Source organism: Cupriavidus sp. PB-02, from assembly GCF_058252315.1.
The window spans coordinates 789,814-903,430 of sequence record NZ_CM177695.1 but is presented as its reverse complement, the minus strand read 5'-3'; the positions used below and the strand labels follow the sequence as shown (position 1 = coordinate 903,430).

Sequence of the window (113,617 nt, the reverse complement as noted above, 5' to 3'; positions counted from 1 at the left end):
GCCACGATGATCTGGTTGGCCACCTTGGCGGTCTGCCCGGCGCCGTTGTCGCCGACCAGCGTGATGTTCTTGCCCATCAGCGCGAACAGCGGACGCACCTTGTCGAAGGTCGCTTCTTCGCCGCCCACCATGATCGACAGCGTGGCATTGCGCGCGCCGACTTCACCCCCGGACACCGGCGCATCCAGGTACTGGCAGCCGAGCGCATGGATGCGGGCAGCAAAATCCTTGGTCGCGATCGGCGAGATCGAGCTCATGTCGACCACGATCTTGCCGGCGCCGAGCCCCTCGGCAACCCCGCCCTCGCCAAACAGCGCCGCTTCCACATGCGGGGTATCGGGCACCATCAGGAAGATCACGTCGGCCCCCTCGGCCACTTCCTTGCCGGAGCCGCATGCCACGCCGCCCTTGTCCAGCAGTGCCTGCGGCGCGCCGCTGCGGCTGTACAGCCTGACCTCATGCCCGCCGGCGATGAGGTTCTCAGCCATCGGGCTGCCCATGATGCCAAGTCCGATAAATCCCAGTTTCACGTGTTTTCTCCGTTAGTTTCGTTGGCCTGCCTGGCCGGGCTCAATACCCCGACGCAGTCTCCGGCGGTGGCACGAGCCCCGCGCGCATCTGCGATATCACCTGCCTTGCCCCCGCCGCCATCAAGCGCGCGTCGGAACTCACCGTCACAAAGCGGAAGCCCTGCTGGATCCGCCGCAAGGCAGCTTCCGGCGCGCCGTTGTGGATGCCCGCAACGCGCCCATGCGCCTTGGTCCGTGCGATCACGTGTGCGATGGCCTGCACCACCGGCGGGTCGACATCGTCGAAGGTCGGGCGGCAACCGAGCGCGAGCGACAAGTCAGAAGGGCCGATATACACGCCATCGAGCCCGTCGACCGAGAGGATCTCGTCCAGGTTGTCCAGCCCTTGCAGGGTCTCGATCATCGCCAGCACCACGACCGTGTCGTTGGCGCGTTCCGGATAGTCCGCACCGCCGTACAGCAGGCCGCGGATCGGCCCGAAGCTGCGCGCGCCCAGCGGCGGATAGCGCGTGGCGGCCACCAGGCGTTCGGCGTCCGCACGGTTGTTGACCATCGGGCAGATCACCCCATACGCGCCGGCATCGAGCACCTTCATCAGGACGCCCGGCTCGTTCCACGGCACGCGCACCACCGGCACGGTATTCGTGGTGGAAATCGCCGTTAGCAGCGCCAGCGCATCCGCGTAGTCCAGCGCGCCGTGCTGCAGGTCCACTGTCAGGGAATCCCAGCCCTGGTGGGCCATCGTCTCCGCCGCAAAGGCGCTGGGGATGGAAAGCCAGCCGTTCACGACCGCCTGGTCGGCGGCCCACATGGTTCGAATCCGGTTCTCGCGCATACGGTCTCCTCCAATTGCAGGTTGCATGCGGCGGCGTGCGAGCGCGTCGCGATGGCTCGATCGGGATCTTCCAGTCTGGATCACATTCTCCCAACGGGCCAGTTCGCGCTGGTTGAACTTATCGAACCGCAAGAATGTAATACGTTGTCGTACAACATTGTACGGACTCCGGGCAAGCTTTGCCGGCTGGGGATTACCCGATGTCAACGATGGCGATTGGCAGCCATTCCGCGTGAATTTCCGCCTTTCATTGGCCAGACGCCTCGCGTTTACCCGAAATTCAACCGGTTTTTCTTGGTGACGGCCGCATCCATGTCATAGGATGACTGATGACATGCGGCGCAGCATGTCGCCTGTTTCCTGTCTACGCCCCGCGCTGCCCAAAACACAGCGCCCACGACAACGAGCCCAATGAAACCAGACATCCTCCAGCTGAGCCCCATCCTGATCCCCGCCATCAACGACAAGCTGGACGCGCGCTACACCGTGCACCGGCTCTTCGAGCAGGCCGACAAGGACGCTTACCTGCGTGAGCACGGCCCCGGCATCCGCGCCGTCATCACCGGCGGCCACACCGGCATCACGCGCGCGATGATGGAGCAACTCCCTGCCCTGGAGGTAGTGGCAGTCAACGGCGTGGGCACCGACGCGGTCGACCTCGAATACGCCCGCGCCCGCGGGTTGCCGGTGACCGGCACCTTCGGCGCGCTGACCGAGGACGTGGCCGACCTCGCCGTGGGCCTGCTGCTCGCGACCTGCCGCGGCATGTGTGCTGGCGACCGCTTCATCCGCGCCGGCGAGTGGTTGCGCAACCCGCAGCCGAGCGCGATCCCGCTGGCCCGCCGCGTCAGCGGCATGCGCGTGGGCATCGTCGGCATGGGGCGCGTCGGCCGCGCCATTGCTGCGCGCCTGGCGGCATTCGGCTGCCCGATCGCCTACACCGACCTCAGGGCGATGGATGACGTGCCCCACATTTTCGTGCCCGGGCTGGTCGAACTCGCCCGCCAGAGCGATGCCCTGGTGCTGGCCGCCGCCGCGGACAAGGCCGAGGGCATCGTCGATGCCGCGGTACTCGACGCGCTGGGCAAGGACGGCTACCTGATCAATATCGCGCGCGGCCGGCTGGTGAAGGAAGACGACCTGGTCGCGGCGCTCAAGGCCGGCCAGATCGCGGGCGCGGGGCTGGACGTCTTCGTCGACGAGCCCAACGTTCCCGAGGCGCTGTTCGCCATGGACAACGTCACGCTGCAGGCGCACCGCGCCAGCGCCACGCACCAGACCCGCGCCGCAATGGGCGAGATGGTGCTCGACAGCATCGCCCAGGCCCTGGCGGGCCAGCGGCCCGAGTTCAGCCTGACCACCTGAGCCTGGCGTCCACCGGCAAACCCCATAACAAACCCAAGGAGACATCATGCGTATCCCCCACCTCGCGGCACTCACGCTGGCATTGCTCGCATCCGGCATCGCCGGCGCACAGTCCTATCCGGCCAAGCCCATCACCATCGTGATCGGCTCCAGCCCCGGCAGCACCACCGACGGTCTCGCCCGCGCGGTGGGGGCGCAGATCACCAAGGAGACCGGCCAGCCCGTCGTGGTCGACAGCCGACCCGGCGCGTTCGGCGGGATTGCCGCGCAACAGGTCGCACGCGCGGCGCCGGACGGCTATACGCTGTTCATGACGACTAACACCACGCAGGCCGCCAATCCGCACCTGGTCAGGTCCCTGCCCTACAACCCGATCAAGGATTTCACGCCGATCGGGCAGCTGGTGCAGGGCTATATGCTGATGGTGGTGAATCCCAACGTGCCGGCCAAGACCGTGCCCGAGTTCGTCGCGCTCGCGAAGAAGGAGCCCGGCAAGCTGACCTACGGGTCCGGGTCGTCGTCCGCGCGTGTTGCCACCGAGCAGTTCCAGCACATGACCGGCACCAGGCTGACCTACGTTCCGTACAAGGCCAACCCGCCCGCCGTGATCGACCTCGTCGCAGGCCAGACCGACGTGATGATCGTCGACCTGACCACCAGCCTGCCACAGGTCAAGGCCGGCAAGCTGCGGGCGCTCGGCGTCAGCAGCCCGCAGCGCTCGGCGCTGTTGCCCAATGTGCCGACTGTTGGCGAGCAGGGTATCTCTGGCTACGAGTTTGGCTACTGGAATGCGCTCTACGCGCCTGCCGGCACGCCTGCGCCGATCGTCAACCGGGTGTATGCGCTGATGCGCAAGGCGATGTCCAGCGAACAGGTAAAGCACTTCGTGGCGGAGAACGGGATGGAGGTGAAGGTGTCTTCGCCCGAGGAGTTGGGCAAGTTCCAGGTGGCGGAGCTGGAGCGGTGGGGGAAGATTATCAAGACGGCGGGAATTCAGCCGGAGTAGGAGTGGTTGGAAGTCTTCACAGTCGCTGTCCAACGGAGTAAAGGCCGAACCGATGCCGGGAATACCCCGGTATCGAAACGCCAATCCGCGACAGTCTTCATCGGATCCCGCCCCAGATAATCGCTTCCCGGAGCGCTGCCATCCGCAACGGATCGGCGGCGTCCCTCACAAAAGCGACGGAGACTTCGATGACGACACCAACCACTGGCGCTGACCTGCGCACGCTTCGCGAACGCGTGGTTCGCGATCATTTTGCCGACGAGATCCGGCAGGACTTCGACGCCGTCCTGTCGACGTTTCCACACCCTCACTACGAGCTCATTGCCAGCGGCGCGGTATTCGACGGCAACGACAACGTCCGGAAGTACTACACGCAGAGCCGCCAGGCATTCCCGGACCAGCGCAGCCAAATCATCCAGCTTCGGCATACCGACGATGCCGTGATCGTCGAGTTCTGGCTGTCCGGCACGCATCGCGGCAACCTGAACGAACTGCCACCGACGGGCAAGCCGTTCCGCTGCCGCATGATTGCGCTGTTCCTGTTCGACGCCGAGACGCTGATCTGCGAACGGATCTACTACGACAGCCTGACCATGATGCAGCAGCTGCTGGCCGGCCTGCCGCCCGGGCAGAAGGCGCAGGCCATTGCCGGCCTGTTACGTGACAAGACGGCGGACCTGTCCGCCGCGGCGTAAGTTCCCATCACCGATCACGATTCCTACGGAGACATCGACATGCCCTTGCCGGAAGTCACGACGCATCAGGAACACCTGCTGACGATCAATATCAACGAAGTCCCGCGCCTGCCGACCGAAGTGCCGGGAACCAACATCACCCCGCTGTTCCTGGACCGTGAAAACGGGGTCTGGGTGCTCTACGGGAGATTCGAACCGGGCACGGTCCTGCCCACGCATTTCCATACGGGCACGGTGCATTTCTATACCACGCGCGGCATGTGGCACTACGCCGAGTATCCGGACGATCCGCAGACGGCCGGCAGCTACCTGTTCGAGCCCGGCGGCTCCATGCACACGTTCATGGTGCCGGCCGATGCCAGGGAACCGGCCGAAGGCTTGATGGTGGTCTATGGCGCCAACATCAACTTCGTCAATGGCGAGTACCACAGCATCATGGACGCGGGCGCGATCGAGGCCGCGATCCTGGGCGCCGTGAAGCTTGGCGCCATGCCGATGCCGAAGTACATCCGCCCCAAGGGCGGCGCGGAGTTTGCCAGCGCGACGTAGTGAGCGCGTCTGCGAGCGCGTCAGGCCAGGCGCCTCAAGGCGTCCTGGTCCAGCAGCGTGACGCGTCCATAGTCGAGCCGCAGGATCCGTTGGCCCTCCCACTCCTTGAGCTGCCGGTTGATGCTCTGCCGCGAGACGCCCAGCATGTGGCCCAGGTCCTCCTGGGACAGCTGCAGCGCAGCGTTCCCGTCGGCCGGCGCCGACAACGCGTGCGCATGCTGCGCCCCCAGCAGCCGGCGCGCCAGGCGAACCGGCAGCGGTTGCAGGATCGTCTCGTCGATCCATTCCAGTGCCCAGCGATAGCGCCGGCAGATCAGCCGCGTGAATTCCATCAGGAATGCCGGGCGGTGGTCGACGATGGCGTGGAACGCCTGCGCGGGCAGCATGAGCACCTCGCAATCGACCACCGCACGCGCGTCATAGACGCGTGGCGCGTCCATGAACAGTGAGACCTCGCCGAACCATTGCCCGGGCTCCAGCACGCTGAGCACCGCCTCGCGGCCGTTGGCTGCCGTGACGCTGAAGCGCATGCGTCCGCGCTCCACGCAGAACAGCGCCTGCGGCGACGAGCCATAGGTGAACAGCACTTCGTTCTTCGCCAGTTGCCGGCGCATGGCATGGGCGCGCAACGCGGCCTCCAGCTCGGGGGACAGCAGTTCGGGAACAGGATGGCGGCTGGCTTCGGCGAGGTCTGTCATGGGCAGTCAATCCAGCGTGATGTTGGCCTCCCTGGCCACGCGCTTCCAGACTTCGATCTCCCGGACGTTGACGGCTGCCTGCTCTTCGCCGCCGAGGTAGTCGGGCGTGATGCCCCAGTCGGTCATCTTCGACTTGACGGCGGGGTCCTGCAGCGTGTCCTTCAGCGCCGCCGCGATCTTGTCCACGATCGGCCTGGGCACGCCCGCCGGCGCGTACATCGCCCAGCCCGTCCATTGGTCGAAGTCGACGCCCTGCTCCTTGTACGTGGCAACGTTCGGGAAATTGGAGGTCCGCCGGGTACACATCGCCAGCGGCTTGATCTTGCCTGTCTTCACCGCGGTTGTGCCAGAGCCGATATCGAGCCAGCCAACCTTGATCACATCGCCCATCATGGCCGTCATGACCGCAGCACCGCCCTTGAACGGAATGTGGTCGAGCTTAATGCCCGCTTTCTGCGCCAGCACTTCGGCACAGAAATGGCCGGTCGAGCCCTGGCCCCAAGTGCCAAACTGGATCGGCTTCGGGCTTCGCTTCGCGAGTTCGATGAACTCCTTGAGATTGTTGGCCGGCAGGTCGGCGGTGGCGACCAGGATGATCGGCGAGGTGCCGACCCTTGCCAGCGTCGTCAGGCCCTTGACCGGATCGTAAGGCAGTTGGTGGTAGACCGCCGGCGCCAGCGTGGTCGTCGTCATCGTGCCCAGCGCGATCGTGTAGCCATCGGGCCTGGCGTGCGCCAGCTGGCCGATCGCAATCGTGCCGGCCGCGCCGGCGATGTTATCGACGACGAACGGCTGCCTGAGGCGCTTGCTCAGCTGCTCGCCGAGCAAACGGCCAAAGGCGTCCGCGCCACCGCCAGGGGCTGAGGGCACGATCAGCTTGACCGGGCGGTTGGGGTAGTCGCCGGCCGGCTGTGCAACGGCGACGGTGGCGATCGACATGCAGAGCGCCACGAGGCCGCTGCAGAAAGAGTGCTTCATGACAGTTGTCTCCAAAGTTTCTTGTTCTGACCTGCCAGCTCCGGGAACGCCTCAGTCCGCGGAGAACTCCGCGCCCCCTTTGGGACGGATGTAGCGCGGCACGGGAATCCCGGCCTTGCGCGCGGCGGCGAGGATGCCCTCTTCGATCGCGCCGGCATCGCGGACGCTCTGGAATTCGCCTTCCGAAAAAATCACGTTAGCGCCGTAGACAACCATGAAGCCTTCGGCGGGCTCCTTTGCATCCGCCGGCACGGAGAAGGTATGCACCGAGCCGCCGGGTTCGTACAGGTAGCTGCCTGCGGTTTGCGGGTCCTCGGGATACTCGATGTAGTTCCACTGCCCCTTCGTCGTGAAGAAGTGCACGGTGCCGGTGTGGAAATGCGGCGGGAGCGTCGTGCCCGGTTCGAACTTCCCGTAGAGCACCCAGACGCCGTTCTCGCGATCGAGGAACAGCGGAATGATGGTCGAGCCTGGTTCCGATCCGGGAAACTCGTGCGATGCGTGGATGTTGACCGACAACAGCCGGTCCTGGTGCGTGACAACCTGCGGCAATGCCATTGCTATCTCCAAGGATGAGGGGTATGGGGAATGTCTAGTCCAGCTTGATGTTGGCTTCGCGCGCGACGCGCTTCCACACTTCGATGTCGCGCGCATTGATCGCGGCCTGTTCGCTGCCGGCGACGTAATCCGGCGTGATGCCGAGATCGGCCATCTTGCTTGCCACCGCCGGATCCTTGAGGGTCTCCTGCACGGCTGCGGCAAGCTTCTCCGTGATCGCCTTTGGCACGCCCGTGGGCGCGAACATGGCCCAGCCCGTCCATTGGTCGAAGTCGACGCCCTGCTCCTTGTAGGTGGGAACATTGGGGAAGTTGGCCGTGCGACGCGTGCACATGGCCAGCGCCTTGATCTTGCCGGTCTTGACGGCCGACGTGCCGCTACCGATATCGAGCCAGCCCAGCTTCACCACCCCGCCCAGCATGGCTGTCACCACGGGCGACGTGCCCTTGAACGGGATGTGGTCCAGCTTGATACCGGTTTTCTGGGCAGGACCTCCGCGCAGAAGTGCCCGGTGGAGCCAAGTCCCCAGGTGCCGAACTGCAGCGGCGAAGCGCTCTTCTTCGCCACGGCCACGAGTTCCTTCAGGTTGTTGGCGGGAAAGTCCTTGGTGGCGACCAGGATGATCGGTGACGTGCCCACGCGGGCGATGGTCGTCAGGTCCTTGACCGGGTCGTATGGCAGCGCCTGGTAGACGGCAGGGGCCAGCGTGGTGGTCGTCATCGTGCCAAGGCCGATCGTGTAGCCATCCGGCGTGGCCCGTGCGAGCTGCGCGATCGCGATGGTGCCGGCCGCGCCGGCGTTGTTCTCGACCACAAGCGGCTGCTTCAGGCGTCGGCCGAGCTGGTCCGCGAGGATGCGGGCGAACACGTCGCCGCCACCGCCCGGTGCGGTCGGGACAATCAGGCGGATCGGCTTGGTCGGATAACTGGCATCGCCCTGCGCTTGCGCGCCAAAGGACAACGCGGCTGCGGCAAGGAAACCGAGGGCGGCGTACTTCTTCATCTTTGTCTCCAGCTTCTGTGTTTCACGGGTCCATCGCGCCGTGTTCCGTGGCCCTGGGGCAAGGCATTTTTTGGAACATAGGGAAACGTTTCCACTTATTGTGCGACCATGGGGGCGCGGATCAAATGGTGGTAAACCCGAGAGTTTTTGTGAGGCGTTGTGGGCGCAAATAGCACCGCCGCGAGGGCGTGCGCGGCCTGCCTGGCGACAGTCGCCAGGCCATGGGTCGCGCGCGCCTTATGCGTGCTGCGTCAGGACAATCTTTCCGAAATGCGTGTTCCTGCGCATCATCTCGCAAGCCTCGGCGACACGATCCAGCGGCAACCTGGCATCGATCGGCAGGCGCAGCTGTCCTTGCCGGAGAGCCGGCCAGAAGTCTCGTTGCACGCGCTCTGCAATGACACCGAAATCCTCGACGGTGCGCGTCCGGAAGGTCATGCCGAGGTACTGGATCCGGCGCAACGAATGGAGATCGAAGTCGAATTCTCCGCTCTCCCCTGCCATCCGGCCGATATTGACGATGCGCCCACCGATCTTCACCGCGCGCATGCTGTCGTTGATAAAAGGACCGGCCAGGAAATCGACCAGCAGATCCACGCCGCGGTCTTCGGTGTGTTCCAGCACGGCCTTCACCCAGTTCGGATCGTTGCTGTCGAGCGCGATGTCAGCGCCAAACTCCGCCAGGCGCGCGCGGCGGTCGGGCTTGGTCGACGTGCCGATGACCAGGCTGGCACCGAAGTGTTTTGCCACCTGCAATGCCATCAGACCCACGCCGGAGGAAGCGCCCAGCACCATCACGGTTTGCCCGGCTTCGAGCCCGGCCAGATGGCGCATCGCCGTATGGGTCGTGCGCAGTGCGACCGACAGGCAGGCACCGGTCTCGTAGTCCATCTCTTCGGCGGGAAACGGGAAGGCGCGCCGCCAATCCGTCACGGCATATTCGGCAAAGCCGCCAAGGCCGGAGCACATCACCCTGTCGCCAACCTTGTATGCCGTGACGTCCTCGCCAATCTCGACGACATCCCCAGCCCATTCCAGGCCCAGCGGCGTGCCGGTACCGCCGGCCGTGCCATGCGCCTTCCCGTCGACCAGCGACAAATCGGCGCGATTCAGGGAACTGGCCCGGACTTTCACGAGAATTTCAGTGGCCTTGGGTCGAGGGATCTCCATCTCGGCAAAAACAAGTCCCGTCTCACCGCGAATCGCAGCTTTCATTGCGCATGTCTCCTGTTGAATAGTTCTGGCGCATTCATTGTAGAAACGTTTTCGCACTTTACGCAAGGGCCTGCCGGCCAAAAAAAATGCCGCCTCGGATGGAGGCGGCATTGCTGCTGCAAGACAGGATTGCGCTGCGCCTAGGCGGTTACTTTCTTGCGCGCGGTGGCGGGGCCGCATGACTCGCGCAGCACGAGCTGCGTGGTAATGACAATGGTCTCGGGCTCGATGCCTGCCTCGCGCTCCAGCTGCTTGAGCATGAGCTGGGCGAGCACGGTGCCAACGATATCGAGATCCCAGGTCAGCGAGGTAATCGATGGGCTGAACAGTTGCGACAGATCGGTGTCGCCGATGCTGATCACGCTGACATCGTCGGGCGCGGTCCGGCCGGTATGCCGCAGCGCCTGCAACACCCCGGCCAGGATGCGCGTGCCCAGACATATGAAGGCCGTGGGCGCTTCGGGCCCGGACAGCAGGGACAGCGCTTCGGTGAACGCGAAATCCATTGCGGACTTCTCGCAGCGAATCAGCTTCGGCACCGGCTTGAGACCCTGCTCCTTGTACGCCTCCTTGAATCCGGCGATACGTTCCCGGCCCGGACGCAGGACGCTGCCCGGCGTCAGCAGCGCGATGCGTGTGTGGCCCAGGTTCAGCAGGTAGCGGGTCGCCTGCAGCGCCCCGTTGTAGTGGTCGACATAGACGCCGGTGCCGGTCGGGCCGAAATCCCGGTCGAGTGCGATCACCGGCATATCTTGCGAGAGCTGTTCCAGCAGCTTGGGGTTTTCCACCTCGCAAGGGCCCAGGATCAGCCCGTCCACGCGTCGGCGGCGGAACAGGTCGATCAGGTTCTTTTCGCGCTTCCCGTCGTTATGCGTACTGGCGATCAGCAACGCGTAGCCGGCCGCCTGCAGCGCCGCCTCGACGGAAGTGATGATCCTGGCGTAAAGCGGGTTGGCGAGATCCGACACGATCAGGCCGATCGCGCCCGACGAGCGCGTGCGCATGCTCTGTGCGATCGCATCGGGCTCGTATCCCAGCCGCCTGGCCGCCTTGGTAACGGCGGCAATCGCCGCTTCGCTGACGCGCCCGGCGCGATTGAGCGCGCGGGATGCCGTGCCAATCGAAACGCCGGCCTCCTTGGCAACTTCCCGGATCGTGATGCGTGGCTTCATCGGCGACATTTCACGATTCGTTGCGCCACCACGGGCACCACACGAGACTGCAACATCTGCTCCCTCCCCTCTTCTTTTACCGTCGGCCCGCCACGGCAGCGCGGCGAGCCAGCGACGAGTCATGCGTCATTTCCTGAACGCTAAGCATTCTAGCTCACGGAATGACGCATACTCCTCGGGGGTCCGCGGCCGGCAAGACAAGCGCCCGGGATGGGGCGGGCCCGCCGGCCACGTCGGGCGCTATCGCGGTGCGCCGATCTGATGGATCGCCTGACCCTTGCCATCCCACGCCAGCCCTGCCCGCCTGACCTCGGCAAAGTACTCGCCTTTGCCGCCGGTCAGTTCGGAGATCTCGAACATGCCGCTGGGCAGTTCCGGATGCACGAAGTAGGCAAAACGTCCACGCGGGCCCATCCGGCCGCCATGCCCCTCCACATACCCCGCCTCCAGCAGGTGCGCCACGATTTCGTCGAACCGGTCTTCCGTCCAGTAGGCGATGTGCTGCGCACCTTCGCCGCTGCGCTTGAGCGAGTCCAGGTAGAGCGACGGGGCGTCGTCCCGCTGCTGGATCAGTTCGATCTGCAGGTCGCCGGAGTTGGCCAGCGCGATCGACAGCTTCGGCGGCGTCGCAGGCTTGCCGTAGTAGCGGTATTCCGTGGTGCCCACGTCTTCCTTGTAGAACCACGGCCCGACGCCGAGCTTTTCGGTCCAGTGAGCCATGGCCTTCTCGATGTCGCTCACCACGTAGCCAAGCTGCCGCACGCCGCCGAACAAATAACTCATTGCTGTCTCCTTGTCGTCTGAGGGTTGCTGTTTCGCTTTTGCAGAAACGTTTTCACAATATACGCGCAACCATCGAATTCATGGGGGTAGTGTTTACCATGATTGCCCCTGTTTTCTGCGGCACCAACAATCCAGAACAGTTGTGGAAACGTTTCTCTTATTTGCGCAACGATGGCTGGCATGCAGGAAACTGCGCTTGCAGAACAACACTCAGGAGACTATTGCAATGGCTCAATTCACGGACAAAGTGGCCTTGGTAACCGGTGGCGCGAGCGGCATCGGGGCCGCGACGGCACGCGTGCTGGCAGAGCGCGGCGCACGCGTCGTCATCGCCGATCTGGCGAACGGCAACGGCGCCGCGGTGGCGGACCGGATCGGCGCCGAGTTCATGGCGCTCGACGTCACCAGCGAGCCGGACTGGAAGACCACGATCGCGGCAATCCTTGAGCGCCACGGGCGACTCGACGTGCTCGTCAATGCGGCCGGCATCGTCGGCGACGTGGTCAATGGCACGCTCGCCAACACCACCCTCGCCGACTTCCGGCGTGTCCTGGCGGTGAACCTGGACGGGACGTTCCTGGGCTGCCGCGAAGGCGTGGAGGCAATGCGCAAGACCGGCAGGGGCGCCATCATCAATCTCGCTTCCGTCGGCGCGTATTACCCGACACTCCAAAGCGTCGCCTATGGCGCCAGCAAGGGCGCCGTGATGCAGCTGACGAAAACCGTGGCGCTGGCCGGAGCCGAGCACGGCCACCAGATTCGCTGCAATTCCGTCCACCCCGGCAAGATCGCCACGCCGATGCTCGAGACAATCTTCGACCAGTACAAGCAACGCGAGGCAACCGGCGGCGTCGATCCCCGGACGGCTGGCCGGCGCATCCCGCTCGCCGAGGAAGGCAAGCCCGAGGATGTTGCCAACCTGATCGCCTTCCTGGCGTCGGACGAAGCCGGCTACATCACGGGCGGCGAGTTCACCGTGGATGGCGGCTGGCGGCTGTTGCGCTGACACCGCATTGCATTCCCATATGGCGACTGGCTCAGTACCAGCCGAAGCCGGTCGCCGATCCTTCCCGCAAAACCTGATGGAGAACATGATGTCTGAATCCCTGAACGCCGCACGCATCCAGACCGTGCGTGATCACATGGCCCTCGAGTGCACGCACGAATGGGATGCCGTGATCGATACCTTCGCGCATCCCCGCTATGAAATGCACGCCACCGGCACGGTGTTCGATGGCGAAGAAGAGGTGCGCGGCTACTTCGACTCGTCGCGCGCTTCGTTTCCCGACCTGGCCAACGAGATCATCGCCATCGCTGCCGCGGACGACACCGTGCTGGTCGAGTTCTGGCTCTCCGGCACGCACCTCGGCGATCTGAAGGCCAATGGCAAGATCTTCCCGCCCACTGGCCGCAAGTTCCGCGTGCGCATGGCCGCGACGTTCGAATTCGCGCCGGATTCGGACAAGATCATTTGCGAGCGCCCCTACTCCGCCACGGACGCCAAGCTGCGAGCGCTCGGACTAGTCTGACGATCGGCGGCGAGTCCCGGAAGAGGCGAGCGGCTGAGAGGCCCCTCGCCTTTTTTGTCAGGCGGCCGACGTGTGGCTTGCCGGGCGGGCCACGCGGCGTGCGCCAGCCCCCTCCCGGAAGTAGTACGCGAAGATGACGGCTGCGCAAGCCAGCGCCCCGCTGAGGACGTAGAGGCTGGCGGTAAAGCCGCCGGTGAGCGTCTTCAAGGCCCCTACGAGCAGCGGTGCGACCATGCCGGAGCTTGATCCGATCGTAGTGATGACGGCAATGCCTGCCGCGGCGCTGGGGCCCGACAAGATGCTCGCGGGCATCGCCCAGAACACCGCATAGGCGCTGGACATGCCGATCGACGCCAGCGTCAGGCAGACGATGGTCATCACGGGATTCTGCGGGAACAGCGACGCGCAGAGCATCCCGACGGCACCCACCATCGCCGCAATCGCAAAGTGCCACCGGCGCTCGCCGGTCTTGTCCGAGTGACGACCGACCAGGATGGCGGCGGTCACCCCGAACAGCGCAGGTATCGTTGCCGCGAGGCCCACCTGCATGACGGTCAGCCCCATGCCCTTGAGCATGGTCGGCTTCCAGAACGACAGCGCGAAGACGCCGAACACGACCAGGAACACGATCAGCCCCAGCACCCAGACGCGCGCATCAAAGATCGCATCGCGCAGCCGGGCGTGGCCATGGCCCGCGCGGTCCTGGCTCAGCATCTGCTCAAGTTCGGTTCGCTCGCGTTCGCTCAGCCAGCGCGCCTCCCTCGGGTTTTCAGACAGCAACAGGTACGCCATGATGCCCAACGGCACACACGGCAGGCCTTCCAGCAGGTAGAGCCATTGCCAGCCGCGAAGCTGGAACATCCCGTCGAGCCAGGTCATGATCGCCCCGGCAGCCGGGCCGGCCAGGATCGGCGCAAGGGTGTAAGACATATAGAAGATCGCGGTCGCCTGGGCGATACGCCGTCTTGGATACCACAGCGTCAGGTAGTACAGGACGCCGGGAACAAACCCGGCCTCGAACACGCCGACCAGGAAGCGCACGATGTAAAACTGCGTGGGTGTCCTCACGAAGATCATGGCCGCCGAGGCGAGCCCCCACAGGATCAGGATGCGCAGGAAGGTTTTCCGGACCCCGATGCGCGACAGCAGCATGTTGCTGGGCACTTCGAACAGCGCATAGCCGATGAAGAAGACGCTGACGCCCAGCCCGAATACAGCATCGCTGAACCCCAGCTCGTCGCGCATCTGGAGCTGGGCGTAGCCCACGTTGGTGCGATCGAGAAAACTGAAGACATAGCAGACGCACAGCACCGGCAGTATTCGCCAGCTCACCTTCCGGAACAGCCTGCTTTCGTTGTCCGCCGTCACGTCGATATGCACCGTGCCCATGCCATGTCTCCGACTGTTGTAGATGTCGCGCCGATTATCGGAGCCGGGTCCGGAGCGGACTGTCGCCTTTTGGCAGTCTCCGATGCGGACTTACCCGCGGCCGATCTATTGGTCGTTCTCCGAACGCGTTGCCGAAATCTGAAAAATGTCAAAAAAGTAGCTTACCGGCCCAGCCAGTAAGGTGCGCAAGCCAGATGCAGCATCTGCGAAGCAGCTTTCGCGCTCTGTTTGTGAACTTGGTCACTGCTGCGACGAAAATATTCAAGTTATCGAACGAAATGTCTTGGTTGGCACTGCCTCATCGCTCTGTAACCATAGATTCAGATCGGAAAGGAGTTGCCATGAAGCGCTGGGTTTCCCTTCCTTACAAGCCGCGCCAATGATGTCGTCAGCGAGGAAGATCATCCATACTCGGGGGGCAAGTCGTGAACCAGTGCTACAAGCGCCCAGCATGGGGAGCCGGCCGTACCTGTACCGCGGCGCTGGCCGTGCTTGCACTCGGAGCGGGACCGAAGCCCGCACTCGCGGACGAAAGCGGCGTGAGCTTCTGGCTGCCAGGGCAATTTGGCAGCCTTGCGGCGGTGCCGACGGCACCGGGCTGGTCGCTGGGCGCCGTGTATTACCACCCCTCCGCGAGTGAAGGCGGGAGCAAGACTTTCCAACGCGGTGGCCGCATCACGGGCGGGGTGGATGCCCGGGCCGACCTGATATTCGTCGCGCCGACCTATACGTTCAAGGAACCGCTCCTTGGCGGGCAAGCATCGGCGTCCGTCGTTGGCGCATTCGGGCGTAGCCGGGTGGGCGTCAATACGACGCTCTCGGGGCCGGGCGGCGGGGTCATATCGGGCGCGCAAAGCGATTCGCGCACCGGCGTCAGTGACCTGTACCCGCTGGGCACACTGAAATGGAACCACGGCGTACATAACTTCATGGCGTACACCATGATGGGTATACCGGTCGGCGCCTACGACGCGAACCGGCTCGCCAACATTGGACTCGGGCATCGGTCGGTGGACGCGGGCGGCGGCTACACCTATTTCGACAAGAAGAACGAATTCTCCGCAGTGCTCGGCTTTACCTACAACTTCGAAAACCCTGACACTGACTACAAGAACGGGGTGGACTCTCACCTGGACTGGGCAGCGTCGCACTTCTTCTCCGAACATGTCCATGCCGGCGTCGTCGGCTATTTCTACAACCAGCTAGGCGGCGACAGCGGCACGGGTGCCCGGCTCGGCGACTTCAAGTCGCGTGTCGCCGGAGTCGGTCCTCAGGTCGGCTACTTCTTCAAAGTCGGCTCACAGGAATGGTATGTCACTCAAGGCGTACTGGGAATTCGCGGCCAGGAACCGGCCGGAGGGGTGGAATCTCTGGCTAAGCGTCGCCATTCCCCTTGGCCCTTCGAAGAAGTGAGGCGCGCGCAGCCGGCGCTGCCCCGGGCGGCGCGGCATTCCCCGATGGGTTGGCGCAGTGCGCGAGCAATCGGGCTATGCGGTCGTACGCAATGGCCACTTCATGGCGCCGCGCTGTTTGCTGCGCTGGGCGGCGCCGGGAAGTTCTTCTCCGCCTTTGCCGCCGGCAACCTTGAAGGCATCGTCGCCTGCTTCGATGACGACTTCGTATGGACGCTGCCCGCCGGCAGCCCGCCCCTGCCGAAATCAGCATGGCAGATCGTCAGCGAAGCCCATATGCAGCCCGGCGATATGCTGATCGAGAAGCGCCAGTACGGCGCCTTCTACGGCACTGGCCTGGACCAGCAGTTGCGCAGGCGGAACATCCGCACCATCGTGCTGGGCGGCATCGCGACCAATATCGGCGTGGAGTCGACGGCACGGGCGGCGCTGGACCGGGGCTACGCGCTGGTGTTTGCCGAGGACGGCATGACCGGCCTGACCGAGGCGTCGCACCGCTTTGCATGCGATACGATCTTCCAGATCCTTGGGCGGGTGCGGTCGTCTGACGAGATTGGGCGCGCGATCGAAGCGGGCGCGCGCGCATAGCGCAGCAAAGGCGGCCGCTCGCACTCACCCTGACTGGGAATTCGTTTCCAGCGTCACGCTGCCGCTCTCCAGCAGCGCTTCCGTCAGCATCGCCACCAGTGGCTCGATGACCGGCTGCATCGCCGGGCTCTCGCCAATTACGGAGACCTCGGCCATGGGCAGCGCGGGCCATTGCGCCGACGGCGACAGGATGCGCATGCCATGCTGCGCGAACGACTTGCCCAGCACGGTCACGCCAAGCCCGCCGAGCACGGCTGCCTGCACGCCGCTGAGGCTGCTCGCGGTGCAGGCGACCACCCACTCGCGCCGCGCGTCATTGAGGACGTCCGTCATGATCTCGCGGTAGGCGCACGGTGGCCGCATCATGACCAGCCGGGCCGGCCGGCGCGAATCGGGCCGATAGCCGGTGGCCGCGAGCCAGACCAGCGGCTCGCGCCAGATCACGCGGCCGCGCACTGCGGGGCCGCCTTTCCTTGCCTTGGCGATCACCACGTCGAGCGCGCCTGCCTCGTAGTCCGCCAGCAGATCCTGGCTGGCGCTTGTGGCCAGTTCGATCTGCACATCGGGATACTGCTCGCTGAAGCGGGACAGCAGGCGCGGCAGCTGCGTCTGCACCAGGTTCTCCGAAATGCCCAGCCGCATCAGTGCGGGCTTTGGCGGCTCCCGCAGCTCCCGCAGGAACGCGTCGTAGTGGCCCAGCAAACGCTTGGCCGCCGCCAGGGCCCGTTCGCCATCCCGCGTCAAGGTCAGGGAGCGGCTCGATCGCTCGAACACGCGCAGGTCAAGCACGTCCTCCAGCCGCAACACCTTCTGGCTGACCGCGGATTGCGAGCGGCCGATCAGGCCCGCCGCCGCGGTGAAGCTGCCGGATTCGGCGACTGCCACGAAGGCTCTGAGCAAATCGGGTTCGACGTCCTGCATGGCATGGCCCATCAATCAGGCAAACGAATAGATGCAAGAAAGATTATTCGTTTGTCTTCTCGGTTTCAACTGCCAATAATCGGTTCACCAATTCTTTTCTCAAGGAGCGTGATGTGATGTGCCGCACAGATTCCATTGCCATCGTCGAGAACTTCTGGCGCCAGGTCTGGCAAGGCAGGAACCCCGATGCGATCGACAGCCTTGTCGCCGAAGACTTCGCCATTACGTCCGGCGGTGTCGAGATCCGCTCGCGCCCGCAGTTCAAGCAATGGGTGGCGGCCTTCCTTGCGAGCATCGACGACTTCCGCTTCGAGGTGGTCGAGACCTTCCAGAATGCAAGCGGCGACCGGGTGGTGTCGCGCTGGATCGTGACCGGCAGGAACAACGGCTTCATGGGCTCGTCGCCGTGCCAGTCGCCGATCCGCATGACCGGCACCGCGGTGCTGCATGTGCGCGAGGATGGCCTGCTGCAGCACAACTGGGTCGAGCGCAGCGCGCTGGAAGTCCAGCGCAGCCTGGCCGGCGCGGCGCGTTGAGCAGCATGTCCCGCATCCCACGGCGCTACGGGCATTTCGTGTTCGGCGCGATCCAGTCGGGCATGAGCTGCGCCGTCGCCGCTGCCATCGCCAGCGCGCCCTTCTACGGGCGCGGCAGTTTCCTGTCGCACTGGCTGCATGCCTACGCCGTGTCGTGGGCCATCATGCTGCCCATCGTGCTGCTGGCCGCGCCTGCGATACGGCGCGCCGTCGATGCGCTGACGCACTAGTACAACATCCCGTAAATAGCTTTAATAATTATCGGGCTGAAAATACGGCTGCAGGAGCGTGACAACCAACTCGGCCATCTCGTCGAGCGAGCCTGCGCCTGGCAACGGTTCCCAACGCCCACTATGGCTGCGAAAGGCGGCACCATAGCGATTGCGGCCGAGCTCGGTCAGCCGAGCCACCACGGTCGGCTCCTCGTCGTCCAGACGTTTGATCAGCAGGTGACGCCCGTAGGCTTGTGTGATGATCTGCTCGTGGCCGAGCAGGCTGCGCAGTTGCTGCTGCAATTTGGCAGCGTAATGTTTGGTGGGTAAGGCTGGCATTTGGATCCTCGATTATGATGCGCCGGTTTGCAACGGATAGCCCCGGAAACTCCATTTGAACGGGTGGGCCACCTGATTGTGCGCGCGGACGAACTGCTCGGTGCGTTCGCGCAGGTGCGCGATGCTGGTGTGGCTCGCTTGGCGCAGCACCCGGCGCGTGTAGCAGGCAAACCAGAGCTCGATCTGATTGACCCAACTCGCGTGCAATGGCGTGAAGTGGAAGTGAAACCGCCCATCGTGCCGCGCGTTGAATGCCTGCCAGACGGCTTCGGCGCGATGCGTGTTCAGGTTATCCCAGACGACGTGCACCTGTTTGCCCGGGTACGCGCTTGCCACGCGCTCCATGAAGGCGACCAGATCGTCCTGGGTGCGCCGGTCGCGGCATTCTGCCAGCACCTGTCCGGTATGCACGTCTAGCGCAGCAATCAATGCCTGGGTGCCGTGACGAATATATTCAAACTCACGCCGACGCAGTCGTCCCGGCGCGGGTGCACGTCCCGGGTACTTACGCTCGATGGCCTGAATGCCGGTCTTCTCGTCGATACTGAGCACCACCGCGTTTCGAGGTGCCTTGCGATACAGCTTACAAATCCCGTTGACCTTCTCGCGAAAGGCCGGGTCGGGGCTGTGTAGCCATTGCTGGACCCGGTGCGGACGTACGTCGCCGGCCTGCAGAATGCGCTGCACCTGGCTGCGGCTGATCTGCCCGACGACGCCGCGCTCCACGGCGCGCGCCACAATCTCGTCCAGCGTGGGCGTGACCCGCCCCTCAGGTTCCTGCATTTCGCAAGCCAGCGAGATCAACTGTAGTCGCGCTTCATGGGTGATGCGTGGGGGACGGCCACTGCGCTCGCCCTCGCGAATGCCTTGGGCACCTCGCTGGGCAATGCGCTTGCGCCACAGGCAAACCGTTTGCACCGATACACCCAGTTCCCGCGCAATGACCGTATTGGAGTGGCCCTCGTGGGCCCACAACGCGATTCGCGCGCGCATCACGTCTCGCTGCGCAGCCGTCTTGCGCTCGATCAGCGATAGCAGTTCCTGTCTTTCTTTCTTCGCCAGCTTCACTGGCGTTGCATGGCGGCCTCGGCTCATCCCGTCATGATATCCGAGGCAATTAATTATTCAACCTATTTACGGGATGTTGTACTAGGCCGCGGCCGGCACGGGCATTCCGAAGGAATCCGCGCCCGGCCGGCCGCATCGTTCGCCCTTCCCTTCAGGCCAGGAAGAAATCACGCAACGCCGCCGCTACCGCGCCCGGGTCGTTTTCCGCGGGGAAATGACTGGCGCGCGGGATGCGCACCAGCCGGGTGTGCGGAATCTCGCGCGCAAAGCGTTCGGCATGCTCGATGCGCTGGAAGGGATCGTCCTCGCCCCAGACCAGCAGCTTGGGGATTGCCGACGCGCGCAAGGCCGGCACCAGTGCCTGTGTATGGCGATTGTCCGCCGCTCCGGCCAGCGCCATCCACGAGCGCGCCACGCGCGCATCCAGCCATGGCGCCAGGTACGCCTCCACCAGTTCAAGGGTTGCCGCACGATCCAGGCATCGCGTGATCGCCGTTCGCCGCGCCGAGAGGATTTCCTCGTGGGTGGTGGCGGCGACCACCGCCGGGTCGCGGAAGCGCGCCACGGCCGGCACCGGCCATGAGTCGTACATCACGGCATTGACCAGCGCCAGATGGCTGACTTCGATGCCACCGTGTACGAGCAGGTGCTGCGCGATCCCGCCGCCGATGTCGTGCGCGGCCAGCCTGACGGGGCCGGTGATCCCGGCCGCATGCGCAAACCGTTCCACCCAGGCCGCAAGTGCCGGGATCGATGCCGTATCGATGGTCAGCTCGCCGCCGGAGCGGCCGAGCCCGGGCAGGTCCACCGCCACGCAGTGCAGCCCGGCCGCCGCCAGTTCATCCAGCACCGGCTGCCACACGCGGCTCCAGAACGTGCCGTGCAGCAGCAGCACGGTGGGATGCGCAGGATCGCCGGCGTTCAGGTAACTGGTGGCCACGCCATCCACATCAATGGTCAGTCTTAGCATGTCATTGCCTCAAAGCCATAGGGTTGAAAGATATTGTGCTGTGCTTCTGCTATGGAAGACAGTCGGCCAGCCTCACGGCTGGCCTTGAGGTTGCATACGCTGCCGCACAGTTACCGCAGCGGCATGCCGCGCGTCTCGGGCGTCTTGCAGAACGTCAGCAGGGTGATGAAGGCGCCGCAGCCCACGTAGAGGAAGAACCAGCCCTCCTGCCCGCGCGACGACAGCCAGGTCAGCAGGTAAGGGGTCGTGCCACCGAGCAGCGCCACCACCAGGTTGTAGCCGGCGCCGATGCCCACCCCGCGCACTTGCGTATCGAACCACTCGGCCATGATCGATGGCGCGATCGACGCATAGAGCGCAAACGCCATCAGCCCGAAGCATTCGATCAGCAGCAGCGTCCAGAAGTCCGCGTTGAGCATCGACACGACCGGATACAGGAACAGCAGGTTGAGCAGCGCATAGACGAGCAACTGCGGGCGTCGGCCAAAGCGGTCCGACAGCGCACCGCACAGCGGCAGCGCCAGCATGAACAGCGCAATGCTGATGGTGCTCGCCTGGAATGCAACGTCGGGCGTGGCGCCGCCCTTGCGCATTGCGTAGACCGGCATGTAGCTGACAAAGAGATAGAAGCTGAACGCCGGCAGCACCGTGCTTCCCATCAGGCGCAGCATTGCGCCGCGGTGGTGCTGCCAGACCCAGCCCAGCGAGCGCCGGCGGATCTCTCCTGCGGCCTTCATCTTCGAGAACGCCTGCGTCTCGTTGACCCCGTGGCGAATCCAGAAGCCGAACACCGAGCCGCAGCCGCCGAGGAAGAACGGGATGCGCCAGCCGTAGTCGTGCAGGGCCTCGGGCGTCATGAACCGCGTCATCACCCAGGCCAGGCCCGAGGCCAGCAGCAGGCCCGCGGCAATGCTGCAGAACAGGAAGCTGCCGTAGAAGCCGCGCCTGGCCGCCGGCGCCGATTCCGTCAGGTAGGTGGTGGCCGCACCGTACTCGCCGCCGACCGACAGTCCCTGCACCATGCGCGCGACGGTCATCAGCACCGGCGCCCAGATGCCGATCTGCGCGTACGTCGGCAGGATCGAGATCGCGAACGACGAACCCGCCATCATCATGATGCACAACGTCAGCGCGCTGCGCCGGCCATAGCGGTCGGAAAACCCGCCGATCAGCCAGCCACCCAGCGGGCGCATGAAAAAGCCGATGGCGAACACCGCGAAGGTCGACAGCAGGGCGGCATTGCTGTCGTCGCCCGGAAAGAACTGCTTGCTGAAATAGATGGCGAATACCGTGTAGATCGACCAGTCGAACCACTCGACCGTATTGCCGATGCTGCCGGCAAAGATGGTGCGCACCGCGCCGCTGCGCGCGGGCGCGGGATGGGCTTGCGCCAGGTCCTGCACCTGGCTGGTCTGGATTTCCATATTGTCTCCCCGGGCCCTGCTCGGTGGCGGCAGGGTCCTCTGTCTTTCGCGCGGCGGTTGCCGCGGGCTTTGTCGATGGCGCGCTTCGCGTGCAGTGGATCAGCGGATCAGCTTGTCGAGGTCGCGCTGGTCCAGGCCGTTCTCTTCGTAGTGGCGGCGTGCGGCAGCGACCTTGGTGAAGACGTCCTCATGGCCGATGATGTTGTCGCCGTCGAGGTAGATGTAACCCGCCACCGCGTGGAACCAGGTGATCATTTCCGGCACGTCGTCCGGCACCACCAGGGTATGGGTCTCGCCCGGGGGTTCCATGATGAACGAGCCTTCGGTGTACATCTCTTCGTGCTCGAGATAGAACCAGCGGCCCTTGAGCACCACCGCATGCACCGCGCCGAAATGCTTGTGGCACGACAGCACGCCGGACTTACGGACGCGCAGCAGATTGACGTAATATCCCTGCGTCACGCCGAAGCACAACGGCAGGAAGGCGACGCCATCGGCCTGGGGGATCCAGCGGATGTCATCGATGTCGCTGAGGTTGCCGAAGAAGATATCCGGGCGCGCGTCAGGCGGCAGCGGATTTACCGCCGCCTGCACGCCGCGGGGATTATGGAATTTGCGCGAATACACTTGCACAACGAGCTCCTTTGAGTGGGTACTGACCCTGGTCAGGCAGGGTTGAGCGCATTGTGTTGCGTGAAGAATCCGCGAACCAGCACCGCGGCGGAATAGCCGCTGTGCCAGGCAGGCACAGGTCGCCTTGCCGCCGGGCGCGGACAATGCCAATGATCGGAGGCCGGCGCGCCCGCGCACGGCCACCAGGGGCAACAAGACCGTGGACAAATATTCAGAGCTCGTCGCTTTCCTGCATTCGGCCCGCAGCCGCAGCTTCTCAGCGGCCGCGCGCAATCTCGACATCACGCCGTCAGCGGTCAGCAAGCTGGTCGCGCGGCTGGAGACGCGCCTAGGCGTGCGCCTGTTCGTGCGGCAGGGACGCACCGTCGCCCTGACCGAAGAAGGCCAGAGCTACCTGCCCAGCGCGGAGATGGTGGTGGAAGCGATGGCCAATGCGGATGCGCACGGCGAAGCGCTCGGCGAGGCGCTGAACGGCAAGGTGCGCGTGCACACCATGCTGACGTTCGCGCGGCACCAGATCGTGCCTTGGCTGCCCGCGTTCCTGAAGTCTTATCCGGGGCTGTCGGTGGAGTTCCATATCGCGCCACAGTATGAAGACGCCTTCGACAAGGGCGTGGACGTCGCCATCCACAGCGGCGCGCTGCCCAGTTCCTCACGCGTGGCCCGCAAGATCGCCGCGAGCCGCTGGATCGTGTGCGCGTCACCGGAATACCTGGCGCGGCATGGCAGGCCCCGGACGCCAGCCGACCTGCAGCAGCACACCTGCGTGGGCTTCAGTTTTGTCAGTGAGTGGAATGTGTGGCCGTTCCGCGCCGCGGACGGCACTACCTACGGCGTGCGGCCGGCCAGCGTGGTCGACACCACGCAAGGCGAGATCGCGCGCGACCTGGCGCTCGACGGTTTCGGGATCGTGCGGCTGGCCGAGTTCCATATCGGCGAGGACCTGCGCGCAGGCCGGCTGATGCCGGTGCTGGAGGCCTATCAGGACCCGGCCAAGGAACCGCTCTACCTGGTCTACCCCAACCGCAAGCATCTCAGCCCGCGCGTGAAGGTGTTCTGCGACTACCTCACCGAACGGCTGGCGACGCAGTCCTGGGCGCAGTAGCGCGCGGCGTCAGTCCGCGCGCGGCACCGGCCTCGCGTGCGGCGCCGCCACCGGCGACTGCAGGTCGAGCTTGGCGGACTGGTAGCCGCGCCGGAAATCCTGCACGTGCTTGTCCATCCAGGCCTGCGCGCCGTCCTCGTCGCCCGCGCGGATCGCGGCGACGATCGCCTTGTGTGCCTCCAGCAGCCGCTTGCCTGCCACCGGCACGCGCGTCATCACGGCGGCGAATGCGGGATAGAACAGCCGGCTGAGCGGTTCACGGGCCAATACCAGCGCGCGGTTGCCGCTCATCGCGGCGACGATGCCGTGGAACTCGATGTCGAGCTCCACCAGGCTCTCGCCGGCCTTCAGCGCCTGCTCGGTCCTGCGCAGGTTATCGTCGAGCCGCTCCAGCGCCTCGGGCGTCGCACGCGCGGCGGCCAGCCGCGCCATTGGCGGCTCCAGCACCGACATGGCCTGCCATAGCTCGTCGAAGACGATCTCGTGCAGCACCAGCGCGCGCTCCAGCTGCTTGCCGACCTCTGCGTCGGAGGGGCGCGTCACCACCATCTTCTTGGCGTGCTCGCGGCGCACCAGGTTGGCTTCCTCGAGCACGCGGATGCCCTCGCGCACCGTGGAGCGGTTCACGCCGAACATCTCGCACAGCCTGGCCTCGGTCGGCAGCGGGTCGCCTTCACGCAGCCGGCCGTCCAGGATGCGCTCGATCATGGCCTCGGCCAGCACCCGGTATGCCGGGATGGTGCGGATCTTCTCGAATTGGGCTTCCAACGCTATTCCTCGCTTGTGCCGGCGCAGGCACCGGCCTACGTCCCATTGTCTGACCATCAGACTATTCAATCACACCCACGGTGTCAAACCCTCTCGGGCGCTTGACAAGCAAAAAGTGGCTGCTATTCTGATTGTCAGACAAACCGACACACGTTCGGTTCACACCGCCCGCCGGCAATGCCGGCAAGGAGAGGAGACACAATGCAACGCAAACCACTCACCACGGCCGTGGCGTGGGCGCTGGCGCTCGCCCTGCCGCCTGCGCTGGCGCAAAAGCCCGCCAGTTCGCCGGGCACCTCGCCCGGCATCTCGGACAGCGAAGTCCGCATCGGCGTGCTGACCGACCTGTCCGGCATCTACTCCGACCTGTCCGGCTCGGGTTCGGTGCTGGCCGCGAAGATGGCGATCGATGACTTCAAGGCCACCGGCAAGCCTGCCTTCGCCATACGGCTGGTCTCGGCCGACCACCAGAACAAGCCCGACGTCGCCTCGACCAAGGCGCGCTCGTGGTTCGACGAAGACAAGGTCGACATGATCGTCGACCTGCCCGCCTCGTCGGCGTCGCTGGCCGCGGTCAAGCTGGCGAAGGAGAAGCAGCGCCTGGTGATCGTGTCCAGCGGCGCCTCGACGCGCATCACCAACGAAGACTGCACCCCCACGGCCTTGCACTGGACCTACGACACCTACGCCCTGGCTACCGGGACCGCGAGCGCCGTGCTCAAGCGCGGCGGCGACAGCTGGTACTTCATCACCGCCGACTACGCCGGCGGGCGCGCGCTGGAGAAGGACGCGGCCGACGTGGTCACCGCCGGCGGCGGCAAGATTGTCGGGCGTTCGACGCACCCGTTCCCGGGCTCGGACTTCTCTTCCTACCTGCTGGCGGCGCAGGCCTCCAAGGCCAAGGTGATCGCGCTGGCCAATGCCGGCAACGACACCACCAACACCATCAAGCAGGCGGCGGACTTCGGCATCACCCGCAAGCAGACCATGGCGGCGACCCTGATGTTCATTACCGACGTGCACAGCCTGGGGCTGGACAAGGCCCAGGACATGTACCTGACCGAAGGCTTCTACTGGGACCTGGACGAGCAGACGCGGGCCTGGTCCAAGCGCTTCCATGCAGTGCAGAAGCGCATGCCGACCATGGCGCAGGCCGGGGTCTACTCCGCCGTGCTGCACTACCTGAAGTCGGTGCAGGCCGCGGGCAGCGACGACGCGATGACCGCGGTGAAGAAGATGCGCGAGCTGCCGGTCTCGGACATGTTCGCGCGCAACGGCAAACTGCGCGAGGACGGGCGCATGGTGCACGACATGTACCTGTTGCAGGTGAAGAAGCCCGCCGAGTCCAAATACCCGTGGGACTACTACCACGTCCGGCAGGTGATCCCGGGCGACCAGGCCTTCCTGCCGCTTGCCAAATCGACCTGCGCCAGCGTGCGCAAGGGGTAACGCCGTGGCAACGATCCTGCCAGCCTCGCCGCGCGCCGCCGCCCATGGGGACCCGGACATGCCTGGGTTCCGCCCGCGCAGCCAGACCGTTCCGCTCGACTGGGCGCGGCTGCGCCGCTACCTCGCCGGGCTCGGCCATGAACTGGACCTGGCGGAGATGCCCAGGCAGTTTGCCGGCGGCCTGGCCAACCTGAACTACCTGATCCGTCTCGACGGGCGCCAGTGCGTGCTGCGCCGCCCGCCGCCCGGTCCGCTGCCGCCCGGCGCCAACGACATGGCGCGCGAGCACCGCGTGCTCGGCAGCCGTCTCTGGCAGCGCTACCCGCAGGCGCCGCGCAGCCTGTTGTACTGCGTCGACCCGGACGTGCTGGGCGCGCACTTCCTGGTGATGGAGTACCGCCCCGGCCTGACCATCGGCGCCGAACTGCCGCCCTGGCTGGACAGCAGCGTCGCCGGCCCGCGCATCGCCCATACGCTGGTCGACCTGCTGGTACAACTGCACACCACCGACGCCGCCGAGGTCGGCCTGGACGATCTCGGCAAGCCCGACGGTTTCCTGTCCCGCGCGATCGAGGGCTGGACGCGCCGCGCCGAAGCCCTCAACGGCGCGGCCCCGCACCCCGCCGTGCGCGAACTGGCGCAGTGGCTGCGCGCGCATTGCCCGCCCGACGGCAAGCCCACGCTGCTGCACTGCGACTTCAAGCTCGACAACGTCGTGCTCGATCCCGAGACCCTGCGCCCGCGCGCCGTGCTGGACTGGGACATGGCCACCCGTGGCCACCCGCTGTTCGACCTGGCCACGCTGCTCAGCTACTGGACCGAGCCGGGCGACCCCGAGGCCGTGCGCGAACTGCGCCAGATGCCGACCACGTCGCCCGGGTTCCCGTCCCGCGCGCAGGTCGCCGAAGCCTACCGCCAGCGCACCGGCTGTGACCTGTCGGACCTGCCGTTCCATCGCGTGCTGGCGCTGTTCAAGCTCGGCGTGGTGTTCCTGCAACTGCATGCGCGCTATCAGGCAGGCGCCACCACCGAGCCCAGGTTCGCCAGCTTTGGCCGTATCGGCCGGTCGATCCTGGACTTCACGCATGACATCGCGCACGGACGCGCAAGCTAGGCGGACAGCAGATCCGCAACCATGGAGACAAGCCAGATGGACTTCACCTTACCCGATTCGCTGCAAGTGCTGCGCGCGCGCACCGCGGCGTTTATCCGCGACGAAATCATCCCGCTCGAGGCCGATCCCGGACGCGGCGCGCACGGCCCCACCGAAGCGCTGCGCGTGGAACTCAATCACCGCGCACGGCGCGCCGGGTTGCTGGCGCCGCATGTGGCCGAGGAATGGGGCGGCCTGGGGCTGTCGCATCTCGGGCGCGCAGTAGTGTTCGAGGAAGCCGGCTATTCCATGCTAGGCCCGCTGGCGCTGCATTGCGCGGCGCCGGACGAGGGCAACATGCACCTGCTGGAAGTGGTGGCCACCCCTGCACAGAAGGCGCGATGGCTGCGGCCGCTTGCCGCCGCGGAGATCCGCTCCTGCTTCTGCATGACCGAACCCCACCCCGGCGCCGGCTCCGATCCCGGGCTGCTGCAGACCACGGCCGAGCGCGACGGCGAAGGCTACGTGATCCGCGGCCACAAATGGCTGATCACCGGCGCGGACGGTGCCGGCTTCGCCATCGTGATGGCGACCGTGCCGGGAGAAGGCGGCGGGCCGACCATGTTCCTGACCGACATGCAGGTGCCCGGCATCCGCATCGGGCGCATCATCGACAGCATCGACCAGAGCTTCGCGGGCGGCCATGCCGAGGTGTTCTTCGAAGGCTGCCGCGTCGGCCCGGACCAGGTGCTCGGTGAAGTCGGCCAGGGATTGCGCTATGCGCAGGTGCGGCTCGCGCCCGCGCGGCTCACCCATTGCATGCGCTGGTTGGGCGCCGCGCGCCGCGCGCACGACATCGCCACCGCCCATGCGCGCGAGCGCCACGCGTTCGGCAAGCCGATCGGCGAGCACGAAGGCGTTGGTTTCATGCTGGCCGACAACGAGATCGACATCCACATGTGCCGGCTTTCGATCTGGCACACGGCCTGGCTGCTCGACCAGGGCCAGCACGGCAGGCATGAATCCAGCATGGCCAAGGTGTTCTGCTCGGAGGCAATCTTCCGCATCGCGGACCGCTGCGTGCAGGTGCTGGGCGGCCTGGGCGTGACGCGCGATACCGTGGTGGAGCAGATCTTCCGCGAGGCGCGCGCGTTCCGCATCTACGACGGTCCTTCCGAGGTCCATCGCTGGGCCATTGCACGGCGCGCGCTGCGCACGGAGACCGCACGATGAACGACTACGCAAACCTGTTCGACCTGCGCGACCAGGTCGCCGTGGTGACCGGCGGCGGGCGCGGCATCGGGCGCGCGATTGCCGAGGCGCTGGCGGCCCACGGCGCCCGCGTGGTGGTGTGCGGACGCACCGCGGGCACGCTGGATGCCGTGGCCGAGGCCATCCGCGGCCGCGGCGGCGAAGCCATGGCGGTGAGCGCCGACGTCGGTAGCGACGACGATATCCAGCGCCTGCGCGACACCGTGCTCGACCGCCACGGGCAGATCGACATCCTCGTCAACAACGCCGGCATCGATCCGCACTATGCCTCGATGGAGCACACCACCGACGAGGCATGGCGGCAGATCCTGGAGATCAACCTCACCGGCGTCTATCGCTGCTGCCGCCTGCTGGGCGAAGCGATGCTGCCGCGCCGCCAGGGCACCATCGTCAACATCAGCTCCATCGCCGGCCATATCGGCCTGAAGCGGCAGGTGCCCTACGCAGCCTCCAAGGGCGGTGTCGAGCAACTGACCAAGGCGCTGGCGCACGACTGGGCCGAGCATGGCATCCGCGTCAACGCTATCGCCTATGGCTTTGTGCAGACCGACCTGACCGCCGGCGTGGTGGCGCATCCGCATATCGGCGCGAAGCTGTTGTCGCGGATCCCGCTGGGCCGCTTCGGCAAGCTGGCGGACGTGCCCGGCGCCGCGGTGTTCCTGGCCTCGCCGGCCGCGGCCTACGTCACCGGCCACAGCCTGCTGGTGGACGGCGGCTGGACCGCCACCTGAACCAAACCACTGACAGCCATGACCACCGCCCTTGAAGGACTCAAGATCCTGGACCTGACCCGCCTGCTGCCCGGTGCCTTCTGCACGCAGCTGCTCGCCGACTACGGCGCCGACGTGCTCAAGATCGAGCAGCCGGGCCAGGGCGACTACAACCGGCAGTTCGCGCCGATCCACAAGCAGGAGTCGGGCTCGTTCCTGCTGCTCAACCGCAACAAGCGCAGCCTGACGCTGGACCTGAAATCGCCCGAGGGCAAGGAGGTGTTTCTGCGGCTGGCGAGCGAGGCCGACGTCGTGGTGGAAGGCTTCCGCCCTGGCGTGATGGAGCGCCTCGGCCTGCACTATGACGTGCTGGCGGCGGCCAACCCGCGCCTGATCTATTGCGCGATCTCCGGCTACGGCCAGGACGGTCCGCGCGCGCAGGCGTCCGGCCACGACCTCAACTACATGGCGCTGACCGGTGCCTTGCAGCTCTTCGGCACGCCGGCCACGGGGCCGATCGTGCCCGGGCTGTCGATCGCCGACGTCGGCGGCGGCTCGCTGATGGCGGCGGTCGGCATCCTGACCGCGCTGGCGGCGCGCGGTGCCAGCGGCCGCGGCCAGTTCGTCGATATCTCGATGGCCGACGGACTGGTGAGCTGGCTGTGCTACCACGCCGCCGACTACCTGTTCGGCGGCGTCGAGCCGCGCGGCGGCGAGCGGCCGTTCATCGGCCAGGCGCCCTGCTACAACGTGTACTGCTGCGCCGACGGCCGCCATTTGTCGCTGGGCATCATCGAGGCGCATTTCTGGCACCGCTTCTGCGACCTGATCGGGCGGCCGGACTTCAAGTCCATGCAGTGGCCGACGGGCGAGGACGCCCTGCTCCAGCAGGCGATCCTGACCGCGGTGTTCGGCGCCGAGCCATGCGATACATGGGTCGAGCGGCTGGCGCAGGCCGATATCCCGGCCAGCCCCGTCAATACGATGGCCGGGGCCTTCGACGATCCTCAGTTGCGGCACCGAGGCATGCTGCAGCACCTGGACCATCCGGTCGAGGGACGCATTCCGCAACTCGGCTTCCCGATCAAGTTCTCGGCCTCGCCCGGCACGTTCCGGCTGCCACCGCCGCTACTGGGCGAGCACAGCGAGTCGGTGCTCACCGGGCTTGGCTATTCCGCCGGCGAGATCGCGCGCCTGCGTGAGCGCGCCGTGATCTAGCGCCATACCTGATAACAATTGCCGTGGCGCCATCGCAGCGCCCAGGAGACAGACATGCCCGACCCGATGAAGGCGTACGCCGACGCCTATCGCCGCTTCCGCTGGTGCCTGCCGGCGACATTCAACTTTGGCCGCGACGTCGTGGATGCGCACGCGCAGCGGCAGCCCGACCAGCTCGCCTTGCTGTGGTGCGACGACAGCGGCGCCGAGCGCCGCCTTACCTTCGGCGACATGCGCACCCTGTCCAACCGCTTCGCCAACCTGCTGGCCGGCGCGGGCGTGCGCCGCGGCGACCGCGTCATCGTGATGCTGCCGCGCATCCCGCATTGGCAGGTGGCGATGGTGGGATGCCTGAAGCTCGGCGCGGTGCCAATCCCTTGCATCGAGATGCTGACCGCCAAGGACGTCGGCTACCGCATCAGCCACGCCGGCGCCACGGCGGTGGTGGCGCACCGCGACAGCGTCGGCAAGTTCGATAGCATTGCCGGCATCGACACCCGCATTGCCGTGGGCGGCGCGCCCGGATGGCTGGACTTTGACGAAGCGCTGGCCGCCTGCGACGCCGATTTCGCTTGCGCCGACATGGCGCCGGACGAGCCGGCCATCCTCTACTACACCTCCGGCTCGACCGGCAATCCAAAGGGCGTGCTGCACGCATCGCGCGCGCTCTATAGCTGGCGCGTGGCCGCCAGCGACTGGCAGGGCCTGCGCGAAGACGACCTGATGTGGTGCACCGCCGATACCGGCTGGAGCAAGGCCGGCACCAGCATCCTGTTCGGGCCATGGTCGGCGGGCACTGCCGTGCTGTTCTACAACGGCCCGTTCGATCCCGCCACGCGGCTGGCCCTGATCGCGCGCCATGGCGTCACCGTGTTCTGCGGCGCCGCAACGGAGTTCCGCCACCTCGTCAATGCGCGCTTTGCGGACTACGACCTGGGCCGGCTGCGCCTGGCGGTCTCCGCCGGCGAGGCGGTCAACCCGGACGTGGTGCGCCGCTGGCGCGAGGGCACCGGCGTCGAACTGCGCGAGGGCTACGGCCAGACCGAGACGCTGATGACTGTGGTGAACCCGCCCGGCGCACCCGTGCGGCCGGGCGCGATGGGACTGCCGCTGCCGGGCTCGACGCTGGCGATACTGGACGAGCAAGGGCATCCCCTGCCGCCCGGCACCAGCGGCCAGCTGGCGCTGCGCCTGCCCAATCCGCAGGTGATGCTCGGCTACTGGAACGACCCGGACCTGACCGCGTCGACCCGCGTGCAGCACGAGGGCACCGAATACTTGCTGACCGGCGACCTGGCCCACGCCGATGCCGACGGCTACCTGTACTACGACGGCCGCAGCGACGACATCATCAGCTCGGCCGGCTACCGCATCGGCCCGATGGAAGTGGAAAACGCGCTGATCGAGCATCCCGCGGTGCTGGAATGCGCGGTGGTGGGCAGCCCCGACGTGGAGCGCGGCGAGATCGTCAAGGCCTTCGTCACGCTGCGGCCCGGCTTCGAGCCAGGCGATGCGCTGGTACGCGCGCTGCAGGACCATGTCAAGCAGGTCACCGCGCCCTACAAGTACCCACGCGCCATTGCATTCGTCGAAGCGTTGCCGAAGACCGCCAGCGGCAAGCTGATGCGGCGCCTGCTGCGCGAGCGCGAATACGCCGCGCATGCCCCCGATGCATCGCCTCGCCAGCCAGCCTGAGCACCGGCGCCGCCACTCATTGACGCTTTATCGCTTCGGAATACTGATGCCAGCCGGAACCTATCGTTACCTGCCCCTCGAACGGGTGCACTTTGGGCGCCCCACCGCGCAAGTGCTGGCCGAAGAGGCCGACCAGCGCCGCGCCGCACGCATCTTCGTGGTGACCAGCCGCACCCTGAACCGCACCACCGATGCGGTCGGCCGCGCCATCGCCAGCGTGCGCGACAAGGTGGTCGGGCGCTTCGATGCATGCGTCGAGCATGTGCCACGCGACTCGGTGATCGCGCTGGCCAGTGCCATGCGCGAGGCCCGGCCCGACCTGGTCGTCACCATCGGCGGCGGCACCGCGATCGATTCGGTCAAGGTCGCGCTGGTGTGCTTGGCCGAGGACGTGAGGACGGCCGCGGCGCTGGATGCGCATCGCGTACGCGTCGATGCCGCCGGGCAGCGGATCGTGCCGCGCATCGCGCCGCCGCCCTGCCGGCAGATCGCCGTGCCGACCACGCTGTCGGCGGCCGAGTTCAGCGACCTGGCCGGGTGTACCGATACGGCCAGCGGCAGCAAGCACCACGTGACCGCGGAAGGCATCGGCCCCGCCAGCGTGATCCTGGATCCGGCCATGACGGTGCATACGCCGTCGCAGCTATGGCTGTCCACCGGTATCCGCGCGGTCGACCATGCCGTGGAATCGCTCTGTTCGATCGATGCGCAGCCGATGACGAACGCCACCTGCCTGCACGGGCTGGCCATGCTCGCCGGGGCCCTGCGCCGGCACCAGGCCGACTCGGCGGACCACGCCGCGCGGCTGGACTGCCAGCTTGGCGTGTGGCTGTGCGCGAGCGGCGTCAACCGCGTGCGCTATGGCGCCAGCCATGGCATCGGCCATGTGCTGGGCGGCGCGCTCGGCGTGCCGCACGGCATCACCTCTTGCCTGCTGCTGCCGGCGGTGATGCGCTACAACCTCGCGGTGACCGCGCCCGCGCAGCGGGCGATGGCGCGCGCGCTGGGACAGGACGGCGCCGATGCGGCCGGGCTGATCGCCGCGCTGATCCGCGATCTCGGCTTGCCCACGCGGCTGCGTGAGCTGGAGATTCCGCCGTCGAGCTTCGAGGCGCTGGCGCACAAGGCGCTGGAGAACCAGTGGGTCCGCGCCAATCCGCGCCGCATCGACCGCGCGCAGCAGGTGATCGACATCCTGCAGGACGCCTGGTAACGCCTGCCCCGCCGCAGCCCCCTCAGCGCGAATGCACCTTGAACGCCTCGCCCCGCATCCCCGCGCGATCCACCGCGGCGATGCGGTTACGGCCGTTGTCCTTGGCGTGGTACAGCTGCGCGTCCGTGAGATTGATGAAGGCCGACGCCTCGTCGTGCTCGCCCGGCACGATGGTGCCGATGCCAAAGCTCGCCGTCACGCACTGGTTGTACGGCGAGCGCACGTGCGCGATCGCCTGGCCGGCGATCAGCGCGCGGCAGCGCTCGGCCGTGCGCACCGCGGTCTCGGCGTCGGTGTCGGGTAGCACCATGACGAATTCCTCGCCGCCGAAGCGGGCCAGGAACACCTCCGGCCCGGCGGCCTCCTGCAGCAGGCCGGCGAAGCGCTTCAAGCATTCATCGCCTTGCAGGTGGCCGTAATAATCGTTGTAGGACTTGAAGAAGTCGATATCGACCAGGACCAGCGACAGCGGCTTGCCCGAAGCCTGGCCGGCCACCCACTCGCGCTCCATCGCGCGGTCGAACAGGCGGCGGTTGCCGATGCCGGTCAGGCTGTCGCGGAACGACAGGTCCTCCAGCTCCTTCTGCAGCCGCGCCAGTTCCTGCTCGGTGCGCTTGCGTTCGCTGATGTCGAACATAAAACCGATCAGCGAATCGACGCCGCCCTGCGCGTTGCGCACCACGTGCACCACGTCGCGCAGCCAGACGTAGCCGCCGTCGCGGGTCAGCGCGCGGTAGTCGGCCTCATGGTCGGTGCCGGCCTGCGACTGCGCCACGCAGAAATTGACCACCGCGTCGCGGTCGTCGGGGTGCATGCGCTCGGCCCAGTCGTTGACCGTCTTCCAGCTTGACGGCGCCCAGCCCAGCAACGCTTCGATCTGCGGGCCGATATAGGCGAACTCCATCGTGGCCCAGTCGATCTTCCAGGGGATGGCCTTGGTCGATTCCAGCAGCGTCCGGTACACGGCGCTGTCATCGTCGCCGAAGACGCGGTTGGGCGGGGCAAGGGATTCCGCGTGCCGCAGGAAGGCGGCCTGGAGGGTGATCTGCGACTGGTCGGGATGGGTCATGTGGCCTGGCTCGCGGTGGCTGGGTTGGCGCTTGCCTGTACAACGGCAGGTCGTGCCGAATCCTGAAGGGCCCAGGGTCGGACGGGGACGCATTGTAGCCCGCGGACCACACGGCTTTTGCCGCGGTGGCCTATTCAGTCGTCATGGTCTTCATGCCAGCGGCGCCATTCCCGCCGCTGTTCGCGCCATTCACGCTCGCGCCATTTCCGCTCGCGCCACTGTTGCTCGCGCCAGGCGCGACGCTCCCGCCAGTCGTCGTAGTAGCCGGGCGCCACTACCACGGGCTGGGGCGGTGCCACGTAGACGGGCGCGGGTTCGTAGTAGACCGGCGGCGGCGCCACGGCATAGCCTGGCACGCCGATGCCGATGTCCACGTTCACACGGGCCTGGGCCGTGCCAGGGCCAATTGTTGCAACGCCTGCAAGGATGCAGGCGGCCAGGATCTTCTGCATGGTGATGTCCTCCTGGCGCGAATGTAGCGAGGCAGTGGCGCAGGAGGTGTTTGCAGAACGTTAGCCGGGTACCGGCTTGTAACAGGCGAGAGAGAGACTGCCAGAAGCCAACAGTTTCACTATTCCTTACAGTTCACGACACCAGAACGATTTATCCTCGCGGGGCAAAAGAACTTTCCCCACAACAAGGAGAATGCAATGAAATCCGCTCTGGCCCTACTGGTTGCCTGCAGCGCGCTGCTCGGCGGCTGCGTGGTCGCCCCCTATGACACCTATGGCGGCGGCCCGGGCTGTCCGCCGGGGCAGGCCAAGAAAGGCAACTGCCGCGTCGACGCCTACGGCAACGAATCCTTCTGCCCGCCGGGCCAGGCGAAGAAGGGACGCTGCTGATCGCGCCGGGCCGGCTGACGCTATTGCGCGGCCGGCCATAGCGGCCGGAAAATGGCATGCGGGCATGCCGCCCGCGGGAGAGTGCCATGCAGCTTCGGTCAATCGGCGGCCTGTGCGCGGCCGCGTTCGTGCTTGGCTCGCTCGGGGCCTGCGCAACCCTGCAACCCGAGCAGACTGCCCAGAAACTGATCGGCAGCCCCGAAAGTGCGGTGCGCGACACGTTCGGCAAACCCACCGAGACCTATCGCCTTGCCGACGGCACCACCCGCTGGATCTGGTCGCGACAGCCCTTCGGCCACGAGGTCTACGCCGCGGATTTCGACGCCAGCGGCAAGCTCACCCGCTATCGCCAGATGCTGACCGAAACCGAGATCTACCGCGCGCAGGTCAATGTCTGGACCAAGAAAGACATCCAGGAACGCTTCGGCCTGCCGCGAGAGCCGGTCCAGTACTACCCCCTGATGAAGCGCGAAGCATGGTCCTACCGGATGTACAAGGACGCCTACCAGACGGCGCACTTCAGCTGCTATTTCGATGACGCGGGCGTGCTGCGCCAGACCATGATCATCGTCGATCCGCTCGGCGGCGACGGGCGCAAAGCGCGCTGAGCGCGCGGTCCCCGCTCGCGCACAGCAGGAAGGCCGGTGCCATTGCCGGCAGCAGGGGCTCCACCGCCCCCGCGCCGTTTTGCGCGCAAAATGTTGGGGATGCGGCAATCGCCGCCCACCCCTCCATGCGGAAAACGAACGTGACCACTGCGATCCTGCTCGAGAACATCCACCAGAGCGCCACCGCCCGACTCACCGAAGCCGGCCTGCAGGTCGAGCGCCGTACCGGCGCCCTGGCCGGCAGCGAGCTGCGCCAGGTGCTGGCCAGCCATGACCTGGTCGGCATCCGCTCGGCCACCCATCTGCGTGCCGACGATATCCGCAGCGCGCCCGAGCTGCTGTCGATCGGCTGCTTCTGCATCGGCACCTCGCAGGTCGACCTGGAAGCGGCCACCGCCGCCGGCATCCCCGTGTTCAATGCGCCCTTCTCCAACACCCGCTCGGTGGCCGAGCTGGTGGTGTCTGAAGCCGTGATGCTGCTGCGCCGGATCCCGGAGAAGAACACGCTCGCCCACGCCGGCAAATGGGCCAAGGGCGCCACCGGCGCGTTCGAGGCGCGCGGCAAGACCATCGCCATCATCGGCTACGGCAATATCGGCTCGCAGGTCGGCGTGCTGGCTGAATCAATGGGCATGCGCGTGGTCTACTACGACGTGCTGGCACGGCTGTCGCACGGTTCGGCGCGCGCGGCCGGTTCGCTGGAAGAAGCCGTGTCGCAGGCCGAGGTGGTCACGTTGCACGTGCCGGCCACCCCGCGCACGCGCAACATGATCGATGCGCACGTGCTGTCGGCATTCAAGCCGGGCGCGATCCTGATCAACGCCTCGCGCGGCACCGTGGTCGACATTGCCGCGCTCGCGGCCGCGCTGCGCGACAAGCGCCTGGGTGGCGCGGCCATCGATGTGTTCCCGGAAGAGCCCAAGACCAACAATGATCCCTTTGTCAGCGAGTTGCAGGACATGCCCAACGTCCTGCTGACCCCGCACGTGGGCGGCAGTACCGAAGAAGCGCAGGAGAATATCGGCACCGAGGTGGCGGCGAAGCTGGCGCACTTCCTGGCTACCGGCGGCACCATCGGCGCGGTGAACTTCCCCGAGGTCGATCCCGGCCCGCTGCACGCGCCGGCGCGGCTGCTCAACGTGCACGGCAACGCGCCGGGCGCGCTGGCGGCACTGAACACGCTGCTGGCGCAGGAAGGCGTCAATATTACCGGCCAGCACCTGCAGACGCGCGGCCACACCGGCTACGTGGTGACCGACCTGGACCGCGTGCCGTCCGACCAGCTGATGCATGCGCTGCGCACCCATGCGGGTTTTGCCCGTTCGCGGCTGATCCTGCGCCAGGGCGGCGCGGCATAAGGCGACAAGGACAGGGCTGGCAATCCGGGAATTCCGCGCAGCCGGGCCCGCGCCGGCCCCGTCAAACGCAATAGTCACAGAAGTGTCACAACCCTTCAGAAAGTTCTGATTGCGCCGCTATCATGAATGTGGCCCATGCCACCCGCCCCGGTCTCAGTCCAGGCGGATGTTGGAAGCGCGGATGGCCTCGGCCCAGTAGGCCTGCTCCACCTTGACCACATCGGCGAACGCCGCCGGCGAACTGCCCTTGAGCACAATGCCGAGGTCGACCATGCGCGCGCGCAGGTCGGCGTTGGTCAGCACCCGGTTGACATCGGCCGAGACCTTGTCGACGATGGCGCGCGGCGTTGCCGCCGGCGCGAACAGCCCGATCCAGCCCTGGCGCTCCAAACCCGTCACGCCCGCCTCCTGGAAGGTCGGCACGTCGGGCAGCAGCGGCGAGCGCCCCTGCCCCGCCACCGCAATCACCTTGAACTTGCCGCTGCGCGCATGCTGCCGCGCGGACACCGCCGCGACCATGCCGGCAGGCAGTTGCCCGCCGAGCAGGTCATTGAGCAGCGGGCCCTCGCCCTTGTAGGGCACGTGGGTCAGCGGCACCCTGGCGTTGCGACCGAAGATTTCCATCTGCAGGTGGCCGCTGGAGCCCAGCCCGTAGGTGCCATAAGGCAGCGGCTTGCCCAGCTTCTGGATGTAGTCGGCCAGCTGCCTGGCGTTGGCGACGGGCAGTTCGGGCTGGACCACCAGCGCCAGGTGCGCGGTCGCCAGCTCAGAGATCGGCGCGAAGTCGCGCACCGCGTTGTAGCTGGCCTTGCTGTAAAGGATCGGTGCCTGCACCAGGCCGGTCAGCGCGAACAGCAGCGTGTAGCCGTCCGGCTCGGCCCTGGCCACCATGTCGGCGCCGATCATGCCGCCGGCGCCGGGCCGGTTGTCGACCACTACCGCCTTGCCCCAGGCCTTGGCCAGCCCGTCGGCGATGGTGCGCGCGACCACGTCGCCGGTACCGCCCGCGGCATACGGCATCACGATGCGCACCGTGCGCGTCGGGAACTCGCCGCCCTGTGCCCATGCCACCAGCCCGGTTCCCGCCAGCGCCGCGCCCGCGACGCCCAGACCCATTTGCTGCAGAACCCTGCGCCTGCCTTGCTCCATATCCTGTCTCCTGGTTTCCTAGTACCCGGCAACGGCGGCGCTTCGCCGCCGCCCTGCCATGCGCCCCGGCCCCGGCGGCCTCTGCGTGCCTTGTCCGGGAGCGGGCCCGCGCCATGCCCGCGCGTGCGGGCCACTTTAGAAGCGGACGGCGCCAGTGTCGTCGGTCGAAGGGAGGAAAATCCGGCGCGCGCACGAATCGTCCAAACGAACTAGGACGCAACCCTGAGGCCAATGGAAGAATGCTTTGCACCCGATGCCGTTGCACCGGGATATGCCGGATACCGCACAGCACGGTACAACCAGCGCAGGAGACAGCCTTGCATCGATTTGCCCACCACCCCGGCGCCAGGCCGCAGCAGCGTGCCCCGGCGGTGCTCGCGTCCAAGCTCGCGCCGCCAGTGGCCCACCACGTCATGCTGGATCGCCCTCACCTGGTGGCGCTTATGGCCGAAGCGCCGGCCGCGCGCGTGATCCTGCTGCGGGCCGCAGCGGGCTTTGGCAAGACCACGCTGATGCAGCAATACGCGGCCCATTGCGCGGCGCAGCATCGCGCCACGGTGTGGCTGCGGCTGGACGCGGCCGACAACGACCTGGAACGGCTGCTGGTCCACCTCGATGCCGGCCTGGCCGCGCTGCGTGGGAAACGCCGCGGCCGCGCCAACGGCGCTGACCCGGACGGCGCCAGCGGCCCGCGCCTGGCGCAGCGCATCCTCGAGCAGGTGGCCGGCGCGTCGCAGCCCTTCGCGATCCTGCTGGACGACCTCGAGACCATCCAGAGCGCGCCCGCGCTCGACTTCGTGCAGCAGCTGGTCGAGGTCATGCCGCCCGACGGCACGCTGGTTATCGGTTCGCGCGCGGCGGCGGAAATCGGGCTGGGCCGCCTGCGGGCCCGCGGCCACTTGCTGGAGATCCCGTCCGCCGCGCTGCGCTTTTCCGTCGACGAGGCCACCGTGCTGCTGCGCGGGCGCTGCGGCCTGCCGCTGCGCGACTGCGACATCGCCACGCTGCACCGCTGCACCGAGGGCTGGGCCACCGCTATCTACCTGGCCGCGCTGTCGCTGCAGCAGCGCAGCGACCACGCCGCCTTTATCGCAGCGTTCTCGGGCACGCACCTGGAACTGGCCGAGTTCCTGGCGGAGGACATTCTCGCGCGACAATCGGACGCGTGCCGCACCTTCCTGCTGGAAACCAGCGTGCTGGGCCAGCTCAGCGCGCCGCTGTGCGATGCGCTGACCGGCCGCAGCGACGCGCGCGAGATGCTGGAGCAGCTCGAGCGCGCCAACCTGCTGCTGTTTCCCCTCTACGCCGAGCGCACCTGGTACCGCTACCACCGGCTCTTTGCCAGCTTCCTGCAGCACCGGCTGGCGCTGCAGGCGCCCGAACGCGCGCCGCAGTTGCACCAGGCTGCAGCGCGGTGGTACCTGGCACACGGCTATCCGATCCCGGCGGTGGACCACCTGCTGCAGGCCGGCCGCCACGACGAAGCGCTCACCGCCATCGCCAGCCAGTCGGTCACGCTGCTCGGCACCGGCCGCGTGCGCCTGCTGCTGCGCTGGTTCGACCAGGTACCGATAGCGGCGCTGGCCCGGCAGCCCGCGCTGGCGCTGACGCGGGCGTGGGCGCTGCTGCTGAACCGCCGCCACGCGGAGGCGATGGAGGCGATCGGGCCTTTCCTCGGGGAGGACCTGGATACCACGGGCCACCATGACGACGAGCGCGCACACCTGGCGGTGGAGGCCGAGACCATCCGCTGCGTACTGCTGGCCATGACCGACCAGGTAGAAGCCTGTCGCGATACCGCCGGCGCCCACCTGCACCGGCTCGCGCCGGAACAGCGCTTCCAGTACGGCATCCTCGCCAATTCGCTGGCCTACACGCTGATCTGCACGCACCGCTACGACGATGTTGTCCCGCGCGATGCAGCGCGTGCAGCAGCCGCTGCCGATGCGCGGCATCACCGACTGCCTGGAAGGCGTGATCGACCTGGTGCAAGGGCGCCTGGGCAATGCGCTGGCTCGCTTTCGTGCGGCGTCGGATGTAGGCTGGGGCGGCTGGAACGCATCGCCGGGGGAATTGGCCGGCGGCAAGCCCTCCAGCGATATCTTCTGGGCGCTGGCACTGTACGAATGCGATGCCCTCGACGAAGCCGGCCGGCTGCTGGCCAATGCGCTGCCCTACAGCAAGAGCAACGGCCCGCCCGACTCCGTCATTGCCTGCCACGTTCTAACCGCTCGGCTGGCGCTGGCGCGCGGCGACCGCGGCCAGTGGTTGCAGCGTCTGGCCGAACTTGAGCAGCTTGGCCAGCAGGCCGATGCGGCGCGCGCGGTGTGCTCGGCGTGGCTTGAACGCGCGCGCGTGGCCACGCTCGACGGCCAGCTCGACGCCGCAGCGCAGGCGCTGCGCGCGGCGGACCTGTACGGCGACTGGGAAGCGCTCGACGCGGCTGGCCATGCCAACGATGTCGACCGGCCGTCGATCGCGCACTGCCGGCTGCAGATCGCGCGCGGCGACTGCGCGCAGGCGCTGGACGCGCTCGATGCTGCCATCGCCACCGCCCTCGCGCGCCAGCGCTGCTGGCGCCTGATCCGGCTGCGCATCCTGCGCGCCGCCGCGCTCGACGGCCTGGCACGCCGCGACGCTGCACTGCAAGAAATCACCGAAGCCCTGCGACTGGCCAGCCACGAGGGCTTCCTGCGCACATTCCTGGATGAAGGCGAGCGCGTAGCCGGGCTGCTGCGCGCGTGGGCCGCGGCGCATCTGGCGCAGGCCGCCGCACTGGGCGTGGCCGCGCCCTTCGTCGCCACCCTGCTCGAGCGGCTGCCGGCAACACATCTGCCGGCGCAGCCTGCAGCGGCGCCGGCGGCCCCCGCAGGCCAGCCCGACCCGCTGACCGGGCGCGAACTCGAAGTCCTGCACATGCTTTCGGCCGGCTACCGCAATCGGGTAATTGCACAGAAACTGTTCCTGTCCGAGCTGACCATCAAGTCTCACCTGCGGCGCATCCACGCCAAGCTGGGCGCCCAGAGCCGCACTGAGGCCGTCGCCCTGGCACGCGCACGCGGCCTGATACCGTAAGCGCCCCACGCCGCCTTCGCGAGTGCAGTCTTGACACCTTGATTCCCGCTACCTTTAATTGGGTAACACATCAGGTGCCTTGCCTGACCACGCTCGCCGATTACTTCAAGCCATGATGGAAACCGGGGAAGTCCACGATCCGCAGCGCAAGAAGGAAGAACTGCGCAGCTTCCTGTTCCTGACCGCCGTGATGGTGCCGGTGCTGTCGGTCATCATCGTGGCCGGCTATGGGTTCATTGTCTGGATGACCCAGCTGGTGAGCGGCCCGCCATCGCATTGAGCGCATTGATTCATTGAGCATTACCCGCCCGCGCGGGATTGCCAGATAAAAAAAGCTGCAGCACAGACTGAAACGGCATAGAACCGGAGCTTGCACATGCCCGCTGCAAGACGTGCTATCCCCATCCAGCCCATCCAGCCGGTAGCGGCCGGCGACGAGTGGCATATTGCCGGCATCGTCGTGCATGCACTGCCCGCCAGCCTGGCGCGGGTGCGCACCGCGATCGAGGCCATCACCGGCGCCGAAGTCCACGCCGCCAGCGATACCGGCAAGCTGGTCGTGACCATCGAAGCCCCCACCTCCCGTGCCATCGCGGCACACCTGACCTACCTGCACCAGCTCGAGGGCGTGCTGTCCGCCGCGCTCGTCTATCAGCACAACGAAGACGCCGAGGCGATGAACGAGGAAATAAGCGATGAAACTCTCTCGTCGTGATTTCATCAAGCAGACCGCCGTGGCCGCGACCGCGTCGGTGGCCGGCGTGACGCTGCCGGCCGGAGCCGCCAATTTCGTCACCGACAGCGACATGACCAGGCTCAAGTGGTCCAAGGCCCCCTGCCGCTTCTGCGGCACCGGCTGCGGCGTCACGGTGGCGGTCAGGGACAACAAGGTTGTCGCCACCCAGGGCGATCCGCAGGCCGAGGTCAACAAGGGCCTGAACTGCGTCAAGGGCTACTTCCTGTCGAAGATCATGTACGGGCAGGACCGGCTGACCAAGCCGCTGCTGCGCATGAAGAACGGCAAGTATGACAAGAACGGCGAATTCGCCCCGGTTACGTGGGAGCGCGCCTTCGACGAGATGGAGCGCCAGTTCAAGCGCGTGCTGAAGGAAAAGGGCCCGACCGCGGTGGGCATGTTCGGCTCTGGCCAATGGACGGTGTGGGAAGGCTATGCCGCCTCCAAGCTCTACAAGGCGGGCTTCCGCTCCAACAACATCGATCCCAACGCGCGCCACTGCATGGCATCGGCGGTGGCGGGCTTCATGCGCACTTTCGGCATGGACGAGCCCATGGGCTGCTATGACGACTTCGAAGCCGCGGACGCCTTCGTGCTGTGGGGCGCCAACATGGCGGAGATGCACCCGATCCTGTGGACCCGCATCACCGACCGGCGCCTGAGCCACCCCAAGACGCGCGTGGCGGTGCTGTCCACCTTCACGCACCGCTCCTTCGACCTGGCCGACATCCCGGTCATCTTCACGCCGCAGACCGACCTGGCGATGATGAACTACATCGCCCACTACATCATCAAGAACAATAAGGTCAACAAGGACTTCGTCAACAAGCACACCGTGTTCAAGGAAGGCGTGACCGAGATCGGCTACGGCCTGCGCCCCGAGCACCCGCTGCAGAAGGCTGCCAAGAACGCTGCCGACCCGGGCGCAGCGAAGCCGATCACCTTCGACGACTTTGCGCGCTTTGTCGCCAAGTACGACGCCGACTACGTCAGCAAGCTGTCGGGCGTGCCCAAGGCCAAGCTCGACCAGCTGGCCGAGCTCTATGCCGACCCCAACGTCAAGGTGATGTCGCTGTGGACCATGGGCTTCAACCAGCATACGCGCGGCAGCTGGGCCAACAACATGGTCTACAACCTGCACCTGCTGACCGGCAAGATCGCCACTCCGGGCAACAGCCCGTTCTCGCTGACGGGGCAGCCGTCGGCATGCGGCACCGCACGGGAGGTGGGCACTTTCTCGCACCGGTTGCCGGCCGACATGGTGGTGACCAATCCCAAGCACCGCGCGGAGGCCGAGCGCATCTGGAAGCTGCCCGCGGGCACCATCCCCGACAAGCCGGGCTACCACGCCGTGCTGCAGAACCGCATGCTCAAGGACGGCAAGCTCAATGCCTACTGGGTGCAGGTCAACAACAACATGCAGGCCGCCGCCAACCTGATGGAAGAAGGCCTGCCGGGCTACCGCAATCCCCAGAACTTCGTGGTGGTGTCAGACGTTTATCCCACCGTGACCGCGCTGGCCGCCGACCTGATACTGCCCAGCGCGATGTGGGTCGAGAAGGAAGGCGCCTACGGCAACGCCGAGCGCCGCACCCAGTTCTGGCACCAGCTGGTCGATGCGCCGGGCGATGCGCGCTCCGACCTGTGGCAGCTGATGGAATTCTCCAAGCGCTTCAAGATCGAGGACGTCTGGCCCGCGGACCTGATCGCCAAGAAGCCCGAGTACCGCGGCAAGACCCTGTTCGACGTGCTCTACCGCAACGGCCAGGTCGACAAGTTCCCGCTCAAGGAAGTCAACGCCGAGTACCACAACGCCGAAGCCAAGGCCTTTGGCTTCTACGTGCAGAAGGGCCTCTTCGAAGAGTATGCGAGCTTCGGCCGCGGCCACGGCCATGACCTGGCGCCGTTCGACGCCTACCATGAGGCGCGCGGGCTGCGCTGGCCGGTGGTCAACGGCAAGGAAACCCGCTGGCGCTACCGCGAAGGCAGCGACCCCTACGTCAAGGCCGGCACCGGCTTCCAGTTCTACGGCAATCCCGACGGCAAGGCGGTGATCTTTGCCCTGCCCTACGAGCCGGCCGCCGAATCGCCGGACAAGGAATACCCATTCTGGCTGGCCACCGGCCGCGTGCTGGAGCACTGGCATTCCGGCTCGATGACGCGGCGCGTGCCCGAGCTGTACCGCGCCTTCCCCAACGCCGTGGTGTTCATGCATCCGGAGGACGCCAAGGCGATGGGACTGCGCCGCGGCGTGGAAGTGGAAGTGGTGTCGCGGCGCGGCCGCATGCGTTCGCGCGTGGAAACCCGCGGGCGCGACGCACCGCCGCGCGGGCTGGTGTTCGTGCCGTGGTTCGATGCCAGCCAGCTGATCAACAAGGTGACGCTGGACGCGACCTGCCCGATCTCGCTGCAAACCGACTTCAAGAAGTGCGCGGTCAAGATCGTCAAGGTCTAGCGCCGCCAATCCAGAGGGAGACGCCATGAAGCCGAGCCGATCCTGGACCCGCCTGCTGGCCCTGTGCACGCTGCTGCTGGCGGTGCTGGCGCTGCCGTCGGGCACGCCCGCACGCGCGCAGGGCCTGGTCGACGCGATGCGCGGCCCCACCGCCATCGGCAACGAGCCCAAGCCGCCGCTGCTCTACCCGACCGAGAACAAGGACATCCGCCGCACCCGCAACTACACCATGCAGCCGCCCACGATCCCGCACAAGATCGACGGCTACCAGGTGGACAAGGACTTCAACCGCTGCATGTTCTGCCACGCGCGCACACGCACCGAGGAGACCCAGGCGATCCCGGTCAGCATCACCCACTACATGGACCGCGACAACAATGTGCTGGCCGACGTGTCGCCGCGCCGCTACTTCTGCACGCAGTGCCACGTGCCGCAGGCCGAGGCCAAGCCGCTGGTGGGCAACTCCTTCGTCGACGTCGAGGAGTTGCTCAAGCGCAAGCCCGGCAAGCCCGGCGCGACGGGCGCGAAGGGCACGGCCAACTAGCCGCACCGGGGCCTGGCCAGGCACGTCAACAACCATAACAGCGGATGCGCGCCATGCTCGACCTGATCAAGCGCTACTGGCGAACCATCAACCGGCCCAGCGCCTATTTCAGCCTGGGCTTCCTGACGCTGGGCGGCTTTATCGCGGGCGTGGTGTTCTGGGGCGCGTTCAATACCGCGCTGGAGCTGACCAACACCGAGCAGTTCTGCACCGGCTGCCACGAGATGCGCGACAACGTCTACCAGGAACTGCAGGGCACCATCCACTTCACCAACCGCAGCGGCGTGCGCGCCAAGTGCTCGGACTGCCATGTGCCGCACAACTGGACCACCAAGATGGCACGCAAGATGCAGGCGTCCAAGGAGGTCTGGGCCAAGATCTTCGGCACCATCGACACCCGCGAGAAGTTCCAGGCGCACCGGCTGGAGCTGGCCCAGCACGAGTGGGCGCGCTTCAAGGCCAACGACTCGCTGGAATGCCGCAACTGCCACGACTACCAGTCGATGGACTTCACGCGACAGAGCCCGCGCGCGCAGGAGATGCACTCCACCTACCTGGCCAACAAGGAGAAGACATGCATCGACTGCCACAAGGGCATCGCGCACCGGCTTCCCGACATCTCGCAGGCCCAGGAGAAATGACGCGTGCCTGTCCGCTCGTCTGCCCTGCCATCCGAACTGCTGCCTGAATCCCCACTTTGCGCCACCGCCGGCGGCGACGTCGTACCGGTGCTGCATGGCAGCGGGCTGGGCCTGTCGCGCGCCGGGCGGCCGGTGCTGCGCGGCATCGACCTCGCACTCGGTCCCGGCGACCTGCTGCAGGTGCTGGGTCCCAACGGCAGCGGCAAGACCAGCCTGCTGCGCGTGCTGTGCGGGCTGGCCATGCCTGACGACGGCGCGCTGCACTGGCGCGGCCGCCCGGTGCGCGCCGGCGATCCGGCCTACCAGCAGGCATTGGCCTACGTGGGCCACACCAACGGTATCGACCCTGACCTGAGCCCGGCGGAGAACCTGCGCTTTGCCGCGCGGCTGGCGGGGGATGACGGGGCCGGTGCGGTCGCGCCCGCGCTGGCGGCACAGGGACTGGAGCGGGTCGCACACACCCCCGTGCGCGCGCTGTCGCAAGGGCAGCGCCGGCGGGTCGCGCTGGCGCGGCTGTCGCTGGCCCGGCGCGCGCTGTGGCTGCTCGACGAGCCCGTGGCCGCGCTCGACGCCGACGCCTGCGCGCATTTCGATGCCCAGCTCGATGCCCACCTGGCCGCCGGCGGCATCGCCGTGATCGCCACGCACCAGCTGCTGCCCGCGGGCGGCGCGGTGCTGCACCTCGGGGCGCCGGCATGATGCGCACGCTGGCCGCGATCGTCGCGCACGATGTCTCGCTGTCCTGGCGGCGGCGCGCCAGCCTGCTCGGCAGCGTGGTGTTCTACGTCATCGCCGCCAGCCTGTTCCCGCTGGCGATCGGACCCGAGCCGCAGCAGTTGCGGGCGCTGGCGCCGGGCATCCTGTGGGTGACGGCACTGCTGGCGTCGATGCTGTCGCTGTCGCGGCTGTTCGCGCAGGAGCATGCGGATGGCAGCCTGGACCAGTTGCTGCTGTCGCCGCACCCGCTGGCGCTGCTGGTGCTGGCCAAGATCGCCGCGCACTGGCTTGCCAGCGGCCTGCCGCTGCTGCTGCTGACGCCGTTGCTGGCGCAGCAGTACGGGCTGCCCGCAAGCGCCTCGCTGCTGCTGGCGGCCTCGCTGCTGGTCGGCACCCCAGCGCTGAGCCTGATCGGCGCGGTGGGCGCGGCGCTGACGCTGGGCGTGCGCGGCGGCGCGGTGCTGCTGTGCATCCTGGTGCTGCCGCTGTGCGTGCCGGTGCTGGTGTTCGGCGCCAGCGCGGCCGCCGCTGCCGACGCCGGGCTCGATGTGCTGCCGCAGTTTTCGCTGCTGGGCGCGTGCCTGGCGTTGTCCTTGTTCCTGTGCCCGCTGGCGACCGCCGCCGGGCTGCGCATTGCCATGGAGACGCCGGCATGAGCCAGCCGTTGCCATCCGTCCATCCCGCTGCCACGCCAGGGCCGCGCACGCGCGGCGGCTGGCTGGCCTATGCGGCGCCGGTCCGCTTCTATCCGCTCGCGGGTCGCATGGCGCCCTGGTTCTTTGCCGCGGCCGCGTTGTTTGCGGTGGCCGGGCTTTGGATCGGCTTTGCCGTTGCACCCACCGACGCGCAGCAGGGCGAGGTCTACCGGATCATCTTCATCCACGTGCCGGCAGCCTGGATGTCGATGTTCATCTACCTGGTGATGGCGGCGTATTGCGCGCTGGCGCTGGTGCTGCGCACGCGGCTGTCGTCGATGATGGCCTCGGCGCTGGCGCCCACCGGCGCGCTCTTCACCGCGCTGGCGCTATGGACCGGCGCGCTGTGGGGCCAGCCGACCTGGGGCACGTGGTGGGTCTGGGATGCGCGGCTCACGTCCGAGCTGATCCTGCTGTTCCTGTACCTGGGCTTTATCGCGCTGGAAGCGGCCATCGACGAGCCGCGCCGCGCCGAATGCGCCTGCGCGGTGCTGGCGCTGGTGGGCGTGGTCAATATCCCCGTGATCTATTTCTCGGTGCAGTGGTGGAACACGCTGCACCAGGGCGCCTCGGTCAGCCTGACCGCGGCGCCATCGATGGCGGCCACCATGCTGGCCGGCATGCTGCTGATGACGCTGGCCTGCTGGATGTACACCATCGCCGTGGCGCTGGTGCGCGTGCGCTGCATCCTGCGCGAGCGCGGCGAAGTGCTCCAGGCCGCGCCGGGGGCTTCGGGGGAGACATCATGACACTTTCATCGCTGCTGCCCTATGGGCACCACGGCATCTACATCGTCGGGGCCTTCGGCGTCAGTGCGCTGATGCTGGCACTCGAACTGGTGCTGCTGGCACGCCGCAGCCGCGCCGCACGCGCGCAAGCCCGCCGATGACGCCGCGCCAGCGCCGCTTCGGAATGCTTGCCGCGGCGCTCGCCTGCGGCGGCATCGCGGCCGCGCTGGTGCTCAACGCCTTTCGCTCCAACCTGGTGTTCTTCTTCAGCCCGAGCCAGGTCGCCGCGCACGAGGCGCCGGTGGCGCGCAGCTTCCGCCTGGGCGGGCTGGTGGCGCCCGGCTCAATCCGGCGCGAAGGCGACGGCATGACGGTGCGCTTCGTCGTCACCGACACCGCACGCCAGGTGCCGGTGCGCTACCGCGGCCTGCTGCCCGACCTGTTCCGCGAGGGCAAGGGCGTGGTGGCGCGTGGCAAGCTGGAGCCGGACGGCACCTTTGTCGCCAGCGAGGTGCTGGCCAAGCACGACGAGAACTACATGCCGCCGGAAGCGGCCGACGCGCTGAAGCAGGCTGAGCAGGTCAACCGCCGCATGGCGGAAGCCGCGCCGGCGCAGGGAGTCCGGCAATGATCGCCGAGCTCGGCCATTTCGCGCTGATCGTGGCCCTGCTGGTGGCGCTGGTGCAAGCGGCGGTGCCGCTGGCCGGCGCGGCGCGCGGCAACCTGGCTTGGATGGCGCTCGCGCGCCCCGCCGCACGCGTGCAATGCCTGCTGGTGGCGCTGGCCTTCGGCGCGCTGACCTGGGCCTTTGTCGGCAACGACTTCAGCGTGCGCTACGTGGCCGCCAATGCCAACAGTGCGCTGCCGCTGGCCTACCGGGTCGCCGCGGTCTGGGGCGGTCATGAAGGCTCGATGCTGCTGTGGACGCTGATGCTGGCGCTGTGGTCGCTGGCCGTGTCGCGGTTCAGCCGGCAGTTGCCGCTGGCCGTGGTGGCGCGCGTGCTGGCCGTGATGGGCGCGATCAGCGCGGGCTTCCTGCTGTTCCTGCTGTTCGCGTCCAATCCTTTCGTGCGGCTGCTGCCGCCCGCGATGGAGGGCCGCGACCTCAATCCGCTGCTGCAGGACCCGGGCATGGTGTTCCACCCGCCGCTGCTCTACATGGGCTACGTGGGCTTCTCGGTGACCTTCGCCTTTGCCGTGGCGGCGCTGCTGGCCGGGCGTGTCGATGCCGCGTGGGCGCGCTGGTCGCGCCCCTGGACCACGGTGGCGTGGGCCTTCCTGACGCTCGGCATCATGCTGGGCAGCGCCTGGGCCTACTACGAACTGGGTTGGGGCGGCTGGTGGTTCTGGGATCCGGTGGAGAACGCCTCGTTCATGCCATGGCTGGCCGGCACCGCGCTGATGCATTCGCTGGCGGTCACCGAGAAACGCGGCGCCTTCCGCGCCTGGACCGTGCTGCTCGCGATCTTCACCTTCTCGCTGAGCCTGCTCGGCACCTTCCTGGTCCGCTCCGGCGTGCTGACCTCGGTCCATGCGTTCGCGGTCGACCCGAAGCGCGGCGTGTTTATCCTCGCGCTGCTGGGGCTGGTCACCGGGCTGGCGCTGGCGCTGTATGCCTGGCGCGCGCCGAAGCTGGCCAGGCGGGCCGCGTTTGCCGCGGTCTCGCGCGAGTCGCTGCTGCTCGCCAACAACGTGCTGCTGGCGGTGGCCGCGGCCACGGTGCTGCTCGGCACGCTTTACCCGCTGCTGGTCGATGTGCTGGGGCTGGGCAAGATCTCGGTCGGCCCGGCCTACTTCGAGCAGGTGTTCGTGCCGCTGATGGCGCCCGCGGTTCTGCTGATGGGCGCGGCGCCGCTGGCGCGCTGGCGCCACGGCAGCCTGCCCGACATGGGGCGGCGCTTGCGCTGGGCGGCCGTGGCAAGCCTGGCAATCGGCCTGGGCCTGCTGCTGATGCTGCGCGATGCCTCGGCACTGACAGGGCTGGGACTGCTGCTGGCCGCGTGGAGCGTGCTCAGCGCCGTGGCCAGCCTGGCGGCGCGGCTGCGGCACCAGCAAGGACGGCGGCTGGCCGCGCTGCGGCAGCTGCCGCCGGGCTATGTCGGCATGCTGCTGGCGCATGCCGGCGTAGGCGTCTTTATCGCAGGGGTGACGCTGGTATCCGGCCAGGAAAGCCTGCGCGAGCTGCCGATGCGCGCAGGCGACAGCGTCAGCGTGGGCGGCTACGACTTCCGCTTCGCCGGCGTGAAGCAGGCCAGCGGCCCCAACTACGACGCCTTGCGCGGCGTGGTGGAGGCTTTGCGCGACGGCAGGCGGGTGGCGGTGCTCACGCCGGAGCGCCGCATCTACCGCAGCCAGGACATGCCCACCACCGAGGCCGCGATCGACAGCGGCCTGACGCGCGATCTCTATGTGGCGCTGGGCGAGAACGTCGACGGCACGGCGTGGGCCGTGCGCATCCACGTCAAGCCTTTTGTCGACTGGATCTGGGCCGGCTGCGTGCTGATGGCGCTGGGCGGCGTGCTGGCCGCGTGCGACAAGCGCTACCGGCTGCGCCGCCGCGCGGCCGCGGAACCGGCTGCCGCGCCCGATGCAGCGGCAGTGCCCGCGCTGGCCTCCGCACACGAGGAGACCCCTGCATGACGCGCTTCCTGCTGCCGCTCGCCGCGTTCCTGGCACTCGCCGTCGCACTGGCCGCCGGCCTGCGCCACGACCCGCGCGAGCTGCCGTCGCCGCTGGTCGGCAAGGCCGCGCCGACGTTCCAGCTGCCGCTGCTGGAACCCGAGGGCCGCACCCTGGCCTCCGCCGACATGCGTGGCAAGGTCTGGCTGCTGAATGTGTGGGCGTCGTGGTGCGCCGCCTGCCGCACCGAGCATCCGCTGCTGGTGGACTTTGCCGCGCGCTCGCCGGTGCCGCTCTACGGCCTGAACTACAAGGACCAATCCGCCGCGGCGCGCGACTGGCTGCAGCGCCTGGGCAATCCTTATACGGCATCGCTGGTCGATGCCGATGGCCGCGTGGGCATCGACTACGGCGTCTATGGCGTGCCCGAGACCTTCGTCATCGACCAGCAGGGCGTGGTGCGCTACCGCCAGGTCGGCCCGGTCACGCGCGAGGTGCTGGAGCGCAAGCTGATCCCGCTGATCGAACAGCTTGAGAAGCAGGGAGGCAACCATGCGTAGCGGCGCGCATGCATGGCTGGCCGTGCCGTTATGCTGCCTGTCGATGCTGGCAGCCGCGGCCACGCTGTCTGAAGCCGAACTCGATGCGCGCGTCCATGCGCTGTCAGCACAGCTGCGCTGCCTGGTGTGCCAGAACCAGACGCTGGCCGATTCCAACGCCGACCTGGCCGTCGACCTGCGCCGCCAGATCCGCGAGCAACTGCGCGCCGGCGCCAGCGACGCCGCGGTCAGGGACTACCTGGCGCAGCGTTATGGCGACTTCGTGCTGTACAAGCCGCCGCTGCGGCCAGTGACGTGGCTGCTGTGGTTCGGCCCGCTGCTGCTGCTGGCCGGCGTGGCCGTTGCCATCCTGCGCGCGCGTTCGCGCAGCCGCGCCCCGGACGACGCGCTCGACACCGGTGCGCGGCAACGGCTTGCGGACCTGTTGGGCGAGACCGCCGACCCGCCCGCCCGGAGCGGACCGCCATGACGACCTTCTGGCTGCTCGCCGCCGCCCTGATCGCCGCCACCATGGCCTGCCTGCTGTGGCCGCTGCTGCGCCGCCGCGCCGCGCCGGACCCCGGCCTGCCCGAGCGCGCGCTGCTGGTAGCGCTGTATCGCGACCAGTTGCGCGAACTGGATGCCGACCTGCGCAGCGGCACCCTCACCACCGCCCGGCACACCGAAGCGCGCGACGAACTGGGCCGCCGGCTGCTCGATGACACCGCCGGAACCGCCGCCGGCACGGCACGGGCCGCCGGCTCGCCGCTGCTCGCCGCCTTGCTGCTGGCATTGCTGCCCAGCGCCGCCATCCTGCTCTACCTGCACCTGGGCAACCCGGTCGCGCTCTGGCGCGCCGACGACCTCCCCGCCGCCGGCGGCAGCCAGCACCAGCTCAGCGGCGCGCAGGTCGAGGGCATGGTCACCCAGCTCGCGCAGCGCCTGCGCGAAGCGCCCGACGACGCCCAGGGCTGGGCCATGCTGGCACGCTCCTACAGCGTGCTGGAACGCCACGCCGACGCCGCCGCGGCCTACGCCCGTGCGATCGAACTGGCGCCGGAGGCCGCGCCGCTGCGCTCCGACTACGCCGACGTGCTGGCCAGCCTGAACGGCGGCTCGCTGGAAGGCCCGCCGATGGCGCAGATACGGCAGGCGCTGAAGCTGGATCCGGACGATCCCAAGGGGCTCGCGCTGGCAGCAAGCGCAGCGGTCGAACGTGGCGACAAGCAGGCGGCGATCGGCTACTGGGAGCACCTGCAGCGGCTGCTGCCGGCGGATTCGCAGACGGCGGCCAGGGTCGTGGCCAACCTCGCGGCCGTGCGCGGGGCGCCTGCACAAGCGGAGCCGGCAGCAAGGATCACTGGCCTGGTCACGCTGAGCGAAAAGGCCGGGCGCATGCCGCAACCCGGCGACACGCTGTTCGTCTATGCGCTGCCGGCCGACGGCTCGCGCATGCCGCTGGCGGTGATGCGCCGCCAGGCGCGCGACCTGCCGCTGTCGTTCACGCTCGACGACGCGATGGCAATGCGGCCGGACCACAGGTTGTCAGGGCAGCAGCAGGTCATGCTGGAAGCACGGATTTCCGCGACCGGCAGTGCCTTGCCGAAGGCAGGCGACCTGGTCGGGCGTACCGGACCGGTGGCGGTCGGCAGCGAGGGGATCAGGATTGCCATCGACGGTGCGATCGCACCGTAGCGGCTCAATCGGGCAGCGAAGCCTTCAGGGAGATAAAGTCAAATCTGGTGTATGAAGGTTGATCGTGGCCGGTCGTCAGGCGGCGAGTTTCTGCTGAACCGGCGGATTGTCTTGCGCCGGGGCACCGTCCTTGAAGGGGACGCCCTTCAAGAGCAGTTCGATGTGTTCGGCACCTTTGATGCGGCGCCATGTTTTCTCGGCTTCCTCGATCAGCTTGAAGGCCAGGCCAAGGAAAGTCGCTCGTGACACGCAATTGCGCGTGCGCGTCGTGCGGTGACGCACGGTCGCGAAGGTCGACTCAATCGCGTTGGTCGTGCGGATGTGCTGCCAGTGCTCGGCCGGGAAGTCGTAGAAGGTCAGCAGGCTGTCTCGGTCCTTGGTGAGCACGCCGGTGGCCTTGGGGTACTTGGCGCCGTAGATCGTCGCAAAGCGATCGAAGGCAGCATAGGCATCTGCCCTGGTGGCCGCCATCCAAATCGCCTGCAGATCTGCCTTGGCGCGGCCGTGCTGGGACTTGGGCAAGGCGTTCAGGACATTGCCCATCTTGTGGAACCAGCAACGCTGGGCGCGCGTGGCCGGGAACACCTCCTCCAGGGCAGCCCAGAATCCCATGGCGCCATCGCCGACCGCCGCCAGCGGGCCAGCCTGCAGGCCGCGGGATTTCAGGTCCAACAGTACTTCCACCCACGATGCCTTCGATTCCCGATAGCCGTCACCGATCGCCACGCGCTCCTTCCTGCCGTCTGGCGTAACGCCGATGATGACCAGCAGGCATTGCCCGTCCGATCCCTCGCTACGCAGACCCGTGTGGATGCCGTCCACCCACCAATACACATGGCGCGCCGCCGACAGATCACGCTGATTCCAGCTCGCATGCTCGTCTGCCCACTGCGCCTTCAATCGGCTCACCACGTTGGCCGATAGCCCTTTGGCATCCTCACCAAGCAGCACCGACAACGCCTCGCTCATGTCGCCTGTCGATACTCCCTTCAGATACAGCCAGGGCAGCGCTGCACTCACCCGCGGCGACTTCCTCACATACGGCGGCACGATCGCCGAGTTGAACTTCACGCCAGACCCGGACCGATCGCGCACCTTGGGCACCTTCACGGCAATCGGGCCGGCCCCCGTCAGCACCTCGCGCTCCGGGAGGTAGCCATTGCGAACCACGGCGCGCTGCCCGCTCAACGTCTTGACATTACTGAACTGCTCAAGCAGCTCTGCCAGCTCCACTTCAATCGCCTCCTGGATGACCCGCCGAGCCCCGCGCCTGATCAGCTCCTCGAGCCCAAGCCCGATTTCCGATAGACCGACTGCTTCTTTCCCTTTATCCTTGCTCATGGTGGACCTTTCTTGTGCTGGTTTCCGATCTCGACAATCAGATTCTCAGCGGAAAGCTCCACCGCCCTCTACTCCGCGCCTCAAATTCCCCGCCCGTACACCAGTTTCGACTTTAGCTCTTCAGGTTAGCCAGCATATCCGCCACCATCTCCTTCAACCCATACTCCGCTTTCCATCCCCAGTCCGCGCGCGCGACCGAATCGTCGATCGAATCCGGCCAGCCCTGCGCGATCGCCTGGCGATAGTCCGGTTCATAGCGGATCTCGAACCCCGGCACCTGCTCGCGGATGGCCGCGGCAATCTGCGCCGGCGTGAAGCTCATGCCGGCGATGTTGTAGCTGCCGCGCTCGCTCAGCTTGTCCGCCGGCGCCTCCATCAGTTCGATGGTGGCGCGGATGGCGTCGGGCATATACATCATCGGCAGCGCCTCGTCTTCCTTCAGGAAGCAGGTGTAAGGCTCGCCCTTCACCGCTGCATGGAAGATATCGACGGCATAGTCGGTGGTGCCGCCGCCCGGCGGGGTCTTGTGCGAGATCAGGCCGGGATAGCGCACGCTGCGCACGTCCACGCCGTGGTTGGCGTGGTACCAGCGGCACCAGCCCTCGCCCGCCTGCTTGGAGATGCCGTAGACGGTGGTGGGCTCCATCACGGTCTTCTGCGGCGTGGCGTCGCGCGGCGTGGTCGGGCCGAAGGCGGCGATCGAGCTGGGCCAGAACACGCGTTCCAGGCCGGTCTGGCGCGCCAGCTCCAGCACGTTGAGCAGGCTGGTCATGTTCAGGTTCCACGCCCACTGCGGCGCCTTCTCGCCGGTGGCGGACAAGGCCGCGGCGAGCAGGTAGACCTGCCTGATGCCATGGCGCTCGACCACGGAGGCCAGTTCACCGCGGTCCGTGGCGTTGATCATCTCGTGCGTCAGGTGCACGTGGCGGCCGGTGGGCACCACGTCGGAGGTGATGACGTTGGTGCGCCCGTAGCGCTCGGCCAGCGCCAGTGCCAGTTCCGATCCGATCTGCCCGTTCGCGCCGACGATCAGGATCTTCGGTTTTCCCTCGCTCATCGAATCAGCCCCAGTTCGCGGCCAGCCTGGCCGAAGGCGTCGAGCGCGGCTTGCAGCGCGGCTTCGTCATGCAGCGCGCTCATCTGCACGCGGATGCGGGCCTGGCCTTTTGGCACCACAGGATAGAAGAAGCCCACCACGTACACGCCGAGTTCCAGCAGACGTTGCGCGAGCTGCTGTGCCTTGTCGGCGTCGTAGACCATGATCGGGATGATGGGATGGTCGCCCGCCTTGACGTCGAAGCCCAGCTTGCCGAGCCCGGCGCGGAAGAACGCCGTGTTGCGCTCGAGCCGGTCGCGCAGCTCGGTGCTGCCTTCCAGGATATCGAGCACCGCGATCGATGCGCCCACGATGGCCGGCGCCACCGTATTGGAGAACAGGTAGGGCCGCGAGCGCTGGCGCAGCAGCGCCACCACTTCCGTGCGCGCGCTGGTGAAGCCGCCGGAGGCGCCGCCGAGCGCCTTGCCCAACGTGCCGGTGATGATGTCGATCTTGCCGAACACGCCACGCAGCTCATGCGTGCCGCGCCCGCGCGCGCCGAGGAAGCCCGTCGCATGGCATTCGTCGATGCCGAGCAGCGCGCCGTATTCATCGCAGATCGCGCGCATCTCGTCGAGCCGGGCAATGGTGCCGTCCATCGAGAACGCGCCGTCGGTAAAGACCAGCGTGAAGCGTGCGCCGTCCGCCTGCGCCTGCGCGAGCTGCACGCGCAGGTCGTCCAGGTCGTTATGCTGGTAGCGGTAGCGTCGTGCCTTGCTCAGGCGAATGCCGTCGATGATCGAGGCATGGTTGAGTGCGTCGCTGATGATCGCGTCGTCCGCGCCCAGCAGCGTCTCGAACAAACCGCCGTTGGCATCGAAGGCCGAGCCGTAGAGGATGGTGTCCTCGGTGCCGAGGAAGGCCGACAGCCGCCGCTCCAGCGTCTTGTGCAGGTCCTGCGTGCCGCAGATAAAGCGCACCGAGCTCAGGCCGTAGCCATGCGTGCGCAGCGCCTCGTGCGCGGCCTCGATCACCTGCGGGTGGGACGACAGGCCCAGGTAGTTGTTGGCGCACAAGTTGATGACCTCGCGGCCGTCGGCAGTGCGCACCCGGGCGCCCTGCGGCGTGGCGATCACGCGCTCCTGCTTGAACAGTCCCGCCTCGCGGATGGCGTCGAGTTCGGTGCGGATGGATGCATAGAATGCCTCGGCATTCGACATGGCTTGGCTCCCGTTGGTGGGCAATGGCGTGCAGGCGATATGCTACGATTCGATCGATAAATCGAACACGTTCTGTATATCGAACGTTTTGCGCAATATAACGAACATCCAACCATGACGCAAGCCCTTGTCCAGAGCTCGCCACCCCAGCAGCCCGAAGGCCCTCCCGCCGTCGGCCTGGCGCTGCAGGCACTGCGGCAGCAGCAGCGCCTGTCGCTCGACGAACTGTCGCGCCGCGCCGGGGTGTCCAAGTCGATGCTGTCGCAGATCGAACGCAACCTCGCCAACCCGACCGTGGCCGTGCTGTGGCGCCTGGCCAATGCGCTGGGCGTGAGCCTGACGGATTTCCTCGCGGGCGGCGCGGCCGAGCGGCCCGGCGGCGGCATCACCGTGGTCCAGCCCCACGCCACGCCCTCGCTGAAAAGTCCCGATACCCGCTGCGACCTGCGCATCCTCGGCCCGATCGACCTGGCCGGGCGCTTCGAGTGGTATGAGCTGACCATCCAGGCCGGCGGCGTGCTGGCCTCCGAGCCCCATGAGGCCGGCACGCAGGAACACCTGTCGGTGCTGAGCGGGTCGGTAACGGTGCGCGCCGGCGCCGACGAGAAGAAGCTGCGGCACGGCGAGACGGCGCGCTATGCGGCCGATGTCGCACATGCGATCTCCAATGGCGGCAAGACCACTGCCACCGCACTACTGGTTGTAGTGCATCCGGGCTGACGCGGGCAAGGGTTGCGACAGCCCGGCGGGCGTGTTCAGCGGGCGCCGAACCACCGTTTGACCCGCTCCCACAGCACGCCGAAGAACATCGCCACGGGATTGAGGCGTACCGCCTGGTTGCGCTCGGCATCGCTCAGCGTCGGGTCCATCCGGCGCGCCACCGACTTGCCGAAATCGGCAATCATGCGCCGCACGAAATCGCGCACCAGCCCCGATCGCGAGAACTGCGCCAGCGGCCCTTGCAGCGAATACTGCAGGTCGACCGCGACTTCGGTCTCGTGCGCGGAGAGCGCCTTCAGCTGGTAGGCGATATCGCCCGCGGCCTTGGAATTGCTGAGCGAGTCCTGGCCCGCGCCCTTCAGCACGCCGCGCTTGAGTGCGTCATCGCGCTGCAGGCGTGCGGCGCCCTCGAACTTCGCCGACATGGGGCCGAACTTGATGGCGATATGGCCCTTGACCTTCTCCCCCGCCATTTCAGTGAGCACCGCGCCCGGCAGGCAGCCCGCCACGGCCGGCAGGTCAGCCATGAAGGCCCATACCGCATCGAGCGCGTAGGGAACGGTGAAGCTGCCCTCGATGCGCGACCAGCCTTTGCGGTCGGCTGACCGTTCCGCCTCGGCGCCGGTGCTTGCGGTCAGGTGCGGCAGCGTGCCGAGCGCTTCGTCCGCAACGGCAAAACTGGTGAACGGCGCTTCGGCCGGCGCCGCGCCCGCGGCGTGCCGCGCAATCACGCCTGCTGCGTCGTGGCGTGCGTCCAGTACCGCGCGGATGGCAGCGACGATCCCCATATAGCCGGTGCAGCGGCACAGGTTGCCTGACAGCTCGTGGCGGATGGTGGCGTCATCGGCGTCAGGCAGGCGCAGCACGATATCGCGCGCGGTCGCCAGCATGCCCGGCGTGCAGAAGCCGCACTGCAGCGCGTGGTGCTGGTTGAACGCCGCGCGCAGGTCGGCCATCACGCCATCGTCCTGGTAGCCTTCGACGGTGACGATGTCGGCGCCCTGGCAGGCCGCCGCGAAGGTGATGCACGAGCGCACCGGCTTGTCGTCGAGCAGCACGGTGCAGGCGCCGCACACGCCATGCTCGCAGCCGAGGTGGGTGCCGGTCAGGCGGTGCGTGTCGCGCAGGAAGTCGCCCAGGTGCGTGCGGTCCGCGCACGCGCCGGAAAGCTGGCGGCCGTTGACGGTGAATTCGATGGTCTGCACGGGCGCTCCTCAGTTCAGCATTTGCGTGACGCAGCGCATCACGACGGTACGGTAAAGCTTGCGGTCGATGGCGTCCTTGCCCGGCGCCGCCTGCGCCACGGCCTCGTCCACGGCGCTGGCCGTGAGCGCCGCGGCACCTTGCCCCGCGACCGCGCGCGTGAGCGCGGGCAGCACCACCGGCGCGCCGTCCAACGCGCCGAGCACGATCCGTGCAAAGCGGCGGCTGGCGTCGAAGTACGCGGCGCAGCTGGCTTCGGCAAACTCGCCAGTCTTGCGGCATAGCTTCTGGTAGCCCCATCGGCTGTGCGCCGTGGCCGGCGGCACGTGCACCGCCGCAATCAGTTCGCCGTCCGCCAGCACGGTGGTGTAGGCACCGACCATAAAGGCTTCCATGGGCGCCTGGCGGGCACCGGAGGACGAAGCGATCTCGATGCGCGCACCCAGCGCCGTCATCACCACCACCCAGTCCGCGGCAGGGTCCGCATGGGCGAGGCTGCCGCCGACAGTGCCGCGGTTGCGGATCGCGCGATAGGCGATGCCGCCGGCCACGGCCTGCAGCATCGTGCCGCGCAGCGGCGCGAACACACCATCCTCGATCTGTGCATGGGTGACGCAGGCGCCGATGCGGATGCCGTCGGGCGTTGCGCTGACTTCGCGCAGCGCGGCCAGCCCGGACACATCAACCACCGTGTCGGGACGGGTCAGCCGCAGGTTCAGCATCGGGCCGAGCGACTGGCCTCCGCCCATGGTCTTGGCGACATCGGTGCCCGCGCCCAGGCGGGCCAGCGCCTCCGGCAGCGAGCCGGGCGCATGATAGGAAAAGGCGACGGCTTTCATCGGTCAGGCTGCCTTCATGTTTTGCGCGCCGGCTTCTGCCGCATCCAGCGCTTCAAGGATCTTTCTTGGCGTCAGCGGCGTTTCCTTCAGTTCGACGCCGAAGCCGCGCAAGGCGTCGTTCACCGCGTTGAAGATGGCCGCGGGCGGCGCGATGGCCCCACCCTCGCCCATGCCCTTGGCGCCGAACTCGGTATGCGGCGACGGCGTCTCGAAATGATGGATGCGAATCGCCGGGATCTCGGTCGGCCCGGGCAGCATGTAGTCCGCCAGCGTCGACGCCAGCGGCTGGCCGTTGCCGTCGTAGCGCATCTCTTCGAACATCGCGGTGCCGATGCCCTGCGCGACCCCGCCGTAGGTCTGGCCTTCGACCACCATCGGGTTGATCATGGTGCCGCAGTCCTCGACCACCACGTAGTCGAGGATCTCGACATGGCCCGAGTCGACATCGACCTCCACCGCGACGGCATGCGTGGCGTAGGTGAAGCTGCCGGTATCGACCGCCGGCTTGAAGCCCATGGTGACCTCCAGACCCTGCGCGTCGACGTCAGGCGGCAGCAGGTGTGGATTGATGTACCACGCGTTGGCAATGCGGACGATATCGACGCCGCCGGCATCGCCGGCCCGGACAGTGCCCGCTGCGAAGGCGACCGCCTCCACCGGCTGCCCCAGCATATGCGCGCCGATCTTCTGCAGGCGCGGCAGCAGTGCCTTGCAGGCGCGCGACACCGCGCCGCCCGACATCACCAGCGAGCGCGAGGCATAGGTGCCGGTCGAGAACGGCGTCAGCCCGGTATCGCCATGCACCAGCTTGATCCGCCCGATATCGATGCCCAGGATCTCGTGCGCAATCTGCGCGAACGTGGTCTCCATGCCCTGCCCGTGCGAATGCACGCCGACACGCACCTCCAGCCCGCCATCCGGCGTGATGCGCACCGTGGCCGAATCGTAGCCCGGGATCACCGGCGTGCCCCAGGCCGCGAACACCGAGGTGCCGTGCGCCGACTGCTCCGTGTAGGTGCCAAAGCCCACGCCGACATAGCGGCTGCCCCGCGGCCCCGCCCGCTGGCGCGCGCGGATTTCGGGCAGGCCGATCATTTCCATGGCCTTGCGCACGCTGGCCGGATAGTCGCCACCGTCGAAGTGCTTGTTGCTGACGTTGACGTAGGGCATGGCCTCGGGCGGCACCAGGTTCTCGCAGCGCACTTCCCATGGCTCGCGCTGCACCTCGCGCGCGATGGCGTCGATCATCAGTTCCATCGCAAAGCAGACGCCGGTGCGCGCCACGCCGCGATACGGTACGAAGCCCGGCTTGTTGGTGGCTACGCACGTGGTCTCGCAGCGATAGCCGTCAAAGGCATAGGGCCCGGGCAGGTTGCCGATCGCCTGCCCCGGCTCCAGCCCGATGGTGAACGGCCATACCGAATAGGCGCCACCGTCGATCACGATCTTTGCGTCCAGCGCCAGCAGGCGGCCGCGGGCATCGGCGTAGGCGGTCAGGTCGTAGTGGTGCTCGCGCGAATTGGCGCCGGCGGTCAGGTGCTCGCGCCGGTCCTCGATAAAGCGGAACGGCCGCTTGTAGGTCATGGCGAGCCAGGCGATGCACAGCTCTTCCTGCTGCAGCACGCACTTGTAGCCGAAAGCGCCGCCCACGTCGGGCGAGATCACGCGCACGCGCTCCTGCTCTAGCCCCAGGCAGTGGCCCAGGATGGTGCGGATCATATGCGGCACCTGCGTGGCGCTGTACACCACCAGCTGGTCGAACTGGTGGTCCCAGTAGGCGAGCACCGCCTTGCCTTCCATCGGCACCATGCACTGGCGGGCCAGGTCGATGCTGCGCCGGACCACGACCGAGGCCTCGTGCCGGCGCGCCTCGAAATTCTTGTCGGCGTTCAGCGTCAGGAAGGTGTTGTCGCGCCAGTGATCGTGCACACGCACCTCCTCCGACAGCTGGCGCGCCTGCGTCACGTCGGTCAGTGCGGTGAGCTCGTCGAACTCGACCGCGACCTGCTCGGCGATGTCTTCCGCCTCGGCGCGGGTCGGGGCGAACGCCATCGCCACCGGCTCGCCGACGAAGCGCACCTTGCCGCTGGCCAGCGGCGGCTGTGCGGATGGCTGATAGGAGGGGAACGCCGAGTCGGCGACGATATCGCTGGCGGCCGCCATGTCTTCGCGCACGATCACCGCCGCCGCGTGGCGTGCGGGCTTGGTCACCGACAACAGCCGGGCATGCGCCACCGGGCTGCGCAGGAACGCCACCTCCTGCAGGTCCGGCATGGCGATATCCGCCACGAAGCGTCCCTTGCCATGCAGGTGCCTGGCGTCCTCCTTGCGTGCCACGCGAGCGCCTACGCCCTGGCCGCGCACTGCGTCCGGATGATCCGGTTCCGTCGACGATGTCATTGTCCTGTCCGTCCCGATGATTCCGCCTGGTTACTCAGCATACTGACCAAAATGCTATGAAACTGCGCAAGAGGTTGTCAATTGTGGCTTTACCGCATCCTTGCTGGCCACGGTGGCCGGCGCTCATGCGCCCACCCCGATGGCAGCCAGCCCTTCAGCACGCGTGGTGACCGTTGCGTACTTCTGCGCCATGTCGAACAGGTTCGCTTCATGCGGGCCGATTGCGCGGTCGCCCACGCAATCGGACAACACCAGCGGCCGGAAGCCGTACTGCATGGCATCGACCACGCTGGCGCGCACGCAGCCGCTGGTCACGGCACCGGCCACCGCCAGCGTGCGCACGCCGCGCTGCGTGAGCCACGCCGCCAGCGACGTGCCGAAGAACGCCGACGGCACGGTCTTGCGCACCATCAGTTCGCCCGCCTGCGGCGCCAGTTCTTCGACGATGGCGCTGTTATGCGCGCGCTCCTTCAGCGACAGCATCTTCGGCACCTTCATGGAGAAGATGTTGTGATCCGACCCATCGTCCGCAAAGACGATGCGGCTGTGCGCGATGGCCCAGCCCTCGCGCCGCGCCACCGCCAGCAGCGGCACGGTATTGGCGATGGCCTCGCGGATATTGCCGCCGCCGAACACGTCCGGGTCGGCAAAGCCGTTGACGAAATCCACCACCAGCAGCCCGAACGGGCCGTCCAGCTCCAGCTCGCTGCCGAAGCCCTGGCGCTGGTATGCGCCGATCTCCTTGTGCATGGCTACTTTTCCTCCGGGTAACAGAAGCCGTCGGTGACTTTGCCGCGGGTCACCACGTCCACGCCGTCAAGGCGCACAGTGCAGTGGCGCACGGGAATATCGATATGGCAGGCCGTGGTGCGGCTGCCGCCCGCTTCGTTGTTGGGACCCAGCGAGAACAGGAAGTTGCCTTCGAAGGCGCGCGCATCCATGCCGATGGTGGCTTCGCGGTCGTACAGCCCGAGCGTCGACCAGTGCGCGCGCGGCTGCAATCCCCAGCCGATATGCGAGATGGCATAGGCTTCAGGATCGTTGAACGAGGCCATGTACTCGCTCAGCAGCTCGGCATGCAGGCCGCCTTCGATGCGCGTGGCAAAGCCCTCCTCCACCGTCAGCCTGACCGGCTCGGTGACGTAGGTCTTCTGCGGCAGCAGGATGTCGCCGCGGTCCAGCACGATGGTGCCGCTGGCCGCGCCTTCGTTCGGCCAGGTCAGCGCGAAGCCGCTCGGCCAGTGGTCCCAGCGGCCGGGCTCGTCGACAAAGCCGTACTCGCTGATAGCGGGGAACTCGCCCAGCGGGCAGCGCAGGTCGGTGCCGGCCGGCGACACCACGTGCATTTCCTTCGCGGCCGCCAGCCGCCCGGCGGCGGCCTTGACGCGCTCGCGGTCGGCCTCGCACGGCACCATGCGCGCCAGCACCTCGGGTGGCTCGACGGCGAGCAGGATCTTCGTGCCGCCCTTCAGGATGCCGTGCTGCTCCGGTGAGAACAGCAGCGTCATCAGGTCAAGCACCAGGTCGCTTTCCCTGAGCGCGGCAATCGCTGCACGGTTGCCCGTGAGCGGAGTCGTGCCCAGGTAGGCCAGCGCGTCGCGGCTCAGCGCCTTCTCGCCATTGACCGGCGGCAGGTCGAGCCGGTTGACGATGGCGCCCATCGCCTGGGTCGCGATCAGCGCGGTGGACAGCGTCTGCGGGTGGGTGGCGGCGCTGGTCAGGATGGTGACGGTCTGTCCTGGCTCGAGCCGTGACAGCTTCAGCACCTTGCGCCAGGCCTCGATCATCTGGTGGTCACTTACCGGCATTTCGGCTCCTGGTTCGTTATCGCGTCAGCGTCGCGCCGAGGAAGTCCCCCAGCGCCGCGTAGAAGCCCGCTTCGTCATCCCACGGGATCATGTGGCCGGCGCCGGCCACGTGGCTGACCAGCACGCCGGGCAGCAGCGTGCGGATCTCTGCCACGTCTTCCGCGCGCACCACATCGCCACGCCCGGCGGTCATCAGCAGCGCCGGCACCGTGACCTTTGGCAGGTCCGCATGGATGTCGTCGCGATGGAAGTCCTCGAAACTGCGCACGACAGCATCCTCATTGCAGGTATGCAGCCATTCGGCGCGCAGGCGCAGTTGCTCGTCGGTCCAGGTCGGGCAGAAGCGGCGCATGCCTTCCAGGTCCGTGCCGTGCTGCGACAAGCGGATGGAATCGACGTACCAGGGCAATTGCGCGGGATACGGACGGCGCCCGGGTCCGGACACCGGAGGATCGACCATCACCAGCCGCGCCAGGCCTTCGGGCTGCCCCGCCGCGGCGCGCACGCCGATGCGGGCGCCCATCGAATGGCCGACCACACTGTAGCGGCGCAGGCCCAGCGCCTCGGCAAAGGCCACCACGTCGCGGGCCTGGGCATCGAGGCCGTAGTCCAGCTCCGCCCCGGCGGACGACAGGCCGCGGCCGCGTACGTCCAGGATGTAGGTATCGAACGAGGCGCCGAAGCGCTCGCCGACAAAGCCCCAGGTGATAGCCGGGCTGGTGATGCCCGGGACGATGATGACGGGATCGCGCCCGGCCCGTTCGCCGTCGCTGCGGCCATAGCGCAGGTAGTGCTGGCGAATGCCATTGGCATGGACATTGGCGCCATAGAGGAAGGTCGTCATCGCATGCTCTCAGTAAGCGCCCGACAGCAGTGCGCCGGCACCGGGCACCACCGGCTCCAGGTCCAGCGCCTTCAGCATCGCGTAGGTGGTGGCGATGGCCGCGGTGATGACCGGCTTGCCCGTCATCGCCTCGACCTTCGCCACCGCCGGCAGCGACGGCATCTGCACGCACGCCGACAGCACGATGGCATCGACCTCGGCAAGGTTCATCTGCGACACGATGCCAGGCAGCCGCGCCGGATCGTGTCGGCCGACGTCCAGGTTGTCCGGGATCTCGAGCGCGCGGTAATCCACCACTTCATAGCCCTCGTTGCGGATGTAGTCCACCACCAGCTCCGTCAACGGCTTCATGTACGGCGCGACCACGGCGATACGGCGGGCGCCGATCACGCGCAGCGCATCGACCAGCGCACCGGCACTGGTGATGACCGGCGCATCGCCGCCGTTCTCGACGGTATGGGCCTTGAGCCGCTGCTCCGACTTGCGGTGATAGCCGTGCCCCATCGCCATGATGGCCACCAGGCAGGCATAGCCGAGCACGTCGACGCGGGCGTCGCTCAGCTCCACCGCGCAGCGGTCGGATTCGGCATCCATGGCGGCGAGCTCTTCCTTGACCACCTTCTTCATCCGCATGCGGCTGGAGTGGAAGGTGAAGCGCTCGGGACGGATCTGCTGGCGTGCGGTCAGCATGGCGGGGATTTCGGTTTCCATCGTCGTGTTCGAGCTGGGAACGATCTGGCCGATGCGAAAGACTTTTTGCATGAGGGTTCTCTGTTGTATGCGTTGCGCCGTTTACAGCTTGAGCAGGCGCCGCGCGTTGCCGTGGCAGACCAGCGCGCGCGTGGTGTCGTCCAGCGGCGCCTCTTCGATAAACTTCGCCGCCACTTCGGTGGATTCGTAGGGATAGTCGACCGAGAACATCACGGCCTCCGGTCCGAGTTCGGCAATGGCGCCGGCCAGCGTGCCGTGCGAGCAAACGCCCGAGGTGGTGATGACGATATTGGTGCCGATGTACTCGGAAGGCGCGCGCGCCAGCCGCACGCCGTGCGAATAGACCGCAAAGCGGCTGTCGAAGCGCCAGCGCTGGAACGGCAGCCCCTCGCCCATATGGCCGAGGATGAGCTTCAGGCGCGGGAAGCGGTCGAACACGCCGCCGAAGAGCAGCCGCAGCGCATGCGACGCGGTCTCCACGCCCCAGCCCCACGCCGCCCCCGTCAGCTCCGGGTGCCCGCCCAGCACCTGCGGCGGCACGAAGGCATCGGTAGGATGCAGGTACATGGGCACGTCCAGCGCCTGCATGCGTTCCCAGAAGACGTCGTAAGCAGGATCGTCGTAATAGCGCCCCTGGGTATGGCCGTTTACCAGCGAGCCCTTGAAACCCAGCTCGCGCACGGCGCGCTCCAGTTCACGCGCGGCCTGTTCCGGGTCATGCATCGGCAGCGCCGCGAAGCCGGCGTAGCGCGTGGGGTGGCGCGCAATCTGCGCGGCCAGGAAGTCATTGCTCTCGCGCGCCCGCGCCACGGCGCGCTGCGCGTCGGGCTCGCCCTGCACGCCCGGCCCGGTTTGCGACAGCACCGTGATGTCGATGCCGAAGCGGTCCATCTCGGCGAGGCGGCATTCGTCGAAGTCGGCCAGGCGGCGGCCCAGCTCGGCGAACACCGCCGGATCGAGATGCTGGGTGAATGCCCTGGAATAGGCCTGGAAACCCGGCGTCATGAAATGCTCTTCCAGTGCGATCTTCTTTACGTTGCTCATGCTGGTGGGGGCTCCTGATGGTGAAATCGCAAATGCTCAGTACACTGATTAGTTTCCGGATTCTAGTCATCAGCTTTTGAAAAGTCCAGACGCCGCGCGGAGGGTTAACACCTATAACGATGGCATTGGCTGCTCAGTACACTGCGCCCAGATGTTCAGTATGCTGACGATATTAAAAAGCCGTTTAAACAAGTGTTTGGGCCTGTCCGGAGTCTCCGCGACTGGCCCGCATTTTACTCAGCATACTGCGCTTCTCATCAGCATACTGACTGGTGCATCGGAAGCATGCGGTGCTGCACTCCGCGAGGGCTCGACAGGCCCTGGGGCGCGCCGCCGGCACCGCCGGGAAGAACAGACATACAGAGACAACAGCTTCACCAAAAGGACCCCCGCCATGACGATCAGCCTGACTCGCGCCGAGACAAGCGCCCCCGCCTCCGGCATGACTACCGAGGAGCGCAAGGTCATACTTGCCTCTTCCTTCGGTGCCCTGATGGAGTGGTACGACTTTTATATCTATGCCGCGCTGGCAGTGTATTTCGGCGCACTCTTCTTCCCCAAGGGCAACGAAACCGCCGCGTTCCTCGCCAGCCTGGCTACCTTCGGCGCCGGCTTCCTGATACGCCCGGTGGGCGCGTTGCTGTTCGGCCGCCTGGGCGACCTGATCGGGCGCAAGTACACCTTCCTGGTCACCATCCTGCTGATGGGGGTTGCCACCGTGGGCGTCGGCGTCTTGCCCACGTACGAGCAGATCGGCATCACGGCCACGGTACTGCTGGTATTGCTGCGGCTGCTGCAGGGCCTGGCGCTCGGCGGCGAGGTCGGCGGTGCGGTCACCTACGTGGCCGAGCACTCGCCGATGCACAAGCGCGGCCTGTATACCAGCTCGCTGCAGACCACCGCCACGCTGGGCCTGCTCGCCTCGCTGTTCGTGGTCTACCTGCTCAAGACCTTCCTGACCGAGGCTGAATTCCGGGACTGGGGCTGGCGCATTCCCTTCATCGTGTCGCTGGTGATGCTGGTGATTTCGGTCTACATCCGCGGCAAGCTGCACGAGTCGCCGGTCTTTGCCCGCATGAAGGCCAGCAATACCACCTCGAAGGCGCCGATCCGCGAGAGCTTCACCAACTGGACCAACCTCAAGTCAGTGCTGCTGCTGTTCGTGGTGGCGGCCGGCCTGGGCGCGATCTTCGGCACCGGCCACTTCTACACGATGTTCTTCCTCAACAAGACGCTGCATGTGCCGCTTGAAACCGTCCACATGCTGATCGCGATCGCGCTGGTGGTGGCCACGCCCTGCTACCTGCTGTTCGGCTGGCTGTCCGACCGCATCGGCCGCAAGTACATCATGATGGCCGCGTGCCTGCTGGCGGCGGTGTGCATCCAGCCGGTGTTCAAGGGCCTCACGCACTATGCCAATCCAGCGTTGGAGCAGTTCCAATCGCAAGGCGCCGTGCAGGTGACCGCCGGCGACTGCAAGGCGCGCCTGTTCGGCGAACCGGTGTCGGCCTGCGACAAGATCCGCGGCTACCTGACCGACCTGGGCGTGGGCTACACCTTCGCGCCGGCCAGCAATCCGGCGCAGGCGGAAGTGCGCATCGGCAACCGCACGCTGCAGGGTTTCGACCGCGCCGCCATCAAGAGCGCGCTGGTGGCGGCCGGCTGGCCGGAGCGGGCCGACCCCGCAAAGATGAACACGCCGATGGTGTTCGTGCTGCTGCTGGTGCCGATCCTGTTCCTGGCCATGGTGTACGGGCCAATGGCGGCCTTCATGGTGGAACTGTTCCCGGCCCGCGTGCGCTACACCTCGCTGTCGCTGCCCTTCCACCTCGGGGCGGGCTGGGTCGGCGGCATGCTGTCCTTCGTGGTCACGGCCATGAACGTGTCCAGCGGCGACGTGTACTTCGGCCTGTGGTACCCGGTGGTCATCGCCGGACTCGCCTTTGTCATCGGCATGCTGTTCGTGCCGGAGACGCGCGGCCGCGACCTGGCGACCTGAGCGGCGCCACCGGTGAACCTGGAGGGCGGAGCGATCCGCCCTTTTTCCCGGCCATCTATTCAGCATACTGAGTTTCTCAGCGAAACCGCGGTGCGGCGATGGCACCGCGGTACGCCGAACGCAACCATCGCAACCCATCCCTTTAGCGCAGACAACCTGGAGCTACCATGCCCACCTCTCGCATCCTCCGCACCCTCGCCGCGTCCTCCGCCCTGCTGGGCCTGGCCGCCGCCACGCCCGCGCTGGCCGACGCCAATGGCGTGAAGATCGGCGTCATTACCGATATGTCCGGCTCCTATGCCGACCTCTCCGGCAAGGGCTCGGTGCTAGCCGCGCATATGGCGGTGGAAGAATTCGGCGGCACGGCCCTCGGCAAACCCGTGACGGTCCTGTCCGCCGACCACCAGAACAAGGCGGATATCGCCTCGTCGCTGGCGCGCCGCTGGTTCGATACCGACGGTGTCGACATGGTGATCGACTTCCCCAACTCGTCGACCGCGCTGGCGGTGCAGGAGGTCGCGCGGCAGAAGCAAAAGATCGACATCGTCTCGACCGGCGGCGCCATGGCGCTGACCAACCAGAACTGCTCGCCCACCGGCTTCCACTGGGCATGGGACACCTACTCAGTGTCTTATCCGCTGGTACGGCGCCTGATCGAACAGGGGCGCAACAGCTGGTACTACATCACCGTCGACTACGCCTTCGGCCAGTCGCTGGAAGCGGACTTCCGCAAGGCCGTGGACGCCGGCGGCGGCAAGAACGTCGGCAGCACCCGGCATCCGCTCAATGCCAGCGACTTCAGCAGCCCGGTGGTCGCTGCGTCGGCTTCCAAGGCCAAGGTGGTGGTGCTGGCCAACGCGGGCAACGACATGATCAACGGTGTCAAGGCGGCCGGCGAGTTCGGCCTGATCAAGGCGGGCCAGACCGTGATCACGCCCTCCACCTTCATCACCGATCTCAAGAGCCTGGGCCTGACCGCTGCGCAGGGGCTGACCTATGTCGACCCGTTCCGGCTCGACCTCGATGGCAAGTCGAAGGACTTCGTCGAGCGCTACTACAAGCGCCACAAGGCCTATCCCACGCATGGCCAGATCGGCGTCTATTCCGGCGTGCTGCATTACCTGAAGGCGGTGGAAGCCGCAAAGACCGTAGAGGGCCCGGCCGTGGCGGAAAAGATGCGCGCGCTGCCCGTGTCCGATGCCTTCGTGCGCAACGGCAAGGTGCGCGCCGACGGCCGCATGGTGCACGACATGTACCTGGCCCAGGCCAAGACGCCGGCCGAGTCGAAGGGACCGTGGGACCTGGTCAGGTACATCGGCACGATCCCGGGCGACGAGGCCTTCCGTCCGCTGTCGGCCAGCGAATGCCCGCTGGTGAAGAAGTGAGCGCGCCATGCCTGACACCGACGTAATCCTGCAGACGCACGGCCTGACCAAGGCGTTCAAGGGCTTTACCGCCGTGAGCGATGTCAGCCTGTCCGTGCGGCGAGGCTCGATCCATGCGCTGATCGGCCCCAACGGCGCCGGCAAGACCACCTGCTTCAACCTGCTGACCAAGTTCCATGCGCCTTCGTCCGGCTCGATCCATTTCAACGGCACCGATATCACCGCGCTGCGGCCGGCCCAGATCGCCCGCATGGGGGTGATTCGCTCGTTCCAGATCTCGGCGGTATTTCCGCAGCTGACAGTGCTGGAGAACGTGCGCATCGCGCTGCAGCGCAGTCTCGGCACCGCCTGGCATTTCTGGCGCGGCAAGCGCTCCCTGTCGCGGCTGGACGCGCGGGCGATGGAGCTGCTGGATGCGGTCGGCCTGGCCGGCTTCGCGCACCTGGGCACGGCGGAGCTGGCCTACGGCCGCAAGCGCGCGCTGGAGCTTGCCACCACGCTGGCGACCGATCCGGAGCTGATGCTGCTGGACGAGCCCACGCAAGGGATGGGCCACGAAGACGTGGAGACCGTCACCGCCCTGATCAAGCGCGTTTCCGCCGGACGTACCGTGCTGATGGTGGAGCACAACATGAGCGTGGTGTCGTCCATCGTCGACCGCATCACCGTGCTGCAGCGCGGCGCGGTGCTGGCCGAGGGGACATATGACGAGATCTCGCGCAATCCGCAGGTAAGGGAAGCCTATATGGGAACCACCGAAGAACCGGAAGACCGCCCCGCAGCTGCGGCGGCGACAAGCATGGAGGCATCATGAGCGTGAGTACCTCCCCTGCCCTCGAACTGCGCGGCCTGCACGCCTGGTATGGCGAATCGCACATCCTTCATGGCGTAGACCTGACCGTCAACCCCGGTGAGGTGGTGACGCTGCTCGGCCGCAACGGCTCCGGCCGCACCACCACGCTGCGCGCCATCATGGGCCTGGTCGGCGCGCGCAAGGGGTCGGTGCGCGTGCATGACCAGGAAACCATCGGCATGAAGACGCACCGCATTGCGCCGCTCGGGCTGGGCTACTGCCCGGAAGAACGCGCCATCTTCGCCAGCCTGTCCTGCGAGGAGAACCTGCTGCTGCCGCCGCAGTTCGCCCGCACCCCGGGCGCCATGGGACTGCGCGAGCCGATGACGCTGGGCGAGATCTACGAGATGTTCCCCAACCTGCAGGAGCGGCGCAAGAGCCAGGGCACGCGCATGTCGGGCGGGGAGCAGCAGATGCTGGCGGTTGCGCGCATCCTGCGCACCGGCGCGAGCGTGCTGCTGCTCGACGAGATCTCGGAAGGCCTCGCGCCCGTGATCGTGCAGAAGCTGGCCAGGATGATCGCCATGCTGCGCGGCCGCGGCTACACCATCGTCATGGTGGAGCAGAACTTCCGCTTTGCCGCGCCGCTGGCGGACCGCTTCTTCGTGATGGAGCACGGCCGCATCGTGGAGGCATTTCCGGCCGCCGAGCTTGAACGCAAGATGCCAACGCTCAGCGCCTTGCTGGGCGTGTAAGGAGACATTGTCATGGAATTGTTTGGAGTGCCCCTGCCCGCGCTGCTGAGCCAGTTGCTGCTGGGGCTGGTCAACGGATCGTTCTACGCGATCCTGAGCCTGGGGCTGGCGGTGATCTTCGGGCTGCTCAACGTGATCAACTTCTCCCACGGCGCGCTGTTCATGCTCGGCGCGGTGCTGGCGTGGATGGGCCTGAACTACCTGGGGCTGAATTACTGGCTGATGCTGGTGCTGGCACCGGTGGTGGCCGGCGCGCTCGGCGTGGTGCTGGAGCGCACCATGCTGCGCCACCTCTACCGCTTCGACCACCTGTACGGGCTGCTGCTGACGCTGGGCATCTGCCTGCTGATCGAGGGCTTGCTGCGCTCCGTCTATGGCGTCTCCGGCCTGCCCTACCCGACGCCGGAAGCCTTGTCCGGCGTCAGCCAACTGGGCTTCATGGTGCTGCCCAACTATCGCGCCTGGGTCGTAGTGGCTTCGCTGTCGGTGTGCTTTGCCACCTGGTTCATGATCGAGAAGACCCGGCTGGGCGCCTACCTGCGCGCCGGCACGGAGAACCCGCGCATCGTCGAGGCCTTCGGCGTCAACGTGCCGCTGCTGGTGACGCTGACCTACGCCTTTGGCGTGGGCCTGGCGGCGCTGGCCGGCGTGCTGGCCGCGCCGGTGATGCAGGTGTCGCCGCTGATGGGACAGAACCTCATCATCACCGTGTTCGCCGTGGTGGTGATCGGCGGCATGGGATCGATCCTGGGCTCGATCTTCACCGGCCTGGGGCTGGGTGTCTTCGAGGGCATCACCAAGGTCTACTACCCCGAAGCCTCCGCGACGGTGGTCTTCGTTGCCATGGTGTGCGTGCTGCTGGTGCGCCCCGCCGGGCTCTTTGGAAAGGAGAAATGATGGCTAGCGGAAATATGGTAACCGGAAAGCGCGCAACGTACGCCTACGGGCTGCTGCTGGCAGCCCTGTTGCTGGCGCCCTGGCTGGGCGCTTACCCGGTGCTGGTGATGAAGCTGCTGTGCTTCGCGCTCTTTGCCTGCGCCTTCAACCTGCTGCTGGGCTATACCGGGCTGGTGTCGTTCGGCCATGCGGCCTTCTTCGGCGGCGCCGCCTATGCCTGCGGCTATGCGATGAAGTTCCTCCGGTTGACGCCGGAACTCGGCCTGCTGGCCGGCACGGCATTCGGCGCCCTGCTCGGCCTGGTCTTCGGCGCCCTGGCAATACGGCGGCAGGGCATCTACTTCGCCATGATCACGCTGGCGCTGGCGCAGATGTTCTACTTCTTCTGCCTGCAGTCACCAGCGACGGGCGGCGAAGACGGCCTGCAGGCAGTGCCGCGGGGCGACCTGTTCGGCATGCTGCCGCTGGGGTCGGACCACACCATGTACTACGTGGTGCTGGGGATCACTGCCGCGGCCTTCCTCGGCATCATGCGCATCGTCAATTCGCCCTTCGGGCAGATCCTGCGCGCGATCAAGGAGAACGAGCCGCGAGCGGTCTCGCTGGGCTATGACGCCGACCGCTTCAAGCTGCTGGCGTTCGTGCTGTCGTCAGCGCTGGCGGGGCTGGCGGGCGCGCTCAAGACCCTGGTGCTGGGCTTCGCCACGCTCACCGATGTGCACTGGATGATGTCCGGCACGGTCATCCTGATGACCCTGGTCGGTGGCATGGGCACGCTTTCGGGACCGATCGTCGGCGCGCTGGTCATCGTGGCGCTGGAAAACAAGCTGGGGGATGCGGGCAACGCGCTCGCGGCCATGACCGGGGTCGGCTGGTTCGATGCGCTCGGCGAGTCGGTCAGCATGGTGACCGGGCTGATTTTCGTGGTGTGCGTGCTGACCTTCCGCCGCGGCATCATGGGCGAGATCTTGGCGCGCTGGCAGGCGCGCCCCGCGCCGCAGACCGGAGGGCCGGCAGCCGGACGGGCACAACCGGGTGCCGCCAGTCCCGGACAGGGTTAACCAGAATACTTCCGCTCAAAAACATCAGTACACTGATCTTATATACTCAGCATACTGACAAATCCAATTCACGGAGACTGCCATGGCATGGATTGAAATCGATGCGGCGCAACAGTTGCAGAACGACGAGGTAATGCCGCTGACGCTCGGCGACCGCCAGCTCGCCGTCTATCGCAGCGACGACGAGTACTTCGTCACCGATAACGTCTGCACGCACCAGTACGCGCTGCTGTCCGACGGCTACCTGGAGGACGGCTGCATCGAATGCCCGCTGCACCAGGCGCGCTTCGACATCCGCTCCGGCAAGGCCATGTGCGCGCCGGCCACCAGCGACATCCGCACCTACCCGGTCAAGTTTGAAGACCGCCGGGTCTGGGTCGAGCTTTGAAGGAGCCGAGCATGTCACAGGACGCGCCCATCCTGATCGTCGGCGCCGGCCAGGCCGGTGCGATGGCCGCCGCCGAACTGCGCAGGCTGGGCCATGGCGGCCGCATCGTCATGGCCGGCGGCGAAGCCCATGCGCCGTACGAACGCCCGCCGCTGTCCAAGTCCGTGCTTGCGGACGGCGCGCAGGACGGCAAGATCGGCGTGCATCCGGCCGGTTTCTATGCCGGGCAGGACATCGAGCTGCGGCTCGGCACCACGGTCACCGCACTGGATCCCGCGCGCAGCGTGGCGCACTGCGCCGGCGGCGATGCGATCCGCTACGCCACCTGCCTGCTCGCGACCGGCGGCAACGCGCGCGTGCTGCCGGCGCTGCCGCCGGGCACGACGCACGTGCACTACCTGCGCACCCTCGACGATGCCACGCGCCTGCGCGACGCCATGCAACGGGCGGGCGAGGTCGTGGTGATCGGCGGCGGCTTCCTCGGCCTGGAGACGGCATCCACCGCGGCCGGGCTGGGTCTCAAGGTCACCCTGATCGAAAGCGCTGACCGGCTGCTCGGCCGCGCCGTTCCGCCCGAACTTGGCACCTGGCTGGCGCAGCGCGTGCATGCGCAAGGCGTCGGGCTGCGGCTCGACTGTGGCATCGCGGCCTTCATGCCGCAGGCCGATGGCGTGCTGCTGCGGCTGGCGGACGGCACGGCCCTGCACGCGCCGCTGGTGGTGGTCGCGATCGGCCTGACGCCGGAGGTGGCGCTTGGCGCCGCTGCCGGCCTGGCGCTGCACCCGGACAACGGCGGCATCCAGGTCGACGAACAGGGGCGCACCAGCGCGGCGGGCATCTTTGCCGCCGGCGACTGCTGCAGCCAGTATCAGCCGCAGTTCGGCAACCATATGCGGCTGGAATCCTGGCAAAGCGCCAACGAGCAGGCCCGCATCGCCGCTGCTGCCATGCTGGGCATGCCGGCCGAGCCCGCCGCCCTGCCCTGGTTCTGGACCGACCAGTTCGGCTGCAATGTGCAGATGCTCGGCGCGGCCCACGCTGCCACCCGCTACGCCTGGCGCGGCAGCGCCGGCAGCGATGCGCCCTCGCCCAAGTTCATGCTCCTCGGCACCCGGCACGGCCGGCTCTGCCACGCCATTGCCGTCAATGCCGGCGCCGACCTGCGCCCGTTGCGCGCGCTCTTCGGCCATGCCGTCGAAGGCCTGCTGCCGCGGCTGTGCGACGACACCCTGCCGCTGCGGCAGCTGGTGCGCGACATCGCGGCGCAGGCGGCCAGCCCCACCACACTCTGATAAGGACTTCCCCATGTACCAGACACAAGCGGTGATCCAGCACACGCTGGGCAAGAAGGACGCCGGCCTGGCCGAGTGCCGCTGGCCCGAAGACAGCCTGCACTACATCCCCGACTGGGTCTACACCAGCAAGGACGTGTATGACCTGGAGCTGCAGAAGATCTTCCGCGGACGCTCGTGGAACTATGTCGCGCTGGAGGCGGAGATCCCCAACGCCGGCGACTACAAGCGCTCCTATGTCGGCGCGACGCCGGTGGTGGTGTCGCGCGCCGAAGACGGCTCGGTCAACGTCTTCGAGAACCGCTGCGCGCATCGCGGCGCCGAGTTCTGTCGCCACAGCCAGGGCAATGCGAAGGAATTCGTCTGCCCGTATCACCAATGGTCCTATGACCTCAAGGGCAACCTGCAGGGCGTGCCGTTCAAGCGCGGCGTCAACCGCGCGGGCGGCATGCCCAAGGACTTTCGCAACGAGGACCATGGGCTGGTGAAGCTGAACGTGGCCACGCGCAACGGCGTGGTCTTCGCCTCGTACGCGGCGGATATGGAAAGCCTGGAAGACTACATGACGCGGGAGATCCTGAAGGACTTCGATATCGTCTTCAACGGCAAGCCGCTCAAGGTGCTCGGCTATTACAAGAACGAGCTGCCGTGCAACTGGAAGATGTACCACGAGAACCTCAAGGACCCGTACCACGCCACGCTGCTGCATTCCTTCCTGGTGGTGTTCGGGCTGCTGGTGGCCGGCAACGAGTCGGCCATGATCGCCGATCCCGTGCACGGGCGGCACGGCACCATGGCGTCGGCCAAGAAGGAAGACAAGTATGCGGCCGTCAGCGACGAGAACAAGAAGGAGATGCGCTCGTATCACGAAGGCATACGCCTGGAAGACGAACGCTTCCTCGAGTATGTGCGGGAGTTCGACTCGCCCTGGTCGGTGACGATGCAGACCATCTGGCCGAACCTGATCGTGCAGCGCGAGATGAATACGCTGGGCGTGCGCCAGATCGTGCCCAACGGCCCCGACAGCATGCTGATGCTGTGGACCATGTTCGGCTACGAGGACGATACCGAGGAGATGACGCAGCACCGCCTGCGCCAGGGCAACCTGATGGGCCCGGCCGGCTTCCTGGGGCTGGAGGACAACGAGGCGATGAAGTTCGTGCAGGAAGGCGTGCGGCGCTCCAGCAGCGACCGCAACGTGCTCAAGCTCGATCCCGGCCAGATCGGCACCTCCAGCTCCCTGATCTCCGAATCCGCCATCCGCGCGATGTACCAGTACTACCGCGGCGTGATGGGGCTCTGACGGAACAATAACGGGATTCCCGCAACATGAAACCGATGAACTACTCCCTCTATCGCGAGAGCGCCCTCGGCACCGCGCGCGCCATCGAACTGCGACTGGAGATCGACGCCTTCCACGCGGATTACTGCGCCGTGCTCGACGCCGGGCTGGTCGAGCAATGGCCGCGCTTCTTCACCGAGGATGCGCTCTACCGCATCACCGCGCGCGAGAACGCCGAACGCAACCTGCCGGTGGGGCTGGTCTACGCCGAAGGCATCGGCATGATGCGCGACCGCGCCTCGGCCATTGCCAATACCCAGATGTTCGCACCGCGCTACAACCTGCACCTGGTCACCAACACGCGTGTGAGTGAGGAAACGGCGGACGGCGATATCGTGGCGCAGGCCAACTTCATGCTGCTGCAGACGCTGGTGGAGGGCCCCACCACGATCCACCTGGCCGGCACCTACCACGACCGCTTCCGCCGCCAGGGTGGCAGGTTGCTGCTGCGCGAGCGGCAGGTGGTGTACGACACCACCATCATCGCCAACGACCTGGTCTACCCGGTCTGAGGGCATCGCCACGGCGGGCTTTGCGCCCGCCGCTGCCGGCTACACGCTGCGCAGCACGGTCCGGCTGTACTGGTTGTTGGCTTCCACCAGCGTCGCCAGCAGGTCCATGAAGACTTCGCGCTGGGCGGGTTTCAGCGGGGCCAGCATGCGCTCCTGGGCGCGCGCCATATCGGCACGCAGCGCGACGACCACGCTCTTGCCCTCCTTCGTCAGGTAGACATGGCGGGTGCGCCGGTCAGCCGGGTTCTCGCGGCGTTCCACCAGCCCGCGCTCCTCGATCCGGCGCACGACGTCGGCCGTCGTTGTCCGGTCCAGCCCGACCTCCTGCCCCAGCGAGGTCTGGTCCAGCCCCGGCAGCACCGACAGCACCGTCAGGATTGCGTACTGCACCGGCGTGATATTCGGAGACTTGCACTCCTCGAAGAACATCGCGACGTGGATCTGATGCAAGCGCCGCACAAGAAACCCGGGACGTGCCCACAGCAATTCTTTTGCGGGATCCGGTTCCGACACGGCATCCGCCGCACCCACACTGCCACTCGCATTGCGCTTTGCTCTCGCAGACATCGCTCTCACCATTTTGTATGCACACTGACAGTATATATGAGGGATGGGGGAATCGAGCCTGCTGCGGCGACGCCATTGCCGTGGATCTGAAACCGTTCAGCGTGCGCCCGCGGCGGTGAGAACCCGCTCGATTTCCGCATAGCCGCGCCGCCGTGCATGCTGCAACGGCGTCACGCCCTCGCCGTCGGTAAGGTTGACGTCGGCGCGGGCCTGGACGAGCAGGCGCACGATCTCGGTATGCGCCGGTCCGCCGTTGCCAAGGATGATGGCCTCGAGCAACGCCGTCCACCTGAGTCGGTTGACGTGATCCACATCCACGCCGGCCGCGATCAGCGTGCGCACGGTTTCGACATGGCCGCGCTCGGCGGCAGGGATCAGCGCGGTGCCGCCGTAGCGGTTGGTGCTGCGCAGGTCGGCGCCGCGCGCCAGCGTCAGGCGCAGGATCTCGTTATAGCCGCGCGCGCCGGCATAGAGGTAGGGGCTGTCGTGGATCGCATCCCTGGCGTTGACGTCGGCCCCGGCGCCGATCAGCACCTTTGCCGCCTCAACGTGATTGCCATGCGTGGCGAGCAACAATGGCGTGCGGCCCTGCTCGTCGCGCGCCTCGAGACTGGCACCGTTGCCGAGCAGGGCCGTAACGGCTGCGGCGTCGCCGCGCGCCGCGGCTTGGCGCAGTTGGGCATCGAACGGCACGCCGGCGGCTGCGCCGAGGGAAATCAGCAAGGTCATGACAAAGGCAAGACAGGTCGAGAGTTGCGCCGCGGGCATCGTCGGGGCTCCTTTGGGTTACGGTGGAGGTGCTGTGCGCGAGGCGTCAGCGCCCGCATTCTGGCAGCGCGCACGCGCCGACGGAAGTTAAGGATCCGAATGGCGGGCAGTGCAAAAGCAACTGGTCGCCCGGTACAAGCCCCCACACGAGCCATGGCCATGACGTTGTCATCTGGTTGGCCAATAATGCAGGTAGCGGCCATGGCGAGTCCTGCCAGATGTAACGGCCGCCGCCGCAAGGAACCGTGCGCCGCTGCTGCCGTCAAACCAGCTAGTCGTCGGACACCCGTGCTGCACTGCGGCAAGTTCTGCCGCAGTGCGCAACGGCACGCGTGGCATGTGCCACATGGTCGCCCCGGCCGGCTTCGCGCGCAGGCGCAGCAGGACTGCGGCGCCGCGCAATTTCCCCAGCAAACGCCCCCCCTCTAGCCAAGGAGACGAACGTGCTGAGCCCGCATGAACTTGCCACGCTGCTATTGTTGAGCGATGGCCCTGATTCCCTCGATTCCAGCGATTCCCGCCAGATCGATCCCGTCGACCTCAAGGCACTGGTCGAGAAGCAACTCGTACAACTGGAAGTCCTGCACGGCTGCCGACAGGAACCGCGCATTACCAGCCACGGCTACTCTATGCTGAAGGCGATGGGCCGCTGACACCGGCGCCCACAAGCCAGGCGGCAAAGCGCCGGCTGGCCGCAGCACCACGCGCCGCAAGGCGCACCCGCAATACCACGGAGCCAACGATGAAGGCGCGCCCAGCAGTTGGCGTTGACGGCACGGCGCACACCGACGCGGCGCGCCGCCGCTTCCTGTATGAGCTGGGCGGTGCGTTTGCCGCCGCCGGCATCGGGCCTGCCGTGGCCGCGCCGGTGGCGTGCCTGCTGACGCCCTCCGCCACCGAAGGCCCCTTCTATCTGGACGACGCCCTGGTACGCGCAGACATCCGCGACGGCCGGCCTGGCCAGCCGTTGCGGCTGCGCATCCGGGTGGTCGATGCCGACCGCGGCTGCGCGCCGGTGCCCGGTGCGCTGGTGAGCATCTGGCACTGCGATGCCGATGGCAGCTACAGCGGCGAGAGCCGCGGCAACCGGGAGGCGCGCTTCCTGCGCGGGGTGCAGCCAGCCGGCCAGGACGGCATGGCCACATTCACCACGATCTATCCCGGCTGGTACGCGCCGCGCGCCGTCCATATCCACTTCAAGGTATTGCTCGGTCAGTCGGAAGCGCTGACCAGCCAGCTGTACTTCAGCGATGCCCTGAACCGCGAGGTGCTGGGCACCCATCCGGCCTACCGTGCGCATGGCGTGCCGTCGCGCGCCACCACGCTGGACCCGATCGCCGGCAACCGCCCCAACCTGGTTCGCGTCAGCCGGCCGGCCGAACCGGGTGGCATGCTGGACGGCGAATTCACCATTGGGATCGCCCGCGGCTGATCGCGCTTTAGCGGTGCGTGCGGAGAAGTGTTGGCGGCAATCATGCGCGGCCTTCCGGAAGGCGTGGCGTGCGTCGCAATGACGGCACGGCGCCGCTCAAAGTGCGCCGCGCCACACCGCGCGGGTAATCCCTACATTGTGGTTCCCTGTGCCTTTCCTACCATGAAGGGAATCACGGACCACCTTGCGCCAACTGTTGGGTGCACCCCGTTCCTGGTCCGGCGTTTCAGCGTTTCAGCGTTCAGCGATTCATCGCATTTCCCGACTTTTCCGGTGTTCGCGTCAGTGGCGAGTTGGCTCGGCCCCAACGGCCTGCACTCGTGGGTAGTTACACATACACATCAATTGGAGATGGTCATGGCATCCAGGACGAGGAAAACTGGCGTTTCGCGCCGCGGCTTCCTTGGCGGCGCCGCGGGGGCGGCAGCGGGCGCGGCGGCAATGGGCTTTCCGGCGATCGTGAAGGCGCAGGGCCCGGTCACTATGCGCTGGCAGAGCACCTGGCCCACCAAGGACATTTTCCATGAGTTCGCCGGCGACTTCGTCACCAAGGTGAACAACATGTCGGGCGGCGAGCTGAAGATCGAACTGCTGCCTGCAGGCGCCGTGGTCAAGGCCTTCGACCTGATCGATGCGGTCAGCAAGGGTACGCTGGACGGCGGCCACGGCGTGATTGCCTACTGGTACGGCAAGAACTCGGCGCTGGCGCTGTGGGGCTCGGGCCCGGCGTGGGGCATGGATCCGAACATGCTGCTGGCCTGGCACAAGTACGGCGGCGGCAAGGAACTGCAGCAGGAGATCTACCGCAGCCTGAACCTGGACGTGGTGTCGTTCCTGTACGGGCCGATGCCGACGCAGCCGCTGGGCTGGTTCAAGAAGCCGATCACCAAGCCGGAAGATTTCAAGGGCCTGAAGTTCCGCACCGTGGGCCTGTCGATCGATATCTTCACCGGCCTGGGCGCCGCGGTGAATGCGCTGCCGGGCGCGGAGATCGTGCCGGCGATGGACCGCGGCCTGCTCGATGCGGCGGAGTTCAACAACGCCAGCTCGGACCGCGCGCTGGGCTTCCAGGACGTGTCCAAGGTCTGCATGCTGCGCAGCTTCCACCAGCCCTCGGAGCAGTTCGAGATCCTGTTCAACCGCAAGCGCTATGACGCGCTGCCTGCAAAGCTCAAGGCGCTGATCGCCAACGCCGTGGAGGCGGCCTCGGCCGATATGTCGATCAAGGCGATCGACCGCTATTCCAAGGACTACCAGGCGCTGCAGCAGCAGGGCGTGAAGTTCTATGCGACTCCGAACTCCGTGCTGCAGGCGCAGCTGAAGGTCTGGGACGAGATAGTGGCGCGCAAGGAAAAAGAGAACCCGATGTTCAAAAAGGTCAACGACTCGATGAAGGCCTTCGCGCAGCGCGCCACGCGCTGGCAGAACGACACCAACGTCGACTTCCGGGTGGCATCGAGCTACTACTTCTCCAAGCGCACCTGACCCGCGCCACCGGGGCCGCATCGTGCAGCGCCTGCTGCTGGGCATCGACTGGCTGAGCACCTTTGTCGGCCAGGCCGCCGCGTGGCTGATCATCGGGCTTACGCTGATGATCAGCTACGAGGTGTTCTCGCGCTACGCCCTGGGCGCGCCGCACGCCTGGGTGTTCGATGCCAGCAATATGCTGTACGGCACGATGTTCATGCTGGCCGGCGCCTACACGCTGGCCAAGCGCGGCCACGTGCGCGGCGACATCCTGTACGGCTTCCTGCCCCCGCGGATGCAGGCGAGCATCGACCTGGTGCTCTACCTGGTCTTCTTCTTCCCCGGCGTGATCGCGCTGGCCTGGGCCGGCATCGATTTCTTCGAGGTCTCGCTGGCGCAGAACGAACACTCCTCCATCGCCGCCGAAGGCCCGCCCATCTACCCGTTCAAGGCTGTCATTCCCGTGGCCGGCGCGCTGTTGCTGCTGCAGGGCGTGGCCGAGACCATCCGCTGCATCCTGTGCCTGAACAGCGGGCACTGGCCGCTGCGCGAGGGCGACGTCGAGGAAGTCGATGTCGACAAGCTCAAGGAGATGGTGCATGGCACGCCGACCGCCGAAATGGTGGAGGCGCCGCTCCCTGCCCCTCCTGACGACCAGCACGGAGCCGGGCGATGAGGAAGGAACTGTGGTTCGGCGTCTCGCTGATGGTGCTGATCGTCGGCATCGTGGCCTGGTTCATGCCGGCGCCGTCAGACTGGACCAACGGGCATCTTGGCCTGCTGATGCTGGCGCTGATCGTGGTGGCGATCATGCTGGGCTTCCCCACCGCGTTCACGCTGATGGGCATGGGCGTGCTGTTTTCCTGGCTGGCCTATCGCCACGCCAACCCCGAGATCGCGGTGCAGCAGACGCTGGACCTGATGGTGCAGCGGGCGTACGCCGTCATGACCAACGACGTGCTGATCTCGATCCCGCTGTTCGTGTTCATGGGCTACCTGGTCGAGCGCTCCAACCTGATCGAAAAGCTGTTCCGCAGCCTGCATCTGGCGCTGGCGTGGATTCCCGGCTCGCTCGCGGTCGCCACGCTGGTGACCTGCGCGATTTTTGCGACCGCCACCGGCATCGTCGGCGCGGTGGTCACGCTGATGGGGCTGCTGGCCTTCCCCGCGATGCTGCGTGCGGGCTATAACACGGCGCTGTCGGCGGGCGCGGTCACGGCGGGTGGTTGCCTGGGCATCCTGATCCCGCCGTCGGTGCTGCTGATCGTCTATGGCGCCACCGCGGGCGTGTCGGTGGTGCAGCTCTATGCGGGCGCGTTCTTCCCGGGGCTGATGCTGACCGGCCTCTATATCCTCTACATCCTGATCCTGGCCAAGCTCAAGCCCGCGCTTGCGCCGCCGCTGCCGGAAGCCGAACGCGTGGTGCCGCTCCCACCCCTGGCGCGCACGCTGGAAGCCGGCGGCGCCACGCATGCGCTGCCCGCGCTGGGCGCCGGCATGATGCGCACGCTCAAGGGGCCACGCAACGCAGACGTGCCGACCGGCGAGTTCGCGCGCCAGCTCGGCATCGTGTTGCTGCCGGCGCTGGCGGTGGCGGTGGTGATGGGCACGATCTACGAGGTGGTCACAGCGCCCGCCGCCAGCATCGCCGTGGAATCGCCGCTGTCGCTCGGCGGCGCCGAGGAAAGCAGCGCGGCGCTGGACGACCTGCAGGCGCCGCCGATGGAAGAAGCGCCGGCGCCGGCCGCCGGTGCGGTCCCTGCACCGGCCGCACCGGCTGCCCCCGCCGCAACGACGCCACCCGCCACGCCCGCGGCGCCGGACGCCGCGCAAGCCGGGACACAACCTGCCCCGCAGGCCGCCGCGGTCTCTGCGCCGCGCTGGTTCTGGATCACGCTGGCCGTGGTGGCTGCTGTGCTGTTGTACTTCTACTGGCGCTTCAGCTTCGCGCGGCTGGAAATCTTCAAGATGCTGCTGGCGTCGTTCTTCCCGCTGGCGCTGCTGATCCTAGCGGTGCTGGGCTCGATCGTGTTCGGGCTGGCCACGCCGACCGAAGCGGCGGCGGTGGGATCGCTGGGCGGCGCGCTGCTGGCGGCCGCGTACCGGCAGCTGAACTTCCGCGTGGTCAAGGAATCGGTGCTGCTGACGGCCAAGACCAGCGCCATGGTGTGCTGGCTGTTCGTGGGCTCGTCGATCTTCTCGGCCGCGTTCGCCTTGCTGGGCGGGCAGGCGCTGGTCGAGCAGTGGGTGCTGTCGCTGAACCTGTCGCCGGTGCAGTTCATGATCCTGGCGCAGGTGATCATCTTCCTGCTCGGCTGGCCGCTGGAATGGACCGAGATCATCATCATCTTCATGCCGATCTTTATCCCGCTGCTGGACAACTTCGGCATCGATCCGCTGTTCTTCGGCCTGCTGGTGGCGCTGAACCTGCAGACCGCGTTCCTGTCGCCGCCGGTGGCAATGGCCGCGTTCTACCTGAAGGGCGTGGCGCCGCCGCATGTCACGCTGAACCAGATCTTCCTGGGCATGCTGCCGTTCATGGGCATCCAGCTGATCGCGCTGGTGCTGCTGTACGTGTTCCCCGGCATCGGGCTGTGGCTGCCCACGGTGCTGTACCGCTGAGGCACGCAGCAGGCACGCTTATCCTGGGCGCCTATACTGGTTGGCGATGCCGACCGACAGCGCCCTCGCTACCCTCCCCCTCGATACCGCCTTCCGCTCCGACATCCCCGGGCGGCTGGACCGCCTGCCATGGTCGCGCTGGCACTGGCGCGTAGCCATCGCGCTGGGCGTCGCGTGGGTGCTCGACGGGCTGGAAGTCACGCTGGTGGGCTCGGTCGGCGCGGTGCTGGAGCGCCCGGACACGCTCGCGCTGACCGCGACGCAGGTGGGATGGACCGGCTCGCTCTACATCCTGGGCGCGGTGATCGGTGCGCTGGTGTTTGGCCGCATGGCCGACCGGCTCGGACGCAAGCGGCTGTTCCTGGCCACGCTCGCGGTCTATATGGTGGCAACGCTGGCCACCGCGTTCGCACCGGACTTTTACTTCTTTGCCGCGTGCCGCTTCCTGACCGGCCTGGGCATCGGCGGTGAGTACGCGGCGATCAATTCCGCCATCGACGAACTGATCCCCGCGCGCGTGCGCGGGCGCGTGAACCTGGCCATCAACGGCAGCTTCTGGCTGGGCGCGGCGCTGGGTGCGGGACTGAGCCTGGTGCTGCTCGATGCGCGCGTGCTGGGACCGGTATGGGGCTGGCGCGCGTGCTTTGCGCTGGGCGCGGTGCTTGCGGTCGCGATCGTGCTGGTGCGCAAGCACGTGCCGGAAAGCCCGCGCTGGCTCGCCACCCACGGCCGGCTGGAAGAGGCCGAGCGCGTGGTCGCCGCGATCGAGGCCGAGGTGCGCGCGCGCCACGGCACCCTGCCGCCAGTGGCGCCCGATTGCGTCGCGGTGGCCATGCGCAGGCGCGCCGCGCCCGGCGTGGGCGAAGTCATGCGCCTGCTGGTGCGGCGCTACCGCGTGCGCAGCACCATCACGCTGGCGCTGATGGTGTCGCAGGCGTTCTTCTACAATGCCATCTTCTTCACCTACGCGCTGGTGCTGGCGCGCTTCTATCATGTGCCCGAAGGGCGCGTGGCGCTGTACATCTTCCCCTTTGCGCTGGGCAATGCCGCGGGGCCGCTGCTGCTCGGGCCGCTATTCGACCGCGTCGGGCGGCGGCGCATGATTGCCGCGACCTACGTGCTGTCCGGCATCGGCCTGGCGCTGACGGGCTGGGCCTTTGTCGAAGGCTGGCTCGATGCACGCTCGCAGGCGCTGTGCTGGTCGGGCGTGTTCTTCCTCGCTTCAGCGGCGGCCAGCTCGGCCTACCTCACCGCCAGCGAAGTGTTCCCGCTGGAGATGCGCGCACTGGCGATCTCCGTCTTCTATGCAGTCGGCACCGGCACCGGCGGCTTTATCGCACCACTGCTGTTCGGCATGCTGATCGAGAGCGGCAGCCGCGAAGCGGTTGGGGTGGGCTACGGCATCGGCGCGGCACTGGTGATCGTGGCCGGGCTGCTGGCCTTGCGCTTCGGCATCGATGCCGAACGCCGTCCGCTGGAACAGATCGCACCGCCGCTCTCCGCCGACAACTGACCGGCATCATCGCCAATGTCGCAATCATTGCGACATTGGCGACATTTGCGCCATTCACAACACTCCGCAACATTGCGTAAGCCGGCAAGCACGCCGCAGAAGGCACGGCACATCGCTGCGTGCCGCCTGCAATCTTACTGCCGTGTTAAGCAGTGCTACAGCCTCCCCTTACACATTTTTACAGCAAGCGACGGGGCACTTGTCTAGCCTTAACTCACCTGCGGTGGCCTGAGTGCATCAGTCTTTGCGTCAGCGGGCTGCCATTTCTTGGCCAGGGCTTGTGTCCTGGCCATTGTTCAACGCTGCTCGCATAGAGGCGGGCAAATCCACGGACCGCAACGCGGTCCGACCGCAAAGTGCGCCGATACGGCATCCCGCCACATCGCGCGTGCTGCAGACAACAAGCTGAATTGGGGACATGCAAGCCGGGCATCGCGCGACTGCCCTAGCGCGAGGCCACCCGCTTGCTTGGAAAAAATCTCGTCCGGCGTGCGCAGCGCACAGCCGGCGGGGAAGCCTTTGATTTGCTAGCCGGAGAACAACACCATGGCCGACCAGCGCAACAACCCGCCACCCAGACAACACTTGCTGACGCCGGCGCCAGCCGCGCGCCAGTCCCAGGGCGAGGGACTGGTGGAACGCAAGCAGCCCGTGGCGGTGCCACTGTGGCACATCGTGCCGCGCATGGCCGGATACGGCGTGGTGCTGTTCATCGTGTGGGCAGTGCTCACGATCATGTTTCCAAATGTGTTCACGCGCTCGTCGGAACGCGCCGTGGTCAACAGTCCCGTGAGCCTGGTGACTTCGCCAGTCGAAGGCATCGTGATGCAGCAGAAGATCGCTGCCGGCCAGCCGTTCACCGCCAACCAGCCGCTGATGATGGTGCAGAACCCGAACATCGACCGCTCGCTGCTGGTCGAGCTGACCGGCAAGAAGCTCGACAACCAGCAGCGCTACGATTCCGCCAAGGCAAAGCTCGAAAGCAACCGCCGGCTGCTGGCCGCGACCGAGCAGGACCTGCAGCGCTACAACAGCGCCGCGCAACGCGAGCATGGGGCGCGCGTGCGCGCACTGGAAGCGCGCCTGGCATCGGCCAAGGCGCAGGAAGACCAGCAAGAGGAAGTGGTCAACCGCAACCAGAGCATGCAATGGGCTGGCGCGGTCAGCGAAGCTTATACCAACGCTTCGCGCTACCAGCTGTCGATGCTGACCAACGCCAAGGCCGCGGCCAAGGCCGAACTCGACAACGCCGTCGGCGAGAGCGAGGCGTCGCGCAAGAAGGTCTATACCTCTTCCACGGACAGCCCCAGCGCCGCGCTGTCGCAGCGGCGCCAGGTGTTGAACGCCGAGTCCGCGCAGCTGACCGCGGAACTGGAGCAGCTGGAAGCGTATGGCAAGTCGGTCGACCAGCTGCTCGCCACCGAGCAGGAACGCATCGACCGGCTTTCCAACCTCGAGATCCGCTCGACCGAGCCCGGCACCGTCGAAGACCTGATCGCGCAGCCCGGCATGCGCGTGGCGGCCGGCGCCACGCTGGCCCGCACCAGCAACTGCGCGCAAACGCGCGTGGTGGCGGTGTTCCCGCGCAGCCTCAGCGACAGCCTGCTGCCCGGTGCGCGGCTGAATGTACAGGTCGATGGCCTGCCCGCGGCGCTGCCGGCATCGGTGGCGGAGATCCTGCCGCGTGCGCCCGATGGCGACCAGGCCCGCTATTTCGTGCCGTTCCCGCCGATCGAGAAGAACGAGATCTACGTGATCGCCAAGCTCGACCGGCCGCTGGACAAGCTGCCGGGCAAGGCGAGCGCATCGGGCGTGGTGTCCGCCGCGAACGCGTCGAGCCCGCAGCAATCGTCGGGGCATTGCGGCATGGGTCGCTGGGCGCGCGTGACGCTGAACCAGAGCTGGCTGGGACAACTGCGCGCGTCGCTGTCGTGATGGCACGCGCAGGCACGGGAGACCCCCTGATGCGACGACCAATACCTGATAGCCCCTCCAGGATCGCGGCAAGCGTGCTGCTTGCCGGATTGCTTGCCGTGGCGCCACGCGCTGCTTCCGCGGCGCAGGCAGCAGCACCACCCGCGCAGCAAACCCTGCTGGCCGACGGCTGCAAGACGCTGGCCGAGCGCGTCAGCCGCGAACCCGGCAACGGTCCGCTGTTCCTCGGCAGCTACGAGCCCGCGCCGGGCGGCGAACCGCTGGCGCCGGCGCTGCGCAATGCCGCCTTCGTCTACGACAACGCCCTGGCCGGCATCGCGCTGGTGGCCTGCAAGCGCCCGGCCGAAGCGCGCCGCATCGCCGACGCCGTGCTGCAGGCCACGCGCCAGGACCGGCACTACCGCGACGCGCGCCTGCGCAACGCCTACCGCGCCGGTGCGTTGCCGCCAGGCCCGGCACCGCTGCCGGGCTGGTGGGACGATCCCAGCAAGCGCTGGTTCGAAGACGCCTACCAGGTCGGCACCGCCACCGGCAACGTGGCCTGGGCCGCACTGCTGCTGCTGGCTGTGCATGAGGCCACGCGCGACGCGCGCTACCTCGACGGCGCCGCCGCGCTGATGGGCTGGGTGCATGGCAGCATGCCGGACAATGGCGCCCCCGCGGGCTATATCGGCGGCTTCTTCGGCCACGAACCCAAGCAGACGCGGCAGGGCTGGAAGTCCACCGAGCACAACGTCGATACCTACGCGGCCTTCAGCTGGCTGGCCAGCCTGCGCAACGATCCGCGCTGGCGCGACGGCGCCGCGCGCTCGCGCGGCTTTGTCAACGCCATGTGGCAGCCACGCGAGGGCCGCTTCATCATCGGCACGCACGACGACGGCCGCGCGCCCAACGACGGCCCCTCCGCGCTGGATGCCGTGCTGTGGCCGCTGATCGCGATTCCCGATCCGCCGCAGGACTGGCGCCGCAACCTGGCCTGGGTCGACGCACGCCATCGCGCCGGCGCCGGCTACGGCTTCAAAGCCAGCCCCGACGGCATGTGGACCGAAGGCACCGGACAGGCCGCGCTGGTACTGCAGGCCGCCGGCCTCACGCCGCAGGCGCAGCCGCTGTGGCAGTTGCTGCTGTCGCAACGCGCGCCTTCCGGGATGCTCTACGCCACGCCGGAGGCGCGCATCAGCACCGGGCTGTCGATCGGGCCCACTTCGACCACGGAGGACTTCTACTACTTCCACCTGCCGCACCTGGGCGCCACCGCCTGGGCCGTGCTGGCCGCGGCGCGCTGGAACCCGTTCCGTCCGGGCGGTTGCCTGGAACCGTCCTGTCCGCCGCCGGCCGTCGCCGCCTCCACCTCAGCCGCGACCAACGCCACCAACAAGGAGTGACGATGTTCGCCCTCTTTCTCGAAAACCAGTCGCTGCTGGTCATCAATGGCGGCGTGCTGCTCGCGGTGGTATTGCTCGCGCTGATGTGCCGCCAGGACCGGCCCGCCGACCGCGTGCTGTTCGGCGGCGTCACCGCCTTGCTGCTGGTGGTCTACCTGACGTGGCGCGTCAGGGAAACGCTGCCGGACTGGCAGATGACCTTTACTAGCGTATGGGCGCATGTGTTCTTCGCGTTCGAATGCATGACGCTGGCCTATACGCTGCTGTCGATCGTGGTGCTCACGCGCAACAGCAACCACTCGCCGGATGCCGATGCGGGCGAAGCTGCGCTGCGCCGCGCGGGGCAGGTACCGCGCGTGGACATCTTCATCGCCACCTACAACGAAGGGCTGGAGATCCTGGAGAAGACCATCGTCTCCGCACTGGCGATCGACTATCCCGACTTCCGCGTCTGGGTGCTGGACGACACCCGCCGTGACTGGCTGCGCAAGTTCTGCGACAGCGTGGGCGCGTACTACGTGACGCGCCCGGACAACGCGCACGCCAAGGCCGGCAATCTCAACAACGGCCTGCGCCACAGCGCCGAGGCCGGCGGCGCGCCTTACATCCTGGTGCTCGATGCCGATTTCGCGCCCCACCGCAACATCCTGCTGCGCACCGTGGGGCTGTTCAACGACCCGCGCGTGGGCGTGGTGCAGACGCCCCAGTTCTACTACAACGCCGACCCGATCCAGTACAACCTGCGCGCCACCGAATGCTGGGTCGACGAGCAGCGCGCCTTCTTCGACGTGATGCAGCCGGCCAAGGACGCCTGGGGCGCGGCGTTCTGCATCGGCACCTCGTTCCTGGTGCGGCGCGACCTGGTCGAGCTGATCGGTGGCTTCCCCACCGGCACCGTGACCGAAGACATCCACCTGACCTACCGGCTGCTGCCGCACGGCTATATCACGCGCTGGCTCAACGAACGCCTGAGCGTAGGCTTGTCCGCCGAAGGCCTGCCCGAGTACATCAGCCAGCGCAGCCGCTGGGGGCTGGGCACGATCCAGGTGGCGCTGACCGCGGACGGGCCGCTGCGCGGACGCGGCTACACCCCGGTGCAGCGGCTGCACTATGTGCATGGCCTGCTGCACTGGCTCTCGCGGCCGTTCACGCTGATGTTGCTGGCCGGGCCACTGCTGTACTGGTATTTCGGGGTCTCGACGCTGTACAGCGAGCCGCTGCAGTTTCTCGCTTACGGCCTGCCGGCGCTGGTGGCGTACTGGGCCTACAGCATCTGGATCACCGGCCAGCGCGCGCTGCCTATCTTTACCGAGGTGACGCAGATCGTGGCGTCGCTGGCGGTGACCGCATCGCTGGTCAGCGCGATGTTCAAGCCGTTCGGGCGGCCGTTCAAGGTCACCAACAAGGGGCTGGACCGCTCGAAGCTGGTGATCCACGGCAAGTTCGCCGCGCTCTATGCCGGGATGCTGGCACTGTCGGCGCTGGGCCTGGGGCGCGCGCTGGTGGTCGACCCCGATGCGCCAGGACTGGCCTTCAACACGGTCTGGACCGGCGTGGCGCTGATGCTGTACCTGGCGTCGTTCCTGGTCTGCGTGGAGCTGCCGCGCCCGCGCAAGGAAGAGCGCTTCCCGCACCGCGCGGCGGCGCTGCTGCGCGTGGATGGGCGCGAGTACCGCGTCACCACCAAGGACCTCTCATGCAACGGCGTGGCCGTCACCACGCCGCTGGCGCCCGCCTTCCGCGCCGGCACCGAAGGCGCGTTGTGGCTCAGCCAGACCGGATGGATTCCTTGCCGCATCGTGCGCCGCGACGGCCAGTTGCTGGGCATCGCGCTGCATGCCGACATGGCGGCGCGCCACAGCCTGATCCGCCTGCTGTTCACCGATCCCGCGCACAACATCGCCCGGCAGGGCCGGCCGCAGCTGGCGATCTCGCGCTTTATGCGGCGCGCGCTGCTGGGCTGAATGCCACCTTCTTCTTCGACTCTCCGGGACCCTTCATGCGAAGCTTGCCACGCCGCCGTACCCTGACCCCGCCGCGCCTGCTGCTGCCCGGCGCACTCGTGCTCGCCCTGGCCGCCTGCACGCTGGAGCCGCAATACCAGCGGCCGGATGCGCCGATCCCTTCGGCCTGGCCGGAGGGCGCCGCTTATCGGACCCCTCAGGCCAATGCGGCGCGCGGCGCGGCGCAGCCAGGCCAGCCGGCGCAACCGGCGGGCCCTTCCGCCGCGGACCTGGGATGGCGTGACGTCTTCGTCGATCCGCAGCTGCGGCAGCTGATCGAGCTGGCGCTGGCCAACAACCGCGACCTGCGCATGGCGACGCTGGCCATCGACGAAGCGCGCGCGCTGTACCAGATCGAGCGCGCGGCGCAGTTCCCCACCGTGGAAGGCAATGCCGGCATGGTGTCGCAGCGGCTCTCGCCGCGGCTGCGCGCACCGGGCCAGTCGCAGCAGATCACCACGTACAACGCGGGCATCGGCTTCACCGCGTTTGAACTCGATTTCTTCGGCCGGGTGCGCAGCCTCAAGCATGCGGCGCTGGAGGAATACATGGCGACGGAAGAGGCGCGACGCAGCGCGCAGATCAGCCTGGTGGCGGAAGTGGCCAACGCCTACCTGACGCTGCAGGCTGACCGGGAACTGCTGCGGCTGTCGCAGGAAACGCTCAAGACCCAGCAGGACGCGGCCGAGATGGTGCGGCGCGGGCGGCAGGCCGGTGCCATGGCCCAGCTCGACCAGCATCGCGTGCAAACCCAGGTGCAGACCGCGCAGGTGGGCGTGGAGCAGTACACGCGGCAGGTGGCGCAGGACGAGAACGCGCTGACGCTGCTGGTCGGCGCCCAATTGCCGAAATCCGTGACAGATGCGGGTGCGGCAGCGAAGCCGGATCCGCTCGAACCACGCTCGCTGCTGAGCGAGTTTCCCGAAGGACTGCCGTCGAGCCTGCTGGAGCGGCGTCCTGACGTCCTTGACGCCGAGCACCGGCTCAAGGCCGCCAACGCCAATATCGGCGCTGCGCGCGCGGCGTTCTTCCCGCGCATCTCGCTGACCGGCGCGCTGGGCGTGGCCAGCACCAGCCTGGCGGGACTGTTCTCCGGCGGCATGGCGTGGCTGTTTGCACCGCAGCTCACCGTGCCGATCTTCGACGGCGGCCGCAACCGGGCCGGGCTGGATGCGGCCAATGTGCGCAAGGACATCAACGTGGCCAACTACGAGAAGACCATCCAGACCGCTTTCCGCGAAGTGGCCGACAGCATGGCGGCGCGCGCCACCTACGAGCGCCAGGTCAAGGCGCAGGAAGCACTGGTACGCGAAGGCAGCGAAACGCGGCGATTGTCTGAAATGCGCTTCAAGAATGGCGTGGACGACTACTTCGGCGTATTCGATGCGCAGCGCCAGCTCTACACCGCGCAGCAGGCGCTGGTCACGTACAAGCTGGCCGGGCTGACCAGCCGGGTGTCGCTGTACAAGGCGCTGGGCGGCGGCTGGCGCGAGGTGGCGGATGCGTCCGGTGGGCGCGCAAACCCCGCGCCAGCCGCGCGGCCCCAGGCGGCAGTGCGGCCCCAGGCCCCAGCACAGCCCCAAGCTGCGGCGCAGCCGCGAGCCGTAGCGCAGCCACAAGCCGTAGCGCAACCCCAGTCCGCAGCGCAGCCACAAGCCATAGCGCCGCCCCAGGTCGCCACGCAGCCCCAAGCCGCAGCGCAACCTCAGGCCGCTACGCAGCCCCAGGCCGCAGCGCCACCGGCAGCCGCGGCTCAGCCATCCCCCGTCGCGGCAACGCAGCAGTGAGCCAGGCGGCGGTGCGGCGGGATGCCTGGCTCAGAAGTACTTCAGCCAGCGCCAGTCGCGCCGCCGCGCCTTCAGCGCCGCGAACCAGCGCACCGCCGGCCATAGCAGGACGGCCAGCACGGCCGCCACCAGCCACAGCTGCCAGACGTGGTCGAAGCCGAACACCCTGGCCTGGTTCAGGCCCCAGTGGTGCGCGCAGGCCTGGTACAGCAGTTGCAGCACGTACAGGTGCAGCAGGTAGAAGAACATCGGCACGGCGCCGAACACCGCAAGCCGCCGCGCGAGCCAACCGCGCTCGGCACGCTCCAGCCAAACCAGCAGCAACAGCCCGACACCCAGTGTCAGCAGCAGGAACAGCAGCGACGGCGGGTACTTGGTGACATTGAGGAGCTCATCGCGGTATGCAGCGCGTCGCTGCCCGGCATCCACTTCTGCTCCTGGCCGTAGCCGTTTAGTACGCGCAGCACGGCAAAGCCGGCCAGCGCCGCCACGGCGCAGCCGGCGAGGCGCCGTTGCCTTGTACCGGCAGGCATCGACGCGGCAAACCACGGCCCCGCCGCGTAGCCCAGCGCAATCACGCCGATCCACGGCAGCACCGGGTACGAGGTGCGCACCTTCAGCCCGTCGGCGATATCGATCCAGGTCCGGTCGTGCAGGATCGCCCAGGGTATATGCCACACGCTTTCCGGCGGGAAATGCAGCGGGCTCAGCAGGTTGTGCCCGGCCACCAGCGCGATGCCGGCAGCGATCAGCATCGGCCGCGGCAGCCACACCAGCGCCGCCAGCGCCATCATGCTCAGGCCGATGGCCCAGATCACCTGCAGGTAGACCACCTGCGGCGGGAAGGTCCAGGTCCAGGCAAAGCCGACCAGCGTCAGCTCCAGCACCACCAGGAACACGCCGCGCCGCAGCAGGAAGCCGCTGACCGCGCCGCGGTCATGGCCGGCCGCGCCGTAAAGCCAGGCCGAGACCCCGGCCAGCCAGATAAACACCGGCGCGCACAGGTGGGCGGCGAGACGGCTGAAGAAAAGCGCCGGGGTGGTCGCACTGGCATCCATGGGATCGGTGACCTGCACGTGCAGGAAGAACATATCCCGCACGTGGTCGAGCAGCATGATCAGGATGACCAGCCCGCGCAGTGCGTCGATGGACAGCAGCCGGCCGCCGGCCGGCCGCGCGACCGCGGCAAAAGGGGAGACTGCCGGGAGAGATGGAGGCGCGGCAGTGCGCGCGTGGCCCGGCAACATTGTCAGTAGCTCAGTTGCACGCCCAGGCGCACGGTGCGGCCCGCGCCCGGCGCGATCCACAGGTTGCTGTACGAGCTGGCGTAGTAGGTCTTGTCGAACAGGTTGCCCACGTTCAGCGACACGCGCAGCTTGCGGCTGTATTGCCAGTAGCCATGCAGGTCCACCGCCACGTACGCGGGCAGCGAGAACGAGTCCTGCACATCGCCCGGGCGTCGTCCGACGTAGCGCAGCCCGGCGCCGACGCCATACCGCTGCCCGATCGGCGTCGCGTCTTCATACACCGCCAGCAGGCTGCCGCTGGTGCGCGGCACGTTGGACAGCGGCGTACCCGGCGCGATGCGCGTGTCCTGCGTGATCTCCGCATCGGTCAGCGCAAAGCTGCCCGACACGCGCCAGTGCGTGCCGATCTGCCCCGCCACGTCCAGTTCCACGCCGCGGCTGCGCGCCTCGCCGGCGGCGATGAAATACGACGGGTCGGCGGGATTGGCGGCCAGCACGTTGCGCTTGCGGATCTCGAACACGGCCAGCGTGGCACCGGTGCGGCGGTCGTCGCTGTCGAACTTGATGCCGGCCTCCATGGCGCGGCCGCGTTCCGGGTCGAACGGCTGGCCGGCGGCGTCGACGCCGGCATTGGGCCGGAACGACTGGCTGGCATTGGCGAACAGCGACAGGTTCCGGCTGGCCAGGTAGCTCACGCCCACGCGCGGCGACACCGCGTTCTGGTGCCGCGTGGTGCGGGTGCCGCGCAGGTGGTCGTCCAGCGACTGGTCGAAGGCATCTAAGCGCGCGCCGGCCAGCACGCGCCAGCGCTCGCCCAGGCTGAGCTGGTCCTGCGCGTAGACGCCGACGTTGCGCTGGCGCTCGTGCGTGTCCATGTTCCAGGGCAGCGGCGGCGCCGGCTGGCCATAGACCGGATCGTAGATATCGATCGCGTACGGCGCGGCGGCGGTCGGGTTCTTGCGCAGCACCTGCATGGTGTTGCCGAAGCGGTAGGCGTCCACGCCCATCAGCAGTTCATGCCCGACCGGGCCGGTGGTGAACTTGCCCGTCACGCTTGCCTGCAGCGAGAGATCGTCCGACTGGAAGTCGCGGTAGCGCCGCGAGCGCGACAGCGTGCGGCCGTCCGCCGCCAGCGCAGCGGCCTCGGAGGAATGCCCGGTCAGCGCGCCACCGCGGTATGACAGGGCCAGCCGCCCCTTCCACCGATCCGAAAACTGGTGCTCCACGCTGAGCTGGTGCGACTGGCTGTTGAGCCGCATGTCGCCGTCGCCGGGCTCGCCCAGGAAGCGCGAGCGCGGGATGCGGCCCAGCTGCCCGTTGACGGCGACCACGCCACGGTCCATCGGCGTGGTGTAGCGCTGGAATTCCGCCGCGTACTGCAGGATGGTGTCGTTGCCCAGCGTCCAGCTGAACGACGGCGCCACCAGGTAGCGCTGGCTGTTGATGTAGTCGCGCGTGCTGCCCTGGTGGTCGGCCACGGCGATCAGCCTGCCGGCCACGTCCTCGCCCAGCGGGCCGGTCACGTCGGCCGCCAGCCGGTAGGCGTCGCGCGTGCCGACCTCGAATGAATAGGTCTGCGCGGGCCGGAACTGCGGCTGGCGCGTGACCACGTTGAAGGTGCCGCCGGGCTCGCCGGTGCCGTACAGCGAGGACGTGGGGCCTTTGAGCACTTCCACGCGCTCGATGGTGGCCGCATCCATCGGCGCCGTGTAGCCGCGGTTTGCGGCAAAGCCGTTGACCAGGTAGCCGGCGCCGGTGTTCTCGTTGCCGGTGAAGCCGCGCATGGCAAAGTTGTCCCACAGGCCGCCGAAGTTGTTCTGGCGCGCCACGCCGCTGACGTAGTCGAAGGTCTGGTCGAAGCGGGTCGCGCCGATATCGTCAAGCATCGCGCGCGGCACCACACGCACGGACTGCGGGATCTCGCGCAGCGGGGTGTCGGTGCGGGTAGCGCCCGACGCGTCGGGCGGGTTGTATGATGCGATGGCCGTGCCGACCACCGAGACCGCCGGCAGCGTAATATCGGAACCCTCCGCCGCGTCGGCGAGGCCGGAAATCGCCAGCATCAGCGCGGCGACTGGCCGCCGCGAACGCCCCGGCAATGGGTTCAGGCGCAATGCGCAGGCGGCGGGCAGGAAAGAGCCCGGCGCGCGGCAAGGCCGCTTGCGCCGGCCAAGGCTGGGCTGCGGTGGCAGCATAGGAACACCCCGGAAGGAACGAGTCACCGCGGCGGCAACCAGGTACGCTCGTTAATGATAATAAATTCTCATTAATATTTTAGGCATGGAACGCATGACCCGTCAACGCGGCGCTGTGATGGACGCGCTACGTGAAGCCGGCCGGCCCCTGAGCCCGGCCGAGATCCTGGCCGCGGCGCAGCGCCAGGTGCCGTCGCTGGGCCTGGCCACGGTCTACCGCAACCTGCGCGCGCTGCTGGACGACGCGCGCGTGCATGCCGTTGAACTGCCGGGCCAGCCGGACCGCTACGAGCTTGCGGACGAACCGGGCGCCGTCACGCACCGGCACTACTTCCAGTGTCTGTCGTGCGATCGCGTCTTCCCGCTGGAAGGCTGCCCCGGACACCTGGAAGAGATCACGCCACCGGGGTTCGTGGTCGAGCACCACGAGCTGACGCTGCTGGGCCGCTGCCCGGACTGTGCGGGCAAGGCCGGCAAACGGCGCAAGCCAGCGGCGCGCAATCACTGAGGCCTGATGCGGGGCAGGTCCGTGATCACCACGATCGCCCCAAACAACTGTACTGCGCCAACCGCCCCAACCTGTATATGGCGCCAGGGCGGCATCTGCCCCATGATGCCGCTGCACCGCGCACCAGACGCACGCCATCCCCACAGGACCCCGAATTGCCCCACGCCGCCGCCAACCGACGCTCGACCCTGATCGCCGTGCTCGCCCTGACCGCCTCGATGGCCTCGCTGTGCGTCGGCACCTCGTTCGCCAAGAGCCTGTTCACGGTGCTCGGCGCGCAAGGCACTACAGCGCTGCGGGTAGGCTTCTCCGCGCTGATCCTGCTGTGCGTCTGGCGACCGTGGCGCATCCCGCTGACGCTGGCCAATGCGCGCGCGATCGCGCTGTACGGGGCGGCGCTGGGCGCCACCAACCTGCTGTTCTACATGTCGCTGCGCACCATCCCGCTGGGGCTGGCGATCGCCATCGAATTCACTGGCCCGCTGGCGGTGGCGGTGCTGTCGTCGCGGCGCGCGATCGATTTCCTGTGGATTGCGTTCGCGGTAACGGGCCTGCTGCTGTTACTGCCGGTGGGCGAAGCTGCCGGCACGCTCGATCCGGTCGGCATCGGCTATGCGCTGGCAGCCGGCGTGGGCTGGGCGCTCTATATCGTGTTCGGGCAGATGGCGGGCAACGCCCACGGTGGCCAGGCGACGTCGCTGGGGCTGACCATGGCGGCACTGGTGGTGATGCCGTTCGGGTTGGCGCACGCGGGCACCGCGATGTTCAGCCCGACGCTGCTGCTGTTCGGGCTGGCGGTGGGCGTGCTGTCGAGTGCAATCCCCTATTCGCTGGAGATGGTGGCGCTCAAGCGCCTGCACCGGCGCACCTTCGGCATCCTGCTGAGCATGGAGCCGGCCATGGGCGCGCTGGCGGGGCTGGTGTTCCTGCACGAGCAGCTGAGCCCGGTGCAGTGGCTGGCGATCGCCAGCATCATCACGGCCTCGGTGGGCTGCACGCTGACGGCGCGCGGCAAACGCGCGGCCGGCTGAGGCGCGCGGCAAGCGTGCCGCTCGCTGATGGGGCGCCCTTCCCTCAGCGCGCGCCGAACCAGTCTGCCGGCAGCGACTGCGCGCTGCGTGCGGGCGCGCGCAGCGCCAGCGAGACTTCGTGCAGGTAGCTATCCTCCGGATTGCGGCGGGTGCTGAAGCCGCAGTCACGCAGGATGGCGAGCATGCGGCGGTTTTCGCTGAGCACGTCGCCACGCATCGCGTGCAGGCCGGCGGCCCCGGCCAGGTCGCGCAGCTTGCCGATCAGGCGCCGGCCCAGCCCCTGGCCTTGCCAGGCGTCGGCGACCACCACGGCGAGTTCCGCGACCCGCCCGCTCACCACGTATTCCGCGCTGGCGACCACGGCCGGCTCGCCGTCGGCGCCGGGCGCCTCGATCACCAGCGCCACGCCATCCGGCCCCGGGCTGGCGAGGCCATCGACAATCTGGTCCACCACGCGCCCGCCGGTCAGGAAGCGGAAGTAGCGGCTTTCGCGCGACAGGCCGTCCACCAGCGCCCGTAGCGCCCCGCCATCCTGCACCTGGGTGCGGCGCAACGTGACGCGCACGCCCCGCTTTACCGTCCAGCTTTCCGCATCACCCGACCGGACTTCGCTCTTGCTTTCCATGCCGCCACCTGACTACATTGTTTGTAGTCAGAGTATACGCAATAGCCTGACTTTTGCAAATGAAGTCAGCATGCTATGCTGGGTTCACCATGAACATCACTGCGTCCGACCTCCGCCACTGCTCGATCGCCGCGACGCTTTCGCTGATCGGCGAAAAGTGGACGATCCTCATCCTGCGCGATGTCCTCTCCGGTGTAACGCGCTTCGACGACTTCCTCCGCCGGCTGGAATGCTCGCCCGCAGTGCTGTCCGCGCGACTCAAGACGCTGACGGAGGCCGGGTTGCTGCGCAAGGTCGGCTACCGCGAGCCTGGCGAACGCGAACGCTTCGAGTACCGCCCCACCCGTGCCACGGTCGAATTGCTGCCCGTGCTGATCGGGCTGATGCAGTGGGGCGACTGCAATATGGCGCACGGCGAAGGCCCGGTGCAGGTGCGCTCACGCGCCAGCGGCAAGCTGGTGCGCGCTGCGCTGGTCGACGAGGATGGGGCACTGGTGTTACCCCGCGACATGCAGATGATCCCCATGCGTCGCCTTGAAAAGGAAGGCCACGGCGACTAGGCCTCTGTCCCCGTGTGCTGCATCGCACCACACCAGCCCACTGCACTGCACCATGACTGTGCCGCGGGCCCGCAGGCCGCCCCACCTCAGCGCATTCGAGGCGTTCCCCAAGGCGCTTGAGCGCGCCACTCTCCCCTTTGCCATCACTTACAGGCCTGGCACACCCCTTGCGTAATGTGGACCGGGCCCGTCAACGGCGACCGGCCCACCCCACATAAGCAGCCGCTATCCCATGTAGCAGCTGTTCAGGACAACGGCGTCCCCTGAACCGGCCATGACCCGATCACACCGATCACTGGCCCGGTTTGCGGGACGCCACTTGTTTTTTTGGAGCAAGGGACGATGACCGGCAAAGCCACCCGCATCGAGCTGATGAGCTTGAGCACCCCGCAGATGCGCGCCTTCCACCTGACCTGGATGGCGTTCTTCGTCTGTTTCTTCGCGTGGTTTGCCTGCGCGCCGCTGATGCCCGTGCTCAAGGGCGAATTCGGCCTGACCCCGGGCCAGATCGCCAACATCAATATCGCCGCGGTGGCGGTGACCATCCTGGTGCGCCTGGTGATCGGCCCGATGTGCGACCGCTTCGGCCCGCGCAAGACCTACACCGGCCTGCTGGCGGTGGGCGCGCTGCCGGTGCTCGGCGTCGCCCTGGCGCAGAACTATGAGACCTTCCTGATCTTCCGCCTGCTGATCGGCGCGGTTGGTGCCAGCTTCGTGATCACGCAGTACCACACCTCGGTGATGTTCGCGCCCAACGTGGTCGGCACCGCCAACGCGGCCTCGGCCGGCTGGGGCAATGCCGGCGGCGGCGCCGCGCAGGCCATCATGCCGCTGCTGCTGGCCGCGGTGCTGATGCTGGGCGCCGACCACGCACTCGGCTGGCGCTTTGCGCTGGTGGTGCCGGGCGTGCTGATGCTGATCATGGCCGTCGTCTACTGGCGCTTCACGCAGGACTGCCCGGAAGGCAACTACTCGGACCTGCGCGCCCGCGGCATCGCCATCGCCGGCAAAGACGGCGGCAAGGGCGGCGGCTGGGCCAGCTTCCGCGCCGCCAGCGCCAACTATCGCGTGTGGCTGCTGTTCATCACCTACGGCGCCTGCTTCGGCGTTGAGATCTTCATCCACAACATCGCCGCCTCGTATTACGTGGACCGCTTCGGCCTGAGCCTGAAGGCCGCCGGCCTGGCTGCCGCGAGCTTCGGCCTGCTGGCGCTGTTTGCCCGCGCGCTGGGTGGCTGGCTGTCGGACAAGGCAGCGCGCCGTCGCGGCCTGGATGCACGTGCCACGCTGCTGTTCGTGCTGATCATGGGCGAAGGCCTGGGCCTGCTGTGGTTCGCGCAGGCCGGCAGCGTGACGCTGGCCGTGGTCGCGATGCTGCTGTTCGGCCTGTTCACCCACATGGCCTGCGGCGCGACCTACGCCCTGGTGCCCTTTATCGACCGCAAGGCGCTGGGCGGCGTGGCCGGGATCATCGGCGCGGGCGGCAACGTCGGCGCCGTCGCCGCGGGCTTCCTGCTCAAGGGCCTGGGCGACCTGCAGCACACGCTGACCGTGCTGGGCGTGCTGGCCACCATCGCCGCCCTGTGCGCCATCGCCATCCGCTTCAGCGCCGAGCACAAGGCCCAGGAGCAGGCGCTGTACGACAGCGCGCTGGCCAACTGAATCCCCTGCATCGCCCCCACAGCACAACAAGCAGCAAAGACTGACTACCGGACAAGGAAAGCATCATGAAACTGATCATCGTCGGCCACGGTATGGTGGGTCACAAGTTCCTGGAATGCCTGGCGGAAGCCGGCGCGCAGAACCTGGAAGTGACCGTCCTGTGCGAAGAACCGCGTCCCGCCTACGATCGCGTGCACCTGTCCGAGTTCTTCGCCGGCAAGTCGGCCGAAGACCTGTCGCTGGTGCCCGCCGGCTTCTTCGAGCAGCACAACAACATGCTGCTGCGCCTGAATGCCCGCGCGGTTGAGATCGATCGCGCCGCGCGCACGGTCAAGGTGTCCACCGGTGAGACCCTGTCCTATGACAAGCTCATCCTGGCCACCGGCTCCTACCCCTTCGTGCCGCCGGTGCCGGGCAAGGACCGCAAGGACTGCTTCGTCTACCGCACCATCGAGGACCTGGAAGCGATGCGCGAATGCGGCGCGCGCTCCAAGACCGGCGTGGTCGTCGGCGGCGGCCTGCTGGGCCTGGAATGCGCCAAGGCGCTGCGCGACATGGACCTGCAGACGCACGTGGTCGAGTTTGCTCCGCGCCTGATGGCGGTGCAGGTCGATGAAGGCGGTGGCCGCATGCTCCGCCAGAAGATCCAGGGCCTGGGCGTGACCGCCCACACCGGCAAGAACACCGTTGAAATCGTCGACGGCGAAGACGGCACGCACCGCATGGTGTTTGCCGACGGCACGCACCTCGACGCCGACATGATCGTGTTCTCGGCCGGCATCCGCCCGCGCGACGAACTGGCGCGCGCCAGCGGCCTGGCGGTGGGCGAGCGCGGCGGCATCGCGGTGGACAACACCTGCCGCACCTCGGATCCGGACATCTACGCCATCGGCGAATGCGCGCTGTGGCAAGGCAAGATCTACGGCCTGGTGGCCCCGGGCTACGACATGGCTCGCGTGGCCGCACGCCACCTGCGCGGCGAAAGCGCCGAGTTCGGCGGCGCCGACATGAGCACCAAGCTCAAGCTGATGGGCGTGGACGTGGCCAGCATCGGCGATCCGCACGGCACCGTGCCGGGTGCGCGCTTCTACCAGTTCAGCGACGACCGCAAGGAGGTCTACAAGAAGCTGGTCGTGTCTGACTGCGGCAAGTACCTGCTGGGCGGCGTGCTGATCGGCGACGCCAGCGAGTACGGCACGCTGCTGCAGATGATGCTCAACAAGATCGAGCTGCCCGAGTCGCCGGAATTCCTGATCCTGCCCGACAGCAGCGGCAAGGCCAAGCCGGCGCTGGGCGCCGATGCCCTGCCCGACACCGCCCAGATCTGCTCGTGCAACAACGTCTCCAAGGGCGAGATCTGCGGCGCCGTGTGCGACGGCGCCACCAGCATCGGTGCGCTCAAGACCTGCACCAAGGCCGGCACCGCCTGCGGCGGCTGCGTGCCGCTGGTCACGCAGATCATGAAGGCCGAGATGAAGAAGCAGGGGATGGCGGTCAACAACCACATCTGCGAGCACTTCCCCTTCTCGCGCCAGGAGCTCTACCACCTGGTGCGCGTGGGCAAGTTCAAGACCTTTGACGCGCTGCTGGAAGCGCATGGCAAGGGCATGGGCTGCGATATCTGCAAGCCGGCGGTGGGCAGCATCCTGGCCTCGTGCTGGAACGAGTTCGTGCTCAAGGAAGAGCACGCCAGCCTGCAGGACTCCAACGACTACTACCTGGCCAACATCCAGAAGGACGGCACCTACTCGGTGGTGCCGCGCATGCCGGGCGGCGAAGTCACGCCCGAAGGCCTGATCGCCGTGGGCCAGGTCGCCAAGAAGTACGGCCTGTACACCAAGATCACTGGTGGCCAGCGCGTGGACCTTTTTGGTGCACGCGCCGAGGAACTGCCCTTTATCTGGGAAGAACTGATCGCCGCCGGCTTTGAATCGGGCCATGCCTACGGCAAGGCGCTGCGCACGGTGAAGTCGTGCGTGGGCTCGACCTGGTGCCGCTATGGCGTGGGCGACTCGGTCGGCCTCGCCATCGAACTGGAGAACCGCTACAAGGGCCTGCGCGCGCCGCACAAGATCAAGTTCGGCGTATCCGGCTGCACCCGCGAATGCGCCGAGGCACAGGGCAAGGACGTGGGCGTGATCGCCACCGACAAGGGCTGGAACCTGTACGTCTGCGGTAACGGCGGCATGAAGCCGCGCCACGCCGAACTGCTGGCGAGCGACCTCGACCACGACACGCTGGTGCGCTACATCGACCGCTTCCTGATGTTCTATGTGCGCACCGCCGACCGCCTGCAGCGCACCAGCGTCTGGCGCGACAACCTGGAAGGCGGCCTGGACTACCTCAAGGCCGTGGTCCTGGACGACAAGCTGGGCATCGCCGCGGAGCTCGAATCCGAGATGCAGCACGTGGTCGACACCTATGAAGACGAGTGGAAGAAGGCCGTGACCGATCCGGAGACGCGCAAGCGCTTCCGCCACTTCGTCAACAGCGACCGCCGCGACGACAACCTCGTGTTTATCGAAGAGCGCGGCCAGATTCGTCCCGCCACGCCGGAGGAACGGAACTTGCAGCGCTCCCGGTTGGGCCACATTCCCGTGGTCGCCGTGCCCGCAAAAGCAGCCTGACCGCGCCCGAAATCAAGGAGAACGTGATGAGCCATTCCCACCATCCCGAAAGCTGGACCGCCGTCTGCACCGTACGCGATATCGTGCCCAATACTGGTGTGTGCGCACTGGTAGGCGACAGGCAGATCGCCGTGTTCCGCATCGGCCGCGGCGAAGAGGTCTACGCCATCGACAATTTCGATCCCAATTCGCAGGCCGCGGTACTGTCGCGCGGGCTGGTGGGCAACCTGGGCGACCGCCTGGTGGTGGCCTCGCCGATCTACAAGCACCACTTCGACCTGCGCACCGGCGAATGCCTGGAGGCGCCGGAGCACTCGGTCAATGCCTACGGCGCGCGCGTCTATGACGGCAAGGTATGGGTCGCCGCCAGCGTGGTGCTGCGCGAGGTCGAAGAAGAACTGGCCGCCTGATACCGCCCTTCCGCCCTCGATGTTCGCCCTACGCTCACCTTTTTGCCTTGGAGATGCCGGCATGACGCCATCCGCCAACCCGCAGTCCCGCCCGCGCCTGGTCGTTGTCGGCAACGGCATGGCTGGCATGCGCACCGTCGAGGAGCTGCTCAAGCTCGCCCCGGACCTGTACGACATCACGGTGTTCGGTGCCGAGCCACACGGCAACTACAACCGCATCCTGCTGTCGCCGGTGCTGGCCGGCGAGAAGACGGTGGCGGACATCATGCTGAACACGCGCGAGTGGTATGACGAGCATGGCATCGAGCTGCTCGCCGGTGATCCGGTAGTGGCGATCGACCGCCCGCGCCGCGTCGTGCGCTCGGCCTCGGGACGCGAGGTGCACTACGACCGCCTGTTGCTGGCCACCGGCTCCAAGCCCTTCATCCTGCCGGTGCCGGGCCATCAACTCGACGGCGTGATCGCGTTTCGCGATATCCAGGACGTGGAAACCATGCAGCACGCCGCGCGCAACCACCGCCATGCGGTGGTGATCGGCGGTGGCCTGCTCGGGCTGGAGGCCGCCAACGGGCTGCTGCGCCAGGGCATGGACGTGACCGTGGTGCACCTGCCCGACAGCCTGATGGAGCGCCAGCTAGACAAGCCCGCCGCCACGCTGCTCCAGAGCGCGCTCGAACGCAAGGGCCTGCGCTTCCTGCTGGGCGCGCAGACCGCGGAGATCCTCGGCACCGACCGCGTCACCGGCGTGCGCTTCAAGGACGGCAGCGAGATCCCCGCCGACCTGGTGGTGATGACCGCGGGCGTACGCCCCAATATCGAACTGGCCGCCGGCGCCGGCCTGCATTGCGAGCGCGCCATCGTCGTCGATGACACGCTGCAGACCTACGATCCGCGCATCTATGCCGTGGGCGAGTGCGTGCAGCACCGCCAGGCCACCTTCGGTCTGGTCGCGCCGATCTGGGACCAGGCCCGCGTGTGCGCCGCCCACCTCGCCGGCGCCGGCCATCGCCGCTACGTGCAGCAGGCCACCGCGACTAAACTGAAAGTGACCGGCGTGGACCTGTACTCGGCCGGCGACTTCATCGGCGGCGAAGGCAGCGAGGACCTGGTGCTGCGCGATGCGCGCCGCGGCGTCTACAAGCGCCTGGTGCTGCAGGACGGCTACCTGGTCGGCGCCGTGCTGTACGGCGACGTGCAGGACGGCCCCTGGTACTTCGACATGATCCAGCGCCGCACGCCGGTGGCTGCGCTGCGCCAGCGCCTGCTGTTCGGCCAGGCGCAGTGCGAAGCGCTCGCCGCATAAGCATCACCGTAAGCTATACAACGCCCCCGCACGGAGAACGCGTGAACCTGTCCGACATCCCGGTCGTTTCGGCTACCCCGACCATCACCACCGCCACCACCTGCCCGTATTGCGGCGTCGGCTGCGGCGTGCACGCCACCGTGCGTGCCGACGGCCAGGTCGAGATCGCGGGCGACGCGCAGCACCCGTCCAACTACGGCCGGCTGTGCGTCAAGGGCTCGGCGCTGGGCGAGACGGTGGACCTCGAAGGCCGCCTGCTCCACCCCAAGCTGCGCGACGCGGACGGCAGCCTGCAGCAAGTGTCGTGGGACCGTGCGCTCGACACCGTGGCACAAGGCTTCTCCGACATCATCCGTCGCCATGGGCCGGACTCGGTCGCGCTCTATGTCTCCGGACAGCTGCTGACCGAGGACTACTACGTCGCCAACAAGCTGATGAAGGGTTTCATCGGCAGCGCCAATATCGACACCAACTCGCGCCTGTGCATGTCGTCGGCCGTGGCCGGCCACAAGCGCGCCTTCGGCGAAGACCTGGTGCCGGGCAACTACGAAGACCTGGAACTGGCCGACCTGGTGGTGCTGGTGGGCTCCAACACCGCGTGGTGCCACCCGATCCTGTTCCAGCGCCTGTCCAAGGCCAAGGAAGCCCGCCCCGAGATGAAGATCGTGGCGATCGACCCGCGCCGCACCGCTACCTGCGAACTGGCCGACGTGCACCTGGCAATCCGCCCGGGCACCGACGTGTGGCTGTTCAATGGGCTGCTGAGCTACCTGGCGCGCGAAGGCCACACCAATGCGGCCTTCGTTGCCGCAAGCACCGCGGGTCTGGACGAGACCCTGCAGGCCGCAGATGCCGCCTGCGCCGATCCGGCTGCCGTGGCGCGCGCCTGCAAGCTCAACGTGCAGGACGTGCTGGCCTTCTACCAGCTGTTCGCGGATACGAATAAGGTCGTGACCGCCTTCTCGCAAGGCGTCAACCAGTCGTCGTCGGGCACTGACAAGGTCAACAGCATCATCAACTGCCACCTGCTGACCGGCCGCATCGGCGAGCCGGGCATGGGCCCGTTCTCGCTGACGGGACAGCCCAACGCGATGGGCGGGCGCGAGGTCGGTGGCCTGGCCAATATGCTGGCCGCGCACATGGAGCTGGCCAACCCACTGCACCGCGAGGTCGTACAAAGCTTCTGGCAGTCGCCGGTCGTCGCCGACCGTCCGGGCTTGAAGGCGGTGGAACTGTTCGAAGCCATCGAAGCCGGCCGCGTCAAGGCGGTATGGGTGATCGCCACCAACCCGGTGGTGAGCCTGCCCGACGCCGACCAGGTGCGCCGCGCACTGGCGAAGTGCGAACTGGTGGTCGCCAGCGACATCATCGAGCGCACCGACACCAATGCCGGCGCGCACGTGCTGCTGCCCGCGCTCGGCTGGGGCGAAAAAGATGGTACGGTCACAAACTCCGAACGGCGCATCTCGCGCCAGCGCGCCTTCCTGGCGGCGCCGGGCGAGGCGCGCGCCGACTGGCGCATCCTGTGCGACGTGGCGAGCCGGATGGGTTTCAGCGGCTTCGACTATGCAGCCGTGCATGAAATCTTCGACGAACACGCGCGCCTGAGCGCCTGGCGCAACGATGATGCGCCGCGCGTGTTCGATATCGGCGGGCTCGCCGGCATGGACAAGGAGCACTACGACACGCTGGAGCCGGTGCAATGGCCCGTGCCGGCCAATGCCACGACCGATTCGCGCCGCCTGTTCCGCGACGGCCGCTACGCCCACGCCGACGGCCTGGCCCGCTTTGTTGCCACGCCGCCGCGCGCGCCGGCCCATGCGCCGGACGACGATTTCCCGCTGATCCTCAACACCGGCCGCGTGCGCGACCAGTGGCACACCATGACGCGCACCGGCAAGTCGGCGCGGCTGGCCGACCACCTGCCCGAGCCCTTCGTCGACATGCACCCGCAGGACGCGCTGCTGTGCGGCGTCGGTGAAGGCAAGCTGGCGCGCGTCAGCACGCGCTGGGGCGCGATGGTGGCACGCGTGCACCACGGCGGCGGCATCCCGCGCGGCAGCGTGTTCGTGCCGATCCACTGGAACGGCCAGTTCAGCTCGGATGCGCGCGTCGGCGCGCTGGTCAACCCGGTGGTCGATCCCGTATCGGGCGAGCCCGAGTTCAAGCACACGCCGGTGCGCGTGGAGCCGTTCGGCGTGAACTGGCACGGCTTTGTGCTGAGCCGGAGCGAGCTACCGGCCGAGGCGCTGACCTACTGGACGCGCGTGCAGGGCCGCCAGTTCCAGCGCTACGAATTCGCCGGCCGCGAAGCCATCGCCGACCGCGCCACCTGGGCGCGCGCGCTGCTCGGCGTGACCGATCCGGACGCCGACTGGCTCGAGTACGAAGACCGCACCGCTGGCGTCTACCATGCCGGCTACGTTGTCAACGACCGGCTCGAAGCCTGCGTCTACGTGTCTACGCGACCCGAGCTGCCGTCCCGCGCGTGGCTCGCCGGCCTGTTCGGCCGCGAGCGACTCGAGGATACCGATCGCATCGGCCTGCTGCTTGGCCAGCCGATGGAGGAAGGCGCCGATACCGGCCCGACGGTGTGCTCGTGCTTCGGCGTGGGCCGCAACACTATCTGCGATGCGGTGCGCAAGCACGACCTGAAGACGCCGGCCGAGATCACCGCCTGCGTTAAAGCCGGCGGCAACTGCGGTTCGTGCGTGCCGGAGCTGAAGAAGCTGCTGGTGGAAATACGCGTCGCGGAAACTGCCTGAGCGCTGGCTGCGCGCTTCGGGGTAGCATAGCGGCCGGAACCGGCGGGCCAGTCCATGGCCCGGCCGGCCCGCACCGGAGCGCCCGCGTGACCACCTCACCGAACCTGCGTTTTTCCGTCTTTATCGCCGCCAGCCTCGACGGCTTCATCGCCCGCGCCGACGGCGATCTGGACTGGCTTCTCACGGCCACCACCTCCACCGACGATCACGGCTATGCCGCCTACATGCAGTCCATCGACACGCTGCTGCTGGGCCGGCACACCTACGAGAAGGTGCTGAGCTTCGATCCGTGGCCTTACGTGGGCAAGCGCGTCGTCGTAATAAGCAACACGCTCGATGACGCCGCCATCCCGCCCGCGCTTGCGGGTCAGGTCAGCCTGCAGCACGGCACCGTGCACGACGCCGCAGCGGCGCTGGCCGCAGCCGGCGCCAAGAGCGTCTATGTCGACGGGGGCAAGCTGATCCAGTCGTTCCTGGCTGAAGGGCTGATCGATACGCTGACCATCACGCGTATCCCGATGCTGATCGGCAGCGGTATTCCGCTGTTCGGCGATGCCGGGCACGATATCCGGCTGGAGCATCTGCGCACCACGACATACGAAAGCGGCTTCGTGCAGAGCACGTATCGCGTAGCGGCGCCGCTGGCCACGGCAACCCACTGCTGAATTCGATGACGATTCGGTCGGACTAAGCTGGACGCTGGAATTTAATCAACTTGCGTGCTGTTGGAGAGAGCGCCGGCGCTGAATTCCGCGCTCTAAAAAGCAAAAACCCCAGCCTGTTAGGGCTGGGGTTCTGCGGTATAAGAGCCTGGCGATGACCTACTTTCACACGGGTAATCCGCACTATCATCGGCGCGGAGTCGTTTCACGGACCTGTTCGGGATGGGAAGGGGTGGTTCCAACTCGCTATGGTCACCAGGCATAAGGGGTTGCAACGCTGGGGTTGAGGCCAACGCTGCGAATAGGGATGTAGTTGGGGTTGTGCGTCTTGTGTCAACTGTTTCGGCACAGTCGCGATCACACATACCAGGTAAAACACACTGGTTATAGGATCAAGCCTTACGGGCAATTAGTACTGGTTAGCTTAACGCATTACTGCGCTTCCACACCCAGCCTATCAACGTCCTGGTCTCGAACGACCCTTCAAGGAGGTCAAGCCTCCAGGGAATCCTCATCTTCAGGCGAGTTTCCCGCTTAGATGCTTTCAGCGGTTATCTCTTCCGTACATAGCTACCCTGCGATGCCTCTGGCGAGACAACAGGTACACCAGCGGTACGTCCACTCCGGTCCTCTCGTACTAGGAGCAGCCCCCGTCAAGATTCCAACGCCCACGGCAGATAGGGACCAAACTGTCTCACGACGTTTTAAACCCAGCTCACGTACCTCTTTAAATGGCGAACAGCCATACCCTTGGGACCGGCTACAGCCCCAGGATGAGATGAGCCGACATCGAGGTGCCAAACACCGCCGTCGATATGAACTCTTGGGCGGTATCAGCCTGTTATCCCCAGAGTACCTTTTATCCGTTGAGCGATGGCCCTTCCATTCAGAACCACCGGATCACTATGTCCTGCTTTCGCACCTGCTCGACTTGTCGGTCTCGCAGTTAAGCACGCTTTTGCCATTGCACTTTAGGTACGATGTCCGACCGTACCAAGCGTACCTTCGAACTCCTCCGTTACACTTTGGGAGGAGACCGCCCCAGTCAAACTGCCTACCATGCACTGTCCCCGACCCGGATTCACGGGCCAAGGTTAGAACCTCAAACAAACCAGGGTGGTATTTCAAGGACGGCTCCACGTGAACTAGCGTCCACGCTTCAAAGCCTCCCACCTATCCTACACAGATCGGTTCAAAGTCCAATGCAAAGCTACAGTAAAGGTTCATGGGGTCTTTCCGTCTAGCCGCGGGGAGATTGCATCATCACAAACACTTCAACTTCGCTGAGTCTCGGGAGGAGACAGTGTGGCCATCGTTACGCCATTCGTGCAGGTCGGAACTTACCCGACAAGGAATTTCGCTACCTTAGGACCGTTATAGTTACGGCCGCCGTTTACCGGGACTTCAATCAAGAGCTTGCACCCCATCATTTAATCTTCCGGCACCGGGCAGGCGTCACACCCTATACGTCCACTTTCGTGTTTGCAGAGTGCTGTGTTTTTATTAAACAGTCGCAGCCACCATTTTATTGCAACCCCGTCACCCTTCTGGCGCAGGCCAGTCAAGCTACCAGGGCGTACCTTATCCCGAAGTTACGGTACCAATTTGCCGAGTTCCTTCTCCCGAGTTCTCTCAAGCGCCTTAGAATACTCATCTCGCCCACCTGTGTCGGTTTGCGGTACGGTCTCGTATGACTGAAGCTTAGAGGCTTTTCTTGGAACCACTTCCAATTGCTTCGCAGCACTAGGCCGCTCGCCCCACATCCTTGAATTCCGCGCCCGGATTTGCCTGAGCGCCTTCTCCAATGCAGGGACCGGGACTTCCAACACCCGGACAACCTTCCGCGATCCGTCCCCCCATCGCATCATACGACGGTGCAGGAATATTAACCTGCTTCCCATCAGCTACGCATCTCTGCCTCGCCTTAGGGGCCGACTCACCCTACGCCGATGAACGTTGCGTAGGAAACCTTGGGCTTACGGCGAGGGGGCCTTTCACCCCCTTTATCGCTACTCATGTCAGCATTCGCACTTCTGATACCTCCAGCATCCTTTACAAGACACCTTCACAGGCTTACAGAACGCTCTCCTACCACGCACTTGCGTGCGTCCGCAGCTTCGGTGACTGGCTTAGCCCCGTTACATCTTCCGCGCAGGACGACTCGATCAGTGAGCTATTACGCTTTCTTTAAAGGGTGGCTGCTTCTAAGCCAACCTCCTGACTGTTTTAGCCTTCCCACTTCGTTTCCCACTTAGCCAATCTTGGGGACCTTAGCTGGCGGTCTGGGTTGTTTCCCTCTTGACACCGGACGTTAGCACCCGATGTCTGTCTCCCGTGATTGCACTCTTCGGTATTCGGAGTTTGCTATGGCGGGGTAATCAGCAATAGACCCCCCAACCATGACAGTGCTCTACCCCCGAAGGTGAGACACGAGGCACTACCTAAATAGTTTTCGGAGAGAACCAGCTATTTCCAGATTTGTTTAGCCTTTCACCCCTATCCACAGCTCATCCCCTAACTTTTCAACGTTAGTGGGTTCGGTCCTCCAGTACGTGTTACCGCACCTTCAACCTGGCCATGGATAGATCATCTGGTTTCGGGTCTACACCCAGCGACTCAACGCCCTGTTCGGACTCGCTTTCGCTACGCCTTCCCTAATCGGTTAAGCTTGCCACTGAATGTAAGTCGCTGACCCATTATACAAAAGGTACGCCGTCACCCCCGAAAGGGCTCCGACTGTTTGTATGCATGCGGTTTCAGGATCTATTTCACTCCCCTCCCGGGGTTCTTTTCGCCTTTCCCTCACGGTACTGGTTCACTATCGGTCGATCACGAGTATTTAGCCTTGGAGGATGGTCCCCCCATCTTCAGACAGGATTTCACGTGTCCCGCCCTACTTGTCGTACACCTAGTTCCACAACGCTGTTTTCGCATACAGGGCTATCACCTGCTATGGCCGGGCTTTCCATCCCGTTCTGCTAACAATGCTGCTAAAGAGTACAAGGCTCTTCCCATTTCGTTCGCCACTACTCTGGGAATCTCGGTTGATTTCTGTTCCTGCAGCTACTTAGATGTTTCAGTTCGCCGCGTTCGCTTCCCACACCTATGAATTCAGTGTGGGATGACCCATACGGGCCGGGTTTCCCCATTCGGACATCTCCGGATCAAAGCTTGTTTGCCAGCTCCCCGAAGCTTTTCGCAGGCTACCGCGTCCTTCATCGCCTGTGATCGCCAAGGCATCCACCACATGCACTTGTTCGCTTGACCCTATAACGAGTGTGTCTCGATCGCTCGAAGACCTCGCTACAGGATGAGTTCTCGCATTTGTGCCGTATTCCAAGTCATCTTTCGATCACTTAAATACATTTTGGTTGATACAATCACAACCCGGTATCGCGTTGGTACTGCAGCGTCTCATCAACGCTCGCGCGACACCTTTACTACATCCCATATTGTTAAAGAACAGCCGATCTTGCGATCGCTTGGCAATGCCAAATGCAAACGCTCAATGCTAAGCGCTTGCATTTGACCACCAATCCAAGGTACCAGGCCCATCGAAGCGATGGTGGAGGATGACGGGATCGAACCGACGACCCCCTGCTTGCAAAGCAGGTGCTCTCCCAGCTGAGCTAATCCCCCGCATGGATAACTTGGTGGGTCTGGTAGGACTTGAACCTACGACCCCCGCCTTATCAAGACGGTGCTCTAACCACCTGAGCTACAGACCCTTGGCTGTAACAGCAAACAAACCGATAAGTGTGAACGCTAGGCTTGAGACACAAGCCTCTGGAAAGGAGGTGATCCAGCCGCACCTTCCGATACGGCTACCTTGTTACGACTTCACCCCAGTCATGAACCCTGCCGTGGTAATCGCCCTCCTTGCGGTTAGGCTAACTACTTCTGGCAAAACCCACTCCCATGGTGTGACGGGCGGTGTGTACAAGACCCGGGAACGTATTCACCGCGGCATGCTGATCCGCGATTACTAGCGATTCCAGCTTCACGTAGTCGAGTTGCAGACTACGATCCGGACTACGATGCGTTTTCTGGGATTAGCTCCCCCTCGCGGGTTGGCAACCCTCTGTACGCACCATTGTATGACGTGTGAAGCCCTACCCATAAGGGCCATGAGGACTTGACGTCATCCCCACCTTCCTCCGGTTTGTCACCGGCAGTCTCTCTAGAGTGCTCTTGCGTAGCAACTAGAGACAAGGGTTGCGCTCGTTGCGGGACTTAACCCAACATCTCACGACACGAGCTGACGACAGCCATGCAGCACCTGTGTCCACTTTCCCTTTCGGGCACCTAATGCATCTCTGCTTCGTTAGTGGCATGTCAAGGGTAGGTAAGGTTTTTCGCGTTGCATCGAATTAATCCACATCATCCACCGCTTGTGCGGGTCCCCGTCAATTCCTTTGAGTTTTAATCTTGCGACCGTACTCCCCAGGCGGTCAACTTCACGCGTTAGCTACGTTACTGAAGAAATGAATCCCCAACAACTAGTTGACATCGTTTAGGGCGTGGACTACCAGGGTATCTAATCCTGTTTGCTCCCCACGCTTTCGTGCATGAGCGTCAGTGACGTCCCAGGGGGCTGCCTTCGCCATCGGTATTCCTCCACATCTCTACGCATTTCACTGCTACACGTGGAATTCTACCCCCCTCTGACATACTCTAGCCTTGCAGTCACAAGCGCCATTCCCAAGTTAAGCTCGGGGATTTCACGCCTGTCTTACAAAACCGCCTGCGCACGCTTTACGCCCAGTAATTCCGATTAACGCTCGCACCCTACGTATTACCGCGGCTGCTGGCACGTAGTTAGCCGGTGCTTATTCTTCCGGTACCGTCATCGACCCGGGGTATTCACCCAGGCCATTTCTTTCCGGACAAAAGTGCTTTACAACCCGAAGGCCTTCTTCACACACGCGGCATTGCTGGATCAGGGTTGCCCCCATTGTCCAAAATTCCCCACTGCTGCCTCCCGTAGGAGTCTGGGCCGTGTCTCAGTCCCAGTGTGGCTGATCGTCCTCTCAGACCAGCTACTGATCGTCGCCTTGGTAGGCTCTTACCCCACCAACTAGCTAATCAGACATCGGCCGCTCCTGTAGCGCGAGGCCTTGCGGTCCCCCGCTTTCACCCTCAGGTCGTATGCGGTATTAGCTAATCTTTCGACTAGTTATCCCCCACTACAGGGCACGTTCCGATGTATTACTCACCCGTTCGCCACTCGCCACCAGGCCGAAGCCCGTGCTGCCGTTCGACTTGCATGTGTAAGGCATGCCGCCAGCGTTCAATCTGAGCCAGGATCAAACTCTTCAGTTCAATCTCTGTGTGGACCCTCGCGGGCCCTCGCTCTTTCGAGCGGTCGCTCACTCTCAGAAAACTGACTGACCAGATCCGAAGATCCAGTCACGTTTTGCTGTGCGAGCACTGATAACTTTTGAAGCAACACTGCCCGAAGACAGCGGCGTCCGCTACCCAGCGCCCACACTTATCGGTTGTTTGGTTGTTAAAGAACCCGGTCTTTCGACCTCGCCTCCGGCTTTGCCGTTTGCGTCGCTGCGTCAGCAGCAGAGAAAGAGATTATGCAGAGCTTTCTTCGTTTCGTCAACCGTTTCAGCAATCTTTTTTTGCTGCGGTCAGCGCTGCAAACCTCGCTGCGCCAACCTCCCGGCCGACCCCGCAACCCTTGCTGCGGCTGCTTTGCAGCGCTGCGTTGTGTTGCGAGGGGGCGAATATTAAGGGAGGCAGAGCGGGCTGGCAAGCGGTTTCTGAAAACTTCTTCGTGCCGCCATTGCAGGCCCCGTAAAATCAGCGGATGCCGGACATACCCACCTATCTGCCGTCGCGCCTGCCAGCCGACGGCGCACGCTTTCCCGACGCCCAGGCGCTGGCCGCCGCGCTGTCGCGTCCTATTGTCTTTGTCGACCTGGAAACCACCGGCGCCGACGCGCAGCGCGACCGCATCACTGAAATAGGAGTGGTCGAAGTGGGCCCGGACGGCATCGTCGAATGGGACACCCTGCTCGACCCTGGCATGTCGATCCCGCCGTTTATCCAGCGCATGACCGGTATCACCGACGAGATGGTGCTGGGACAACCCACCTTCGAATCACTCGCCGAATCGCTGGCCGAGCGCCTGCAAGGACGGCTGTTCGTCGCGCACAACGCGCGCTTCGACTATGGCTTCCTGAAGAACGCGTTCCGTCGCGCCGGCGTCACCTTCCGCGCCGATGTGCTGTGTACGGTACGGCTGTCGCGCTCGCTGTTCCCATCCGTGGAGCGCCACGGCCTCGACGCGCTGATCGCCCGCTTCGGCCTGACGCCCAAGGGACGCCACCGCGCGCTGGCCGATGCCGAGCTGCTATGGCAGTTCTGGCAGAAGATCCACGCTACCTATTCGGTCGAGCTGGTGGAATCCGCGGTGCGCACGCTGGTGCGGCGCGCCAGCCTGCCGGCCGGCCTGGAAGAAACCGCGCTGGAGGACGTGCCCGCCACGCCCGGCGTCTATCTCTTCTATGGCGACCAGGACGTGCCGCTCTATGTTGGCAAG

Annotated in this window: 100 protein-coding genes, 2 tRNA genes, 3 rRNA genes and 3 pseudogenes (2 of these 108 running past the window's edge); 67 read left to right on the top strand and 41 right to left on the bottom strand. The window is 66.7% G+C overall.

Translation table 11 applies throughout. The annotated features are described in order from the left end of the window. Window positions 1–530: the 5' portion of a 2-hydroxy-3-oxopropionate reductase gene (gene glxR / locus AC10V3_RS24860; protein WP_022538073.1), read on the bottom strand. It extends 352 nt beyond the left edge of the window; only the first 530 of its 882 coding nucleotides appear in the window; its start codon is at window positions 528–530; its stop codon lies off the left edge, out of view. Window positions 531–570: 40 nt separating this feature from the next. Then, a complete protein-coding gene (locus AC10V3_RS24855; RefSeq protein ID WP_022538072.1) occupies window positions 571–1,365 on the bottom strand; it encodes an HpcH/HpaI aldolase family protein in 795 nt (264 codons plus the stop codon). Between the two features lie 411 nt (window positions 1,366–1,776). On the opposite strand from AC10V3_RS24855, the gene AC10V3_RS24850 reads away from it, so the two are divergent. The 4 genes from AC10V3_RS24850 to AC10V3_RS24835 all read left to right on the top strand — a co-directional run bounded on the left by AC10V3_RS24850 (window position 1,777) and on the right by AC10V3_RS24835 (window position 4,980). Further along, window positions 1,777–2,730 carry a 2-hydroxyacid dehydrogenase gene (locus AC10V3_RS24850; protein ID WP_022538071.1) on the top strand — a complete coding sequence of 318 codons (954 nt, stop codon included), beginning with the start codon at window positions 1,777–1,779 and terminating at the stop codon, window positions 2,728–2,730. A 46-nt stretch (window positions 2,731–2,776) separates the two neighbouring features. Then, window positions 2,777–3,736 (top strand): Bug family tripartite tricarboxylate transporter substrate binding protein, encoded by a 960-nt coding sequence (locus AC10V3_RS24845; RefSeq protein WP_022538070.1) that lies wholly within the window; start codon window positions 2,777–2,779, stop codon window positions 3,734–3,736. Window positions 3,737–3,924: 188 nt separating this feature from the next. Next, complete coding sequence (locus AC10V3_RS24840; protein ID WP_022538069.1) at window positions 3,925–4,431, top strand: ester cyclase; 507 nt, start codon at window positions 3,925–3,927, stop codon at window positions 4,429–4,431. Window positions 4,432–4,470: 39 nt separating this feature from the next. After that, window positions 4,471–4,980: a 2,4'-dihydroxyacetophenone dioxygenase family protein gene (locus AC10V3_RS24835; RefSeq protein WP_022538068.1), complete on the top strand. Its 510-nt coding sequence runs from the start codon at window positions 4,471–4,473 to the stop codon at window positions 4,978–4,980. A 20-nt stretch (window positions 4,981–5,000) separates the two neighbouring features. Here the strand turns inward: AC10V3_RS24835 and AC10V3_RS24830 are convergent, their stop codons facing one another. From AC10V3_RS24830 to AC10V3_RS24800, 7 genes and pseudogenes are all read right to left on the bottom strand, one after another. Further along, entirely contained in the window at window positions 5,001–5,678 is a 678-nt protein-coding gene (locus tag AC10V3_RS24830) for a Crp/Fnr family transcriptional regulator (protein ID WP_022538067.1), read from the bottom strand. Window positions 5,679–5,684: 6 nt separating this feature from the next. Then, window positions 5,685–6,656 carry a Bug family tripartite tricarboxylate transporter substrate binding protein gene (locus AC10V3_RS24825; RefSeq protein ID WP_041681725.1) on the bottom strand — a complete coding sequence of 324 codons (972 nt, stop codon included), beginning with the start codon at window positions 6,654–6,656 and terminating at the stop codon, window positions 5,685–5,687. Window positions 6,657–6,707: 51 nt separating this feature from the next. Continuing rightward, window positions 6,708–7,214: a 2,4'-dihydroxyacetophenone dioxygenase family protein gene (locus AC10V3_RS24820; protein WP_022538065.1), complete on the bottom strand. Its 507-nt coding sequence runs from the start codon at window positions 7,212–7,214 to the stop codon at window positions 6,708–6,710. A gap of 34 nt (window positions 7,215–7,248) precedes the next feature. Beyond that, a pseudogene (locus AC10V3_RS24815) lies at window positions 7,249–8,216 on the bottom strand (Bug family tripartite tricarboxylate transporter substrate binding protein). Between the two features lie 237 nt (window positions 8,217–8,453). Continuing rightward, window positions 8,454–9,542 carry a zinc-binding dehydrogenase gene (locus AC10V3_RS24810; protein WP_490924113.1) on the bottom strand — a complete coding sequence of 363 codons (1,089 nt, stop codon included), beginning with the start codon at window positions 9,540–9,542 and terminating at the stop codon, window positions 8,454–8,456. 29 nt (window positions 9,543–9,571) lie between these two features. Beyond that, window positions 9,572–10,726 (bottom strand): LacI family DNA-binding transcriptional regulator, encoded by a 1,155-nt coding sequence (locus AC10V3_RS24805; RefSeq protein ID WP_490924112.1) that lies wholly within the window; start codon window positions 10,724–10,726, stop codon window positions 9,572–9,574. Between the two features lie 117 nt (window positions 10,727–10,843). Continuing rightward, window positions 10,844–11,386: a VOC family protein gene (locus AC10V3_RS24800; protein ID WP_017511357.1), complete on the bottom strand. Its 543-nt coding sequence runs from the start codon at window positions 11,384–11,386 to the stop codon at window positions 10,844–10,846. Window positions 11,387–11,582: 196 nt separating this feature from the next. On the opposite strand from AC10V3_RS24800, the gene AC10V3_RS24795 reads away from it, so the two are divergent. Both AC10V3_RS24795 and AC10V3_RS24790 read left to right on the top strand, forming a co-directional pair. Next, complete coding sequence (locus tag AC10V3_RS24795; protein WP_490924111.1) at window positions 11,583–12,392, top strand: SDR family NAD(P)-dependent oxidoreductase; 810 nt, start codon at window positions 11,583–11,585, stop codon at window positions 12,390–12,392. A gap of 85 nt (window positions 12,393–12,477) precedes the next feature. Beyond that, entirely contained in the window at window positions 12,478–12,915 is a 438-nt protein-coding gene (locus AC10V3_RS24790) for a nuclear transport factor 2 family protein (protein ID WP_041681978.1), read from the top strand. A 57-nt stretch (window positions 12,916–12,972) separates the two neighbouring features. On the opposite strand, the gene AC10V3_RS24785 is transcribed toward AC10V3_RS24790, so the two are convergent. Further along, complete coding sequence (locus tag AC10V3_RS24785) at window positions 12,973–14,304, bottom strand: MFS transporter (RefSeq protein ID WP_022538058.1); 1,332 nt, start codon at window positions 14,302–14,304, stop codon at window positions 12,973–12,975. 539 nt (window positions 14,305–14,843) lie between these two features. Here AC10V3_RS24785 and AC10V3_RS24780 point away from each other — a divergent pair. Beyond that, window positions 14,844–16,304 carry an isochorismatase family protein gene (locus AC10V3_RS24780; RefSeq protein WP_490924110.1) on the top strand — a complete coding sequence of 487 codons (1,461 nt, stop codon included), beginning with the start codon at window positions 14,844–14,846 and terminating at the stop codon, window positions 16,302–16,304. 24 nt (window positions 16,305–16,328) lie between these two features. Here AC10V3_RS24780 and AC10V3_RS24775 read toward each other — a convergent pair whose 3' ends face one another. Then, window positions 16,329–17,225, bottom strand: a complete 897-nt coding sequence (locus AC10V3_RS24775) for a LysR family transcriptional regulator (RefSeq protein WP_041681976.1) — start codon at window positions 17,223–17,225, stop codon at window positions 16,329–16,331. A gap of 116 nt (window positions 17,226–17,341) precedes the next feature. On the opposite strand from AC10V3_RS24775, the gene AC10V3_RS24770 reads away from it, so the two are divergent. Both AC10V3_RS24770 and AC10V3_RS24765 read left to right on the top strand, forming a co-directional pair. After that, on the top strand, window positions 17,342–17,761 hold the full coding sequence (locus AC10V3_RS24770) for an ester cyclase (protein WP_022538055.1): 420 nt from the start codon (window positions 17,342–17,344) through the stop codon (window positions 17,759–17,761). 5 nt (window positions 17,762–17,766) lie between these two features. Further along, window positions 17,767–17,991, top strand: a complete 225-nt coding sequence (locus AC10V3_RS24765; protein WP_022538054.1) for a DUF2798 domain-containing protein — start codon at window positions 17,767–17,769, stop codon at window positions 17,989–17,991. Between the two features lie 21 nt (window positions 17,992–18,012). Here AC10V3_RS24765 and AC10V3_RS24760 read toward each other — a convergent pair whose 3' ends face one another. The 5 genes from AC10V3_RS24760 to AC10V3_RS24740 form a co-directional block, all read right to left on the bottom strand. Beyond that, complete coding sequence (locus AC10V3_RS24760) at window positions 18,013–18,312, bottom strand: hypothetical protein (protein WP_022538053.1); 300 nt, start codon at window positions 18,310–18,312, stop codon at window positions 18,013–18,015. Between the two features lie 12 nt (window positions 18,313–18,324). Beyond that, on the bottom strand, window positions 18,325–19,407 hold the full coding sequence (locus tag AC10V3_RS24755) for an IS630 family transposase (RefSeq protein ID WP_022538052.1): 1,083 nt from the start codon (window positions 19,405–19,407) through the stop codon (window positions 18,325–18,327). A 124-nt stretch (window positions 19,408–19,531) separates the two neighbouring features. Continuing rightward, on the bottom strand, window positions 19,532–20,350 hold the full coding sequence (locus tag AC10V3_RS24750; protein WP_022538051.1) for an alpha/beta fold hydrolase: 819 nt from the start codon (window positions 20,348–20,350) through the stop codon (window positions 19,532–19,534). A 110-nt stretch (window positions 20,351–20,460) separates the two neighbouring features. Continuing rightward, on the bottom strand, window positions 20,461–21,774 hold the full coding sequence (locus AC10V3_RS24745; protein WP_022538050.1) for an MFS transporter: 1,314 nt from the start codon (window positions 21,772–21,774) through the stop codon (window positions 20,461–20,463). Between the two features lie 99 nt (window positions 21,775–21,873). Then, window positions 21,874–22,407 (bottom strand): 2,4'-dihydroxyacetophenone dioxygenase family protein, encoded by a 534-nt coding sequence (locus AC10V3_RS24740; RefSeq protein ID WP_022538049.1) that lies wholly within the window; start codon window positions 22,405–22,407, stop codon window positions 21,874–21,876. 199 nt (window positions 22,408–22,606) lie between these two features. Here AC10V3_RS24740 and AC10V3_RS24735 point away from each other — a divergent pair, with 199 nt between their 5' ends. Further along, complete coding sequence (locus AC10V3_RS24735) at window positions 22,607–23,512, top strand: LysR family transcriptional regulator (RefSeq protein WP_022538048.1); 906 nt, start codon at window positions 22,607–22,609, stop codon at window positions 23,510–23,512. Window positions 23,513–23,521: 9 nt separating this feature from the next. On the opposite strand, the gene AC10V3_RS24730 is transcribed toward AC10V3_RS24735, so the two are convergent. Then, on the bottom strand, window positions 23,522–24,280 hold the full coding sequence (locus AC10V3_RS24730) for a FadR/GntR family transcriptional regulator (protein ID WP_022538047.1): 759 nt from the start codon (window positions 24,278–24,280) through the stop codon (window positions 23,522–23,524). A gap of 201 nt (window positions 24,281–24,481) precedes the next feature. Here AC10V3_RS24730 and AC10V3_RS24725 point away from each other — a divergent pair, with 201 nt between their 5' ends. The 7 genes from AC10V3_RS24725 to AC10V3_RS24695 are packed head-to-tail and all read left to right on the top strand — an operon-like array spanning window position 24,482 to window position 32,930. After that, window positions 24,482–25,729, top strand: coding sequence for an ABC transporter substrate-binding protein (locus AC10V3_RS24725; RefSeq protein WP_490924109.1), 1,248 nt, complete (start codon window positions 24,482–24,484; stop codon window positions 25,727–25,729). 4 nt (window positions 25,730–25,733) lie between these two features. Beyond that, window positions 25,734–26,843 carry a phosphotransferase family protein gene (locus tag AC10V3_RS24720; RefSeq protein WP_490924108.1) on the top strand — a complete coding sequence of 370 codons (1,110 nt, stop codon included), beginning with the start codon at window positions 25,734–25,736 and terminating at the stop codon, window positions 26,841–26,843. Between the two features lie 36 nt (window positions 26,844–26,879). After that, window positions 26,880–28,055, top strand: coding sequence for an acyl-CoA dehydrogenase family protein (locus AC10V3_RS24715; protein WP_454753533.1), 1,176 nt, complete (start codon window positions 26,880–26,882; stop codon window positions 28,053–28,055). Next, window positions 28,052–28,825 carry an SDR family NAD(P)-dependent oxidoreductase gene (locus AC10V3_RS24710; protein ID WP_022538043.1) on the top strand — a complete coding sequence of 258 codons (774 nt, stop codon included), beginning with the start codon at window positions 28,052–28,054 and terminating at the stop codon, window positions 28,823–28,825. The genes AC10V3_RS24715 and AC10V3_RS24710 overlap by 4 nt, the downstream gene beginning before the upstream one ends. An 18-nt stretch (window positions 28,826–28,843) precedes the next feature. Further along, window positions 28,844–30,022 carry a CaiB/BaiF CoA transferase family protein gene (locus tag AC10V3_RS24705; RefSeq protein WP_454752790.1) on the top strand — a complete coding sequence of 393 codons (1,179 nt, stop codon included), beginning with the start codon at window positions 28,844–28,846 and terminating at the stop codon, window positions 30,020–30,022. Window positions 30,023–30,076: 54 nt separating this feature from the next. Beyond that, window positions 30,077–31,717 (top strand): acetate--CoA ligase, encoded by a 1,641-nt coding sequence (locus AC10V3_RS24700; RefSeq protein WP_490924107.1) that lies wholly within the window; start codon window positions 30,077–30,079, stop codon window positions 31,715–31,717. A gap of 46 nt (window positions 31,718–31,763) precedes the next feature. Then, a complete protein-coding gene (locus AC10V3_RS24695) occupies window positions 31,764–32,930 on the top strand; it encodes an iron-containing alcohol dehydrogenase (protein WP_490924106.1) in 1,167 nt (388 codons plus the stop codon). A gap of 22 nt (window positions 32,931–32,952) precedes the next feature. Here AC10V3_RS24695 and AC10V3_RS24690 read toward each other — a convergent pair whose 3' ends face one another. Together AC10V3_RS24690 and AC10V3_RS24685 are read right to left on the bottom strand one after the other, a co-directional pair. Continuing rightward, window positions 32,953–33,999, bottom strand: a complete 1,047-nt coding sequence (locus tag AC10V3_RS24690; protein ID WP_490924105.1) for a GGDEF domain-containing protein — start codon at window positions 33,997–33,999, stop codon at window positions 32,953–32,955. Window positions 34,000–34,133: 134 nt separating this feature from the next. Continuing rightward, entirely contained in the window at window positions 34,134–34,451 is a 318-nt protein-coding gene (locus AC10V3_RS24685; RefSeq protein WP_022538038.1) for a hypothetical protein, read from the bottom strand. A gap of 198 nt (window positions 34,452–34,649) precedes the next feature. On the opposite strand from AC10V3_RS24685, the gene AC10V3_RS24680 reads away from it, so the two are divergent. The 3 genes from AC10V3_RS24680 (at window position 34,650) to serA (ending at window position 36,807) form a co-directional block, all read left to right on the top strand. After that, complete coding sequence (locus tag AC10V3_RS24680) at window positions 34,650–34,841, top strand: hypothetical protein (protein ID WP_022538037.1); 192 nt, start codon at window positions 34,650–34,652, stop codon at window positions 34,839–34,841. A gap of 86 nt (window positions 34,842–34,927) precedes the next feature. Next, window positions 34,928–35,449, top strand: a complete 522-nt coding sequence (locus AC10V3_RS24675; RefSeq protein WP_022538036.1) for a hypothetical protein — start codon at window positions 34,928–34,930, stop codon at window positions 35,447–35,449. Window positions 35,450–35,574: 125 nt separating this feature from the next. Further along, on the top strand, window positions 35,575–36,807 hold the full coding sequence (gene serA / locus AC10V3_RS24670) for a phosphoglycerate dehydrogenase (RefSeq protein ID WP_022538035.1): 1,233 nt from the start codon (window positions 35,575–35,577) through the stop codon (window positions 36,805–36,807). 153 nt (window positions 36,808–36,960) lie between these two features. On the opposite strand, the gene AC10V3_RS24665 is transcribed toward serA, so the two are convergent. Then, window positions 36,961–37,956: a Bug family tripartite tricarboxylate transporter substrate binding protein gene (locus AC10V3_RS24665; RefSeq protein WP_490924104.1), complete on the bottom strand. Its 996-nt coding sequence runs from the start codon at window positions 37,954–37,956 to the stop codon at window positions 36,961–36,963. On the opposite strand from AC10V3_RS24665, the pseudogene AC10V3_RS24660 reads away from it, so the two are divergent. The 16 genes and pseudogenes from AC10V3_RS24660 to ccmI all read left to right on the top strand — a co-directional run. Continuing rightward, window positions 37,872–39,281, top strand: a pseudogene (locus tag AC10V3_RS24660) (winged helix-turn-helix domain-containing protein); the annotation flags it as partial. The gene AC10V3_RS24665 and the pseudogene AC10V3_RS24660 overlap by 85 nt on opposite strands. Window positions 39,282–39,858: 577 nt before the next feature. After that, complete coding sequence (locus AC10V3_RS24655; protein ID WP_490924103.1) at window positions 39,859–41,031, top strand: LuxR C-terminal-related transcriptional regulator; 1,173 nt, start codon at window positions 39,859–39,861, stop codon at window positions 41,029–41,031. A gap of 115 nt (window positions 41,032–41,146) precedes the next feature. Beyond that, entirely contained in the window at window positions 41,147–41,311 is a 165-nt protein-coding gene (gene napE / locus AC10V3_RS24650) for a periplasmic nitrate reductase, NapE protein (protein WP_041681722.1), read from the top strand. Between the two features lie 96 nt (window positions 41,312–41,407). Further along, window positions 41,408–41,746: a chaperone NapD gene (locus tag AC10V3_RS24645; RefSeq protein ID WP_022538031.1), complete on the top strand. Its 339-nt coding sequence runs from the start codon at window positions 41,408–41,410 to the stop codon at window positions 41,744–41,746. Beyond that, entirely contained in the window at window positions 41,727–44,222 is a 2,496-nt protein-coding gene (gene napA / locus AC10V3_RS24640; protein ID WP_490924102.1) for a periplasmic nitrate reductase subunit alpha, read from the top strand. The genes AC10V3_RS24645 and napA overlap by 20 nt, the downstream gene beginning before the upstream one ends. A 25-nt stretch (window positions 44,223–44,247) precedes the next feature. Continuing rightward, window positions 44,248–44,766: a nitrate reductase cytochrome c-type subunit gene (locus tag AC10V3_RS24635; RefSeq protein WP_022538029.1), complete on the top strand. Its 519-nt coding sequence runs from the start codon at window positions 44,248–44,250 to the stop codon at window positions 44,764–44,766. A 53-nt stretch (window positions 44,767–44,819) separates the two neighbouring features. Then, a complete protein-coding gene (locus tag AC10V3_RS24630; protein ID WP_041681972.1) occupies window positions 44,820–45,407 on the top strand; it encodes a cytochrome c3 family protein in 588 nt (195 codons plus the stop codon). 87 nt (window positions 45,408–45,494) lie between these two features. Next, window positions 45,495–46,106, top strand: a complete 612-nt coding sequence (gene ccmA, locus AC10V3_RS24625; protein ID WP_041681971.1) for a cytochrome c biogenesis heme-transporting ATPase CcmA — start codon at window positions 45,495–45,497, stop codon at window positions 46,104–46,106. After that, on the top strand, window positions 46,103–46,780 hold the full coding sequence (gene ccmB / locus AC10V3_RS24620; protein ID WP_022538026.1) for a heme exporter protein CcmB: 678 nt from the start codon (window positions 46,103–46,105) through the stop codon (window positions 46,778–46,780). The genes ccmA and ccmB overlap by 4 nt, the downstream gene beginning before the upstream one ends. Next, window positions 46,777–47,568 (top strand): heme ABC transporter permease, encoded by a 792-nt coding sequence (locus AC10V3_RS24615; protein ID WP_022538025.1) that lies wholly within the window; start codon window positions 46,777–46,779, stop codon window positions 47,566–47,568. Before ccmB ends, AC10V3_RS24615 begins: the two co-directional genes overlap by 4 nt. After that, entirely contained in the window at window positions 47,565–47,708 is a 144-nt protein-coding gene (ccmD, locus tag AC10V3_RS24610) for a heme exporter protein CcmD (RefSeq protein WP_022538024.1), read from the top strand. Before AC10V3_RS24615 ends, ccmD begins: the two co-directional genes overlap by 4 nt. Continuing rightward, window positions 47,705–48,178 carry a cytochrome c maturation protein CcmE gene (gene ccmE, locus AC10V3_RS24605; RefSeq protein ID WP_022538023.1) on the top strand — a complete coding sequence of 158 codons (474 nt, stop codon included), beginning with the start codon at window positions 47,705–47,707 and terminating at the stop codon, window positions 48,176–48,178. The genes ccmD and ccmE overlap by 4 nt, the downstream gene beginning before the upstream one ends. Beyond that, window positions 48,175–50,187 (top strand): heme lyase CcmF/NrfE family subunit, encoded by a 2,013-nt coding sequence (locus AC10V3_RS24600; protein WP_022538022.1) that lies wholly within the window; start codon window positions 48,175–48,177, stop codon window positions 50,185–50,187. The genes ccmE and AC10V3_RS24600 overlap by 4 nt, the downstream gene beginning before the upstream one ends. Then, on the top strand, window positions 50,184–50,726 hold the full coding sequence (locus AC10V3_RS24595; protein ID WP_022538021.1) for a DsbE family thiol:disulfide interchange protein: 543 nt from the start codon (window positions 50,184–50,186) through the stop codon (window positions 50,724–50,726). Before AC10V3_RS24600 ends, AC10V3_RS24595 begins: the two co-directional genes overlap by 4 nt. Then, window positions 50,719–51,195 (top strand): cytochrome c-type biogenesis protein, encoded by a 477-nt coding sequence (locus tag AC10V3_RS24590; RefSeq protein ID WP_022538020.1) that lies wholly within the window; start codon window positions 50,719–50,721, stop codon window positions 51,193–51,195. The genes AC10V3_RS24595 and AC10V3_RS24590 overlap by 8 nt, the downstream gene beginning before the upstream one ends. Beyond that, window positions 51,192–52,400: a c-type cytochrome biogenesis protein CcmI gene (gene ccmI, locus AC10V3_RS24585; RefSeq protein WP_022538019.1), complete on the top strand. Its 1,209-nt coding sequence runs from the start codon at window positions 51,192–51,194 to the stop codon at window positions 52,398–52,400. The genes AC10V3_RS24590 and ccmI overlap by 4 nt, the downstream gene beginning before the upstream one ends. A 75-nt stretch (window positions 52,401–52,475) precedes the next feature. Here the strand turns inward: ccmI and AC10V3_RS24580 are convergent, their stop codons facing one another. From AC10V3_RS24580 to kbl, 3 genes are all read right to left on the bottom strand, one after another. Then, entirely contained in the window at window positions 52,476–53,741 is a 1,266-nt protein-coding gene (locus AC10V3_RS24580) for an IS256 family transposase (protein ID WP_022540107.1), read from the bottom strand. A 112-nt stretch (window positions 53,742–53,853) separates the two neighbouring features. Beyond that, a complete protein-coding gene (locus tag AC10V3_RS24575) occupies window positions 53,854–54,798 on the bottom strand; it encodes an L-threonine 3-dehydrogenase (RefSeq protein WP_490924101.1) in 945 nt (314 codons plus the stop codon). After that, window positions 54,795–55,997, bottom strand: a complete 1,203-nt coding sequence (gene kbl, locus AC10V3_RS24570) for a glycine C-acetyltransferase (RefSeq protein WP_022538017.1) — start codon at window positions 55,995–55,997, stop codon at window positions 54,795–54,797. Before kbl ends, AC10V3_RS24575 begins: the two co-directional genes overlap by 4 nt. A 114-nt stretch (window positions 55,998–56,111) precedes the next feature. Between kbl and AC10V3_RS24565 the strand changes: the two genes are divergently transcribed. Further along, window positions 56,112–56,717 (top strand): helix-turn-helix domain-containing protein, encoded by a 606-nt coding sequence (locus AC10V3_RS24565; protein WP_490924100.1) that lies wholly within the window; start codon window positions 56,112–56,114, stop codon window positions 56,715–56,717. Between the two features lie 35 nt (window positions 56,718–56,752). Here AC10V3_RS24565 and AC10V3_RS24560 read toward each other — a convergent pair whose 3' ends face one another. From AC10V3_RS24560 to AC10V3_RS24525, 8 genes are all read right to left on the bottom strand, one after another. After that, window positions 56,753–57,922 (bottom strand): xanthine dehydrogenase family Fe-S subunit, encoded by a 1,170-nt coding sequence (locus AC10V3_RS24560; protein ID WP_490924099.1) that lies wholly within the window; start codon window positions 57,920–57,922, stop codon window positions 56,753–56,755. Between the two features lie 9 nt (window positions 57,923–57,931). Beyond that, complete coding sequence (locus AC10V3_RS24555) at window positions 57,932–58,759, bottom strand: FAD binding domain-containing protein (protein WP_022538014.1); 828 nt, start codon at window positions 58,757–58,759, stop codon at window positions 57,932–57,934. A 3-nt stretch (window positions 58,760–58,762) separates the two neighbouring features. Then, on the bottom strand, window positions 58,763–61,159 hold the full coding sequence (locus AC10V3_RS24550) for a xanthine dehydrogenase family protein molybdopterin-binding subunit (RefSeq protein WP_490924098.1): 2,397 nt from the start codon (window positions 61,157–61,159) through the stop codon (window positions 58,763–58,765). 123 nt (window positions 61,160–61,282) lie between these two features. Continuing rightward, window positions 61,283–61,909 carry an N-carbamoylsarcosine amidohydrolase gene (locus AC10V3_RS24545; RefSeq protein ID WP_490924097.1) on the bottom strand — a complete coding sequence of 209 codons (627 nt, stop codon included), beginning with the start codon at window positions 61,907–61,909 and terminating at the stop codon, window positions 61,283–61,285. Between the two features lie 2 nt (window positions 61,910–61,911). Then, window positions 61,912–62,967, bottom strand: a complete 1,056-nt coding sequence (locus AC10V3_RS24540; RefSeq protein WP_022538011.1) for a 2,5-dihydroxypyridine 5,6-dioxygenase NicX family protein — start codon at window positions 62,965–62,967, stop codon at window positions 61,912–61,914. 16 nt (window positions 62,968–62,983) lie between these two features. Then, on the bottom strand, window positions 62,984–63,811 hold the full coding sequence (locus tag AC10V3_RS24535; protein ID WP_022538010.1) for an alpha/beta fold hydrolase: 828 nt from the start codon (window positions 63,809–63,811) through the stop codon (window positions 62,984–62,986). Between the two features lie 9 nt (window positions 63,812–63,820). Beyond that, window positions 63,821–64,573 (bottom strand): maleate cis-trans isomerase family protein, encoded by a 753-nt coding sequence (locus AC10V3_RS24530; RefSeq protein WP_022538009.1) that lies wholly within the window; start codon window positions 64,571–64,573, stop codon window positions 63,821–63,823. A 30-nt stretch (window positions 64,574–64,603) separates the two neighbouring features. Beyond that, on the bottom strand, window positions 64,604–65,566 hold the full coding sequence (locus AC10V3_RS24525; RefSeq protein WP_022538008.1) for an amidohydrolase family protein: 963 nt from the start codon (window positions 65,564–65,566) through the stop codon (window positions 64,604–64,606). A gap of 394 nt (window positions 65,567–65,960) precedes the next feature. On the opposite strand from AC10V3_RS24525, the gene AC10V3_RS24520 reads away from it, so the two are divergent. The 10 genes from AC10V3_RS24520 to AC10V3_RS24475 all read left to right on the top strand — a co-directional run bounded on the left by AC10V3_RS24520 (window position 65,961) and on the right by AC10V3_RS24475 (window position 75,990). Next, window positions 65,961–67,565, top strand: a complete 1,605-nt coding sequence (locus AC10V3_RS24520) for an MFS transporter (RefSeq protein WP_022538007.1) — start codon at window positions 65,961–65,963, stop codon at window positions 67,563–67,565. Between the two features lie 167 nt (window positions 67,566–67,732). Then, a complete protein-coding gene (locus AC10V3_RS24515; RefSeq protein ID WP_490924096.1) occupies window positions 67,733–68,950 on the top strand; it encodes an ABC transporter substrate-binding protein in 1,218 nt (405 codons plus the stop codon). A gap of 7 nt (window positions 68,951–68,957) precedes the next feature. Next, window positions 68,958–69,764: an ABC transporter ATP-binding protein gene (locus AC10V3_RS24510; RefSeq protein ID WP_022538005.1), complete on the top strand. Its 807-nt coding sequence runs from the start codon at window positions 68,958–68,960 to the stop codon at window positions 69,762–69,764. Then, window positions 69,761–70,498, top strand: coding sequence for an ABC transporter ATP-binding protein (locus AC10V3_RS24505; RefSeq protein WP_022538004.1), 738 nt, complete (start codon window positions 69,761–69,763; stop codon window positions 70,496–70,498). Before AC10V3_RS24510 ends, AC10V3_RS24505 begins: the two co-directional genes overlap by 4 nt. A gap of 12 nt (window positions 70,499–70,510) precedes the next feature. Beyond that, a complete protein-coding gene (locus AC10V3_RS24500) occupies window positions 70,511–71,395 on the top strand; it encodes a branched-chain amino acid ABC transporter permease (RefSeq protein WP_022538003.1) in 885 nt (294 codons plus the stop codon). A gap of 14 nt (window positions 71,396–71,409) precedes the next feature. After that, window positions 71,410–72,456, top strand: coding sequence for a branched-chain amino acid ABC transporter permease (locus AC10V3_RS24495; RefSeq protein WP_041681721.1), 1,047 nt, complete (start codon window positions 71,410–71,412; stop codon window positions 72,454–72,456). 82 nt (window positions 72,457–72,538) lie between these two features. Further along, window positions 72,539–72,844 carry a non-heme iron oxygenase ferredoxin subunit gene (locus AC10V3_RS24490; protein ID WP_022538001.1) on the top strand — a complete coding sequence of 102 codons (306 nt, stop codon included), beginning with the start codon at window positions 72,539–72,541 and terminating at the stop codon, window positions 72,842–72,844. A gap of 11 nt (window positions 72,845–72,855) precedes the next feature. Next, a complete protein-coding gene (locus AC10V3_RS24485; RefSeq protein ID WP_022538000.1) occupies window positions 72,856–74,136 on the top strand; it encodes an NAD(P)/FAD-dependent oxidoreductase in 1,281 nt (426 codons plus the stop codon). A gap of 13 nt (window positions 74,137–74,149) precedes the next feature. After that, window positions 74,150–75,439: an aromatic ring-hydroxylating dioxygenase subunit alpha gene (locus AC10V3_RS24480; RefSeq protein ID WP_022537999.1), complete on the top strand. Its 1,290-nt coding sequence runs from the start codon at window positions 74,150–74,152 to the stop codon at window positions 75,437–75,439. Window positions 75,440–75,474: 35 nt separating this feature from the next. Then, the gene (locus tag AC10V3_RS24475; protein WP_374063725.1) at window positions 75,475–75,990 is read left to right on the top strand and encodes an aromatic-ring-hydroxylating dioxygenase subunit beta; all 516 of its coding nucleotides are present in this window, start codon (window positions 75,475–75,477) and stop codon (window positions 75,988–75,990) included. Window positions 75,991–76,029: 39 nt separating this feature from the next. Here the strand turns inward: AC10V3_RS24475 and AC10V3_RS24470 are convergent, their stop codons facing one another. Continuing rightward, window positions 76,030–76,557, bottom strand: coding sequence for a MarR family winged helix-turn-helix transcriptional regulator (locus AC10V3_RS24470; RefSeq protein WP_051369949.1), 528 nt, complete (start codon window positions 76,555–76,557; stop codon window positions 76,030–76,032). A gap of 96 nt (window positions 76,558–76,653) precedes the next feature. Beyond that, complete coding sequence (locus AC10V3_RS24465; protein WP_022537996.1) at window positions 76,654–77,325, bottom strand: ankyrin repeat domain-containing protein; 672 nt, start codon at window positions 77,323–77,325, stop codon at window positions 76,654–76,656. A 443-nt stretch (window positions 77,326–77,768) separates the two neighbouring features. Between AC10V3_RS24465 and AC10V3_RS24460 the strand changes: the two genes are divergently transcribed. The 10 genes from AC10V3_RS24460 (at window position 77,769) to AC10V3_RS24415 (ending at window position 91,469) form a co-directional block, all read left to right on the top strand. Beyond that, entirely contained in the window at window positions 77,769–77,978 is a 210-nt protein-coding gene (locus AC10V3_RS24460; RefSeq protein WP_041681720.1) for a hypothetical protein, read from the top strand. A gap of 89 nt (window positions 77,979–78,067) precedes the next feature. Next, entirely contained in the window at window positions 78,068–78,757 is a 690-nt protein-coding gene (locus AC10V3_RS24455; protein WP_490924095.1) for an intradiol ring-cleavage dioxygenase, read from the top strand. Between the two features lie 357 nt (window positions 78,758–79,114). Beyond that, window positions 79,115–80,242: a TRAP transporter substrate-binding protein gene (locus tag AC10V3_RS24450; RefSeq protein ID WP_041681719.1), complete on the top strand. Its 1,128-nt coding sequence runs from the start codon at window positions 79,115–79,117 to the stop codon at window positions 80,240–80,242. A 22-nt stretch (window positions 80,243–80,264) separates the two neighbouring features. Then, on the top strand, window positions 80,265–80,900 hold the full coding sequence (locus AC10V3_RS24445) for a TRAP transporter small permease subunit (protein ID WP_022537992.1): 636 nt from the start codon (window positions 80,265–80,267) through the stop codon (window positions 80,898–80,900). Next, the gene (locus tag AC10V3_RS24440; RefSeq protein ID WP_022537991.1) at window positions 80,897–82,846 is read left to right on the top strand and encodes a TRAP transporter large permease; all 1,950 of its coding nucleotides are present in this window, start codon (window positions 80,897–80,899) and stop codon (window positions 82,844–82,846) included. Before AC10V3_RS24445 ends, AC10V3_RS24440 begins: the two co-directional genes overlap by 4 nt. Before the next feature lie 46 nt (window positions 82,847–82,892). Then, window positions 82,893–84,359: an MFS transporter gene (locus AC10V3_RS24435; RefSeq protein ID WP_022537990.1), complete on the top strand. Its 1,467-nt coding sequence runs from the start codon at window positions 82,893–82,895 to the stop codon at window positions 84,357–84,359. A 546-nt stretch (window positions 84,360–84,905) separates the two neighbouring features. Then, window positions 84,906–86,294, top strand: coding sequence for an HlyD family secretion protein (locus AC10V3_RS24430; protein WP_022537989.1), 1,389 nt, complete (start codon window positions 84,906–84,908; stop codon window positions 86,292–86,294). A gap of 29 nt (window positions 86,295–86,323) precedes the next feature. Further along, window positions 86,324–87,679: a hypothetical protein gene (locus tag AC10V3_RS24425; protein WP_022537988.1), complete on the top strand. Its 1,356-nt coding sequence runs from the start codon at window positions 86,324–86,326 to the stop codon at window positions 87,677–87,679. 2 nt (window positions 87,680–87,681) lie between these two features. Continuing rightward, window positions 87,682–89,643, top strand: coding sequence for a glycosyltransferase (locus AC10V3_RS24420; protein ID WP_022537987.1), 1,962 nt, complete (start codon window positions 87,682–87,684; stop codon window positions 89,641–89,643). A 35-nt stretch (window positions 89,644–89,678) separates the two neighbouring features. Further along, window positions 89,679–91,469: an efflux transporter outer membrane subunit gene (locus tag AC10V3_RS24415; protein ID WP_041681718.1), complete on the top strand. Its 1,791-nt coding sequence runs from the start codon at window positions 89,679–89,681 to the stop codon at window positions 91,467–91,469. Between the two features lie 30 nt (window positions 91,470–91,499). Here AC10V3_RS24415 and AC10V3_RS24410 read toward each other — a convergent pair. Together AC10V3_RS24410 and AC10V3_RS24405 are read right to left on the bottom strand one after the other, a co-directional pair. Continuing rightward, window positions 91,500–92,716 (bottom strand): annotated as a pseudogene (locus tag AC10V3_RS24410) (acetyltransferase domain-containing protein). A 2-nt stretch (window positions 92,717–92,718) separates the two neighbouring features. Next, window positions 92,719–94,911, bottom strand: coding sequence for a TonB-dependent siderophore receptor (locus AC10V3_RS24405; RefSeq protein WP_041681717.1), 2,193 nt, complete (start codon window positions 94,909–94,911; stop codon window positions 92,719–92,721). A gap of 85 nt (window positions 94,912–94,996) precedes the next feature. Between AC10V3_RS24405 and AC10V3_RS24400 the strand changes: the two genes are divergently transcribed. Next, window positions 94,997–95,419 carry a Fur family transcriptional regulator gene (locus tag AC10V3_RS24400; RefSeq protein ID WP_041681716.1) on the top strand — a complete coding sequence of 141 codons (423 nt, stop codon included), beginning with the start codon at window positions 94,997–94,999 and terminating at the stop codon, window positions 95,417–95,419. A gap of 155 nt (window positions 95,420–95,574) precedes the next feature. Beyond that, entirely contained in the window at window positions 95,575–96,450 is an 876-nt protein-coding gene (locus AC10V3_RS24395) for an EamA family transporter (protein WP_454752767.1), read from the top strand. Between the two features lie 43 nt (window positions 96,451–96,493). Here AC10V3_RS24395 and AC10V3_RS24390 read toward each other — a convergent pair whose 3' ends face one another. Continuing rightward, entirely contained in the window at window positions 96,494–97,075 is a 582-nt protein-coding gene (locus AC10V3_RS24390) for a GNAT family N-acetyltransferase (protein ID WP_022537981.1), read from the bottom strand. Between the two features lie 89 nt (window positions 97,076–97,164). On the opposite strand from AC10V3_RS24390, the gene AC10V3_RS24385 reads away from it, so the two are divergent. From AC10V3_RS24385 to AC10V3_RS24355, 7 genes are all read left to right on the top strand, one after another. Next, the gene (locus AC10V3_RS24385) at window positions 97,165–97,635 is read left to right on the top strand and encodes a winged helix-turn-helix transcriptional regulator (RefSeq protein WP_041681715.1); all 471 of its coding nucleotides are present in this window, start codon (window positions 97,165–97,167) and stop codon (window positions 97,633–97,635) included. Window positions 97,636–97,977: 342 nt separating this feature from the next. After that, complete coding sequence (locus AC10V3_RS24380; RefSeq protein ID WP_022537979.1) at window positions 97,978–99,297, top strand: MFS transporter; 1,320 nt, start codon at window positions 97,978–97,980, stop codon at window positions 99,295–99,297. A 65-nt stretch (window positions 99,298–99,362) separates the two neighbouring features. After that, the gene (gene nirB / locus AC10V3_RS24375; protein ID WP_454752766.1) at window positions 99,363–101,924 is read left to right on the top strand and encodes a nitrite reductase large subunit NirB; all 2,562 of its coding nucleotides are present in this window, start codon (window positions 99,363–99,365) and stop codon (window positions 101,922–101,924) included. A gap of 26 nt (window positions 101,925–101,950) precedes the next feature. After that, complete coding sequence (nirD, locus tag AC10V3_RS24370) at window positions 101,951–102,334, top strand: nitrite reductase small subunit NirD (RefSeq protein WP_454752765.1); 384 nt, start codon at window positions 101,951–101,953, stop codon at window positions 102,332–102,334. A 61-nt stretch (window positions 102,335–102,395) separates the two neighbouring features. Continuing rightward, window positions 102,396–103,637: an NAD(P)/FAD-dependent oxidoreductase gene (locus AC10V3_RS24365; protein WP_022537976.1), complete on the top strand. Its 1,242-nt coding sequence runs from the start codon at window positions 102,396–102,398 to the stop codon at window positions 103,635–103,637. 41 nt (window positions 103,638–103,678) lie between these two features. Continuing rightward, window positions 103,679–106,402, top strand: coding sequence for a nitrate reductase (locus AC10V3_RS24360; protein ID WP_022537975.1), 2,724 nt, complete (start codon window positions 103,679–103,681; stop codon window positions 106,400–106,402). 86 nt (window positions 106,403–106,488) lie between these two features. Beyond that, window positions 106,489–107,067 carry a dihydrofolate reductase family protein gene (locus tag AC10V3_RS24355; RefSeq protein WP_022537974.1) on the top strand — a complete coding sequence of 193 codons (579 nt, stop codon included), beginning with the start codon at window positions 106,489–106,491 and terminating at the stop codon, window positions 107,065–107,067. A gap of 143 nt (window positions 107,068–107,210) precedes the next feature. Here AC10V3_RS24355 and rrf read toward each other — a convergent pair. The 5 genes from rrf to AC10V3_RS24330 all read right to left on the bottom strand — a co-directional run bounded on the left by rrf (window position 107,211) and on the right by AC10V3_RS24330 (window position 112,386). After that, window positions 107,211–107,324, bottom strand: a 5S ribosomal RNA gene (rrf, locus tag AC10V3_RS24350). Between the two features lie 128 nt (window positions 107,325–107,452). Next, window positions 107,453–110,331, bottom strand: a 23S ribosomal RNA gene (locus AC10V3_RS24345). Window positions 110,332–110,627: 296 nt separating this feature from the next. Beyond that, window positions 110,628–110,703, bottom strand: a tRNA-Ala gene (locus tag AC10V3_RS24340). 12 nt (window positions 110,704–110,715) lie between these two features. Then, window positions 110,716–110,792 (bottom strand) — tRNA-Ile (locus AC10V3_RS24335). 62 nt (window positions 110,793–110,854) lie between these two features. Continuing rightward, window positions 110,855–112,386: ribosomal RNA gene (locus AC10V3_RS24330) — 16S ribosomal RNA — on the bottom strand. Together the 16S, 23S and 5S rRNA genes with 2 tRNA genes alongside form the textbook arrangement of a ribosomal RNA operon. Window positions 112,387–112,882: 496 nt before the next feature. On the opposite strand from AC10V3_RS24330, the gene AC10V3_RS24325 reads away from it, so the two are divergent. Further along, a protein-coding gene (locus AC10V3_RS24325) for a 3'-5' exonuclease family protein (RefSeq protein WP_454752764.1) crosses the window boundary here: on the top strand, window positions 112,883–113,617 show its 5' portion. 861 nt of this gene lie beyond the right edge of the window; only the first 735 of its 1,596 coding nucleotides appear in the window; its start codon is at window positions 112,883–112,885; its stop codon lies off the right edge, out of view.

Excerpts from the sequence above, each read along its gene's own strand:
- AC10V3_RS24855 (WP_022538072.1), bottom strand. The coding sequence starts at position 1,365 with ATGCGCGAGAACCGGATTCGAACCATGTGGGCCGCCGACCAGGCGGTC.
- AC10V3_RS24850 (WP_022538071.1), top strand. The coding sequence starts at position 1,777 with ATGAAACCAGACATCCTCCAGCTGAGCCCCATCCTGATCCCCGCCATC.
- AC10V3_RS24845 (WP_022538070.1), top strand. The coding sequence starts at position 2,777 with ATGCGTATCCCCCACCTCGCGGCACTCACGCTGGCATTGCTCGCATCC.
- AC10V3_RS24840 (WP_022538069.1), top strand. The coding sequence starts at position 3,925 with ATGACGACACCAACCACTGGCGCTGACCTGCGCACGCTTCGCGAACGC.
- AC10V3_RS24835 (WP_022538068.1), top strand. The coding sequence starts at position 4,471 with ATGCCCTTGCCGGAAGTCACGACGCATCAGGAACACCTGCTGACGATC.
- AC10V3_RS24830 (WP_022538067.1), bottom strand. The coding sequence starts at position 5,678 with ATGACAGACCTCGCCGAAGCCAGCCGCCATCCTGTTCCCGAACTGCTG.
- AC10V3_RS24825 (WP_041681725.1), bottom strand. The coding sequence starts at position 6,656 with ATGAAGCACTCTTTCTGCAGCGGCCTCGTGGCGCTCTGCATGTCGATC.
- AC10V3_RS24820 (WP_022538065.1), bottom strand. The coding sequence starts at position 7,214 with ATGGCATTGCCGCAGGTTGTCACGCACCAGGACCGGCTGTTGTCGGTC.
- AC10V3_RS24810 (WP_490924113.1), bottom strand. The coding sequence starts at position 9,542 with ATGCCGCCTCCATCCGAGGCGGCATTTTTTTTGGCCGGCAGGCCCTTG.
- AC10V3_RS24805 (WP_490924112.1), bottom strand. The coding sequence starts at position 10,726 with ATGACTCGTCGCTGGCTCGCCGCGCTGCCGTGGCGGGCCGACGGTAAA.
- AC10V3_RS24800 (WP_017511357.1), bottom strand. The coding sequence starts at position 11,386 with ATGAGTTATTTGTTCGGCGGCGTGCGGCAGCTTGGCTACGTGGTGAGC.
- AC10V3_RS24790 (WP_041681978.1), top strand. The coding sequence starts at position 12,478 with ATGATGTCTGAATCCCTGAACGCCGCACGCATCCAGACCGTGCGTGAT.
- AC10V3_RS24785 (WP_022538058.1), bottom strand. The coding sequence starts at position 14,304 with ATGGGCACGGTGCATATCGACGTGACGGCGGACAACGAAAGCAGGCTG.
- AC10V3_RS24775 (WP_041681976.1), bottom strand. The coding sequence starts at position 17,225 with ATGCAGGACGTCGAACCCGATTTGCTCAGAGCCTTCGTGGCAGTCGCC.
- AC10V3_RS24770 (WP_022538055.1), top strand. The coding sequence starts at position 17,342 with ATGTGCCGCACAGATTCCATTGCCATCGTCGAGAACTTCTGGCGCCAG.
- AC10V3_RS24765 (WP_022538054.1), top strand. The coding sequence starts at position 17,767 with ATGTCCCGCATCCCACGGCGCTACGGGCATTTCGTGTTCGGCGCGATC.
- AC10V3_RS24760 (WP_022538053.1), bottom strand. The coding sequence starts at position 18,312 with ATGCCAGCCTTACCCACCAAACATTACGCTGCCAAATTGCAGCAGCAA.
- AC10V3_RS24755 (WP_022538052.1), bottom strand. The coding sequence starts at position 19,407 with ATGAGCCGAGGCCGCCATGCAACGCCAGTGAAGCTGGCGAAGAAAGAA.
- AC10V3_RS24750 (WP_022538051.1), bottom strand. The coding sequence starts at position 20,350 with ATGCTAAGACTGACCATTGATGTGGATGGCGTGGCCACCAGTTACCTG.
- AC10V3_RS24745 (WP_022538050.1), bottom strand. The coding sequence starts at position 21,774 with ATGGAAATCCAGACCAGCCAGGTGCAGGACCTGGCGCAAGCCCATCCC.
- AC10V3_RS24725 (WP_490924109.1), top strand. The coding sequence starts at position 24,482 with ATGCAACGCAAACCACTCACCACGGCCGTGGCGTGGGCGCTGGCGCTC.
- AC10V3_RS24715 (WP_454753533.1), top strand. The coding sequence starts at position 26,880 with ATGGACTTCACCTTACCCGATTCGCTGCAAGTGCTGCGCGCGCGCACC.
- AC10V3_RS24710 (WP_022538043.1), top strand. The coding sequence starts at position 28,052 with ATGAACGACTACGCAAACCTGTTCGACCTGCGCGACCAGGTCGCCGTG.
- AC10V3_RS24705 (WP_454752790.1), top strand. The coding sequence starts at position 28,844 with ATGACCACCGCCCTTGAAGGACTCAAGATCCTGGACCTGACCCGCCTG.
- AC10V3_RS24700 (WP_490924107.1), top strand. The coding sequence starts at position 30,077 with ATGCCCGACCCGATGAAGGCGTACGCCGACGCCTATCGCCGCTTCCGC.
- AC10V3_RS24695 (WP_490924106.1), top strand. The coding sequence starts at position 31,764 with ATGCCAGCCGGAACCTATCGTTACCTGCCCCTCGAACGGGTGCACTTT.
- AC10V3_RS24690 (WP_490924105.1), bottom strand. The coding sequence starts at position 33,999 with ATGACCCATCCCGACCAGTCGCAGATCACCCTCCAGGCCGCCTTCCTG.
- AC10V3_RS24685 (WP_022538038.1), bottom strand. The coding sequence starts at position 34,451 with ATGCAGAAGATCCTGGCCGCCTGCATCCTTGCAGGCGTTGCAACAATT.
- AC10V3_RS24680 (WP_022538037.1), top strand. The coding sequence starts at position 34,650 with ATGAAATCCGCTCTGGCCCTACTGGTTGCCTGCAGCGCGCTGCTCGGC.
- AC10V3_RS24675 (WP_022538036.1), top strand. The coding sequence starts at position 34,928 with ATGCAGCTTCGGTCAATCGGCGGCCTGTGCGCGGCCGCGTTCGTGCTT.
- serA (WP_022538035.1), top strand. The coding sequence starts at position 35,575 with ATGCGGAAAACGAACGTGACCACTGCGATCCTGCTCGAGAACATCCAC.
- AC10V3_RS24665 (WP_490924104.1), bottom strand. The coding sequence starts at position 37,956 with ATGGAGCAAGGCAGGCGCAGGGTTCTGCAGCAAATGGGTCTGGGCGTC.
- AC10V3_RS24655 (WP_490924103.1), top strand. The coding sequence starts at position 39,859 with ATGTTGTCCCGCGCGATGCAGCGCGTGCAGCAGCCGCTGCCGATGCGC.
- napE (WP_041681722.1), top strand. The coding sequence starts at position 41,147 with ATGGAAACCGGGGAAGTCCACGATCCGCAGCGCAAGAAGGAAGAACTG.
- AC10V3_RS24645 (WP_022538031.1), top strand. The coding sequence starts at position 41,408 with ATGCCCGCTGCAAGACGTGCTATCCCCATCCAGCCCATCCAGCCGGTA.
- napA (WP_490924102.1), top strand. The coding sequence starts at position 41,727 with ATGAAACTCTCTCGTCGTGATTTCATCAAGCAGACCGCCGTGGCCGCG.
- AC10V3_RS24635 (WP_022538029.1), top strand. The coding sequence starts at position 44,248 with ATGAAGCCGAGCCGATCCTGGACCCGCCTGCTGGCCCTGTGCACGCTG.
- AC10V3_RS24630 (WP_041681972.1), top strand. The coding sequence starts at position 44,820 with ATGCTCGACCTGATCAAGCGCTACTGGCGAACCATCAACCGGCCCAGC.
- ccmB (WP_022538026.1), top strand. The coding sequence starts at position 46,103 with ATGATGCGCACGCTGGCCGCGATCGTCGCGCACGATGTCTCGCTGTCC.
- AC10V3_RS24615 (WP_022538025.1), top strand. The coding sequence starts at position 46,777 with ATGAGCCAGCCGTTGCCATCCGTCCATCCCGCTGCCACGCCAGGGCCG.
- ccmD (WP_022538024.1), top strand. The coding sequence starts at position 47,565 with ATGACACTTTCATCGCTGCTGCCCTATGGGCACCACGGCATCTACATC.
- ccmE (WP_022538023.1), top strand. The coding sequence starts at position 47,705 with ATGACGCCGCGCCAGCGCCGCTTCGGAATGCTTGCCGCGGCGCTCGCC.
- AC10V3_RS24600 (WP_022538022.1), top strand. The coding sequence starts at position 48,175 with ATGATCGCCGAGCTCGGCCATTTCGCGCTGATCGTGGCCCTGCTGGTG.
- AC10V3_RS24595 (WP_022538021.1), top strand. The coding sequence starts at position 50,184 with ATGACGCGCTTCCTGCTGCCGCTCGCCGCGTTCCTGGCACTCGCCGTC.
- AC10V3_RS24590 (WP_022538020.1), top strand. The coding sequence starts at position 50,719 with ATGCGTAGCGGCGCGCATGCATGGCTGGCCGTGCCGTTATGCTGCCTG.
- ccmI (WP_022538019.1), top strand. The coding sequence starts at position 51,192 with ATGACGACCTTCTGGCTGCTCGCCGCCGCCCTGATCGCCGCCACCATG.
- AC10V3_RS24580 (WP_022540107.1), bottom strand. The coding sequence starts at position 53,741 with ATGAGCAAGGATAAAGGGAAAGAAGCAGTCGGTCTATCGGAAATCGGG.
- AC10V3_RS24575 (WP_490924101.1), bottom strand. The coding sequence starts at position 54,798 with ATGAGCGAGGGAAAACCGAAGATCCTGATCGTCGGCGCGAACGGGCAG.
- kbl (WP_022538017.1), bottom strand. The coding sequence starts at position 55,997 with ATGTCGAATGCCGAGGCATTCTATGCATCCATCCGCACCGAACTCGAC.
- AC10V3_RS24565 (WP_490924100.1), top strand. The coding sequence starts at position 56,112 with ATGACGCAAGCCCTTGTCCAGAGCTCGCCACCCCAGCAGCCCGAAGGC.
- AC10V3_RS24555 (WP_022538014.1), bottom strand. The coding sequence starts at position 58,759 with ATGAAAGCCGTCGCCTTTTCCTATCATGCGCCCGGCTCGCTGCCGGAG.
- AC10V3_RS24550 (WP_490924098.1), bottom strand. The coding sequence starts at position 61,159 with ATGACATCGTCGACGGAACCGGATCATCCGGACGCAGTGCGCGGCCAG.
- AC10V3_RS24545 (WP_490924097.1), bottom strand. The coding sequence starts at position 61,909 with ATGCACAAGGAGATCGGCGCATACCAGCGCCAGGGCTTCGGCAGCGAG.
- AC10V3_RS24540 (WP_022538011.1), bottom strand. The coding sequence starts at position 62,967 with ATGCCGGTAAGTGACCACCAGATGATCGAGGCCTGGCGCAAGGTGCTG.
- AC10V3_RS24535 (WP_022538010.1), bottom strand. The coding sequence starts at position 63,811 with ATGACGACCTTCCTCTATGGCGCCAATGTCCATGCCAATGGCATTCGC.
- AC10V3_RS24530 (WP_022538009.1), bottom strand. The coding sequence starts at position 64,573 with ATGCAAAAAGTCTTTCGCATCGGCCAGATCGTTCCCAGCTCGAACACG.
- AC10V3_RS24525 (WP_022538008.1), bottom strand. The coding sequence starts at position 65,566 with ATGAGCAACGTAAAGAAGATCGCACTGGAAGAGCATTTCATGACGCCG.
- AC10V3_RS24520 (WP_022538007.1), top strand. The coding sequence starts at position 65,961 with ATGACGATCAGCCTGACTCGCGCCGAGACAAGCGCCCCCGCCTCCGGC.
- AC10V3_RS24515 (WP_490924096.1), top strand. The coding sequence starts at position 67,733 with ATGCCCACCTCTCGCATCCTCCGCACCCTCGCCGCGTCCTCCGCCCTG.
- AC10V3_RS24510 (WP_022538005.1), top strand. The coding sequence starts at position 68,958 with ATGCCTGACACCGACGTAATCCTGCAGACGCACGGCCTGACCAAGGCG.
- AC10V3_RS24505 (WP_022538004.1), top strand. The coding sequence starts at position 69,761 with ATGAGCGTGAGTACCTCCCCTGCCCTCGAACTGCGCGGCCTGCACGCC.
- AC10V3_RS24500 (WP_022538003.1), top strand. The coding sequence starts at position 70,511 with ATGGAATTGTTTGGAGTGCCCCTGCCCGCGCTGCTGAGCCAGTTGCTG.
- AC10V3_RS24495 (WP_041681721.1), top strand. The coding sequence starts at position 71,410 with ATGGTAACCGGAAAGCGCGCAACGTACGCCTACGGGCTGCTGCTGGCA.
- AC10V3_RS24490 (WP_022538001.1), top strand. The coding sequence starts at position 72,539 with ATGGCATGGATTGAAATCGATGCGGCGCAACAGTTGCAGAACGACGAG.
- AC10V3_RS24485 (WP_022538000.1), top strand. The coding sequence starts at position 72,856 with ATGTCACAGGACGCGCCCATCCTGATCGTCGGCGCCGGCCAGGCCGGT.
- AC10V3_RS24480 (WP_022537999.1), top strand. The coding sequence starts at position 74,150 with ATGTACCAGACACAAGCGGTGATCCAGCACACGCTGGGCAAGAAGGAC.
- AC10V3_RS24475 (WP_374063725.1), top strand. The coding sequence starts at position 75,475 with ATGAACTACTCCCTCTATCGCGAGAGCGCCCTCGGCACCGCGCGCGCC.
- AC10V3_RS24470 (WP_051369949.1), bottom strand. The coding sequence starts at position 76,557 with ATGTCTGCGAGAGCAAAGCGCAATGCGAGTGGCAGTGTGGGTGCGGCG.
- AC10V3_RS24465 (WP_022537996.1), bottom strand. The coding sequence starts at position 77,325 with ATGCCCGCGGCGCAACTCTCGACCTGTCTTGCCTTTGTCATGACCTTG.
- AC10V3_RS24455 (WP_490924095.1), top strand. The coding sequence starts at position 78,068 with ATGAAGGCGCGCCCAGCAGTTGGCGTTGACGGCACGGCGCACACCGAC.
- AC10V3_RS24450 (WP_041681719.1), top strand. The coding sequence starts at position 79,115 with ATGGCATCCAGGACGAGGAAAACTGGCGTTTCGCGCCGCGGCTTCCTT.
- AC10V3_RS24440 (WP_022537991.1), top strand. The coding sequence starts at position 80,897 with ATGAGGAAGGAACTGTGGTTCGGCGTCTCGCTGATGGTGCTGATCGTC.
- AC10V3_RS24435 (WP_022537990.1), top strand. The coding sequence starts at position 82,893 with ATGCCGACCGACAGCGCCCTCGCTACCCTCCCCCTCGATACCGCCTTC.
- AC10V3_RS24430 (WP_022537989.1), top strand. The coding sequence starts at position 84,906 with ATGGCCGACCAGCGCAACAACCCGCCACCCAGACAACACTTGCTGACG.
- AC10V3_RS24425 (WP_022537988.1), top strand. The coding sequence starts at position 86,324 with ATGCGACGACCAATACCTGATAGCCCCTCCAGGATCGCGGCAAGCGTG.
- AC10V3_RS24420 (WP_022537987.1), top strand. The coding sequence starts at position 87,682 with ATGTTCGCCCTCTTTCTCGAAAACCAGTCGCTGCTGGTCATCAATGGC.
- AC10V3_RS24415 (WP_041681718.1), top strand. The coding sequence starts at position 89,679 with ATGCGAAGCTTGCCACGCCGCCGTACCCTGACCCCGCCGCGCCTGCTG.
- AC10V3_RS24405 (WP_041681717.1), bottom strand. The coding sequence starts at position 94,911 with ATGCTGCCACCGCAGCCCAGCCTTGGCCGGCGCAAGCGGCCTTGCCGC.
- AC10V3_RS24400 (WP_041681716.1), top strand. The coding sequence starts at position 94,997 with ATGGAACGCATGACCCGTCAACGCGGCGCTGTGATGGACGCGCTACGT.
- AC10V3_RS24390 (WP_022537981.1), bottom strand. The coding sequence starts at position 97,075 with ATGGAAAGCAAGAGCGAAGTCCGGTCGGGTGATGCGGAAAGCTGGACG.
- AC10V3_RS24385 (WP_041681715.1), top strand. The coding sequence starts at position 97,165 with ATGAACATCACTGCGTCCGACCTCCGCCACTGCTCGATCGCCGCGACG.
- AC10V3_RS24380 (WP_022537979.1), top strand. The coding sequence starts at position 97,978 with ATGACCGGCAAAGCCACCCGCATCGAGCTGATGAGCTTGAGCACCCCG.
- nirB (WP_454752766.1), top strand. The coding sequence starts at position 99,363 with ATGAAACTGATCATCGTCGGCCACGGTATGGTGGGTCACAAGTTCCTG.
- nirD (WP_454752765.1), top strand. The coding sequence starts at position 101,951 with ATGAGCCATTCCCACCATCCCGAAAGCTGGACCGCCGTCTGCACCGTA.
- AC10V3_RS24365 (WP_022537976.1), top strand. The coding sequence starts at position 102,396 with ATGACGCCATCCGCCAACCCGCAGTCCCGCCCGCGCCTGGTCGTTGTC.